114 protein-coding genes are annotated in these 108,209 nt (G+C 69.9%); 47 read left to right on the forward strand and 67 right to left on the reverse strand.

Annotated elements, in window-relative coordinates; translation table 11 throughout:
* From AC07RM_RS34430 to AC07RM_RS34445, 4 genes are all read left to right on the forward strand, one after another.
* Window positions 1-276, forward strand: a 276-nt coding sequence (locus AC07RM_RS34430; RefSeq protein WP_495337347.1) for an oligopeptide/dipeptide ABC transporter ATP-binding protein, incomplete at its 5' end; no start/stop codon positions are given.
* Window positions 273-1,079 carry an ATP-binding cassette domain-containing protein gene (locus tag AC07RM_RS34435; protein WP_495337349.1) on the forward strand — a complete coding sequence of 269 codons (807 nt, stop codon included), beginning with the start codon at window positions 273-275 and terminating at the stop codon, window positions 1,077-1,079. The genes AC07RM_RS34430 and AC07RM_RS34435, both read left to right, overlap by 4 nt.
* A gap of 120 nt (window positions 1,080-1,199) precedes the next feature.
* Window positions 1,200-2,696 (forward strand): ABC transporter substrate-binding protein, encoded by a 1,497-nt coding sequence (locus AC07RM_RS34440; protein WP_495337350.1) that lies wholly within the window; start codon window positions 1,200-1,202, stop codon window positions 2,694-2,696.
* Window positions 2,697-2,935: 239 nt separating this feature from the next.
* The gene (locus AC07RM_RS34445; RefSeq protein WP_495337351.1) at window positions 2,936-4,423 is read left to right on the forward strand and encodes an ABC transporter substrate-binding protein; all 1,488 of its coding nucleotides are present in this window, start codon (window positions 2,936-2,938) and stop codon (window positions 4,421-4,423) included.
* 175 nt (window positions 4,424-4,598) lie between these two features.
* Here the strand turns inward: AC07RM_RS34445 and AC07RM_RS34450 are convergent, their stop codons facing one another.
* A complete protein-coding gene (locus tag AC07RM_RS34450) occupies window positions 4,599-5,462 on the reverse strand; it encodes a LysR substrate-binding domain-containing protein (protein WP_208509942.1) in 864 nt (287 codons plus the stop codon).
* A 113-nt stretch (window positions 5,463-5,575) separates the two neighbouring features.
* Between AC07RM_RS34450 and AC07RM_RS34455 the strand changes: the two genes are divergently transcribed.
* The 3 genes from AC07RM_RS34455 to AC07RM_RS34465 all read left to right on the forward strand — a co-directional run bounded on the left by AC07RM_RS34455 (window position 5,576) and on the right by AC07RM_RS34465 (window position 9,079).
* Window positions 5,576-5,974 carry a tautomerase family protein gene (locus tag AC07RM_RS34455; RefSeq protein ID WP_203202741.1) on the forward strand — a complete coding sequence of 133 codons (399 nt, stop codon included), beginning with the start codon at window positions 5,576-5,578 and terminating at the stop codon, window positions 5,972-5,974.
* Between the two features lie 44 nt (window positions 5,975-6,018).
* The gene (locus AC07RM_RS34460) at window positions 6,019-7,395 is read left to right on the forward strand and encodes a tetratricopeptide repeat protein (RefSeq protein ID WP_495337352.1); all 1,377 of its coding nucleotides are present in this window, start codon (window positions 6,019-6,021) and stop codon (window positions 7,393-7,395) included.
* Window positions 7,396-7,489: 94 nt separating this feature from the next.
* Window positions 7,490-9,079, forward strand: a complete 1,590-nt coding sequence (locus AC07RM_RS34465) for an N-acyl-D-amino-acid deacylase family protein (protein WP_495337353.1) — start codon at window positions 7,490-7,492, stop codon at window positions 9,077-9,079.
* A gap of 6 nt (window positions 9,080-9,085) precedes the next feature.
* Here AC07RM_RS34465 and AC07RM_RS34470 read toward each other — a convergent pair whose 3' ends face one another.
* Together AC07RM_RS34470 and AC07RM_RS34475 are read right to left on the reverse strand one after the other, a co-directional pair.
* Window positions 9,086-9,784, reverse strand: coding sequence for a histidine phosphatase family protein (locus AC07RM_RS34470; RefSeq protein WP_093347366.1), 699 nt, complete (start codon window positions 9,782-9,784; stop codon window positions 9,086-9,088).
* A gap of 44 nt (window positions 9,785-9,828) precedes the next feature.
* The gene (locus AC07RM_RS34475; RefSeq protein WP_208509946.1) at window positions 9,829-10,437 is read right to left on the reverse strand and encodes a Yip1 family protein; all 609 of its coding nucleotides are present in this window, start codon (window positions 10,435-10,437) and stop codon (window positions 9,829-9,831) included.
* Window positions 10,438-10,559: 122 nt separating this feature from the next.
* On the opposite strand from AC07RM_RS34475, the gene AC07RM_RS34480 reads away from it, so the two are divergent.
* Window positions 10,560-11,270 (forward strand): alpha/beta fold hydrolase, encoded by a 711-nt coding sequence (locus tag AC07RM_RS34480; RefSeq protein ID WP_490877229.1) that lies wholly within the window; start codon window positions 10,560-10,562, stop codon window positions 11,268-11,270.
* 24 nt (window positions 11,271-11,294) lie between these two features.
* On the opposite strand, the gene pcp is transcribed toward AC07RM_RS34480, so the two are convergent.
* The 3 genes from pcp to AC07RM_RS34495 are packed head-to-tail and all read right to left on the reverse strand — an operon-like array spanning window position 11,295 to window position 14,006.
* Window positions 11,295-11,978 (reverse strand): pyroglutamyl-peptidase I, encoded by a 684-nt coding sequence (gene pcp, locus AC07RM_RS34485; protein ID WP_495337354.1) that lies wholly within the window; start codon window positions 11,976-11,978, stop codon window positions 11,295-11,297.
* A 58-nt stretch (window positions 11,979-12,036) separates the two neighbouring features.
* Window positions 12,037-12,297 (reverse strand): hypothetical protein, encoded by a 261-nt coding sequence (locus AC07RM_RS34490; protein ID WP_495337355.1) that lies wholly within the window; start codon window positions 12,295-12,297, stop codon window positions 12,037-12,039.
* Between the two features lie 14 nt (window positions 12,298-12,311).
* Entirely contained in the window at window positions 12,312-14,006 is a 1,695-nt protein-coding gene (locus AC07RM_RS34495; RefSeq protein ID WP_495337356.1) for a PA0049 C-terminal domain-containing protein, read from the reverse strand.
* Between the two features lie 234 nt (window positions 14,007-14,240).
* Between AC07RM_RS34495 and AC07RM_RS34500 the strand changes: the two genes are divergently transcribed.
* The gene (locus AC07RM_RS34500; RefSeq protein ID WP_495337357.1) at window positions 14,241-15,185 is read left to right on the forward strand and encodes a LysR family transcriptional regulator; all 945 of its coding nucleotides are present in this window, start codon (window positions 14,241-14,243) and stop codon (window positions 15,183-15,185) included.
* 28 nt (window positions 15,186-15,213) lie between these two features.
* Here the strand turns inward: AC07RM_RS34500 and pxpA are convergent, their stop codons facing one another.
* Genes pxpA through AC07RM_RS34530 form a run of 6 tightly spaced genes read right to left on the reverse strand, consistent with a single transcriptional unit; the run spans window position 15,214 to window position 19,539 of the window.
* Complete coding sequence (gene pxpA / locus AC07RM_RS34505; protein ID WP_398497831.1) at window positions 15,214-15,951, reverse strand: 5-oxoprolinase subunit PxpA; 738 nt, start codon at window positions 15,949-15,951, stop codon at window positions 15,214-15,216.
* 43 nt (window positions 15,952-15,994) lie between these two features.
* Window positions 15,995-17,002: a 5-oxoprolinase subunit C family protein gene (locus AC07RM_RS34510; protein WP_495337358.1), complete on the reverse strand. Its 1,008-nt coding sequence runs from the start codon at window positions 17,000-17,002 to the stop codon at window positions 15,995-15,997.
* Window positions 16,999-17,661, reverse strand: coding sequence for a 5-oxoprolinase subunit PxpB (gene pxpB / locus AC07RM_RS34515; RefSeq protein ID WP_398497826.1), 663 nt, complete (start codon window positions 17,659-17,661; stop codon window positions 16,999-17,001). The genes AC07RM_RS34510 and pxpB overlap by 4 nt, the downstream gene beginning before the upstream one ends.
* 9 nt (window positions 17,662-17,670) lie before the next feature.
* Window positions 17,671-18,174, reverse strand: coding sequence for a pantetheine-phosphate adenylyltransferase (coaD, locus tag AC07RM_RS34520; protein ID WP_057596071.1), 504 nt, complete (start codon window positions 18,172-18,174; stop codon window positions 17,671-17,673).
* Window positions 18,175-18,218: 44 nt separating this feature from the next.
* The gene (locus AC07RM_RS34525) at window positions 18,219-18,875 is read right to left on the reverse strand and encodes an RsmD family RNA methyltransferase (protein ID WP_296798000.1); all 657 of its coding nucleotides are present in this window, start codon (window positions 18,873-18,875) and stop codon (window positions 18,219-18,221) included.
* A gap of 28 nt (window positions 18,876-18,903) precedes the next feature.
* A complete protein-coding gene (locus AC07RM_RS34530; protein ID WP_495337359.1) occupies window positions 18,904-19,539 on the reverse strand; it encodes a LysE/ArgO family amino acid transporter in 636 nt (211 codons plus the stop codon).
* A gap of 75 nt (window positions 19,540-19,614) precedes the next feature.
* Between AC07RM_RS34530 and AC07RM_RS34535 the strand changes: the two genes are divergently transcribed.
* Window positions 19,615-20,517 (forward strand): LysR family transcriptional regulator ArgP, encoded by a 903-nt coding sequence (locus AC07RM_RS34535; protein WP_495337361.1) that lies wholly within the window; start codon window positions 19,615-19,617, stop codon window positions 20,515-20,517.
* Between the two features lie 6 nt (window positions 20,518-20,523).
* Here the strand turns inward: AC07RM_RS34535 and AC07RM_RS34540 are convergent, their stop codons facing one another.
* Both AC07RM_RS34540 and AC07RM_RS34545 read right to left on the reverse strand, forming a co-directional pair.
* The gene (locus AC07RM_RS34540; RefSeq protein ID WP_495337432.1) at window positions 20,524-21,849 is read right to left on the reverse strand and encodes a M16 family metallopeptidase; all 1,326 of its coding nucleotides are present in this window, start codon (window positions 21,847-21,849) and stop codon (window positions 20,524-20,526) included.
* A gap of 95 nt (window positions 21,850-21,944) precedes the next feature.
* Window positions 21,945-23,387, reverse strand: coding sequence for a M16 family metallopeptidase (locus AC07RM_RS34545; protein ID WP_495337362.1), 1,443 nt, complete (start codon window positions 23,385-23,387; stop codon window positions 21,945-21,947).
* Between the two features lie 29 nt (window positions 23,388-23,416).
* Between AC07RM_RS34545 and ftsY the strand changes: the two genes are divergently transcribed.
* A complete protein-coding gene (gene ftsY, locus AC07RM_RS34550; protein WP_495337363.1) occupies window positions 23,417-24,703 on the forward strand; it encodes a signal recognition particle-docking protein FtsY in 1,287 nt (428 codons plus the stop codon).
* A 13-nt stretch (window positions 24,704-24,716) separates the two neighbouring features.
* Here ftsY and AC07RM_RS34555 read toward each other — a convergent pair whose 3' ends face one another.
* A complete protein-coding gene (locus AC07RM_RS34555) occupies window positions 24,717-26,507 on the reverse strand; it encodes a sensor histidine kinase (protein ID WP_495337364.1) in 1,791 nt (596 codons plus the stop codon).
* 10 nt (window positions 26,508-26,517) lie between these two features.
* On the reverse strand, window positions 26,518-27,243 hold the full coding sequence (locus AC07RM_RS34560; protein WP_057597537.1) for a response regulator transcription factor: 726 nt from the start codon (window positions 27,241-27,243) through the stop codon (window positions 26,518-26,520).
* A gap of 176 nt (window positions 27,244-27,419) precedes the next feature.
* Here AC07RM_RS34560 and AC07RM_RS34565 point away from each other — a divergent pair, with 176 nt between their 5' ends.
* Window positions 27,420-27,890: an Mpo1 family 2-hydroxy fatty acid dioxygenase gene (locus AC07RM_RS34565; RefSeq protein ID WP_495337365.1), complete on the forward strand. Its 471-nt coding sequence runs from the start codon at window positions 27,420-27,422 to the stop codon at window positions 27,888-27,890.
* 171 nt (window positions 27,891-28,061) lie between these two features.
* Window positions 28,062-29,003 (forward strand): RNA polymerase sigma factor RpoH, encoded by a 942-nt coding sequence (gene rpoH, locus AC07RM_RS34570; protein ID WP_057597535.1) that lies wholly within the window; start codon window positions 28,062-28,064, stop codon window positions 29,001-29,003.
* 60 nt (window positions 29,004-29,063) lie between these two features.
* On the opposite strand, the gene AC07RM_RS34575 is transcribed toward rpoH, so the two are convergent.
* Genes AC07RM_RS34575 through AC07RM_RS34600 form a run of 6 tightly spaced genes read right to left on the reverse strand, consistent with a single transcriptional unit; the run spans window position 29,064 to window position 34,236 of the window.
* Window positions 29,064-29,927 (reverse strand): DNA alkylation repair protein, encoded by an 864-nt coding sequence (locus AC07RM_RS34575; protein WP_495337366.1) that lies wholly within the window; start codon window positions 29,925-29,927, stop codon window positions 29,064-29,066.
* Between the two features lie 4 nt (window positions 29,928-29,931).
* Complete coding sequence (locus AC07RM_RS34580) at window positions 29,932-30,549, reverse strand: SCO family protein (RefSeq protein ID WP_208512971.1); 618 nt, start codon at window positions 30,547-30,549, stop codon at window positions 29,932-29,934.
* Window positions 30,550-30,552: 3 nt separating this feature from the next.
* Complete coding sequence (gene cyoE / locus AC07RM_RS34585) at window positions 30,553-31,458, reverse strand: heme o synthase (RefSeq protein WP_208512970.1); 906 nt, start codon at window positions 31,456-31,458, stop codon at window positions 30,553-30,555.
* A complete protein-coding gene (locus AC07RM_RS34590; RefSeq protein WP_256222716.1) occupies window positions 31,455-32,693 on the reverse strand; it encodes a COX15/CtaA family protein in 1,239 nt (412 codons plus the stop codon). Before AC07RM_RS34590 ends, cyoE begins: the two co-directional genes overlap by 4 nt.
* Before the next feature lie 27 nt (window positions 32,694-32,720).
* Entirely contained in the window at window positions 32,721-33,401 is a 681-nt protein-coding gene (locus AC07RM_RS34595; protein WP_203202766.1) for a redox-active disulfide-containing membrane protein, read from the reverse strand.
* Entirely contained in the window at window positions 33,388-34,236 is an 849-nt protein-coding gene (locus AC07RM_RS34600; RefSeq protein WP_495337367.1) for an SURF1 family protein, read from the reverse strand. Before AC07RM_RS34600 ends, AC07RM_RS34595 begins: the two co-directional genes overlap by 14 nt.
* 27 nt (window positions 34,237-34,263) lie before the next feature.
* Here AC07RM_RS34600 and AC07RM_RS34605 point away from each other — a divergent pair, with 27 nt between their 5' ends.
* Window positions 34,264-34,494 (forward strand): twin transmembrane helix small protein, encoded by a 231-nt coding sequence (locus AC07RM_RS34605; protein WP_093347422.1) that lies wholly within the window; start codon window positions 34,264-34,266, stop codon window positions 34,492-34,494.
* A 77-nt stretch (window positions 34,495-34,571) separates the two neighbouring features.
* Here AC07RM_RS34605 and AC07RM_RS34610 read toward each other — a convergent pair whose 3' ends face one another.
* The 8 genes from AC07RM_RS34610 to AC07RM_RS34645 form a co-directional block, all read right to left on the reverse strand.
* Window positions 34,572-35,453, reverse strand: a complete 882-nt coding sequence (locus tag AC07RM_RS34610) for a cytochrome c oxidase subunit 3 (RefSeq protein ID WP_093347424.1) — start codon at window positions 35,451-35,453, stop codon at window positions 34,572-34,574.
* A gap of 71 nt (window positions 35,454-35,524) precedes the next feature.
* Entirely contained in the window at window positions 35,525-35,746 is a 222-nt protein-coding gene (locus AC07RM_RS34615; RefSeq protein ID WP_296801225.1) for a DUF2970 domain-containing protein, read from the reverse strand.
* On the reverse strand, window positions 35,746-36,372 hold the full coding sequence (locus tag AC07RM_RS34620; RefSeq protein ID WP_203202768.1) for a cytochrome c oxidase assembly protein: 627 nt from the start codon (window positions 36,370-36,372) through the stop codon (window positions 35,746-35,748). Before AC07RM_RS34620 ends, AC07RM_RS34615 begins: the two co-directional genes overlap by 1 nt.
* A 40-nt stretch (window positions 36,373-36,412) precedes the next feature.
* Window positions 36,413-36,526, reverse strand: a complete 114-nt coding sequence (locus AC07RM_RS34625) for a cytochrome oxidase small assembly protein (RefSeq protein WP_218159410.1) — start codon at window positions 36,524-36,526, stop codon at window positions 36,413-36,415.
* A gap of 46 nt (window positions 36,527-36,572) precedes the next feature.
* Window positions 36,573-38,210, reverse strand: a complete 1,638-nt coding sequence (gene ctaD / locus AC07RM_RS34630) for a cytochrome c oxidase subunit I (RefSeq protein WP_093347430.1) — start codon at window positions 38,208-38,210, stop codon at window positions 36,573-36,575.
* Between the two features lie 62 nt (window positions 38,211-38,272).
* Window positions 38,273-39,445, reverse strand: a complete 1,173-nt coding sequence (gene coxB / locus AC07RM_RS34635) for a cytochrome c oxidase subunit II (RefSeq protein WP_093347433.1) — start codon at window positions 39,443-39,445, stop codon at window positions 38,273-38,275.
* A gap of 60 nt (window positions 39,446-39,505) precedes the next feature.
* Entirely contained in the window at window positions 39,506-39,982 is a 477-nt protein-coding gene (locus tag AC07RM_RS34640; RefSeq protein WP_093348338.1) for a DUF2244 domain-containing protein, read from the reverse strand.
* A 178-nt stretch (window positions 39,983-40,160) separates the two neighbouring features.
* A complete protein-coding gene (locus AC07RM_RS34645) occupies window positions 40,161-41,078 on the reverse strand; it encodes a methyltransferase domain-containing protein (RefSeq protein WP_495337368.1) in 918 nt (305 codons plus the stop codon).
* Window positions 41,079-41,101: 23 nt separating this feature from the next.
* Between AC07RM_RS34645 and AC07RM_RS34650 the strand changes: the two genes are divergently transcribed.
* From AC07RM_RS34650 to AC07RM_RS34660, 3 genes are all read left to right on the forward strand, one after another.
* Window positions 41,102-41,818 carry a ComF family protein gene (locus AC07RM_RS34650; RefSeq protein ID WP_495337369.1) on the forward strand — a complete coding sequence of 239 codons (717 nt, stop codon included), beginning with the start codon at window positions 41,102-41,104 and terminating at the stop codon, window positions 41,816-41,818.
* A 20-nt stretch (window positions 41,819-41,838) separates the two neighbouring features.
* On the forward strand, window positions 41,839-42,300 hold the full coding sequence (gene trmL / locus AC07RM_RS34655) for a tRNA (uridine(34)/cytosine(34)/5-carboxymethylaminomethyluridine(34)-2'-O)-methyltransferase TrmL (protein ID WP_203202772.1): 462 nt from the start codon (window positions 41,839-41,841) through the stop codon (window positions 42,298-42,300).
* A 131-nt stretch (window positions 42,301-42,431) separates the two neighbouring features.
* Window positions 42,432-42,725, forward strand: a complete 294-nt coding sequence (locus AC07RM_RS34660; protein WP_495337370.1) for a DUF4148 domain-containing protein — start codon at window positions 42,432-42,434, stop codon at window positions 42,723-42,725.
* A gap of 21 nt (window positions 42,726-42,746) precedes the next feature.
* Here the strand turns inward: AC07RM_RS34660 and AC07RM_RS34665 are convergent, their stop codons facing one another.
* Window positions 42,747-43,208, reverse strand: coding sequence for a MaoC family dehydratase (locus tag AC07RM_RS34665; protein WP_208512965.1), 462 nt, complete (start codon window positions 43,206-43,208; stop codon window positions 42,747-42,749).
* Window positions 43,209-43,302: 94 nt separating this feature from the next.
* Window positions 43,303-43,923 (reverse strand): nucleotide-binding protein, encoded by a 621-nt coding sequence (locus tag AC07RM_RS34670; protein WP_208512964.1) that lies wholly within the window; start codon window positions 43,921-43,923, stop codon window positions 43,303-43,305.
* Window positions 43,924-44,002: 79 nt separating this feature from the next.
* Between AC07RM_RS34670 and kefF the strand changes: the two genes are divergently transcribed.
* Together kefF and kefC are read left to right on the forward strand one after the other, a co-directional pair.
* Complete coding sequence (gene kefF, locus AC07RM_RS34675; RefSeq protein WP_398499932.1) at window positions 44,003-44,719, forward strand: glutathione-regulated potassium-efflux system oxidoreductase KefF; 717 nt, start codon at window positions 44,003-44,005, stop codon at window positions 44,717-44,719.
* Window positions 44,720-46,570 (forward strand): glutathione-regulated potassium-efflux system protein KefC, encoded by a 1,851-nt coding sequence (gene kefC / locus AC07RM_RS34680; RefSeq protein ID WP_495322606.1) that lies wholly within the window; start codon window positions 44,720-44,722, stop codon window positions 46,568-46,570.
* On the opposite strand, the gene AC07RM_RS34685 is transcribed toward kefC, so the two are convergent.
* Together AC07RM_RS34685 and AC07RM_RS34690 are read right to left on the reverse strand one after the other, a co-directional pair.
* Entirely contained in the window at window positions 46,567-47,517 is a 951-nt protein-coding gene (locus AC07RM_RS34685; RefSeq protein WP_495337371.1) for a M14 family metallopeptidase, read from the reverse strand. The two genes, kefC and AC07RM_RS34685, sit on opposite strands and share 4 nt — an antisense overlap.
* On the reverse strand, window positions 47,514-48,509 hold the full coding sequence (locus AC07RM_RS34690; RefSeq protein ID WP_296799177.1) for a Bug family tripartite tricarboxylate transporter substrate binding protein: 996 nt from the start codon (window positions 48,507-48,509) through the stop codon (window positions 47,514-47,516). The genes AC07RM_RS34685 and AC07RM_RS34690 overlap by 4 nt, the downstream gene beginning before the upstream one ends.
* A gap of 134 nt (window positions 48,510-48,643) precedes the next feature.
* Here AC07RM_RS34690 and AC07RM_RS34695 point away from each other — a divergent pair, with 134 nt between their 5' ends.
* Window positions 48,644-49,531: a MurR/RpiR family transcriptional regulator gene (locus tag AC07RM_RS34695; protein WP_495337373.1), complete on the forward strand. Its 888-nt coding sequence runs from the start codon at window positions 48,644-48,646 to the stop codon at window positions 49,529-49,531.
* Here AC07RM_RS34695 and AC07RM_RS34700 read toward each other — a convergent pair whose 3' ends face one another.
* Window positions 49,532-50,410 carry an amidohydrolase family protein gene (locus AC07RM_RS34700; RefSeq protein ID WP_208512958.1) on the reverse strand — a complete coding sequence of 293 codons (879 nt, stop codon included), beginning with the start codon at window positions 50,408-50,410 and terminating at the stop codon, window positions 49,532-49,534.
* 103 nt (window positions 50,411-50,513) lie between these two features.
* Here AC07RM_RS34700 and AC07RM_RS34705 point away from each other — a divergent pair, with 103 nt between their 5' ends.
* The 5 genes from AC07RM_RS34705 to AC07RM_RS34725 all read left to right on the forward strand — a co-directional run bounded on the left by AC07RM_RS34705 (window position 50,514) and on the right by AC07RM_RS34725 (window position 55,588).
* The gene (locus tag AC07RM_RS34705; RefSeq protein WP_495337374.1) at window positions 50,514-51,287 is read left to right on the forward strand and encodes a crotonase/enoyl-CoA hydratase family protein; all 774 of its coding nucleotides are present in this window, start codon (window positions 50,514-50,516) and stop codon (window positions 51,285-51,287) included.
* A gap of 48 nt (window positions 51,288-51,335) precedes the next feature.
* The gene (locus tag AC07RM_RS34710) at window positions 51,336-53,195 is read left to right on the forward strand and encodes a feruloyl-CoA synthase (protein ID WP_495337375.1); all 1,860 of its coding nucleotides are present in this window, start codon (window positions 51,336-51,338) and stop codon (window positions 53,193-53,195) included.
* Between the two features lie 29 nt (window positions 53,196-53,224).
* Window positions 53,225-53,989 carry an SDR family NAD(P)-dependent oxidoreductase gene (locus AC07RM_RS34715; protein ID WP_495337376.1) on the forward strand — a complete coding sequence of 255 codons (765 nt, stop codon included), beginning with the start codon at window positions 53,225-53,227 and terminating at the stop codon, window positions 53,987-53,989.
* Window positions 53,990-54,018: 29 nt separating this feature from the next.
* On the forward strand, window positions 54,019-55,014 hold the full coding sequence (locus tag AC07RM_RS34720) for a Bug family tripartite tricarboxylate transporter substrate binding protein (RefSeq protein WP_093347478.1): 996 nt from the start codon (window positions 54,019-54,021) through the stop codon (window positions 55,012-55,014).
* Between the two features lie 73 nt (window positions 55,015-55,087).
* Window positions 55,088-55,588 (forward strand): MarR family winged helix-turn-helix transcriptional regulator, encoded by a 501-nt coding sequence (locus AC07RM_RS34725; RefSeq protein ID WP_093347480.1) that lies wholly within the window; start codon window positions 55,088-55,090, stop codon window positions 55,586-55,588.
* Between the two features lie 31 nt (window positions 55,589-55,619).
* Here the strand turns inward: AC07RM_RS34725 and AC07RM_RS34730 are convergent, their stop codons facing one another.
* Entirely contained in the window at window positions 55,620-56,285 is a 666-nt protein-coding gene (locus tag AC07RM_RS34730; protein ID WP_495337377.1) for a TetR/AcrR family transcriptional regulator, read from the reverse strand.
* A gap of 160 nt (window positions 56,286-56,445) precedes the next feature.
* On the opposite strand from AC07RM_RS34730, the gene AC07RM_RS34735 reads away from it, so the two are divergent.
* The 5 genes from AC07RM_RS34735 to AC07RM_RS34755 all read left to right on the forward strand — a co-directional run bounded on the left by AC07RM_RS34735 (window position 56,446) and on the right by AC07RM_RS34755 (window position 59,889).
* Complete coding sequence (locus AC07RM_RS34735; RefSeq protein WP_093347485.1) at window positions 56,446-56,871, forward strand: VOC family protein; 426 nt, start codon at window positions 56,446-56,448, stop codon at window positions 56,869-56,871.
* 56 nt (window positions 56,872-56,927) lie between these two features.
* A complete protein-coding gene (locus tag AC07RM_RS34740) occupies window positions 56,928-57,464 on the forward strand; it encodes an SRPBCC family protein (protein ID WP_093347488.1) in 537 nt (178 codons plus the stop codon).
* Between the two features lie 44 nt (window positions 57,465-57,508).
* Window positions 57,509-57,928, forward strand: coding sequence for a VOC family protein (locus AC07RM_RS34745; RefSeq protein ID WP_495322617.1), 420 nt, complete (start codon window positions 57,509-57,511; stop codon window positions 57,926-57,928).
* Between the two features lie 61 nt (window positions 57,929-57,989).
* On the forward strand, window positions 57,990-59,465 hold the full coding sequence (locus AC07RM_RS34750) for a DHA2 family efflux MFS transporter permease subunit (RefSeq protein WP_495337378.1): 1,476 nt from the start codon (window positions 57,990-57,992) through the stop codon (window positions 59,463-59,465).
* Window positions 59,466-59,529: 64 nt separating this feature from the next.
* Entirely contained in the window at window positions 59,530-59,889 is a 360-nt protein-coding gene (locus AC07RM_RS34755; protein ID WP_093347496.1) for a DUF1428 domain-containing protein, read from the forward strand.
* A gap of 18 nt (window positions 59,890-59,907) precedes the next feature.
* On the opposite strand, the gene AC07RM_RS34760 is transcribed toward AC07RM_RS34755, so the two are convergent.
* From AC07RM_RS34760 to AC07RM_RS34770, 3 genes are all read right to left on the reverse strand, one after another.
* Window positions 59,908-60,669 carry a sulfite exporter TauE/SafE family protein gene (locus tag AC07RM_RS34760; protein WP_203202790.1) on the reverse strand — a complete coding sequence of 254 codons (762 nt, stop codon included), beginning with the start codon at window positions 60,667-60,669 and terminating at the stop codon, window positions 59,908-59,910.
* A 94-nt stretch (window positions 60,670-60,763) separates the two neighbouring features.
* Complete coding sequence (locus AC07RM_RS34765) at window positions 60,764-61,369, reverse strand: nuclear transport factor 2 family protein (protein ID WP_296741500.1); 606 nt, start codon at window positions 61,367-61,369, stop codon at window positions 60,764-60,766.
* 40 nt (window positions 61,370-61,409) lie between these two features.
* A complete protein-coding gene (locus AC07RM_RS34770) occupies window positions 61,410-62,285 on the reverse strand; it encodes an intradiol ring-cleavage dioxygenase (protein ID WP_495337379.1) in 876 nt (291 codons plus the stop codon).
* A gap of 166 nt (window positions 62,286-62,451) precedes the next feature.
* On the opposite strand from AC07RM_RS34770, the gene AC07RM_RS34775 reads away from it, so the two are divergent.
* Both AC07RM_RS34775 and AC07RM_RS34780 read left to right on the forward strand, forming a co-directional pair.
* The gene (locus AC07RM_RS34775) at window positions 62,452-63,384 is read left to right on the forward strand and encodes a LysR family transcriptional regulator (RefSeq protein ID WP_495337380.1); all 933 of its coding nucleotides are present in this window, start codon (window positions 62,452-62,454) and stop codon (window positions 63,382-63,384) included.
* Window positions 63,385-63,529: 145 nt separating this feature from the next.
* Window positions 63,530-64,000 (forward strand): DoxX family protein, encoded by a 471-nt coding sequence (locus tag AC07RM_RS34780; protein ID WP_490879945.1) that lies wholly within the window; start codon window positions 63,530-63,532, stop codon window positions 63,998-64,000.
* A gap of 12 nt (window positions 64,001-64,012) precedes the next feature.
* Here AC07RM_RS34780 and AC07RM_RS34785 read toward each other — a convergent pair whose 3' ends face one another.
* Window positions 64,013-64,759 carry a Crp/Fnr family transcriptional regulator gene (locus AC07RM_RS34785; RefSeq protein WP_495337381.1) on the reverse strand — a complete coding sequence of 249 codons (747 nt, stop codon included), beginning with the start codon at window positions 64,757-64,759 and terminating at the stop codon, window positions 64,013-64,015.
* Between the two features lie 53 nt (window positions 64,760-64,812).
* On the opposite strand from AC07RM_RS34785, the gene AC07RM_RS34790 reads away from it, so the two are divergent.
* Together AC07RM_RS34790 and AC07RM_RS34795 are read left to right on the forward strand one after the other, a co-directional pair.
* Window positions 64,813-66,456: an adenylate/guanylate cyclase domain-containing protein gene (locus tag AC07RM_RS34790; RefSeq protein ID WP_495337382.1), complete on the forward strand. Its 1,644-nt coding sequence runs from the start codon at window positions 64,813-64,815 to the stop codon at window positions 66,454-66,456.
* Between the two features lie 168 nt (window positions 66,457-66,624).
* Window positions 66,625-67,083, forward strand: coding sequence for a hypothetical protein (locus AC07RM_RS34795; protein ID WP_495322625.1), 459 nt, complete (start codon window positions 66,625-66,627; stop codon window positions 67,081-67,083).
* Between the two features lie 100 nt (window positions 67,084-67,183).
* Here the strand turns inward: AC07RM_RS34795 and AC07RM_RS34800 are convergent, their stop codons facing one another.
* The 6 genes from AC07RM_RS34800 to AC07RM_RS34825 form a co-directional block, all read right to left on the reverse strand.
* Window positions 67,184-68,245, reverse strand: a complete 1,062-nt coding sequence (locus tag AC07RM_RS34800) for a maleylacetate reductase (RefSeq protein ID WP_495337383.1) — start codon at window positions 68,243-68,245, stop codon at window positions 67,184-67,186.
* A 98-nt stretch (window positions 68,246-68,343) separates the two neighbouring features.
* Window positions 68,344-68,754, reverse strand: a complete 411-nt coding sequence (locus AC07RM_RS34805; protein ID WP_495337384.1) for a DoxX family protein — start codon at window positions 68,752-68,754, stop codon at window positions 68,344-68,346.
* Window positions 68,751-70,172, reverse strand: coding sequence for an MFS transporter (locus tag AC07RM_RS34810; protein WP_495337385.1), 1,422 nt, complete (start codon window positions 70,170-70,172; stop codon window positions 68,751-68,753). The genes AC07RM_RS34805 and AC07RM_RS34810 overlap by 4 nt, the downstream gene beginning before the upstream one ends.
* Window positions 70,169-71,389: a 3-hydroxybenzoate 6-monooxygenase gene (locus AC07RM_RS34815; RefSeq protein WP_495337386.1), complete on the reverse strand. Its 1,221-nt coding sequence runs from the start codon at window positions 71,387-71,389 to the stop codon at window positions 70,169-70,171. Before AC07RM_RS34815 ends, AC07RM_RS34810 begins: the two co-directional genes overlap by 4 nt.
* A gap of 1 nt (window position 71,390) precedes the next feature.
* Window positions 71,391-72,362 carry an amidohydrolase family protein gene (locus AC07RM_RS34820; protein WP_495337387.1) on the reverse strand — a complete coding sequence of 324 codons (972 nt, stop codon included), beginning with the start codon at window positions 72,360-72,362 and terminating at the stop codon, window positions 71,391-71,393.
* 7 nt (window positions 72,363-72,369) lie between these two features.
* Window positions 72,370-73,356, reverse strand: coding sequence for a Bug family tripartite tricarboxylate transporter substrate binding protein (locus tag AC07RM_RS34825; protein ID WP_495337388.1), 987 nt, complete (start codon window positions 73,354-73,356; stop codon window positions 72,370-72,372).
* A gap of 73 nt (window positions 73,357-73,429) precedes the next feature.
* Here AC07RM_RS34825 and AC07RM_RS34830 point away from each other — a divergent pair, with 73 nt between their 5' ends.
* Window positions 73,430-73,879 carry a MarR family winged helix-turn-helix transcriptional regulator gene (locus tag AC07RM_RS34830; protein ID WP_093347531.1) on the forward strand — a complete coding sequence of 150 codons (450 nt, stop codon included), beginning with the start codon at window positions 73,430-73,432 and terminating at the stop codon, window positions 73,877-73,879.
* Window positions 73,880-73,888: 9 nt separating this feature from the next.
* Here the strand turns inward: AC07RM_RS34830 and rtcA are convergent, their stop codons facing one another.
* The 7 genes from rtcA to AC07RM_RS34865 form a co-directional block, all read right to left on the reverse strand.
* On the reverse strand, window positions 73,889-74,977 hold the full coding sequence (rtcA, locus tag AC07RM_RS34835) for an RNA 3'-terminal phosphate cyclase (RefSeq protein WP_495337389.1): 1,089 nt from the start codon (window positions 74,975-74,977) through the stop codon (window positions 73,889-73,891).
* A 66-nt stretch (window positions 74,978-75,043) separates the two neighbouring features.
* Window positions 75,044-75,922, reverse strand: a complete 879-nt coding sequence (locus tag AC07RM_RS34840) for a nucleotidyltransferase domain-containing protein (protein ID WP_495337390.1) — start codon at window positions 75,920-75,922, stop codon at window positions 75,044-75,046.
* A gap of 27 nt (window positions 75,923-75,949) precedes the next feature.
* The gene (locus AC07RM_RS34845; RefSeq protein WP_495337391.1) at window positions 75,950-76,627 is read right to left on the reverse strand and encodes a hypothetical protein; all 678 of its coding nucleotides are present in this window, start codon (window positions 76,625-76,627) and stop codon (window positions 75,950-75,952) included.
* Window positions 76,624-77,541 carry a zinc-ribbon domain containing protein gene (locus AC07RM_RS34850; RefSeq protein ID WP_495337392.1) on the reverse strand — a complete coding sequence of 306 codons (918 nt, stop codon included), beginning with the start codon at window positions 77,539-77,541 and terminating at the stop codon, window positions 76,624-76,626. The genes AC07RM_RS34845 and AC07RM_RS34850 overlap by 4 nt, the downstream gene beginning before the upstream one ends.
* Before the next feature lie 59 nt (window positions 77,542-77,600).
* Window positions 77,601-78,827, reverse strand: coding sequence for an RtcB family protein (locus AC07RM_RS34855; RefSeq protein WP_495337393.1), 1,227 nt, complete (start codon window positions 78,825-78,827; stop codon window positions 77,601-77,603).
* A gap of 31 nt (window positions 78,828-78,858) precedes the next feature.
* Window positions 78,859-79,875, reverse strand: a complete 1,017-nt coding sequence (locus AC07RM_RS34860; RefSeq protein WP_495337394.1) for a hypothetical protein — start codon at window positions 79,873-79,875, stop codon at window positions 78,859-78,861.
* Window positions 79,876-80,154: 279 nt separating this feature from the next.
* Entirely contained in the window at window positions 80,155-81,306 is a 1,152-nt protein-coding gene (locus AC07RM_RS34865) for a slipin family protein (RefSeq protein ID WP_495337395.1), read from the reverse strand.
* 696 nt (window positions 81,307-82,002) lie between these two features.
* On the opposite strand from AC07RM_RS34865, the gene rtcR reads away from it, so the two are divergent.
* The 6 genes from rtcR (at window position 82,003) to AC07RM_RS34895 (ending at window position 87,014) form a co-directional block, all read left to right on the forward strand.
* Window positions 82,003-83,613: an RNA repair transcriptional activator RtcR gene (gene rtcR, locus AC07RM_RS34870; protein ID WP_495337396.1), complete on the forward strand. Its 1,611-nt coding sequence runs from the start codon at window positions 82,003-82,005 to the stop codon at window positions 83,611-83,613.
* Between the two features lie 18 nt (window positions 83,614-83,631).
* Window positions 83,632-84,186, forward strand: coding sequence for a 2'-5' RNA ligase family protein (locus AC07RM_RS34875; protein WP_495337397.1), 555 nt, complete (start codon window positions 83,632-83,634; stop codon window positions 84,184-84,186).
* Window positions 84,183-84,746: a 3'-5' exonuclease family protein gene (locus AC07RM_RS34880; RefSeq protein WP_495337398.1), complete on the forward strand. Its 564-nt coding sequence runs from the start codon at window positions 84,183-84,185 to the stop codon at window positions 84,744-84,746. Before AC07RM_RS34875 ends, AC07RM_RS34880 begins: the two co-directional genes overlap by 4 nt.
* The gene (locus AC07RM_RS34885; RefSeq protein ID WP_495337399.1) at window positions 84,743-85,627 is read left to right on the forward strand and encodes an alpha/beta hydrolase; all 885 of its coding nucleotides are present in this window, start codon (window positions 84,743-84,745) and stop codon (window positions 85,625-85,627) included. Before AC07RM_RS34880 ends, AC07RM_RS34885 begins: the two co-directional genes overlap by 4 nt.
* Window positions 85,624-86,595, forward strand: a complete 972-nt coding sequence (lhpI, locus tag AC07RM_RS34890; RefSeq protein WP_495337400.1) for a bifunctional Delta(1)-pyrroline-2-carboxylate/Delta(1)-piperideine-2-carboxylate reductase — start codon at window positions 85,624-85,626, stop codon at window positions 86,593-86,595. The genes AC07RM_RS34885 and lhpI overlap by 4 nt, the downstream gene beginning before the upstream one ends.
* A gap of 134 nt (window positions 86,596-86,729) precedes the next feature.
* On the forward strand, window positions 86,730-87,014 hold the full coding sequence (locus tag AC07RM_RS34895) for a hypothetical protein (RefSeq protein WP_296799062.1): 285 nt from the start codon (window positions 86,730-86,732) through the stop codon (window positions 87,012-87,014).
* Window positions 87,015-87,050: 36 nt separating this feature from the next.
* Here AC07RM_RS34895 and AC07RM_RS34900 read toward each other — a convergent pair whose 3' ends face one another.
* On the reverse strand, window positions 87,051-87,479 hold the full coding sequence (locus tag AC07RM_RS34900; RefSeq protein ID WP_490878493.1) for a hypothetical protein: 429 nt from the start codon (window positions 87,477-87,479) through the stop codon (window positions 87,051-87,053).
* Between the two features lie 241 nt (window positions 87,480-87,720).
* Here AC07RM_RS34900 and AC07RM_RS34905 point away from each other — a divergent pair, with 241 nt between their 5' ends.
* Entirely contained in the window at window positions 87,721-88,104 is a 384-nt protein-coding gene (locus AC07RM_RS34905; protein WP_093347569.1) for an immunity 22 family protein, read from the forward strand.
* Between the two features lie 296 nt (window positions 88,105-88,400).
* Here AC07RM_RS34905 and AC07RM_RS34910 read toward each other — a convergent pair whose 3' ends face one another.
* From AC07RM_RS34910 to AC07RM_RS34925, 4 genes are all read right to left on the reverse strand, one after another.
* Window positions 88,401-88,616 carry a hypothetical protein gene (locus AC07RM_RS34910; protein WP_495337401.1) on the reverse strand — a complete coding sequence of 72 codons (216 nt, stop codon included), beginning with the start codon at window positions 88,614-88,616 and terminating at the stop codon, window positions 88,401-88,403.
* A gap of 191 nt (window positions 88,617-88,807) precedes the next feature.
* Window positions 88,808-89,479 (reverse strand): Crp/Fnr family transcriptional regulator, encoded by a 672-nt coding sequence (locus tag AC07RM_RS34915; RefSeq protein ID WP_495337433.1) that lies wholly within the window; start codon window positions 89,477-89,479, stop codon window positions 88,808-88,810.
* 255 nt (window positions 89,480-89,734) lie between these two features.
* The gene (locus tag AC07RM_RS34920; RefSeq protein ID WP_495337402.1) at window positions 89,735-90,103 is read right to left on the reverse strand and encodes a hypothetical protein; all 369 of its coding nucleotides are present in this window, start codon (window positions 90,101-90,103) and stop codon (window positions 89,735-89,737) included.
* Window positions 90,100-91,479, reverse strand: coding sequence for an EAL domain-containing protein (locus tag AC07RM_RS34925; protein ID WP_256222719.1), 1,380 nt, complete (start codon window positions 91,477-91,479; stop codon window positions 90,100-90,102). Before AC07RM_RS34925 ends, AC07RM_RS34920 begins: the two co-directional genes overlap by 4 nt.
* Window positions 91,480-91,963: 484 nt before the next feature.
* On the opposite strand from AC07RM_RS34925, the gene AC07RM_RS34930 reads away from it, so the two are divergent.
* Genes AC07RM_RS34930 through AC07RM_RS34945 form a run of 4 tightly spaced genes read left to right on the forward strand, consistent with a single transcriptional unit; the run spans window position 91,964 to window position 96,512 of the window.
* The gene (locus AC07RM_RS34930) at window positions 91,964-94,255 is read left to right on the forward strand and encodes a xanthine dehydrogenase family protein molybdopterin-binding subunit (protein ID WP_495337403.1); all 2,292 of its coding nucleotides are present in this window, start codon (window positions 91,964-91,966) and stop codon (window positions 94,253-94,255) included.
* 32 nt (window positions 94,256-94,287) lie between these two features.
* On the forward strand, window positions 94,288-94,749 hold the full coding sequence (locus tag AC07RM_RS34935) for a (2Fe-2S)-binding protein (protein WP_093347584.1): 462 nt from the start codon (window positions 94,288-94,290) through the stop codon (window positions 94,747-94,749).
* Complete coding sequence (locus AC07RM_RS34940; RefSeq protein ID WP_495337404.1) at window positions 94,746-95,771, forward strand: AraC family transcriptional regulator; 1,026 nt, start codon at window positions 94,746-94,748, stop codon at window positions 95,769-95,771. Before AC07RM_RS34935 ends, AC07RM_RS34940 begins: the two co-directional genes overlap by 4 nt.
* Before the next feature lie 12 nt (window positions 95,772-95,783).
* Window positions 95,784-96,512, forward strand: a complete 729-nt coding sequence (locus AC07RM_RS34945; RefSeq protein WP_296788098.1) for a hypothetical protein — start codon at window positions 95,784-95,786, stop codon at window positions 96,510-96,512.
* Window positions 96,513-96,534: 22 nt separating this feature from the next.
* On the opposite strand, the gene AC07RM_RS34950 is transcribed toward AC07RM_RS34945, so the two are convergent.
* The 9 genes from AC07RM_RS34950 to AC07RM_RS34990 form a co-directional block, all read right to left on the reverse strand.
* On the reverse strand, window positions 96,535-96,762 hold the full coding sequence (locus tag AC07RM_RS34950) for a hypothetical protein (RefSeq protein ID WP_296788096.1): 228 nt from the start codon (window positions 96,760-96,762) through the stop codon (window positions 96,535-96,537).
* A gap of 70 nt (window positions 96,763-96,832) precedes the next feature.
* Window positions 96,833-97,447 (reverse strand): poly-beta-1,6-N-acetyl-D-glucosamine biosynthesis protein PgaD, encoded by a 615-nt coding sequence (gene pgaD / locus AC07RM_RS34955; protein ID WP_495337405.1) that lies wholly within the window; start codon window positions 97,445-97,447, stop codon window positions 96,833-96,835.
* A complete protein-coding gene (pgaC, locus tag AC07RM_RS34960; RefSeq protein ID WP_495337406.1) occupies window positions 97,404-98,711 on the reverse strand; it encodes a poly-beta-1,6-N-acetyl-D-glucosamine synthase in 1,308 nt (435 codons plus the stop codon). Before pgaC ends, pgaD begins: the two co-directional genes overlap by 44 nt.
* Complete coding sequence (pgaB, locus tag AC07RM_RS34965; protein ID WP_495337407.1) at window positions 98,708-100,819, reverse strand: poly-beta-1,6-N-acetyl-D-glucosamine N-deacetylase PgaB; 2,112 nt, start codon at window positions 100,817-100,819, stop codon at window positions 98,708-98,710. Before pgaB ends, pgaC begins: the two co-directional genes overlap by 4 nt.
* 11 nt (window positions 100,820-100,830) lie before the next feature.
* Complete coding sequence (pgaA, locus tag AC07RM_RS34970; protein ID WP_495337408.1) at window positions 100,831-103,161, reverse strand: poly-beta-1,6 N-acetyl-D-glucosamine export porin PgaA; 2,331 nt, start codon at window positions 103,159-103,161, stop codon at window positions 100,831-100,833.
* Between the two features lie 302 nt (window positions 103,162-103,463).
* Window positions 103,464-104,465, reverse strand: a complete 1,002-nt coding sequence (locus tag AC07RM_RS34975; protein ID WP_495337409.1) for a Bug family tripartite tricarboxylate transporter substrate binding protein — start codon at window positions 104,463-104,465, stop codon at window positions 103,464-103,466.
* Between the two features lie 146 nt (window positions 104,466-104,611).
* On the reverse strand, window positions 104,612-105,817 hold the full coding sequence (gene pcaF, locus AC07RM_RS34980) for a 3-oxoadipyl-CoA thiolase (RefSeq protein ID WP_093347612.1): 1,206 nt from the start codon (window positions 105,815-105,817) through the stop codon (window positions 104,612-104,614).
* A gap of 43 nt (window positions 105,818-105,860) precedes the next feature.
* On the reverse strand, window positions 105,861-106,508 hold the full coding sequence (locus AC07RM_RS34985; protein WP_281078016.1) for a 3-oxoacid CoA-transferase subunit B: 648 nt from the start codon (window positions 106,506-106,508) through the stop codon (window positions 105,861-105,863).
* Entirely contained in the window at window positions 106,505-107,206 is a 702-nt protein-coding gene (locus AC07RM_RS34990) for a 3-oxoacid CoA-transferase subunit A (protein WP_495337410.1), read from the reverse strand. Before AC07RM_RS34990 ends, AC07RM_RS34985 begins: the two co-directional genes overlap by 4 nt.
* 129 nt (window positions 107,207-107,335) lie before the next feature.
* Here AC07RM_RS34990 and AC07RM_RS34995 point away from each other — a divergent pair, with 129 nt between their 5' ends.
* Window positions 107,336-108,124, forward strand: coding sequence for an IclR family transcriptional regulator domain-containing protein (locus AC07RM_RS34995; protein WP_208510980.1), 789 nt, complete (start codon window positions 107,336-107,338; stop codon window positions 108,122-108,124).
* The last annotated feature ends 85 nt before the right edge of the window (window positions 108,125-108,209 follow it).

The following is a 108,209-nucleotide window of genomic DNA, read 5'->3' on the forward strand; positions in this document are numbered from 1 at the left end:
ACGCGCGCGCTCTTCGCGAACCGCGCGCATCCGTACACCAAGGGGCTGTTCGCGGCGCGGCCGGTGATCGGGGCGCCCAAGGGGCAGCGGCTGGCGACGATTCGCGGCAGCGTGCCCGAACTGGTGGACCTGCCCGCGGGCTGTCCGTTCGCGGGACGTTGCAGCTACACGGTCGATGCGTGCCAGTCGACACGGCCGCCGGCGGTGATGCTGCCCGACGACCATGCGGTGCGTTGCATTCGGCTCGACGAGATCGAAGCGGAGGCCGTGGCATGACGCAAACGAAGACGCCGCTGCTGCAAGTGACCGACCTGGTCCGCCACTACGCGCTGCCGCGCGAGAAGCTGCTGGGCCCGCCGCCCACGGTCAAGGCCCTCAACGGCGTGAGCTTCGAGGTGCAGGCCGGGCGCAGCGTAGGCATCGTCGGGGAATCGGGTTCGGGCAAGTCGACCATCGCACGCCTCGTGATGGCGCTGGACAAGCCCACCTCCGGCAGCGTGAAGCTCGAAGGGCGTGAGTTGCATGCCCTCTCAAGAGACGAACTGCGCACTGCCCGTCGCGACTTCCAGATGGTGTTCCAGGACCCCTACGGCTCCCTCGACCCGCGCCAGACGGTCGCGCGCATCGTGGCCGAGCCGCTGGAGGCGCTGGCTCAGGCCTCGAAGAAGGAGCAGCGCGAGCGCGCCGCCGAGTCCCTCGCTGCCGTGGGCCTGCGCCCCACTGACCTCGACAAGTACCCGCACGAATTCTCGGGCGGCCAGCGCCAGCGCATCGCGATCGCCCGCGCCCTCATCACCCGCCCCAAGCTCATCGTCGCCGACGAGCCGGTGAGCGCCCTGGACGTCTCCGTGCAGGCCCAGGTGCTCAACCTCATGCAGGACCTGCAGCAGCAGTTCGGCATCAGCTACCTGCTCATCAGCCATGACCTCGCCGTCGTCAACCACCTGTGCGACGAGGTCTGCGTGGTCTTCAAGGGGCAGATCGTCGAGCGCGGAACGCCGCAGGAGCTCTTCGCCAACGCCCAGCACCCCTACACGCGCACGTTGCTCGGCGCGGTGCTGCAGGCACCAGGGCACTGAGCGCGCCCGTCATGCAACCAGGGCATAAGCATCTGGTTGCGCACCGGGCCTCTCCTCGCGGATGATGCGGCGCGCCCGGAGGGCGCATGCCCCCGCCACCGCTCAAAGGACCGCCCGCCCATGCTTCACAGACGCACCCTCCTCGCCACCGGCGCCGCCGCGCTCGCGCCCCTCGTGCTGCCGGCCGGCGTCCTTGCACAGGCACGCCGCAAGGACACGCTGGTGCTCGGCCTCACGCTCGAACCCACGGGCCTCGATCCCACGGCCAAGGCCGGCGCCGAGATCGCCGAGGTGGTGCTCTACAACGTGTTCGAGACGCTGACCAAGATCAACTCCGACGGCAGCGTCACGCCGCTGCTGGCCGAGAGCTGGGAGGTCTCGCCCGACCTGCGCACCTACACCTTCAAGCTCAGGCGCGGCGTCAAGTTCCAGAACGGCGAGGCCTTCGACGCCAACACGGTCAAGTTCTCGTTCGACCGCGCCTCGGCCGCCAACAGCACCAACAAGGACAAGCGCTTCTTCGCCAACTTCACGACCCAGGCGCTCGACGCGAACACGGTGGTGTTGATCGCCAAGGAGATCGAGCCCGACCTGCTGTTCCAGCTCGGCCAGGCCTCGGCGATCGTGGTCGAGCCCAAGTCGGCCGAGGGCAATGCCACCAAGCCCGTGGGCACCGGCCCCTATCGGCTCGAGAACTGGGCCAAGGGCTCGTCGATCGTGCTCGCGAAGTGGGACGGCTACCGCCATGCCGACGCGGTGCAGATCCGCCGCGCGAGCTTCCGCTTCGTCTCGGAGCCGGCCGCGCAGACCACCGCGCTGCTGTCGAACGACATCGACCTGTTCCCGCATGCCTCGGTCTCGCGCAGCCTCTCGCAGTTCCAGAACGACAAGCGCTTCCAGATCCTGTTCAACGCCTCGCGCGGCAAGTCGATCCTCGCGATCAACAACAAGCGCAAGCCGCTCGACGACGTGCGCGTGCGCCGCGCGATCGCGGCCGCGATCGACCGCAAGGCGGTGATCGACGCAGCCATGGACGGCCGCGGCATCCCGATCGGCAGCCACTACGTGCCGACCGCCCCCGGCTACGTCGACACCACCGGCATCAACCCCTACGACCCCGCGAACGCCAAGCGCCTGCTGGCCGAGGCCGGCGTGAAGCTGCCGCTGCAGCTCGACCTGGTGCTGCCGCCCCCGCCCTATGCGCGCCAGGGCGGCGAGCTGATCGCCGCGCAGCTCGCGCAGGTCGGCATCGTCGCGAAGATCCAGAACGTGGAGTGGGCGCAGTGGATCAGCGGCACCTACGGCAATAAGAACTACGACCTGTCGGTGATCCTGCATGTCGAGCCCTTCGACCTCGTGAACTACACGCGCCCCGAGTACTACTGGGGCTACCAGTCGGCGAAGTTCAACGAGGTGTTCGAGAAGTCGCGCAACGCACCGCGCGAGGCCGACCGCCTGCGCCTGCTGGGCGAGGCGCAGCGCATCCTGGCCGAGGACTCGGCCAACGTGTTCCTCTACCAGCCGCAGCTCATCACCATCGCCGCGCGCGGCCTGCGCGGCCTGTGGAAGGACGCGCCGATCTTCGCCAACGACATCGCCGCGATGTCCTGGGCGTGAGTGGCCGCTGACCATTCGCGGCGCCGCGCATCCGGGAACCTCCCGAGGAAAAAGCGCCGCGCCACGGCGTCGCCGGCGAGCTCGCTGCGCGAGAATGCTTTTGGCTGCACGGCGTGGCATCTTTCCTGCTGCGCCGAGGGTCTCTCGCGGCGCAGCGCCTTGATTCGGGGCGCGCCGCCTCCTCATCCCCTCGAGGCAGCCCTTTGCCTTTCCAGACGTTTTTCCGGAGATCACCACGTATGTTGAACCGTCGCACCCTCCTCACCACCGCTGGCGCCACCGTGGCCCTGGCCACACCGCTGGCCGGCCTGGCCCAGGGACGGAAGGACGCCATCGTGATCGGCATGGCGCTCGAGCCGCCGGGCCTCGATCCGACCGCGGGCGCCGCGGCCGCGATCGCCGAGGTGGTGCAGTACAACATCCTCGAAACGCTCACCAAGATCAATGCCGACGGCAGCGTCACGCCGCTGCTGGCCGAGAGCTGGGAAGTCTCGCCCGACCTCAAGACCTACACCTTCAAGCTGCGCCGCGGCGTGAAGTTCCAGAACGGCGAGCCCTTCAACGCGACCACGGTCAAGTTCTCGTTCGACCGCGCCGGTTCGGACAAGAGCACGAACAAGGACAAGCGCACCTTCGCCAACCTCAGCACGCAGGCGACCGACGACTACACGGTGGTCGTGATCAACAAGGAGATCGACCCCGACCTGCCCTTCGTGCTGGGCCAGGCCACTGCGGTGATCGTCGAGCCCAAGAGCGCCGACGGCAATGCCACCAAGCCCGTGGGCACCGGCCCCTACAAGCTCGACAACTGGGTCAAGGGTTCCTCGATCACGCTGAGCAAGTGGGACGGCTTCCGCAACCCCGGCAACGCGAAGATCAACAAGGCGACCTTCCGCTTCATCTCCGACACCGCGGCCCAGGCCGCGGCCATGCTCTCGGGCGACGTCGACATGTTCCCGCGCATCGGCACGCGCGTGGTGCCGCAGTTCAAGGCCAACCCGCAGTTCCAGACCATCCTCGCCGGCTCGCGCGCCAAGACCATCCTGTCGATCAACAACCGCAAGAAGCCGCTCGACGACGTGCGCGTGCGCCGCGCGATCCTCGCGGCCATCGACCGCAAGGCCGTCATCGAGGGCGCGGCCGACGGCTTCGGCGTGCCGATCGGCAGCCACTACGTGCCCGGCGCGGCCGGCTATGTCGACACCACCGGCATCAACCCCTTCGACATCGAGAAGGCCAAGAAGCTGCTGGCCGAGGCCGGCGTGAAGACCCCGCTCGAGCTCAAGCTGACCCTGCCCCCGCCGCCGTACGCGCGCCAGGGCGGCGAGGTGATCGTGGCCCAGCTCGCCAAGATCGGCATCGTGGCGAAGGTGCAGAACGTCGAGTGGGCGCAATGGCTCAGCGGCACCTACGGCAACAAGGACTACGACCTGTCGATCGTCTCGCACGTCGAGCCCTTCGACCTCGGCAACTACGCCAAGTCGGACTACTACTGGGGCTACCAGTCGAAGGCCTTCGACACGCTGTTCGACAAGATCAAGACCACCGCCAACACCGCCGAGCGCAACAAGCTGCTGGGCGACGCGCAGAAGATGCTGGCCACCGACGCGGCCAACGGCTTCCTCTACCAGCCGCAGTTCCCGACCGTGGCGAAGAAGAACGTCAAGGGCATCTGGAAGGAAAACCCGATCTTCGTGAACGACCTGTCGGCCCTGTCCTGGGGTTAAGGAACGAGCCCTCCAAACGCGCGGCGGTGGAACCCGCCGCGCAACACAGCGCCCCTCGTGCACGGGGCGTCGGGTACTCCCCGCAGCGAAATCAAGGAGGAGGCCGAAGGCCGGGGGACATTCGCGGAGGGGAGTACCCGGCGTCCCGTGCACGCGCCCCCGACGCCTCAAGAAACTAGGCCAGCTGCACAGCCAGCATCTCCCGCGCCCGAGCCACGAATTCCGTCTCTCCCCTGCGTCCCGGCAAGAACTGGAAAGCCACGCGCGGCAACGCCGGCAACCCATGCGGCGCCGCGAGCCGCGCCACCCCCTCGCCGATCGCCGACTCGTTGAGGCAGGCCACCCCGAGCCCCGCCGCCAATGCCGACTGCAGCCCCGCCACCCCCGAGGCCACGTGCGCGAGCACGTAGGGCACATGCCGGCGCCGCAGCAACGCCACCGTGAACTGATGCAGCGAGCAGGTGTCGGGCAGCACCAGCAGCCGCACCGGCTCGCCGCGCACCACCCGCATGCCGGCCGCGCCCAGCCAGGCCAGTGATTCGCGCCGCAGCACCGCCGGACTGCCCGGCGGCGGCGTCGACACGCCCGCGATGTGCATCGCCAGCGCCACGTCGAAATCGCCGCGCGCGTAGGCCGCGCGCAGCTCGTCGCTCTTGAGGATGCTCACGTGCAGCCGCACGCGCGGATGGCCCTGCGCGAGCCGCGCCAGCAGTTGCGTCAAGTCGCCCGGGCGGAAGTAGTCGGTGACCGCGAGCCGCAGCTCGCCCGCCAGCGTCTCGCCATGCAGGTCGCGGAAGGCCTCGTCGCTGAGCGCCAGGATGCGCCGCGCATGGACCAGCAGCCGCGCGCCGGCCTCGGTCGGCGACACCCCGGCCTTGCTGCGCGTGAGCAGCGACTGGCCCGCGCGCTCCTCGAGCTTGCGCATCTGCTCGCTGACCGAGGACTGCGAGAGGAAGACCCGCGGCGCCGCAGCCGTGAGGCTGCCCGCGTCGACCACCGCCACCAGCGTGCGCAGCTGTTCCAGATCGAATCCCTGCATGGCTCATCCATCCGATATTCCGATGGCTTCCATCATATCTTCCCACTTTTCCGATGACGAGGCGCTGCCCACAATCACCCCATCGATCACCCAAACCTTCCAAGGAGTCCGCCATGCCCCACATCGTCGTCCACCTCTCCGGCCAACCCGATGCCGACCTCACGCGCCAGACCGTCGACGCCGTCGCCGAGCTCACCCAGAGCGTGCTCGGCAAGCAGTTGCCGGTGATCGCCATCACCGTGCAGTACATCGCCGCCGATACCTGGTTCATCGGCGGCCAGTCGCTGGCCGCGCTCGGAAAGTCGGCCTTCCACCTCGACATCAGCATCACCGACGAGACCAACACCAAGGCCGAGAAGGCGCGCTACCTGCGCGAGGTCCATGCGGCCATGGCCAGGCTCCGGCCGAACCTGCACGAGGTCTCGTACATCCACGTGATCGACGCGCGCGGCGCGGCCTACGGCTACGGCGGCAAGACCCAGGAGTACCGGCACCAGCAGGCCGGCGTCTGAAGACGGTGCGTTGAAGCGGCCGCGGGGGCATGGCACGATGCGCCATGCCTTCCGCCAGCCCCCCGTCGAACACCGCCCGCCACGCCGACAGCCTCGGCAATCCCCTCACGCTCGACGACGCCGCCAGCCTGCCGCTGGTCGACGATTTCGTCATGGGCTTCATCTCGAGCGAGGCCCGCGCGGTCAACCTGCTCGCCGCCACCGAGCACGACGCGAGCCCCATCGTGCAGGCCTACGGCGCCACGCTGCACCTGTTCGCCGAATCGCGCGAGGCCGTGGCCAATGCACGCCCCTTCCTCGACAAGGCACGCGAGCAGGCCGCGCGCGCCACGCCGCGCGAGCAGCGCTACATCGCCGCCATCGAGGCCTGGGCCGACGGCGACATCGCGCGCGCCATCGCGCTGCATGCCGAACAGGCGCGCGAGCATCCGCGCGACCTGGTGTCGCTCAAGCTCGGCCAGTACCACTGCTTCAACACCGGCGACTGCCCCGGCATGCTGCGGCTCGCGCTCGCCGTGCTGCCGCATGCGGCCGACGTGCCCTACGTGCACGGCATGGCGGCCTTCGGCTACGAGCAGTGCCACCTGATGCGCGAGGCCGAGGCCAGCGCGCGCCATGCGATCGCCCTGTGCCGCAAGGAGCCCTGGGCCCACCATGCGCTCGCGCACGTGATGCTCACCGAGGGCCGGCTCGCCGAGGGCCTGGCCTTCATGGAGAGCGTGAGCGACACCTGGATCGGCCTCAACTCCTTCATGGTCACGCACAACTGGTGGCACGTGGCGCTGTTCCTCATCGACCTGGGCCGCGGCGACGAGGCGCTGGCGGTCCACGACCGCCATGCCTGGGGCGTGGTCAAGGAGTATTCGCAGGACCAGATCGGCGCCGTCTCGCTGCTCGCGCGGCTCGAGCTCGCGGGCGTCGACGTCGGCGATCGCTGGAACGACGTGGCAAAGCACTTGCTGCAGCGCCAGGCCGACCACGTGCTGCCCTTTCTCGACCTGCAGTACCTCTACGGCCTGGCGCGCGCGGGCCGGCCCGAGGCCGACACGCTGCTGGCCAACATCGAGGCCTTCGCGCCGCATGCGCCGGCCTCGACGCGCGCGGCCTGGCAACGCGTGTGCGTGCCGGCCGCGCATGGCCTGCGCGCCCATGCGCGCGGCGACCTGACCGCGGCGATCGACGGCCTCGGCACCGCGCTGCCGCGCATGATCGAGATCGGCGGCAGCCATGCGCAGCGCGACCTGTTCGAGCAGGTCTACCTCGACGCGCTGGTGCGCAGCGGCACCGAGGCCACGCTGACCGGCGCGCAGGGCATCCTGCAGCAGCAGCTCAACGGCCAGCCCGAATCGCTGCGGCTGCGCCGGCAGGCGGCCGAGGTCTACCGCCGACTGGGCCTGCCGGAGATCGCCGCGCGCTCATGAGTTCAGGACATGGGGCGTGCCGCAAAAGGAATTGGCGGCACGCGCGAGGCGACTCCACACTGGCCGGCGTTTCCACCCGTGCCCACATCGCCCCATGCAGACCTCGCTCATCGCCCTGGCCGCGCTCGCCTTCCTCGCGCCCGCGCTCCACGCCCAACCGGCCGACGCACCGGTCGAACTCGACCTGCTGCTGCGCGGCGGCACCGTCTACACCGGCGACGATGACCGGCCCGTGGTCGGCGACGTCGGCATCGCGGGCGACCGCATCGTGTTCGCGGGCCGCGCGATGCCCGCGCAGTTCAAGGCGAAGCGCACCATCGACGCCACCGGCATGGTGGTGGCGCCGGGCTTCATCGACGCCCACACGCATGCCGACACCGACCTGCATTCGAACGACGCGCGCAAGCGCCTCAACATCCCGTTCCTGACCCAGGGCGCGACCACGGCCGTGATCGGCAACGACGGCTTCGGCGGCTGGGACATTGCGGCCCAGGCGCAGCGGCTGCGCGCCGTGCCGGTGGGCACCAACGTCGCGATGTACGTCGGCTTCGGGCCGGTGCGCACCAGCCAGCTCGGCGAGGCCAACCGCCAGCCCACGCCCGAGCAGCTCGAGGCCATGGGCCGCCACGTGAGCCAGGCCATGTGCGAGGGCGCCTTGGGCCTGTCGACGGGACTGTTCTATCCGCCGCAGAACTTCTCGAAGACCGAGGAGGTGATCGCGCTCGCGAAGGTGGCGGCGCGCCACGGCGGGCTCTACGACAGCCACATCCGCGACGAGTCCATGTACAACATCGGGCTCAAGGGCTCGATCGACGAGGTGATCCGCATCGGCCACGAGGCGAAGCTGCCGGTGCACGTGGCGCACATCAAGGCACTCGGCGTCGACGTGCAGGGCCAGAGCGGCGACATCATCGAGCGCATCGAACGCGAGCGCGCAAAAGGCCTGGACATCACGGCCGACCACTATCCGTGGACCGCCTCGAGCACCCGCTTCTCGGCCGCGCTGATCCCGCCCTGGGCCATCGATGGCGGCCGCGCCGCGCTGCTGCAGCGCTTCGACGATGCCGCGGTGCAGGAGCGGTTGCGCGGCGGCATGCGCGAGAACCTGCGGCTGCGCGGCGGGCCCGACGCGATCCTGTTCTCGGCCGGCAGCACGAAGTACGTGGGCAAGACGCTCGCGCAGGTCGCGAAGGACACGAACGCCGACCCGGTCGATGCCGCCATCGCGGTGCTGCGCGACGGCGACCTGATGATCGCCTCGTTCAACCAGAGCGACGACGACGTGCGCGCCTTCATGAAACGGCCCTGGGTGATGACCTCGTCGGATTCCTCGCAGGGCCATCCGCGCGCCTACGGTACCTTCGCGCGCAAGTACGAGCAGTACGTGGTGAAGGAGCACGCGATCTCGCTCGCGCAGTTCGTCCGCAGCAGTTCCTCGCTCACGGCCGACACGCTGGGGCTGGTGCAACGCGGCCATCTGCGGCCCGGTTACTACGCCGACGTGGTGGTGTTCGATCCCGCGCGCTTCGCCGCGCGTGCCACCTACACGCAACCGACGCTACTGTCCGAGGGCGTGCGCACGGTGCTGGTGAACGGCCAGCTCGCGGTGGACCAGGGCCAGCCGACCGGCGTCGGCGCGGGCCGGCCGCTGCTGCGCACGCCGAAGGCCGGCAGCTGCGGCTGAGCCGCTTCAGTCCTTGCGCTGGAGGTGCCGCGTCTGGTCGTAGGTCGGCTGCGGCGGCAGGTCGGCCAGGTGCCGCGTGTCGGCCCACTCGACGATCTCGATCGCCTCGGGCGCCGCGGGATCGGCGATGCGGATGCGGTTGAAGCCGGCGTTGGGAATCTCGCTGCGGCGCGGACCGCTGAGACTCAGGCCGTGCGCGGTGCGCCACACCATGTCGAGCACGCCGCCGTGCGTGACCACGATCAGGTGCTGCCCGCGGTGCGCGCTGGCGATGGTGCCGAGCGCCGCGACGATGCGCGCATGGAACTCGCGCGGCGTCTCGCCCTCGGGCATGGCGTGGTCCTCGCGGAACTCCAGCCACTCTTCCCAGGCGCGCGGATGCAGGGCCTGGATCTCGTCGGAACGCATGCCCTCGACGATGCCGAAGAACTGCTCGCGCAGCGAGGCCGTGGTGGCGATCGGCAGCGAGAGCTGCGAGGCGCCGGGCGCCGCCGTCTGCTGGGCCCGCAGCAGGTCGCTGCTGATCACGTGCTGCACCGCAGTTTCCTGCGCCAGCCGCAGCCCGATGCGGCGCGCCTGCTCGTGGCCCATGTCGTTGAGCGGCACGTCGGCGTGGCCCTGGAAGCGCAGTTCGCGGTTCCACGCGGTCTCGCCGTGGCGGATGAGGATGATGTCGGTGGTGGTGTCGGGTTTGGGCGTGGGCATCGACCGCCATTGTCCCACCACCGGCACCCGCGCAGGGTGCGCTTTCAGGCCAAGGCCAGCGGCAGCGCGCCCAGTCGCAGCGCCGGCGAAGGCGTGAGCAGCGAGAGCACCCACGCGATCGTGAAGCCGCCGACGATGGCGCAGACCACCACCACCGCGGTGTAGGGCAGCGCGCGGTCGGCCGGGCACTTCATCAGCACCGGCAGGCCGAGGTAGATCAGGTAGATGCCGTAGAGGCCGCACAGCGCGCCCAGCACCGACAGCGAGGGCAGCAGGCTGAAGACGCCGCCGACCAGCGAAGCGGTGGAGGCATAGACCGCAAGCTTGAGCGCGGCGACCGGGCTCTGCACGCCGTCGAAGGTGGGCGCGAGCGCATCGACGATGAGGCCGACCACGAACACCACCACGAGCGACAGCACGTAGCCAACCACCATGTTGACCAGCCCCGCGAGCACCGGCACGCGGAAGCTGACGCCGAAGGCGCCCATGCCGATCACCGACAGGCCGATGAAGCCGGCCACGGCCGGGATCAGCGCGAGGATCATCAGGTAGTTCTTGTAGAGCGAGGCGGCGTCCTCGGGCTCGGCATCGATCAGGGCCCAGGTGGCCTTGGGCTTGAGCAGGATGTCCTGCACGCGTTGAACCAGGTTCATGGAAGTCGAAGGGAAAGGAGAAGGGGTGGCGGCGCGAGTATGTCGAGCCGCGGCGCGCCTGGCTGCTGGCCAGGAAGCCTATGCCGATGCGCCGGGATCGCCTCCTCGCGCAGAATCCCGGCATGCCTGCCACCCTCGTACTTCTTCCCGGCCTCGCGTGCGACGCGCGCCTGTGGGACGCCCAGCTCCCCGCCCTCCCCTCCTCGCTCTCGCCGCGCGTGAGCGACGTCCAGCTGCGCCATGCCACCATCGAGGGCATGGCCGCCGCCGTGCTGGCCGAGAACCCCGGCCCGCTGGTGCTGTGCGGCGCCTCGATGGGCGGCATGGTCGCGATGGAGGCCGCGCGCCAGGCGCCCGGCCGCATCGCGGGCCTGGCCCTGCTGGGCACCAGCGCGCGGCCCGAGACGCCCGACATGCGCGCGCTGCGCGAAGGCGCGATCGAGTACTTCGCGCGCGGCGAGCTGCGCGAGGTGATCGAGCCCAACGTGTTCTTCGCCTTCCATCCGGCCCAGGCCGCCGACCCGGTGCTGGTGCAGCGCTACCTCGACATGGTGCTGGGCGCCGGCGCCGAACAGCTCACGCGCCAGAACCGCGCCGTGATGGCCCGGCCCGATGCGCGCACCCACCTCGCGTCGCTGCGCGCGCCCGTGCTGCTGATGTGCGGCGACGACGACCGCCTCGCGCCGCCCGAATGCACGCGCGAACTCGCGGCGCTACTGCCGCAGGCTGAGCTGGTGTGGGTGCCGCAGTGCGGCCACATGCTGACGATGGAAAAGCCGGCCCTGGTCAACGACGCGCTCAACGGCTGGCTCGCGAAACTCTTTGCGGCCTGAACGCCCAGCCGAGCCCGGCCCGCCTCAGTGCAGCAGGCCGCCGGTCTCGGCGATGTCGCGCTCGACCTCGAGCGCGGTGCGCACCGCGATGCGCAGCGCCTCGACCAGGGTCGCGAGCGCCATGCTCGGCGCGCCCGGAAAGTTCGCCGCCTGCTCGGGCAGGTAGGGGATGTGGATGAAGCCACCGCGTACGCCTTGCACGCCCTGCTGCGCACGCTGCGCGAGCTGGTGCATCAGGCCATAGAAGATGTGGTTGCAGACGAAGGTGCCGGCCGTGTTCGACACCGAGGCCGGCACGCCCGCGGCGCGCAGGTCGCGCACCATGGCCTTGATCGGCAGCGTCGAGAAATAGGCCGCGGGGCCCTCGGCCACCACCGGCACGTCGACCGGCTGCCGCCCCGCGTTGTCGGCGATGCGGCCGTCGTCGACGTTGATCGCCACGCGCTCGGGCGTGACCTCGGCGCGGCCGCCCGCCTGGCCGATGCACAGCACCAGCCGCGGCTTGAGTTCGTCCATCGCCTCGGCCAGCGACTCGATGGCCGCGCCGAAGACGCAGGGCATCTGGCGCGCATGCACCACCGCGCCGGCATGCTTCCAGCCGTCGAGCGTGCGCACCGCTTCCCATGAAGGATTGATGGCCTCGCCGCCGAAGGGCTCGAAGCCGGTCAGCAGCACGGACGAAGGTGGCGGTTTTTTCGGCGATGGCATGGCGGCGGCGCTCGGGACGGGACCGCGAGGGTACCGCAGGCCCGCGCGCCGCGTGCCCCTATCGCTGCGGCTTGGGGGCCAGGTCGAGCGGGCTGGCCGGCAGGTCGGTGCGTGCCGGTTTGGGCTCCTGCTCGAGGCGGCAGTCCTGGTCCTTGAAGGGCCCGGCCTGTTTCACCCAATCGGGGCTGATCGCATGCTGCATGCAGACCGTCTTGCCGCTGACCTTGTTCTTGTAGACCTGGAAGCCGCCACTGGGCTGGGCCATCGCCGCGCCGCAGATCGCGAAGCCCAGGAGGGATGCAGAGAACTTGAGTTTCATGGCCAGGTCTTTCCTCAGGGGGCGGGCGGCGCGACGAGCGTCTTCGCCGTTGCGATCACCAGGTTGCGGGCCTGGGCCACGATGGAATCGCGGTAGCCCTCGAAAGTTGCGTCGGTGATCTTTCCGTCGCTGCCGGCGCCGAAACGGGTCATCACCGGCGTATGGATGTGGCCGGCCGGAATCTGCAGCCCGAAGATGTCGCGCAGCAAGGTGTTGCGATAAGCGCTGGCGTTGGACAGGTAGTTTCCGCCACCGCCCTCGTCGGCGCAATTGGTCTCGAGCGGGCTCGGCGTACCGATCCACTCCGCATTCAGTGCTTGCAAGTACCGCTGAAGGGCAGCTTGGACATCGCTCCCGGGCGTATCCAACGCCTGAAAGTAAGCGTCACGCGCCTTCCTGAGAACATCTTTCGCCGTCTCAAGGGCCAAGCTCACCTCTTCCGCGGCCTGAGTGCAAAACCTGACCGAATAGCTGTCGTTTCGCCCAACCGCCCACCCTCCGGTCTCGCCCGTGTCGCGGTTGACGATGCCCTCCCCGGTCGCGGCATCGATCAGCTTCTGGAACGGCAGGCTGGCTTGAGTGAACTGAGGTGGCGCATCCCTCCTCCATGGCTTGGCGGCGTAGCCGAGCCAGCGCTCGGGCGGCGAGATGTCGCAGTCGAGCACGGCCGGAAACTTGCCGCCAGCGGCGCACGGCGGATTCAGGTTGTCGTTGCCGGCGTAGTTTGCGAAGTGATAGCGGCCGTTGTAGTGCTCCAGGTCGAACCTGTAGCCACCCTGGCTCATGCTGATCGAGGCATCGACGCGCTTCGGCCCGGGCTTGAACCAGGGCCCCAGCGTGTCTTCCTGCATGCCGGCGATGAAGGGCCCGTAGTTGACTGGCAGGATGAAGGTCCGGATCACGGCCGTGCTGCCATCGGCGAGCGCCACGGTGTTGCCGTCGAGGGACAGGATCGTGGCGCCGGAGGGATTGCCGATTCGGATGTCGGGGTTCCCGTCCCTGCCTGCACTGCCGAGCGAGAACGGGTCGAAGCCACTGACCAAGATCCGCTTGTAGCCCGCCCCCTCGGGAAAATCGATCGACAGCTGCCCGCGCGATGCACGCTCGAACTCGTTCTGCAGCGCGGCGCGCTGCGTGTCCGTCAACGCGAACTCGGGCTTCCACTGGCGCAGGGCAAGCGTCATCGTCAGGCGTGCCCAATAGAGCATGCGGTCGTCGCTCTTGGCCAGCGTGCCCTGGACCGACCGGCCCTGCACGCGATCGAGCGCCGCCTGCCAGAGCTTGCGGCCCTCGGCGTGCAGCAGCGCCACCGCCTCGTCGTAGCTCGAGGCGCCCGCCAGCCCGTCGCTGCAGAGCTTGGCGGCGAAGTCGGGGCCGAAACGGTCGAATCCGCTGGCCCGCAGCAGTTGCTGCGAATAGCTCAGTGCATCGCTGGCGGCGATCTTGTTGGGCAGGCGCCGCTCCTCGTAGGAGGCCTCCACGGCGCTGTCCATCGCGCACTTGGCGCGCACGGCCGGCGGTGGCGGCGCGGGCGGCGGCGGCGGTGCCGGTGGGGTGGGCGGCTGCGTACCACCGGCGGCAGCAATCGCCGCCAGCACGGCCGGGTCGACGCCGCCGCCCCCACCTCCGCCACCGCAGCTGGCGACCGCCAGCGCACAAATCCCCAGGGCGGCACCGATCCTGGCGCGCCTTGCCTTCGCTTTCTTCATTCGATCTCTCCCTGATCCAGTACCTGACAGCAACGAAAAACAAAACAGCAACCCGCTGGCACGGCTCCTGCAGCGTTCGGTCAGAGACAGAAGCTGCCGCCGGGGGGCGGGTTGCACCGCTTACGTGTGCGACAAGTTGATGAAAACATGAGCAATTGATCGAGTCGAACGAGTTTTTGTTAAACAACCCGATAACAAAAGTTCAACGATGCTCGGACCAGGGAGAGGCAGAAGATGAACACCCGTTTCCTCGAAACGCTGGTCATGCTCGACCGGCTCAAGAGCTTCCGAGAGACGGCGCAGATGCTCTGCGCCACCCAGGCCGCGGTGTCCAAACGCATCGAGGCGCTGGAAGAAGAGCTCGGCGTGCAGCTGGTCGACCGCTCGCAGCGCTCGTTGCGGCTCACGCGCATCGGCGAGCAGGTGGTGGCGCAGGCCGAGCAGATCCTCGCGCTCGAGAAACAGCTCAAGCGCTCGGTGCAGCCCGATGCGCCGCCCTCGGGGCGCGTGCGCATCGGCGTGATCGAGACGGTGGTCCACACCTGGCTCACGCCGCTGATCCACCTGCTGAGCGAGCGGCTGCCCGCGGTCGAGCCCGACATCACGGTCGACACGGCGCACAACCTGCGCGAGCAGTTCCGGCAGCGCAAGTTCGACCTGCTGATCCAGAACGACGACGTCTCCGAGCTCGCACGCAGCGGCGAGTCGGTGCTGCTGCCGCTGTGCAGCTTCCCGATGCGCTGGGTGGCGCGCCCGACCCTGCTGCCGCATGCGCGCACCTTGCGGCTCGAGGACCTCGAGCGGGTGCCGCTTCTGACCTTCTCGCGCACCTCGGGCCCGCGCGCGCACGTGAAGGCGCTGTTCGCGGGGCGTGCCGCGGAGCCGCGCGTGTGCAGCTTCCCGTCGGTGCAGTCGATCATCCAGCTGACCAAGGGCGGCTTCGGCGTGGCCGCGATCCCGCCGGTGTTCGTGCGCCAGGAACTGGCGGCCGGCGAGCTGGAGGTGCGCGACGGCCCCGCACTGCCGCCGATGGCGATCAGCCTCGCGCATGCCGAGGGCACGGCGCCCGCGGTCCAGGCGGTGGCGCGGCTCACGCGCACCGTGGTGGCCGACTACTGCGAGGAGATCGGGCCGCGCTGGGTGAGTGCGCTGGCCTGCGAGGAAGCACTGCCCGCCTGAGGGGCGGATGCGCCGTCGCGCGGCTTCGTCAGTCCGCGCGCACCTCGATGCCTTCGGACAGCAGCCGCTCGCGGATGCGGCGCGCGAAGGCCAGCGCATGCGCGCCATCGCCGTGCAGGCAGACGGTCTGCGCATTGACCGGCACGATGCTGCCGTCGATGGCCTTCACCTGGCGCTCGCGCACGAAGGCCAGGGTCTGGGCGATGGCCTGCGCGTCGTCCTCGATCAGCGCGCCGGGCTGGCTGCGCGGCACCAGGCTGCCGTCGGGCATGTAGCCGCGGTCGGCGAACACCTCCTCCACCGGCACGAGGCCGGCGCGGCGCGCGGCGTCGATCATGCCGCTGCCCGCGAGGCCGAAGAACTTCAGCGAAGGATCGAAGCGGCGCACGGCCTCGCACAGCGCATCGGCGAGTTCGGGCTCCTTCACCGCCTGGTTGTAGAGCTGGCCGTGCGCCTTGACGTGCGCGAGCCGGCCGCCCTCGGCCTTGACGATGGCCGCAAGCGCGCCGACCTGGTAGAGCACGTTGGAGACGATCTCGTCGGGCGGCAGGTGCATGGTGCTGCGGCCGAAGTTCTCGCGGTCGGGAAAGCTGGGATGCGCCCCGATCGACACACCCTGCGCGACGGCCCAGCGCACGCACTGGTGCATGGTCTTCGGGTCGCCCGCATGCCAGCCGCAGGCGATGTTGGCCGAGCTCACGAGCCCGAGCAGCGCTTCGTCGCTGCCGGCGCCTTCGCCGAGGTCCGCGTTGAGGTCGATGTGCATGGGAGGACTCCTGGAGCGATGCGGCGGATGGAAAGACCGCAGTCTATGCCGGGGTCGGCCAGCCCGCCGCCGCGAGGCCTTGCGCCACCTGCGCGACATAGCGCTGCTGCGCGGCCCAGGCCTCCAGCGCGGTGGCGGCATCGACCGGCACCAGCCGCAGGCTGCCGTCGAGCGGCGCCTGCGCGAGCTTCCAGAGATCGGCGCGGATCACCACGCCGATGCGCGGATAGCCGCCGGTGGTCTGGGCGTCGCCCATCAGGATGATCGGCTGGCCCGAGGGCGGCACCTGGATCGTGCCGGGGATCACGCCCGAGGACAGCATGTCGGTGCCGCGCTTGCGCCGCAGCTCGGCGCCGCTCGCGCTCGCGAGCCGGCTGCCCATGCGGTTGCTCTGCGGCGTGATGCGCCAGCGCTCGCCCCAGAGCTGGTCGCGCGAGGCGACCGTGAACTGCTCGAACTCGGGGCCGGGCAGCACGCGCAAGGCGATGACGCCGTCGGTCGCGGCATCCCGCTCCCACTCGGGACCGCGCACCCCGAAGGCGCGCCGCGCGCGCTGCGCCTCGGCCAGCGCCGACTCGCCCAATGGCAGCCGGTCACCCTTGCGCAGCGCACGGCCTTCGTGGCCACCGAAGCCGGCCTTGAGGTCGGTGCTGCGCGAGCCGAGCACGGGCGGCACGTCGATGCCGCCCGCCACCGCGAGCCAGCTGCGCAGGCCGGCCTTGCCGCCCGCGTTGGCGCTCGCGAGCCGCAGCGTCTGCCCGGCCGCGACCGGCACGCTCCAGCACGGCCACAGCGGCTGGCCGTCGAGCGTCGCGCCGAAGTCGTCGCCCACCAGCGCGATGCGCGTGTCGGTCTCGAAGCGCAGCACGCTGCCGCCCAGCGTCAGCTCGAGTCCGGCCGCGCCGGTGGCGTTGCCCACCAACCGGTTGGCGATCGCCAGCGCCAGCGTGTCGAGCGCGCCGCCCGGGCAGATGCCGAGCTGGCGATGGCCGTGGCGCCCGAGGTCCTGCACCGACGCCAGCGGGCCGGGCTTCTCGATCAGGAGCGTCATGGCCGCAGGCTTTCGACGACGAAGCGCACGCGATCGCCGGGCCGCAGCAGGGTCGGCGACGCGGCCTGCGGATCGAAGAGCGCGACCTCGGTGCGCCCGATCAGCTGCCAGCCGCCCGGCGAGCGCAGCGGATAGATGCCGGTCTGCTCGCCGCCGATGCCGACCGAGCCCGGGGGCACGGCCGTGCGCGGTTCGGCGCGGCGCGGCGTGGCCAGCGCGGCCGGCAGTCCGCCGAGGAAGGCGAAGCCCGGCAGGAAGCCCAGCAGGTAGACCACGTACTCGGCCGCGGCATGGCGGCGCACCACCTCGGTGGTCGACAGGCCGGTGTGGGCCGCCACGTCCGCGAGGTCGGGACCGTGCTCGCCGCCGTAGGCGACGGGAATCTCGATGTCGCGGCCCTCGATGCCGCCGGCCTCGAGCCGCGGCCAGGCCTCGAGCACGCGCGCGCTCAGCGCCTCGAGGTCGACCGCGGTCGGATCGAAGGTCAGCGTGAGGTTGTTCATGCCCGGCAGCACTTCGCCGACGCCGCTCCAGCGGCCGGCCTCGCGCGCCAGCGCCCAGATCTTCTGCTGCTGGACGAACGTGGCGGGACCGGGCAGGTCGCACAGCAGCGCCGCGTCGCCCAACAGGTGCAAACGGGGCGCCAGCGCGCCGCTCATCGGCGGCGCCTACTCTCTGCCGAGGCTTCGGACCTTGGCCGCGAGCTGCTGTTCGACGTTGGGCGAGACGAACTTGTGCACCTCGCCGCCGAGCATCGCGATCTCGCGCACGAAGGTGCTGGAAATGAACTGGTACTTGTCGCTGGGCGTGAGGAACACGGTCTCGACGTCGGGCATCAGCGAGCGGTTCATGCCCGCGAGCTGGAACTCGTAGTCGAAGTCGGTGACGGCGCGCAGGCCACGCACCATGGCCTTGCCGCCGCGCGCCACGACGAAGTCGCGCAGCAGGCCTGAGAAGCTCTCGACAGAGACCTGGTCGCTGTAGGGCTTGACGGCTTCGCGCGCCATCTCGATGCGTTCCTGCAGCGTGAAGAGCGCCTTCTTGTGGTGACCGGCCGCCACGGCGACGATCACCTTCGAGAACAGTTGGGTCGCACGCCGCACCACGTCCTCGTGCCCGAGGGTGATGGGGTCGAAAGTGCCGGGATAAACCGCGATCACGTTGCTGGCCATGGTTGCTACCTCCTCATGCAGCCGATGCGGCTTGGGTCGGCGGATTATGCAGTGCCGTGTGCGGCATGCATCAAAAGGTGTGCATGCACCGCGCCGGCCTTCAAGTGGCGGAACACGACGAGGCCGAGCGCGGCCGCCTCCTCGTCGCTCCAGCGGCGCGGTGCCTCGAGGTAGATGGCACCGCCCGCGCGGACCGCGCGCGCGGCGGCGCGCAGCGCGGGTTCGTAGAGCGTGGTGCTGTCGAAGGGCGGGTCGAGGAAGACCACGTCGAGGCTCGCGGCCGGCGTGCGCTCGAGCGCCGTGACGCCGTTGCCGCGCTCCACGCGCACCGCCTCGGCAGCGAGTTTGGTCTTGGCGGCCTGGATCTGCGCGACCAGCGCGGCGTCCTGCTCGCACAGCAGCACGCCGGCCGCGCCGCGCGACGCGGCCTCGAGGCCGAGCGCGCCGGTGCCCGCGAAGGCATCGATGCACTGCCAGCCCGGCAGCTCGCCGCCACCGGCGCCGGCCAGGCTCGCGAGCCAGTTGAACAGCGTCTCGCGCACGCGGTCGGGCGTGGGGCGCAGACCGGGCTTGTCGGCGACGGCGAGGCGGGTGCGTTTCCACTGGCCGCCGATGATGCGCACCTCGTGCGCGCGCGCCGAACGCGCGGGGGAAGAAGTCGTTGGGGTGCGCGAGGGCGCGGCGGCAGGCTTGCGGGGCATGCGGCGAGCTTAACGCGCCCGCCGGGGCTCAGAAGCTCGCGATGGCGCGTCGCGCGAGCAGCGCCGCCAGCACCAGCATCGTGCCGCCGATCAGCGCGTCGAGCATCTGCCAGGCGCGCGGCCGCGCGAACACCGGCGCCAGCAGCCGCGCGCCATAGCCGAGGGCCGAGAACCACAGTGCGCTCGCGAGCGCCGAGCCGGCCACGAACCATCCCTTGAGCGAGCCCGCGTACTGCGCGCCGGTGCTGCCCACGAGCAGCACGGTGTCGAGGTAGACGTGCGGATTCAGCAGCGTGAAGCCCGCGGCCTGGGCCAGCACCGCGGTGCGCGACAGCGAACTGCCCTGCGTGACCGTGCGCAGCGCGCCGGCCGCGCGCGAGCGCCACAGCGCGCGCAGCCCGTAGCCGGCGAGGAACAGCGCGCCGAAGCCGGCGAGCGCGGTGGCCAGCATCGGCCGGCCCTGGAGCGCCTGCGCCATGCCGGCCACGCCGGCCGAGATCAGCACCGCGTCGCTCACGGCGCAGAACAGCACGACCGCGCTCACATGCTCGCGGCGCAAGCCCTGGCGCAACACGTAGGCGTTCTGCGCGCCGATGGCGACGATGAGCACCAGGCTCATGAAGAGCCCGTTGAGGAAGGCGGTGGTGACGAGTTCGGCAGACATGGTGCGAGCTTGCCGTCGCGCGCGAATTAATTCAAACTAAATCTCCTTAAGCCAATTCAGTTTTTCTTCATCCACATGCTCGACTACGCCGCCCTCAACGCCCTGGCCACCGTGGTGCGCGAAGGCAGCTTCGAGCGCGCGGCCCGCGCGCTCAACGTCACGCCCTCGGCGGTGTCGCAGCGCGTGAAGCTGCTCGAGGAACGCATCGGCGGCGCGCTGCTGGTGCGCGGCCAGCCCTGCGTGGCGACCGAGGCCGGGCTGCAGCTGTGCCGGCACGTCGAGCGCGTGGGCATGCTCGAGCACGAGCTGCGCGATGCGCTGCCGGTGCTGGGCGCCGGCGAGGCCGGCGAGCGGGTCACGGTGCGGGTGGCGGTCAATGCCGACAGCCTCGCGACCTGGTTCGTCGGCGCGGCCGCCGCCTTCTCGCAGCAGCACGGCGCGCTGCTCGACCTCACGGTCGACGACCAGGACCACACGGCCGAGCGCCTGCGCAGCGGCGCGGTGCTGGCGGCGGTCACCGCGCTGGCGCAGCCGGTGGCCGGCTGCAACAGCGAGGCGCTGGGCACCATGCACTACGTGGCGGCCGCCAGCCCGGCCTTCGTGCAGTCGCATTTCGCCAAGGGCGTGGGCGCACGCACGCTGGCACAGGCGCCGAGCCTGGTGTTCGACCGCAAGGACGCGCTGCAGGCGCGCTGGGTGCGGCGCATCTGCCATCGCGAGGTCGAGACGCCGCGCCACTGGCTGCCCTCGCCGCAGGCCTTCGTCGAGGCCGCGCGCGCGGGCATGGGCTGGGGCATGCATCCGCTGAGCATGGTGGCGCAGGCCTTGCGCGACGGCTCGCTGGTGGAGCTGGTGGCGGGCTCGCGGCTGCCGGTGCCGCTGTACTGGCAGCAGGCGCGCGCGGCGCCGCGGCTGCTCGCACGGCTCGGCGATTGCGTGCGCGCCGCCTCGCGCACGGGGCCGCACGCGCTGGCCTGAAGCGGCCTACTTGCCGTCCTGCGGCTTGGCCTGCGGGTCGCTGCCCACCACCACCGTCACCATGCGGTCGGGCTGCAGCTTGCGTGCGAACGCGGCCTTGATGTCGGCGGCGGTCACGGCATTCATGCGCGCGGTCCAGGTGTCGAGGTAGTCGAGCGGCAGGTCGTTCCAGGCGATGTTGGCGACGTTGCCGATCAGCTTGCGGTTGCTGTCGAGCAGGAGCGGAAAGCCGCCGATCAGGTTGTCCTTCGCGGCCTTCAGTTCGTTCTGCGTGGGCCCCTCGGCGACGAACTTCGCGAGCACCTCGCGCGCCACCTTCACCGCCTCGGCCGCCTGGTCGGGCCGGGTCTGGAAGCCAACGCGGAACGCGCCCGCGTCGAGCCCCGGCGCGAAGCCGCTGTAGACGCTGTAGGTCAGGCCGCGCTTCTCGCGCACCTCGTCGGTCAGGCGCGAGACGAAGCCGCCGCCACCGAGGATGTAGTTGCCGAGGTTGAGCGCGAAGTGGTCGGGGTCCTTGCGCGGATAGCCGGGCTGGCCGATGTAGACATGGGTCTGCGCCGACTCGAAGGGAATGCGCACCTCCTTCGATTCGGCCAGCGCCGGCACCGGCGCGATAGCGGGCAGCGGCGTGCAGGCCTCGGGGCCGGGCAGCCGCGACAGCATCGCGTTGGCGATGCCCTCGGCCTGCGCGCGCGTCACCGCGCCCACGATGCTGAGCTTGGCGCGGCACGGCACGATCAGCTGCTGGTAGCGCTGGCGCATGGCCGCGGTGTCGATGCGCGCGAGCGTGGCCTCGGTGGTCTGCTGGCCATAGGGATGGCCGCTGTAGACCGCGGTCGCGAAGGCACGCGCCGCGACGGTCGCGGGCTTGGTGTTGCCCTCGCGGATGGACGCCGAGAGGCGCTCGCGTTCGCGCTGCCAGATGTCGTCGGGGAAGGTGGGTTCGCCGATCACGCGCGCGGCCAGCGCCACCGCCTTGTCGAGCAGCTTGGGGTCGGCGAGGCTGCGCAGCGTGTAGCTGGTGCGGTCGTTGCTGGCGCTGACGTCGAACTCGGCGCCCAGATCGGCCCAGGCCTCGCCCAGCGCGTTCTGGTCGAGCGCGGGCTCGCCGTCGCGGCCGGCGCGCACACCCTTCTCGACCATGGTCGAGCTCACGCTCGCGAGGCCGGCCTGGTCGGCGGGATCGCGCCGGCTGCCGGCATCGAAGTCGACCTCGACATCGACGATCGGCAGCGCCTGCGAGGACACGAGGTAGATCTTGGCGCCGTTGGCGAGCGTCCAGTGTTCGATCGGCAACGCGGCCTGCGCGGCCAGGCCGGCGAAGCCGAGCATGGCCAGCACGCCGGTGCGCAGCAGGCGGCCGGCGATGGCCGGCTTGGAATGGGAGAGGGACATGGGGATCTGACCTTCGAGCGATGCGGCGGCGTTCAACGCAGTTCTCCCGCGGGAGCGGCGAAGCCGCGGGCACGGGGCCGTGCATCGGGCGGCAGCGGGACCAAGGTGGCCACGGTGAGCTGGTCGTCGCCGAAGTACTTGGCGGCCACCGCCTGCACCTGCGCGGCGGTCACGGCCTGCAGCTTCGCGATCATGCGCGGGTCGGCATCGAGCGGCAGGCCCTGCACCCAGTTGCTGCCGAGTTCGCGCGCCTGCGCCATCACCGAATCGCGCTTGTAGGTCTCGCTCGCCACCCACTGCGTCTTGACGCGCGCGAGCTCGGCCTCGCCCACGCCTTCCCTGGCGATGCGCGCGACCTGCGCGCGCAGCGCGGCTTCGACCTGCGCGGCGGTCTTGCCGGCCGCGGGCACGCCCGCCAGGCCGAACAGCTGCGGACCGCGTCCCATCAGTCCCGAATAGGCACCGGCTGAATCGGCCACGCGCTCGGGTCCCTGCGTGAGCGCGCGGTCGAGCCGCGAGCCGGTGTAGCCGTCGAGCACGGCCGACAGCACCTCGAGCGCCCAGGCGTCGCTCTCGGCATCGATGCTCTCGAGCTGCGGGATGCGGAAGGCCAGCGAGACGTAGGCCTGCTCGGCCGGCGCCTTGAATTCGATGCGGCGAATGCCGCGCTGCGGCGGCTCGATGCGCGGCTTGCGCACCGGCACCGCGCGCGCGGGGATGCCGCCGTAGTACTTCTCGGCCAGCGCGCGCACCTTGTCGACGTCGACATCGCCGGCGATCACGATCGCGGCATTGGCGGGCACGTACCAGCGGCGGTGGAACTCGCGCACGTCCTCGGGCGTCATCGCGTCGAGGTCGCTCATCCAGCCCACCACCGGCCGGTGATAGGGCGAGGCGATGAAGACGGCCGCGCTTTGCTGCTCGCCGAGCAGGGCGCGCGGCTGGTCCTCGGTGCGCATGCGGCGCTCTTCCTTGACCACCTCGATCTCGCGCTTGAACTCGTCGTCGGGCCACTGGTTGTTGGCGAAACGGTCGGATTCGAGCTTCATCACCTGCTCGAGGCTGCCGACCGGGATCTGCTGGTAGTAGCCGGTGTAGTCGCGCGTGGTGAAGGCGTTCTCCTGCCCGCCCAGCGCCGCCACGCGGCGCGAGAACTCGCCGGGCTTGATCGACTTCGTGCCCTTGAACATCATGTGCTCGAGCGCGTGGGCCACGCCCGAGGTGCCGTCGACCTCGTCGATCGAGCCCACGCGCACCCAGACCATCTGCACCGCGGTCGGCGAACGCCGGTCGGGCTGCACGATCAGGGTCATGCCGTTGGAGAGGGTGAACTGCTGGGGACCGGGGGCGGAGGCAGTGGCTGCGGTGGCCGGGGGCGATGACTGTTGCGCCTGCGCGGGCAAGCCCCAGGGCGCCGCGAACGCCAGGGCCAGCACCGCACCAGACGCAGCGCGGCGTGGCGAGGGGTGTTTCATAGAATGGCTCCGATTCTAAAAAGCGCCCGATGTTCAGTTTCTTCAAGAAAAAACCACCCGCGGAAACGCCCGAAGCACCGGCCCCGCAGGCGCCAGCGATCCCGCCGGCCGAACCTGCCCCCGCCGGGGAGAGCGCGCCCTCGCGCTCGGTGTTCTCGCCCTCGAGCTGGTTCGGCGCGAAACCGGCGGCAAAGGAAGTGCCGGCCGCGGCACCGGTGACACCGCCTGCGGCGACGCCGACGCCGGCACCGGTCGTTGCGCCCGCAGTGCCCACGGTCCAGCCCGTGGCGCCGACGCCCGTCGCACCGCCACCTGTCGCACCGCCGCCGCCCGCGGTCGACCTCCCGATCCTCGCGCCGGCCCCCGCACCCGTGCCGGCACCGGTGCTCGAGGTCGCTCCGCCGCCCGCGCCCGAGCGCCGGGGCTGGCTCGACAAGCTCAAGACCGGCCTGCGCAAGACCGGCACCGGCATCCAGGCGGTGTTCGTCAATGCCCAGATCGACGAGGCGCTCTACGAAGAGCTCGAATCCGCGCTGCTGATGGCCGACGCCGGCGTGAAGGCCACCGAATACCTGCTCGACGACCTGCGCCGCCGCGTGAAGAGCCAGATGGCGACCGACGCATCGCAGGTCAAGCGCCTGCTGGCCGAGGCCATCGCCGACCTGCTGCGACCGCTCGAGAAGCCGCTGGAGATCGGCCGCCACACGCCCACCGTGATCATGGTCGCGGGCGTGAACGGCGCGGGCAAGACCACCTCCATCGGCAAGCTCACCAAGCACCTGGCCAACGAAGGCGCCTCGGTGCTGCTGGCCGCGGCCGACACCTTCCGTGCCGCGGCGCGCGAGCAACTGCTGGTCTGGGCCGACCGCAACACGGTGGAGATCGTGAGCCAGGAAGGCGGCGACCCCTCGGCCGTGAGCTTCGACGCGGTGAACGCCGGCAAGGCGCGCGGCAAGGACGTGGTGCTGGTCGACACCGCCGGCCGGCTGCCGACCCAACTGCACCTGATGGACGAGCTCAAGAAGATCAAGCGCGTGGTCAACAAGGCCGACGCCACCGCGCCGCACGAGGTGCTGCTGGTGATCGACGGCAACACCGGCCAGAACGCGCTGGCGCAGGTCAAGGCCTTCGACGAGACGCTGGGCCTGACCGGGCTGGTCGTGACCAAGCTCGACGGCACGGCCAAGGGCGGCGTGCTGTGCGCGATCGCGCGCGAGCGGCCGATCCCGGTCTATTTCATCGGCGTGGGCGAGAAGCTCGAGGACCTCGAGACCTTCGACGCGCGCGAGTTCGCGCAGGCCTTGCTGGGCAACTGAGGGGGCCTGCTCCTCAACGAGCGAGCACCGCCTCGCTCATCGCCTCGAGCAGCCGGTTCGCCACCACCGGCTTGAACAGCACCGGCACGCGCGACTCGCGCACGCGCAGCAACCGGTCGGGCGAGGTCTCGCCGGTGATCAGCAAGAGCGGCGTGGCACCGTCGCCGGCCCGGCTCAGACGCAGGCCGGCATCGAGGCCGTCGGCACCATCGGCCAGCCGGTAGTCGCACAGCAGCAGCTCGAAGGGACGGCCCTCGCCGCGCGCCTGCGCCAGCGCCCGCGCGGCCGACGCCTCGTCGCCCACGGCCTGCGCCTCGACCGCATGCGAGCGCAGCAGGCCGGTCATGGCCTCGCGGATCTCCTGCTCGTCGTCGAGCAGCAGCACGCGCGCGGGCAGCCGCGCCGCGCCGCGGCGGCGCTGTTCCTCGGCATCGGCCGTCGCGGCCTGCGGCGGAAACGGCCCGGCCAGCGCGCTGGCCTGCGCGTTCGCGGCCTGCACCACCAGCCTGAAGTGCGTGCCGCGGCCCAGGCGCGAATGCATCTGCACCGGATGGCCGAGCAGGCGCGAGAGACGCTGCACGATCGACAGCCCGATGCCCAGCCCATGCGATCGGTCGCGGCCCGGGTTGTCGACCTGGTAGAACTCCTCGAAGATCCGGCCCGACTGCTCGGGCGCGATGCCGATGCCGGTGTCGCGCACCTCGATCCAGACCGTCTCGCCGCGGTCGCGCGCCATCACCGTCACGCCGCCGCTGGCGGTGTACTTGAGCGCGTTGTCCATCAGGTTCGACAGCATGCGGTGCAGCAGTTGCGGATCGCTGCGCACCCACAGGCCGCTGGCGCGCACGCGCAGTTGCAGCGACTTCTGCTCGGCGCGCGCCGAGAAGGTGTGGTTGAGCGGCAGGAACAGCGCATCGAGCTGCACCGCCTGCACCTCGGGCACGACCACGCCGGCATCGAGCCGCGAGACGTCGAGCATGGTGTCGAGCGAGGCGCCGAGCGCGTTCACGGCGCGCATCAGCCGTTCGGCATTGCGGCCTTCGGGGCGGTTGCGCAGTTCGTTCTCGAGCGCCGCGCCGAACAGCGCGATGGCATGCAGCGGCTGGCGCAGGTCGTGGCTGGCGGTGCCGAGGAAGCGGGTCTTCTCGAGGCTGGCGCGCTCGGTGGCCGCGATCTGCTCGCCCAGGCGCGCGGCCAGCGCCTCGTTCTCGAAGCGCAGCATCAGCGAGTCGGTCAGGAGCCGGTGCTGGCGGATGCCCGCGTGCAGGGTCAGCATCAGGTAGGCCGCGCCGGCCGCGGCCAGGAACAGGTGCAGCCCGTCGCCCTGCCAGGCCAGCGCGGTGATCATGCCCAGCGACATCGGCAGCGTGTAGCCGAACAGCGCCGGCTTCAGCGGCCACAGCGACTGCGAGGCACGCGCGCAGCTGCCGACGATGACCGCCATCAGCAGCGAGGTCATCGGCAGGTTGCCGGCCGGCACGACCAGCCAGGGCACGACGGCCGTGACCATGCTGACCAGCGTGACCAGGCGCGAGATCTTGCGCGCCCAGTACGGGCTCTCGACGGCCGGCCGCGCCGGGTACCAGCGCGGCGTGAAGAAGACGTAGATGTCGGCCAGCACCATGCCGGCCATCCAGAACAGCAGCCGCGGGTCGTGCAGCTGCGCGTAGAGGATGGCGCCGAACACCGCCACGAAGCACAGGTGGGTCAGCGTCGAGGCGCTGTAGGTGTCGTAGACCGAGGCGACGTGTTCGCGCAGCACGCGCTGGCCGAGAACGACGTCGGCGGCCGGGTCGTTCAGCACCGCGCGCCGTTCAATGCAGGGTGCTGATCAACTGGGCCCGCGAGCGCATGCCGAACAGCAGCAGGATGGTCGACACGTGGTTCTTCACCGTGCCTTCGCTCAGGTTGGCGAGCTGGGCGATCTCCTTGTTCGCCTTGCCCTCGAGCACCCACTGCAGCACCTGCATCTGGCGCGGCGTGAGTTCCTGCCAGGCGCTGGCGTGGGCGAACTCTGCATAGCCGGTGAGCGCCTTCGGCACGGCCGGCGGCGGCGACTGGGCGGCATCGGGGTCGAGCAGGCCGCAGGCGCGGATGAAGCTCACCACTTCCTTGAGGTCGGCCGACTTGGGCAGGAAAGCGCTCGCGCCCAGCGCCAGCACGCCCTGCGCCAGAGTGCTGTTGCCGGTGCCCGAGAGCACCACGATGCGGGCCTCGGGGTAGCGCAGGCGGAACTCGGCCAGGCCGCTCAGGCCATGGGTGTCGGGCAGCGCGAGGTCGAGCAGCACCAGGCCGATGGCGTCCTGGTGCGCCTCGTAGAGCTTGAGCGCGTCGGCGACGTTGCCGGCCTCGTAGACCTCGATCGCGGCGCCCGAGGAGGTCGCCTGGGCCTGGACCAGCGCGCAGACGCCGAGCCGCAGCAGGTCGTGGTCGTCGACCACCAGGATCGCGGTGCGGCCGCGCGGCGCGATGCCGGCCTGCGCCGCCGAGGACGGGGGAGTGGAGGAGGAAGAGGGATCGAGCGGAGCCACGCGCCGCATCTTAGCGGTGCACCCAGGGCGCGACAGTGCCGGAAGTCATGGCGATCCCCGCGATGGCCGCCCGGTGTAATGCTATTGTTTATATAGCACTTGCCAGCGAAGCCGGCGCGGGGCACCATCGGCGGATTCCATCGCGGGCCGCAACGAACGGCCCGCACGAGCCACGGAGACATGCCATGCCGCACACCGCCACCGCCCACGCGCCCGAGGTCGCCAGCGACCGCAAGGTCGACCGCCTGCTGGCCCACTACGAACAGAGCCACCGGCACCCGACCAACGAGCTGATCCACTTCGTCGCGATCCCCGCGATCATGGTCAGCCTGGTCGGGCTGATCTTCGCGATCCACCCCTGGGCCGCCTACGCCTTCCTGCTGGCCAGCCTCCTCTACTACCTGACGCTGCGCTCGCCGGTCTTCCTGCTCGCGATGGGCATCCAGACCGCGATCCTGCTGGCGCTGGTCCATGCCATGGGCAGCCTTGTGTTGCCGATTTCCGCCGCCATCTTCGTGGTGGCCTGGATCTTCCAGTTCATCGGCCACAAGATCGAGGGACGGAAACCTTCGTTCTTCGAAGACATCCAATACCTCTGGGTCGGGCCGCTGTTCGTGGTGTCCAAGCTGCTGCTGAAACTGGGCATCCGCTGGTAAGTACCCGCTTACGGGGCTTTGCCGGCTGCAAGTCGGACAAGACCGAGGTGCTTCGGGGCCGCCGGCCGACAGCCCTTGCCTATCGGCCCGATAGAGACTTTAGGGGAACCCTTGCCTTAGCACTCCCTCTAACCGAGTGCTAATATGGCCAATACGAAGGAGTTTCCCCTGATGACATCCCTGTCTGGAGCCTCTGCCAACCAGCTCGCCGTCGCCAACCCCTGGTCGATGGTGCCCCCGCTGGGTAACCTGGATGCTTACATTTCGGCCGCCAACCGCCTGCCGCTGCTCACCCTCGAGGAAGAGCAGGGCTTCGCCCGCCGTTTGCGCGACCACAACGACCTCGAAGCGGCCGGTGCGCTGATCCTTTCGCACCTGCGCCTCGTGGTGTCCATCTCCCGCCAGTACCTGGGCTACGGGCTGCCGCACGGCGACCTGATCCAGGAAGGCAACGTCGGCCTGATGAAGGCCGTGAAGCGTTTCGACCCCGACCAGGGCGTGCGGCTGGTGAGCTACGCCATGCACTGGATCAAGGCCGAGATTCACGAGTACATCCTGAAGAACTGGCGCATGGTCAAGGTCGCGACGACCAAGGCCCAGCGCAAGCTGTTCTTCAACCTGCGCTCGATGAAGCAGGGCTTCAAGGCCGACTCGGCCGCGGCCGACACCGGCACGCACCGCGAAACGCTGAGCGCCGACGAGGTGACGCAGATGGCCGCGCGCCTGAACGTGAAGCCCGAGGAAGTGCTCGAGATGGAAACCCGGCTCTCGGGCGGCGACGTGCTGCTCGACCCGAGCCCGAACGACGACGGCGAGGAAGCCTTCGGCCCGATCGCCTACCTGGCCGACGCGACGCAGGAACCGACCGCGCTGCTCGAATCGCAGCAGCGCGACCGCCTGTCGAGCGACGGCATCGCGACCGCGCTCGAGGCCCTCGACGCGCGCAGCCGCCGCATCGTGGAAGAGCGTTGGCTCAAGGTCAACGACGACGGCTCGGGCGGCATGACCCTGCACGACCTGGCCGCGGTCTATGGCGTGAGCGCCGAGCGCATCCGCCAGATCGAGGTGGCCGCGATGAAGAAGATGAAGAAGGCGCTGGCCGACTACGCCTGATCGACTTTTTCCGCCTCTTCGAACGAGCCCGGCCCCGCGCCGGGCTTTTTCATGGGCGAATCACCCCGAGGTCTTGGCGAGGGTGCGCAGCGCGCGCTTGGCGATGTAGCGCGTTTCGGGCGTGTTCGACTCCTTCACCCAGCGCGCGCACACGCCGTCGACCCACTCCGCCTGCGTCTTGCTCGCGTCGTTGAGCCAGTTGGCGACCGAGTTCTGCACGTAGCGGCTGCCGTCGGCGCGCAAGGGTTCGAGCAGCGGCAACGCGCGCCAGGGCTCGGCCTTCAGCGCCTCGATCTGCGCGCACCACACGCCGCGCGGGCGCGTGAGTTCGCTCGCGAAGCGGCGGATGTTCGGATCGTCATCGCGCACCCACGGCTGCAGCAGCGCGAGCGCCTCGTCGAGCCGGCCGACGACCGCATCGCGCACCGCCATCCAGGCGATCTCGCGCACGCCGAAATGCGGATCGGCCGCGAAGCGCCGCACCGCCTCGAGCTGCCCGGCCAGCGGCAATTGCGACAGCGTGACCCACTGCGCCGCCCAGCAGCGCGCGACGTCGCTGGCATGCGTGGCGAGCCGGTGCGCAACGGCGTCGCGTTCGTCGTGCAGCGCGGCGAGGTCGTACAGCGCCCGCGCGATGTGGCCGTGCCGCTGCATCGGCTTGAAGGCACTCAGCATCGCCAGCGTGTCGACCAGCCGCTCGCTCGCCGCGTCGATGCCGATGTGGCCCGCCACGCTGCGCGCCAGCTGCGGCAGTTCGAGTGCGAGGAATTCGTTGAGGTTGACGGTCTCGATCAGCCCGTCGTTGAGCGCGCGCAGCACCTCGGGCGGGATCAGCGCGATGCGGAACGCGCCCTTGCGCGTCTTCAGGTGCTCGACCGCTTCGATCGCTGCGGCGAGGCTCGCGACCTCCGTGCCGGGCGCCATCGGCTCAGGCCGCCAGCAGGGTCTTGATGTCGGCCACCATCGGCGGCACGCCGGCGCCGTAGCGCGCGTACAGCCGCAGCCGGCCCTGCGGGTCGTAGACGAAGCTCGCGGCCGAGTGGTCCATCGAGTAGCTGGTGGGCGTCTTGCCGTCGACCTTCTTGTAGTAGACCTTGAAGTCCTTGGTCGTGGCGGCCAACTCGTCGGCCGTCGGGATCAGCGCGACGAAGCTGGGGTCGAAGGCGCCCATGTAGGCCTTCATCACCTCGGGCGTATCGCGTGCCGGGTCGACCGTGACGAACACCACCTGCAGCTTGTCGCCGTCGGCGCCGAGCTGCTGCTTGACCTGCGCCATCTCGGTCATGGTGGTCGGGCAGACGTCGGGGCACTGCGCGTAGCCGAAGAACAGCACGACCACCTTGCCCTTGAAGTCGGCCATGGTGCGCAGCTTGCCGTCGGCATCCTTGAGCGAGAAGTCGCGCGCGTAGTCGGCGCCCGTGATGTCGACCGCATTGAAGCTCTGCTTGGTCTCGTTGCAGCCCGCGAGGCCCAGCCCCACGGTGGCGGACACGGCCGTCCAGCCCGCGCCGGCGGCGATCAACTTCAGGGCATTGCGCTTGTTCATGGGTCAGCGGAGGTAATGGTCGACGAGCAAGGCCGCGAACAGCACGCTCAGGTGGATCAGCGAGAACCGGAAGGTCTTGCGCGCCAGGGTGTCGGAGTAGTTGCGCCACAGCGCGAAGGCGTAGCCGGTGAAGCCCACGCTCACGACCACCGCCACCGCGAGGTAGAGCCAGCCGCTCATGCCGTAGATGAAGGGCATCAGGCAGCCCGCGAACAGGATGAAGGTGTAGAGCAGCACCTGCAGCCGCGTGAACTCGTTGCCATGCGTGACCGGCAGCATCGGCAGGCCGGCCTTGCGGTAGTCCTCGACGCGGTAGAGCGCCAGCGCCCAGAAGTGCGGCGGGGTCCACAGGAAGATGATGAGGAACAGGATCAGCGCCTCGGGCCCCACTTCGCCCGTCATCGCGGCCCAGCCCAGCACCGGCGGCATCGCGCCCGAGGCGCCGCCGATCACGATGTTCTGCGGCGTCAGCGGCTTCAGGATCACGGTGTAGATCACCGCATAGCCGACGAAGGTAGCGAAGGTCAGCCACATGGTGAGCGGATTGACGGTGAACCACAGCAGCACCGAGCCGGCGATGCACAGCGCGGCCGAGAACAGCAGCGCCTGGCGGTCGCTGAGCTCGCCGCGCGCGGTCGGACGCCAGGCGGTGCGCTTCATCTTGGCGTCGATGCCCTTCTCGACCAGGCAGTTGAAGGCGGCCGCCGCGCCCGCCACCAGCCAGATGCCGATGCAGGCCAGCACGGCGCGCTGCACGTCGAGCCACGAAGGCGCGCCGGGCACGGCCAGCACCATGCCGATCAGCGCGCAGAAGACGATCAGCTGCACCACGCGCGGCTTGGTGAGCGCGTAGAACTGGCGCAGCACGCTCGCGCCATGCGCCTGCTGCAGGGGAATCGGGGTGCTCATCGGGGGACCTCCGCGCCGCGCAAGGGGGCGCCGGGTGGAACGGCGGGGTTCGCGCGCGACAGGCGGGCGCCGGCCGCCTGCTCGCGCCGGCTTTCGCACAGCGCCCAGACCAGCACCACCGCCAGCGCCGCGGCGCCGCCCGTGTGCAGCACGGCGGCCGCGAGCGGCCAGCCGAGCAGCACGTTGCCCAGGCCGGTGGCGAGCTGCAGCAGCGCGAGGCCGGCGAGCCAGCCGGCCTGCGGCCGCAGGCTGTCGATGCGGCGCATGCGCCAGGCCAGCAGGCCGAGCGCGACAAACACGAGATACGCCAGCAGCCGGTGCGCGTAGTGGATGGCGGTGAGCGCCGCGAAATCGAGCGGCACGCCCTCGCCGGTCACGCCGAGATGGCGCCAGATCTCGAAGCCCTGCGCGAAATTCATCGGCGGCCACCAGCTGTCCTGGCAGGTCGGGAACTGGGTGCAGGCCAGCACCGCGTAGTTGGTGCTGACCCAGCCGCCGAGCGCGATCTGCAGCACCAGCAGCACCGAGGTCGCGATCAGCCCGTTGCGCAGCGCCGGCGACACCGGCGTGGGCAGGCGCTGTGCGGCCACCTGGCGGTAGCGCACGGCCTGGATGCACAGCAGCGCGAGCAGCACCACGGCGCCCAGCAGGTGCAGCGTGACGATGGCAGGAAAGAGCTTCCAGGTGACGGTGAGCGCGCCGAAGGCCCCCTGCAGGCAGACCCAGACCAGCGTGGCCGCGGGCCACCAGGCGCTGAGCGCGGCATGGTCTGCGCCTTGCCGCGCCGACGAAGGCGCCGCCCTCGCCTGCTGGCTCTGCCGCGCGCGCACCACCCAGGTCGCGACCGCGAGCACCGTGATCAGCGCGCCGACGCCGGTGGCGAGGTAGCGGTGGACCATCTCGACCCAGGCCTTGCTGTGCGTGACCGGGCCGGTGGGCTGCGCGGCCTGCGCCATCGCGATCTCGTGGCGCGCGCCCACCGGGCTCGCGTTGCCGTAGCAACCGGGCCAGTCGGGGCAGCCCAGGCCCGAATCGGTGAGGCGCGTGAAGGCGCCGAACAGCGTGAGGTCGAAGGTCAGGAACAGGGTGAGCACGGTCAGCGCATGCAGCCGCCGCGCCGGGCCGGCCCCCGCGTTGCGCCGCCACACCCAGACCAGCGGCCCGAGCGCGATCAGCGCGCCGGCCGCCAGCAACCAGGCGATCGGCGTGAGGTCGTAGAGCGAGCTGGAGTCCATCTTGATTGAAAGCGTCGTGCGTCGTGCTCAGCGGCCCGGCTCGTCCCATGAGGCGGAGGCGCGCAGCAGGCGGTCGAGGTCGCGCTTGGCGCGGCCCGCGCCCTTGGCATCCATGCGCGCGGGGAAGCGCATCATGAAGTTGCCCATCGGGTCGACCACGAACAGGTGCTCGGCCAGCGTGTGGCCGGCTTCGGGCGTGAACCATTTGGCGAGCTGCTCGGGCGGCAGGCGCAGCACGGTGGCGCCACGCAGGCCGTTCTCGAGGCGCTCGGGCACGGGCGCGGCATCGCTGACCAGCCAGACGCGGTCGAGCCGGTCCTTCTCGCGGCCCAGCACCTCGCGCAGCTGGCGCTGCAGGTAGAGCTGCTGTTCGCACAGCGCGTCGCAGGCGGCATCGCCCACGGCCACCAGCAGCCACTGGCCCTTGAGCGTCTGCAGGCTGACCGGCGCGCCCGCGCGGTCGGCGGCGGTCAGCGCGGGCATCTCGTGCTGCGGATCGATCAGCTGGCCGTAGACGCTGCGGCCCTCGGGCCGGATCACGTAGTAGGTGAAGTACGAGGCGATCACGGGCGCCGCGCACATCAGCATCACGGCGATCATCTTCCAGCGCCCGACGACCGTGCGGCGGCCCTCCGCGCCGTCGAGCGCCTGGGTCGGCGACGGCATCGAGTGCACGGTCAGCCCCAGCGGCTCGTCAGCGGACTGCATCGCGACGTGCGCGGCGCGAGCGCCGGAGGGGGGCAATGAATTGGAACCAGACATAGAGGATCACCACGAGGGCCGACAGGCCGAACCACTGGAATGCATAGCCATAGTGTTTCTCCAGGCCCAGCGCGGGCGCCGGCCAATCGCGCTGCAGGCCCTCGGAAGCAGGCCCGGTCTGCTGCAGCGACACGTCGGTGCGCAGCGGCAGTTGCGTTTCGGCACGGAAGCCTTCGAGGTCGAGATTCTGCCGGATGGGCGAAGACCCCTCGCCAGCCGGTGCCGAGGCCGGCGCGGCGGGCTTGCCGAGCTCGAGCAGATGGCCCGGCGGCGGCTCGATCAGGCCGGTGACGTCGACGAGACCGGCCGGCGTCTCGACCGCGCCCAGTTGCGTGCGGTCGTTGAAATTGCGCTGGATCCAGCCGCGCTGCACCATCACCGTCTGGTTGCTGCCCTCGAGCGCGAGCGGCGTCAGCACGTAGAAGCCGGGCACGCCGTGCATCTGGCGGTTGTCGAGGTAGACCGACTGCGCCGTGAGCCACAGACCGCGCAGGTGCACGGGGCGGTGCAGCATCTCGGCCGGCCGCTCGAGCCCGAGGAAGTCGGCCTGCTCGAGCGGCGGCTTGAGCTTCTGGGCCTCGATCTCGGCCTGCAGCGCCTCCTTCTGCGCCGCGCGCGAGAGCTGCCAGCGGCCGAGCGAGATGGTCGAGGAGACGGTGACCAGCGCGGCGATGGTCATCAGCCAGAAGCGGGCCCAGGTCCAGCCGCGGTCGCTGCGCTGGCGGGAGGAGGCGGTGTCCGGCGCGCGGCCGGGAGGCGGGGTCAGGGGGTCGGGAGTCACTGGAACGCGGGTGGCAGGCGGCCGATAATGCGGGTCATGAAATACTTCGTTGCCCTGTTGTTCGTGGGCATCTTCGCGAGCCTGGCTTTCGCGCTCTTCTACATGTTGAAGGACGGTCGCAACGGGCGCGCCAAGAGCGGCGGCATGGCGCGCGCGCTCACCTTTCGGATCGGCCTCTCGGTCCTTTTGTTCCTCTGCATGCTGCTGGCCTGGAAACTGGGCTACATCCAGCCCACCGGGCTCCCTCTCGGCAAGTAGGTGGTGCTCGTTCCACGAGAACCATGAAAAAGGCGCCTGACGGCGCCTTTTTTGTGGAATGCCGCGAGGTGCTTCGCTCAAAGCCAATAGACCAGCATGTAGAGGCCCAGCCACACCACGTCGACGAAGTGCCAGTACCAGGCGGCACCCTCGAAGCCGAAGTGGCGCTCGGGCGTGAAGTGGCCCTTCTGCAGGCGCAACGTGATGAACAGCAGCATCAGCATGCCGATGAACACGTGCAGGCCGTGGAAGCCGGTCAGCATGAAGAAGGTCGAACCGTAGGTGCCCGAGCTGAGCTTGAGGTTCAGTTCGGTGTACAGGTGGTAGTACTCGTAGCCCTGCACGCCCAGGAAGATCACGCCGAGCAGCACGGTCAGCCACATGAAGCGGATGGTCTGCGCGCGATGGCCGGCACGCAGCGCGTGGTGGGCGATGGTCAGGGTCACGCCCGAGCTCAGCAGCAGCGCGGTATTGATCGTGGGCAGCCAGAACGGGCCGACGGTCTGGAACGGCTCGACGATGCCGGCCGGCGAACCGGTCACGCCGGCCGCGACGCTGGGCCACACGGCCTTGAAGTCGGGCCACAGCAGGGCGTTGTCCAGGCTGCCGAGATTCGGCAGCGCATGGGTGCGGGCCCACCACAGCGCAGTGAAGAAGGCGCCGAAGAACATCACCTCGGAGAAGATGAACCAGCTCATGCTCCAGCGGTACGAGAGGTCGATCTTGTGGCCGTACTGGCCGCTCTCGCTCTCGCCGATGGCGGCGCGGAACCACACGAACAGCGTGCCGAGCCAGATCAGCATGCCCAGCAGCAGCGACCACGCACCCCACTGGTGGCCGTTGATCCATTGCCCCGCGCCGAGGATCACGAAGAACAGGCCGATGGCGGACACGACCGGGTAGGCCGAGGGTCCTGGCACGAAGTAGTAAGGCGTGGTGCCGTGGGTGGTTGAACTCATATCAGCTCCTGGCTTTCTTTCTTCTCTCGATTCGATGGGTTCTGGGTAGCGTGGGTTCGTTCGCTCGGGGCTCAGGGCGCGACCACGAAGCGCACCACCAGCACGAGGCCGACGATGAACGCGATCACCATGACGAAGGCGACCGCGATGATGTGCAGCGGGTTCAGCTTGGCCAGGTCGTCCTGGTAGGCGCTCTTCTTGCGGATGCCGAAGAACGACCAGGCCACCGCCTTGAGGGTCGCGAGCAGCGAACCCTTGCGCGGCGTTCCGGGTGTGGGCGGCGAATCGACCATCACGAACGCGGCTCGGCGGCGGTGGTGGGCGCGACGGCGACCGGCGCCGCGGGCGTCTTGCCGCCGACCTCGAAGAAGGTGTACGACAAGGTGATCGTCTTCACGTCCTTCGAGATCTTGGGATCGATCACGAAGGCGACCGGCCACTGCTTCTTCTCGCCCGCGTCGAGCGTGTACTGGTTGAAGCAGAAGCACTCGAGCTTGTTGAAATAGGGCGCGGCCTGCTGCGGTGCGTAGCTCGGGATGGCCTGCGCGGCCATGCGGCGGTTCTGCACGTTCTGGAACTCGTACATCACCGTGTTGAGCTCGCCCGGGTGCACTTCCATCGTGCGCTCGGCCGGCTTGAAGTCCCAGAGGCCGCCGCGCACGTTGGAGTCGAACTCGACCTTGATGGTGCGGGTCATGTCGACCTGCGTGTTGTCGGGCACGCGCACGTTCTTGCCGCCGCTCGCACCGCCCGGCACCTCGAGCTCGGAGAGCGCGAGGATGTTGATGCCGGTCATCTCGCAGATGGCGCGGTACAGCGGCACCAGCGCATAGCCGAAGGCGAACATGCCGCAGGCGACCACGGCCAGCTTGCCGACCATCTGGACATTGGCGCGCCGGATGCGTTGACCGAGGCTCATGTGCGTGTGCTCCTGTGCCTTGAGGCTTGCAAAGACCGCGTCAGCGGCCGCTGAACCAGACCATGCGCACGACGAAGCCGACGAAGAAGATCAGCGCGATCGAGGCCAGCGTGAGCCCCATGCGGCGGTTGTTTCTTCTCTGTTCGGGCGTCATCGCGTGGCGGTCTCGATCGTCGGGAATGCGTGGGGCGATGCGGCGCTCAGCCGATCACCTTGGTGGCGGTCGCGTCGAGCTTGGGCGGCGTCTCGAAGGTGTGGAACGGCGCCGGCGACGGCACTTCCCACTCGAGGCCTTCGGCGGCTTCCCACGGCTTCTGCGGAGCCTTCTCGCCCTTGCCGAGCATGGTCGGCAGCACGACGAAGAAGAAGAAGTACACCTGGGCCAGGCCGAAGGCGAAGGCGCCGACCGATGCCACCGCGTTGAAGTCGGCGAACTGCATCGGGTAGTCGGCATAGCGGCGCGGCATGCCCGCCAGGCCCAGGAAGTGCATCGGGAAGAAGGTGACGTTGAACGAGATCAGCGACCACCAGAAGTGGATCTTGCCGCGCGTTTCGTTGTACATCACGCCGGTCCACTTGGGCGCCCAGTAATAGTAGCCCGCGAACATCGCGTACAGCGAGCCGGCCACCAGCACGTAGTGGAAGTGGGCCACCACGTAGTAGGTGTCCTGCAGCTGGATGTCGATCGGCGCGATCGCGAGGATCAGGCCGGTGAAGCCGCCCATCGTGAACACGAAGATGAAGCCCACCGCGAACAGCATCGGCGTCTCGAAGGTCATCGAGCCCTGCCACATGGTCGCGATCCAGTTGAAGATCTTCACGGCCGTCGGCACCGCGATCAGCATGGTCGCGTACATGAAGAACAGCTGGCCCGTGACCGGCATGCCGGTCGTGAACATGTGGTGCGCCCAGACGATGAACGACAGGATCGCGATCGACGAGGTGGCGTACACCATCGACGCGTAGCCGAACAGCTTCTTGCGCGCGAAGGCCGGCACGATCTGGCTGATGATGCCGAAGGCCGGCAAGATCATGATGTAGACCTCGGGGTGGCCGAAGAACCAGAAGATGTGCTGGTACATCACCGGGTCGCCGCCGCCGGCGGGGTTGAAGAAGCTGGTGCCGAAGTGGCGGTCGGTCAGCGTCATCGTGATGGCGCCGGCGAGCACCGGCATCACGGCGATCAGCAGGTAGGCGGTGATGAGCCAGGTCCAGCAGAACATCGGCATCTTCATCAGCGTCATGCCGGGGGCGCGCATGTTGAGGATGGTCACGATGATGTTGATCGAACCCATGATCGACGAGGCGCCCATGATGTGCATCGCGAAGATGCCGGCGTCCATCGAGGGGCCCATCTGCAGCGTGAGCGGCGCGTAGAGCGTCCAGCCCGCGGCCGGTGCGCCGCCGGGCATGAAGAACGAACCGACCAGCATCAGCGCCGCGGGGATCAGCAGCCAGAAGCTGAAGTTGTTCATGCGCGCGAACGCCATGTCCGAGGCGCCGATCTGCAGCGGGATCATCCAGTTCGCGAAGCCCACGAAGGCCGGCATGATCGCGCCGAACACCATGATCAGGCCGTGCATGGTGGTGAACTGGTTGAACAGCTCGGGGTTCACGAGCTGCAGGCCCGGCTGGAACAGCTCGGCGCGGATCAGCAGCGCGAGCACGCCGCCCACCATCAGCATCGTGAAGCTGAACAGCAGGTAGAGCGTGCCGATGTCCTTGTGGTTGGTCGCGAACACCCAGCGGCGCCAGCCGGTGGGCGCGTGGTGGTCATGGTGGTCGTCGTGCGCGTGGTCGCCGTGGGCGTGACCGTGGGGGTCGAGGACTGCACTCATTTCATCGTTCCTTGAATATCTCGTCGCTGGGCGCTGTTCGCTGTGTTGTTCCGGTCAACCGATCACTTGCCGCGCAGGGCAAGGACTTCGGCCGGCTGCACGATCTGGCCCGTCTTGTTCGACCAGCTGTTCTTGGTGTAGGTGGCGACGGCCGCGAGGTCGGTGTCGCTCAGTTGCTTCCAGGACGGCATCGCGCCGTTGTTCTGGCCGTTGAGCAGCACCATCAGCTGCACCTTGTGGTCGGCGTCGAGCACCTTCGGGTCGCCGTCGAGCGCCTTGATCGGGCCCGCGCCCTTGCCGTTGGCCTGGTGGCAGGCCGCGCAGTTGGCGGCGTAGACCTTCTCGCCGCGCGCCATCATGTCGGGCAGGGTCCAGACCTTGGTCGGGTCGTCGAGCTTGGCGGCGGCTTCCTTGCGCTTGGCGGCGACCCAGGTCGTGTAGTCGGCGGCCGAGACCACCTTCACGTGGATCGGCATGTAGGCGTGTTCCTTGCCGCACAGTTCCTGGCACTGGCCGTAGTAGTCGCCGACGGTCTCGGCGCGGAACCAGGTGTCGCGCACGAAGCCGGGGATCGCGTCCTGCTTGATGCCGAGCTGCGGCACCGCGAAGGCGTGGATCACGTCGTTGGCCGTGGTGATGATGCGAACCTTCTTCTGCACCGGCACGACCAGCGGGTTGTCGACCTTGAACAGGTAGTCGTCGGGGATCGCGCCCTTGGCGCCGGCGTCCGACATCGCGCGCTGCGAGCTGTCGAGCGTGGAGATGAAGGCCAGGCCCTCGCCTTCGCCGTTCAGGTAGTCGTAGCCCCACTTCCACTGGTAGCCGGTGGTCTTGATCGTGAGGTCGGCGTTGGTGGTGTCCTTCTGGGCCACCAGCACCTTGGTGGCGGGCAGCGCCATCACGATCACGATCAGGAAGGGAACGATGGTCCAGATGACTTCGACCACCACCGACTCATGGAAGTTGGCGGCCTTGTGGCCCACCGACTTGCGGTGCTTCCAGATCGAATAGAACATGACCGCGAACACGGCCACGAAGATCACCGTGCAGATGATCATCATCACCGTGTGCAGGAAGTGCTGCTCCTGCGCAATCTTGGTCACACCGACCGGAAGATTCAACTGGCGCACCGAGGGGCCGCCGGGCAGATCGTTGACTGCGTGCGCCGCGCCGCTGAAAGCCGCGCCGGCCGCCAGCATTGCCGGCATGAACTTATTGCGCCAAATGCTCTTCATCGTGTTCACGTTTCTTCAAATTTTCAACAAACCCAACCGTGCAGCACCGCGCGAGCCCCCTCAGGCGCCGCGCAACGCCATCCGAATCTCGCGCGCCAGTGCGGCCCTCAACTCCGGCCGTACATAGCGCCCCACCCTGACCGACCGACCCTGGCCCGACAACTCGATCAACGATCGGTCGCCGGTCTGCGGCTCGATCCGCACCCGGTGCGGGAGAAATTCCGTGCGCTCGTAGCTCCCGCCGTTCTCGAGTTCGACCACGAGCCGGCCCGCCTGCAGCATGATCCTCTCGCCATCGGTCGCATGCCGGGCGTAGGCCATGAACGCGAACCCCACGGCAGCCAGTTCGAGCCAGGCGAACGGCAACACGAGCGGCGCGCCGTGCATCCAGAAGACCGTTCCGATACCGAGCGATACCACGCACAGTGAAGCGTAGAGCCAGCCGAGCTGGCTCGGCGTCACCGAGCAGTTCCGCTTCAGAAACCAGTGGATGTTCTGGCCTGAAACAGTGGCAAATCGAAACACGGAATTCGACACGGGCGAGTTCAGCAAATCGGTAAGTCGGCGCCCGCCAGTTCCCTTGTCTTCCACGGGTTCCGACGGACCTCGATCGCGGGCATGTACCCACGAGTTTCACGCAACGGCGGATTGTAGCGGGTAGATACCAGCGGCCGTGTACCGAATGCGGCACGCGCGGGCCGCGCTACAACGGTCTTCAGTGGGCGGGCGGGCGTCCGCGCTGCAGCATCTCGCGCATCTCGCGCAGCGAGACCGCGCTCTCGGCCGACAGCGAGACCCGCGGGGTCGGCTTGAAGGCATGGCCGTAGATGATCTCGAAGGTCAGCGCGATCCGGCCTTCGCCACCTTCGGCCGGCGCGAGTTCGGGCAGTGCCTTGTGCAGGGCCGCCTGCCAGGCCCGGCCGCGCAGGGCCGGAAAACGCGCCGGATGCAGGTTGCGCCCGAGCGTGCGCAGCTCGGCCAGCGCGGCCTCGGGCGTGGCCCAGGTCAACACGATGCGCTCCATGTCCATCACGGGCTCGGCGAAGCCGGCATGGACCAGCATGTCGCCCCAGTCGTGCATGTCGGTGAACTCGTGGCTCGCGGCCGGCCAGCCGAGGCGCGCATGCAACGCGCGCAGTTCGCGCAGGGTGTCGGGGCCGAAGCACGAGAACATCAGGAAGCCGTCGGTGGCGACCTGCCGGTGCCAGTGCGCGATCAGCGCCTCGGGGTCGGCCGCCATGTGCAGCGCCATGTTGGCCCAGAGCAGGTCGACGCCCTCCTCGGGCAGTCCGTCGAAGCGCAGCTTGCCGCCCTGCCAGCGGCGCGCGCTCCACCAGGGCGCGGCCAGCGCGGCCGATGTCGCGGCGGCCAGCGCCGGCTCGGGCTCGATCACGAAGGCCTCGGCCTCGCGGTAGCGGCGCGCCAGCAGCTCGTGCGCCTCGAGGCCGCCGCGCAGCGGCGCCCAGTCGGCCCAGTGGCGCGGCTTGGCCTTGATCCATTGCAGCCGGTCTTCCATGCGCCGCCCGATCTCCTCGTGCAGCCAGGGCGAGCCGTCGGCGGGCGCCAGCCGGCGCCAGCGGGCGGCCGCCGCGGCATCGATGGTCGGCGGTCGTCGTTGGGGGTCGGTGGCCATGGGGGCGTGAGTATATTGAGCCCATGCTCAGCCGTTGGACCGCACGCCCTTTGACCTCGCTGTTGGCACGGCTGCCCAGCCAGTGCGCGCTGTGCCGCGACTGGCCGTCGCGCCCGGTGTGCGAGGCCTGCGCCGCGCGCTTCGCCGCCAGCGCGCCGCGCTGCCAGACCTGCGCGCTGCCGCTGCCCGCGGGCGTGGCGCGCTGCGGCGACTGCGTCGTGCACCCGCCGCCGCTCGATGCCTGCCTCGCGGCCTGCAACTACGCCTGGCCGTGGCCGGACTGCGTCGCGGACTTCAAGTTCCACGGCGACACCGGCTGGGCCGGCCCGCTGGCGCAGCTGCTGCGCGCCATCCCCTCGGCGGCGGCGCTGCTCGATGCCTGCGACTGCGTGCTGCCGATGCCGCTCGCGCCGGGCCGGCTGCGCGAGCGCGGCTTCAACCAGGCGCTGGAGCTGGCGCGCCGGCTCGCGCCCGCCAAGACCGATGCCGCGCTGCTGCTGCGCACGCGCGAGACACCGGCCCAGCGCGGCCTCTCGCGCGCCGAGCGCATGCGCAACCTCCAGGGCGCCTTCGCGGTCGAGCCGCTGCGCGCCGATGCACTGGCCGCGCGGCGCGTGGTGCTGGTCGACGACGTGATGACCACCGGCGCCTCGCTGTTCAGCGCGGCCCAGGTGCTGCGGCGCGCGGGCGCCGCGCATGTCGCGGGCATCGTGCTGGCGCGCACCGACAAGCCGCACTGAGCGTGGCGACAATCGGGGCCATGTTCCATATCGTCCTGGTCCACCCCGAGATTCCGCCGAACACCGGCAACGTGATCCGACTCGCCGCCAACACCGGCTGCACCCTGCACCTGGTGGAGCCGCTGGGCTTCTCGATGGACGACAAGCTGCTGCGCCGCGCCGGCCTCGACTACCACGAGTACGCCGAGGTGCGCCGCCATGCGAGCTGGCAGGCGCTGCTCGACAGCGAACGGCCGGCGCCCGATCGCCTGTTCGCGCTCACCACGCGCGGCACCCGCGCCGTGCACGACATCCGCTTCGCGCCCGGCGACTGGCTGGTGTTCGGTTCCGAGACCAGCGGCCTGCCCCCCGCGATCCGCGAGAGCTTCGATCCCGCCCAATGGCTGCGGCTGCCGATGCGCGAAGGCCAGCGCAGCCTCAACCTGTCGAACGCGGTGGCGGTGACGGTGTTCGAGGCCTGGCGGCAAAACGGATTCAAATGAGGCATCGCGACCCCTCGCGCGATGGGGTCGCATCCGAACGGCGGAATCCCCCGTATGGAAAGCATGCCGGCTCGATGCATTCCGGCATGCCGATCCATCCACGCTCCACACGGGGCACGAGGAGTTCCACCATGCAAGCCAAGTCCATCGCCTTCGCCGCCCTCTCCACCCTGGTCCTGAGCCACGGCGCCCAGGCCTTCCAGGGCGAACAGAATCCGCTGCCCGCGGCACCGTTCCAGTCGACGCTGTCGCGCGCCGACGTGCAGGCCCAGGCCCGTCAGCCGCTGCGCATCACCAATGGCGGCACCGGCGTGGCCCGCCCCACCGACGGCATGACCGACCGCGCCGCGGTGCGCGCCAGCGCCGTGGGCATCACGCGCCAGGGCGCGGCCGCCTATGGCGAGATCAGCGACCGCCGCATGTAAGAAAGCAAGGAGCCGCCCGCCTCAGCGGTAGCGGCGCACCACCGACTCGGCCACGCAGGCGGGCTTGGCCGCGCCTTCGAGCTCGATGGTGGTTTCCCAGGTCATCTGGATGCCGTCGTCGGCAATGGGCTCGGAGGTCAGCAGCTTCATGCGCGCGCGCAGCCGCTTGCCCACCGGCACGGGCGACATGAAGCGCACCCGGTTCAGGCCGTAGTTCACGCCCATGCGCGACTCCGTCACGTCGAACGCGGTTTCGTAGAAGCGCGGCAGCAGCGACAGCGTGAGGAAGCCGTGGGCGATCGGCCCGCCGAACGGACCGGCCTTCGCGCGTTCGATGTCGACGTGGATCCACTGGTGGTCGCCGGTCGCCTCGGCGAACTGGTTGACCTGCTCCTGGGTGATGGTGATCCAGTCGCTCACCGCGACTTCCTGGCCGACGCAGGCGGCCAGATCCTGAAGGGTCTGGAAGGTCTTCTTGGTCATGCGCCGCACTCTAGCGGCAAGGCCGCGGCCGCGGGTGTCGGCACGGCGACAAGCGGGCTCAGGGAATACCTGGGGCGCAGCGGCATGCGGCGGCTCAGCTCTCGAGCCATTCGCAGATCGGCTGCCACTGCTCGAGGTCGCGCTGCACCCGGCCCGGCGCGATGTCGAACAGGGTGAGCCCGCGCGCCGCGAGCTGCACGTAGTTCTGCGTGTCGCGCAGCTCGCCGACCACCGGCACGCCCAGCCCCGCGATGAATTCGTTGAGCCGGTCGGCCGCCAGGGTGCGGGCGTTGACGCGCATGCCGACCAGGCCGATCTGCGTCTTCTCGGCGCGGCGCTGCTCGAGCAGCCGGTCGATGAATTCGCGCGTGGCGTAGATGTCGAAGATGCTCGGCTGCAGCGGCACGATGAGCTTGTCGGCCAGCCCGATCACGTCCTTGAAGCGCCAGCCGTGCAGGCCGGCCGGGGTGTCGAGCACCGCATGGGTGGTGCCGCGCGGCGGGCGCACCACACTGTTGTCGCCGGTGGCGTCCCAGGTCGAAATCGGCCGCGCCTGCGGCGGACGCAGCCCGAGCCAGAGCCGGGAGGACTGCTGGCGATCCACGTCGCCGAGCATCACGGCATGGCCGCGGCTCGCAAAGTAGCCCGCGATGTTCGTCGCGAGCGTCGACTTGCCAACGCCACCCTTGGGATTGGCGACCAAAACCACCGGCATGGAAATCTCCTCCAGAAGGGACAGTCCGCCATGGTAGTGGCTGGCGCCCAAAATCCCGGGACTGCGCTATGTTCGCAGGATGACGACAACAACATCCACGGGAACCCCTCAGGGCGGAGGCACCTACGTGCTCGCCGCCCATCCGCACTGGCGCGATTCGCGCGTGAACCGCCGGCTGCTGGCCGCGGCGCGCGCGGTGCCGGGCGTCGATGTCAACGACCTCTACGGCACCTACCCCGACTACGCGATCGACGTCGAGGCCGAGCAGCGGCGCCTCGAACGCGCCCAGTTGGTGGTGCTGCTGCATCCGATCCAGTGGTATTCGATGCCGGCGCTGCAGAAGCTCTGGGTCGACGAGGTATTGGCCTACGGCTGGGCCTATGGCCCCGAGGGCATCGCGCTGCAGGGCAAGGACCTGTGGCTGGTCGCCACCACCGGCAGCCCCGAGAGCAGCTACCACCCGCAGGGCTACCACCGCTTCTTCTTCGACGCCTTCCTGCCGCCCTACGAGCAGACCGCCGCGCTGTGCGGCATGCGCTTCCTGCCGCCGCTGATCTTCCACGGCGCGCGCAGCGCCCCCGAGGCCGAAGTGGCCGCGCACGTCGAGGTCTTCGCCCAGCGCCTGGGCAGCTACCCCGACTGGCCCGAGATGGACGAGCTCGACGCCTGCGTGGCCTGCCCGGTGCCCGAGAGCGACCGGCCGGCCGAATCGGACGACATCGGCAAGGTGGTCGAGCGGGTGTTCCAGACCACCATGAGCCGCCGGCTGGCCGCGACGACCGACGGGAGCGCCTGAATGGAGCACGCGCCCGCCTGGCTGACCAACAGCCTGATCTACCTGAGCGCCGCCGTGCTGGTGGTGCCGCTGTCCAAGGCCCTGGGCCTCGGCTCCATCATCGGCTACCTGGTGGCCGGCATCGCCATCGGCCCCTGGGGGCTGGGGCTGGTGTCGCGCGTGGAGGACGTGCTGCATTTCGCCGAGTTCGGCGTGGTGCTGATGCTGTTCCTGGTCGGCCTCGAGCTCGAGCCCAAGCGGCTGTGGAACCTGCGCCGGCCGATCTTCGGCTGGGGCACGGCCCAGGTGCTCAGCTGCGCCGCCGTGCTGTTCGCCATCGGCTGCGCGGTCGGCGCGCCCTGGCGCGTGTCGCTGGTGGCGGCGCTCGGGCTGGCGCTGTCCTCGACCGCGATCGCGCTGCAGGTGTTCGGCGAACGCAACCTGCTGCGCACGCCGAGCGGCCAGGCCGGCTTCTCGATCCTGCTGTTCCAGGACGTGGCGGCGATCCCGATCCTCGCCATCCTGCCGCTGCTGGCCGGCGCCACCGCGGCCGAGCAGTCGATGAGCGGCCTCGACCGGCTGCTCGAGGGCCTGAAGATCTTCGGCGTGATCGGCGGCATCGTGCTGGGCGGCCGGCTCGCGCTGCGCCCGGTGCTGCGCTGGATCGCGCGCAGCGACACGCCCGAGATCTTCACCGCCGCCGCGCTGCTGCTGGTGGTGGCGATCGCGGCGCTGATGCAGTTCGTCGGCCTGTCGATGGCGCTGGGCGCCTTCCTCGCGGGCGTGCTGCTGGCCGAGAGCGAATACCGGCGCGAGCTCGAAACCGACATCGAGCCCTTCAAGGGCCTCTTGCTCGGGCTGTTCTTCATCGCCGTGGGCATGACGATCGATTTCGGCGTGCTGCTCGCGAGCCCCTGGATCATGGCCATGCTGGTGTTCGGCTTCATGGCCATCAAGCTGGTGGTGATCTACGCGCTGGCCAAGGCGATGGGGCTGGCCTACCAGGAGCGCCCGGTGTTCACGCTGCTGCTGGCGCAGGGCGGCGAGTTCGCCTTCGTGGTGTTCCAGTCGGCCGGGCCCGACGTGCTGCCGCCGCAGGTCACCTCGCTGCTGATCGGCGCGGTCGCGCTGTCGATGCTGCTGTCGCCGCTGCTGCTGGTGCTGATCGACCGCTACCTGCTGCCGCGCTACAGCCGCATCGGCGGGCCGCAGCTCGAGGAGATCTCGGAGCAGCAGGACGCCAAGGTGCTGATCTGCGGCTTCGGCCGCTACGGCCAGATCGTGGGCCGCATGCTGATGTCGCAGGGGCTGCGCGTGACGGTGCTCGACCACGACGCCGACAACGTCGAGGGCCTGCGCGAATTCGGCTTCCGGGTGTTCTACGGCGATGCCACGCGCCTCGACCTGCTGCGCACCGCGGGCGCCGGCACGGCCAAGGCGGTGGTGGTGGCGGTCGACGACATCGAGCAGTCGCTCGAGATCGTCGACCTGTTCCGCGAGAACTTCCCGCAGGCGCAGATCATCGCGCGGGCGCGCAACGTGAGCCACCTGTTCCAGCTGCGCGACCGCGGCGTGACGCTGGTCGAGCGCGAGGTCTTCGAGTCGTCGCTGCGCAGCGCGCGCTCGGTGCTCGAGGTGCTGGGCTGGCCCGCGCACGAGGCGCGCGAATCGAGCATGCGCTTCCGCGAGCGCAACCTCAAGCTCACCGACGACATCTATCCGCACTACAAGGACCGCGCGAAGCTGATCGCGGTCAACAAGGCGGGCCGCCAGCAGTTCGAGGAGCAGATGGCGCGCGAGCGCGAGGAGCGCAAGCGGCGCGCCGGGCGCGACTGGGACCGGCAGGAAGAGGACGAGGAGCGGGTGCCTTAGACCGGCACCGTCAGGTACACGCCCTCGCGCCCCACCAGCGCCGCGCGCGTGGGCATGAACACCGTGCAGCCGTCGCAGGGCGAACGGATCTCCTGCCCCGCGTCGACCGCGATCAGTTCGCCCCGGTCGAAGGTCTCGAAGCCCAGCAGCGGCCGCACGAAGGCGAAGCTCTCGGTCTTCACCATGTGCACCTCGAGCAGGCGAAAGCGGCGCGCGGGCGCGGCGGGCGCCTGCGGGGCCACCGGATCGACCAGCCCGAGCTGCGCGAGAAAACGCTGCGTCACGTCGACCGCGAGTTCGGCGGCCGATCGGCTGAAGTGCTGGCCGCACTCCACCACGACGGCTGCGCCCTTTCCCTCGACTTCACCGTGGCGGCCGTAGCCGATCACGCCGGTGCCGGGCGCCGCGCCCGCGGGCATCACCAGGTGCACCAGCGGCGCGCCCACGGCCAGCGCCAGCCGCGCATTGCGCTCGAGCTCCGGATAGACCCAGAAGGGCTGCACCGGTGCGCGCGTCGAATGGATGTCGAGCACGTGATCGGCCGCGTCGAGCACCGGCCGCAGTTCGCGCGCGCGGCGCAGCTCGGGGCTTTGCTCGTTGCCGTCGAGCAGCGCCGGCGTCCAGATGCGGTTGAGGTTGTGCACCAGCTGGCGGTTCTCGTAGGGCCGCTCGATGTCGAAGGCCTCGTAGGCCTCGACGTTGGCGAAGCTCACGGTCAGCGTGCCGATCTTCGGGCGCACGCCGCGGTCGAGCAGGCCGGTGGCCGCCACCATGCCGCAGATCTCGTTGCCGTGCGTCAGCGCATTGACCAGCACGTGCGGCCCGGGCCGGCCCGATTCGAAACGATGGACGTAGTCGATGCCGGTGTTGCCCGCGCGGTAGGCCGAGAGGTCGCGCGGCAGCACCTCGAGCGGCGCGGTGTCGGGGGTGAACGAGGACACGGTCATTCGCCGCGGATCCCCGCGCGCTTCACCATCTCGCCGTACAGCGCGAGGCGCTCCGACATCATGGCCGTGAACTGCGCGGGCGACTGCTGCTCGGGCGTGAGCGAACCGCGCGACTCCAGCGCCTCGACCATGGACGGCTGGTCGGCCACCGAGCGCACGGCCTTGTGCAAGGTGGCGATCACGTCGCCCGGCGTCTTCGCGGGCGCGGCCAGGCCGATCCACGAGGTGGTGTTGAGCACCGGGTAGCCGAGCTCCGCGAAGGTCGGCACGTCGGGCAGCGCCGCGACGCGCGCCGGCGCGGCCACCGCGAGCGCGCGCAGCTTGCCGGCCTGGATGTGCGGCAGGAAGGGCGCGAGGTTGTCGAGGCCGAACTGCACCTCGTTCGAGATCAGCGCCGTGACCAGCGGGCCGCCGCCGCGGTACGGCACGTGCGTGGCATTGAGCTGCAGCTGCGACTTCATCAGCTCGACGTTGAGCTGGCCCATGCTGCCGGGCCCGGCGCTGCAGAAATTGAGCTCGCCCGGGCGCGCCTTCACGAGCGCGACGAATTCCTTGAAGTTCTTCGCGGGCACGGCCGGGTTCACCAGCAGCACGTTGATCGAGCGCGCGAGCTGGCTGATGGAGGCGAAGTCCTTGATCGGGTCGTAGCCGGGGTTGGCCTGCGTGAGCGGATTCGCGAGGTGCGAGCTCTGCGACGAGACCACCAGCGTGTAGCCGTCGGGCTTGGCGCGCGCCACCTGCGCGCTGGCGATCGAGCCGCCCGCGCCGCCGCGGTTGTCGATCACCACCGGCGCGCCCAGCGCCTTCGCGAGCGGGTCGGCATAGAGCCGCGCGATCAGGTCCACCGAGCCGCCGGCCGGGAACGGCACCACCAGCGTGACAGGCCGCGACGGATAGGCCTGCGCATGCGCCGCCAGCGGCAGCGCGGCCGCGAGGCCCGCGCCCAGGAAGGTGCGGCGGCGCAGCGCGGAGGCGGAAAGGGGGAAGGTCATGGAAGCGTCCTGGAATCGGGAAGGGATGGGGCCTGAATGTGCGCGCATTCTTGCAAGGTCGTCACAGTTTTGCAATAACCATTGCAAAATCGGAGTCCATCGCGACCCCTGCGCGGGCAGAATGCCCGGCGACCATGAACCTCAACCAACGCATCTCGGGCTACGGCCGCAAGCTCACGCGCAGCGAGCAGCGCCTGATCGAGGAACTGCAGACGCGCTATCCCCAGGGCCTGCTCGAATCTGCAACGAGCCTTGCAAAGAAGGTGGGCACCAGCGCCTCGACCGTGGTGCGGCTGCTCGCCAAGCTCGGCTATCCCAGCTACGCGGAAGCGCAGCTCGAGGCCCGCTCCGAGGTCACGGCGCGGCTGGCCTCGCCCGCCACGCGCGCCGATGCCGTGATCGTCGACGACGCCTCGGTGCGCACCTGCCTCGCCAACGCGCTGCTGCACGACCAGCACAACCTGAGCTCGACCTTCGCGGCCATCGATCCCGTGGCCTTCGAAGCCGCCGTGCGGCTGCTGGTGCAGCGCAAGGCGCGCGTGCACGTGCTGGGCCACCGGCATGCGGCCGCCATCGCGGGCCACCTGGCGCTGCATCTGAACCTGTGCCTGCCCGAGGTGCGGCCGCTGGCCGGCACGGCCGCGCTGCCGCTCGAGGACCAGCTGCTGTGGATCGGCGAAAACGACGTGCTGCTGGCCGTCACCTTCCGGCGCCACTCGCTGGCCACGGCGCGCGCGGCGGCCTACTTCCGCGAACGCGGCGCGAAGGTGATCGTGATCACCGACAGCCCCTCGGCGACCGCGGCCGCCTCGGCCGACCACCTGATGCTGGTGCGCACCTCGAGCGCCTCGCCCTTCGATTCCTACACGGCCGCCTTCTCGCTGTGCAATGCGCTGGTCACCGCGGTCGTGCAGCGGCGCAAGAAGGAGCTGGGCGCCGCGCTCGAACGCGGCGACGCCCTGTGGGAGCAGCACTGGAACGACGCCGCCGCGCCGGCGGGCCGTGCGCGCAAGCCGGACTGATCAGGCCGCGGCTGAAGTCTCGAGCCGCAGCAGCCGCACCGCGTTGCCCTTCAAGATGCCCGGCATCACCTCGGGCTTGAAGCCCGCGACCTCGAAGTCCTTCATCCAGCGCTCGGGCGTGATCAGCGGGTAGTCGCTGCCGAACAGCACGCGGTCCTTCAGCAGCGTGTTGGCGTACTGCACCAGCTGCTTCGGAAAGTACTTGGGGCTCCAGCCCGACAGGTCGATCCAGACGTTGGGCTTGTGCGTGGCCACGCTCAGCGCCTCGTCCTGCCAGGGGAAGCTGGGGTGGGCCATCACGATCTGCATGTCGGGGAAGGCTATCGCCACGTCGTCCAGGTGCATCGGGTTGCTGTACTCGAGCCGCAGGCCGCCGCCGCAGCGCATGCCCGAGCCGATGCCGCTGTGGCCGGTGTGGAAGATCGCGGGCATGCCGTACTCGGCCACCACCTCGTAGATCGGCCAGGCCATGCGGTCGTAGGGGTGGAAGGCCTGCACCGTCGGGTGGAACTTGAAGCCCTTGACGCCGTGCTCCTCGATCAGCCGCCGCGCCTCGCGCGCGCCCATCTTTCCCTTGTGCGGATCGATGCTCGCGAAGGCGATCATCATGTCGGCGTTCTTCTGCGCGGCCTCGGCGATCTCCTCGTTCGGGATGCGCCGCCGGCCCATGTTCGACTCGGCGTCGACCATGAACATCACCAGCCCCAGCTTGCGCTCGCGGTAATAGGCCACCGTCTCCTCGATCGTCGGGCGGCGGTTCGAGCCGAAGTACTTGTCGGCCGCGCGGTCGTACTCCTCGCCGTAGTTGTCGAACGGGTTCCAGCAGCTCACCTCGGCATGGGTGTGGATATCGATCGCGATCAGGTTCTGGTGGTCCACTTCATCGTCTCCTTTACGGGAAAGTCCCTAGTCCGCGGCATCGTCGAATGCCTTGAATTGATTATTTCACATAACCATAATCCGCTTCAATCCAGAACGCAACATGACCTCTTCCGACCTCCACATCGAACTCCGCGACGACGTCGCCATCATTCGCCTGACGCGCGGCGCCAAGCGCAACGCGCTGTCGGACGGCCTGATCCTCGCGCTGCGCGATGCCTTCCAGAACCTGCCCGCCAGCGTGGGCGCGGCCGTGATCGATGGCGAGGGCCCGCACTTCTGCGCCGGCCTCGACCTGAGCGAACTCAAGGAGCGCGACGCGGGCCAGGGCCTCGCCCATTCGCGCCTGTGGCATGCGGCGCTGGAGTGCATCGAGAAGGGCCCGGTGCCGGTGATCGCCGCGCTGCACGGCGCGGTGGTCGGCGGCGGGCTCGAGCTCGCGAGCGCCTGCCACATCCGCGTGGCCGACCGCAGCACCTTCTATGCGCTGCCCGAGGGCTCGCGCGGCATCTTCGTGGGCGGCGGCGGCTCGGTGCGCATCCCCAGGCTGATCGGCGTGGCGCGCATGACCGACATGATGATGACCGGCCGCGTCTACAACGCCGAGGAAGGCGAGCGCGCCAACTTCGCGCAGTACCTGGTCGACGAGGGCACGGCCTTCGACAAGGCCTTCGAGCTCGCCAAGCGCGTGGCCACCAACGCGCCGCTCACCAACTACGCGCTGATGCACGCGCTGCCGCGCATCGCCGAGCAGCCGGCCGACCACGGCTTCTTCACCGAGGCGCTGATGTCCGGCATCGTGCAGGCCGCGCCCGAGGCCAAGCAGCGCGTGCGCGACTTCCTCGAAGGCCGCGGCGCCAAGGTCAGCAAGGGCTGAGGCCCTTCCTTCATTCATTCACCGATCCACTCACGCACGGGCGCCCCGATGACGGCCATCAAATACCGACCGCTCGCCTTCGGCGTCACGCGCGCGCTGCTGCGCGACGGCGCGCCCGGCACGCAGTACCTGCGCGCGGAAACGCCGCTGCGCCCCTACCGCGAGCGCATGACCGACCGGCTGCACCACTGGGCCGAGGCGGCGCCCGAGCGCACCTTCATCGCGCGCCGCGCGCGGCTGCCCGATGGCGGCACCGGCGACTGGCTGCGCGTGAGCTACGCCGAGGCGCTGCACAAGGCGCGCGCGATCGGCCAGGCCCTGCTCGCGCGCGGCCTCGATGCCGAGCGCCCGGTGGCGATCCTCAGCGAGAACGGCATCGAGCACGCGCTGCTCGCGCTCGGCTGCCTCTACGCGGGCGTGCCCTACTGCCCGGTCTCGCCACCCTACTCGCTCGTGAGCCAGGATTTCGACAAGCTGCGCCACGTGCTGGCCACGCTCACGCCGGGCCTGGTGTTCGCGGCCGACGCCGCGCGCTATGCCCGCGCGATCGAGGCCACGCTGCCGGCCGACGCGGACGTCGAGATCGTGCTGGCCGAAGGCGAGCTGCCCGGCCGCGCCACCACCTCCTTCGACGCGCTCGCGGCGACGCTGCCCACGCCCGCCATCGACGCCGCGATGCACGCCACCGGCCCCGACACCATCACCAAGTTCCTGTTCACCTCGGGCTCGACCAAGATGCCCAAGGCGGTGGTCAACACGCACCGCATGTGGTGCGCCAACCAGCAGCAGCTGCGCCAGTCGATCCCGGCGCTGGGCGACGAGCCGCCGGTGCTGGTCGACTGGCTGCCGTGGAACCACACCTTCGGCGGCAACCACAACGTCGGCATCGTGCTCGACAACGGCGGCACGCTCTACATCGACGAGGGCAAGCCCACGGCCACCGGCATGGCCGAGACGCTGCGCAACCTGCGCGAGATCGCGCCCACCATCTACTTCAACGTGCCGACCGGCTTCGAGGCGATCGCGCAGGCGATGGAGACCGACCCGGTGCTGCGGCGCAACCTGCTGTCGCGCGTGAAGATGTTCTTCTACTCGGGCGCGGCGCTGTCGCAGCCGGTCTGGGACAGCCTGCACCGCACGCAGGAGGCCGAGGTCGGCGAGCGCATCGTGATGGGCACCGGCCTGGGCATGACCGAGTCGGGCCCGTTCGCGCTCTACGTGACCGGCCCCGACGTGAAGTCGGGCGACGTCGGCCTGCCCGCGGCGGGCATTGAGCTCAAGCTGATCGAGGTCGACGGCAAGACCGAGGTGCGCTATCGCGGCCCCAACATCACGCCCGGCTACTGGCGCGCGCCCGAGGCCACGGCCGAGGCCTTCGACGAGGAAGGCTTCTTCTCGACCGGCGACGCGGTGAAGTGGATCGACGACGCCGACATCCACCGCGGCCTGCGCTTCGACGGCCGCATCGCCGAGGACTTCAAGCTCGCCACCGGCACCTTCGTGAGCGTGGGCCCGCTGCGCGCGAAGATCGCCACGGCCGGCTCGCCCTACGTGCAGGACGCGGTGCTGACCGGCATCAACCTCAAGGAGGTCGGCGCGCTGGTCTTCACTACGCAGAAGGTGCGCCAGCTCGCGGGCCTCGACGCCGGCGCGAGCATGCGGCAGGTGCTCGAGAGCGCACCAGTGCAGGCGCACTTCCAGCAGGTGCTGGACCAGCTCGCCGCCGCGAGCACCGGCAGCGCCAACCGCATCGCGCGGCTGCACCTGATGAGCGAGCCGCCCTCAATCGACAAGGGCGAGGTCACCGACAAGGGCTCGATCAACCAGCGCGCCGTGCTCAAGCACCGCGCCGCGCTGGTCGAGGCGCTGCACGACGGCACGCTGCCCTTCACCTTGCGGCCGCGCTGACGCTTTTTTCCCTCTTTGGAGACGAACCCATGAAGATCGAAGGACAGGCCGCACTCGTGACCGGCGGCGCATCGGGCCTCGGCGAGGCCACCGCGCGCGAACTCGCGCGCCTGGGCGCGAAGGTGGCGCTGCTCGACCGCAGTGCCGAGCTGGCCGCGAAGGTCGCGGACCAGATCGGCGGCATCGCCTGCGCCTGCGACATCACCGATGCCGCGAGCGTGAGCGCCGCGCTCGACCGGGCCGAGGCCGCGCACGGCCCGGCGCGCATCCTGATGAACGTGGCCGGCATCGGCAGCGCCAAGCGCATCGTCGGCAAGGACGGCAACCCGGCGCCGCTCGAGGACTTCGTGCGCGTGGTCAACGTCAACCTGATCGGCAGCTACAACGTGGCGCGCCTGTTCGCCGCGCGCTGCGCGAAGCTAGCGGCGCTCGCCAACGGCGAGAAGGGCGTGATGCTGTTCACCGCCTCGGTCGCGGCCTTCGACGGCCAGGTCGGCCAGCAGGCCTACAGCGCCTCGAAGGGCGGCCTGGTGGGCATGACCCTGCCGATGGCGCGCGATCTCGCGCAGCACGCGATCCGCGTCTGCACCGTCGCGCCCGGCCTGTTCGCCACGCCGCTGCTGCTCGAGCTGCCCGAGCCGGTGCAGCAGTCGCTCGCGGCCTCGATCCCGTTCCCGCCGCGGCTGGGCCAGCCCTCGGAATTCGCCGAGCTGGCCTGCCACGTCGTGACCAACGGCCACCTCAACGGCGAGGTGATCCGCCTCGACGGCGCGCTGCGCATGGCGCCGCGATAGATCCAGCACCACCAACCGGAGACAAGACCATGACCAACCGACGTCAGTTCGTGACGGCGCTCGGCGGCGCAGCCGCGCTCGGCGCCCTGCAGCATCCCCTGGCCGCGCTGGCCGAGATCGTCGCCCAGCAGGTGAAGATCTACTACGGCTTCCCGGCCGGCAGCGCGGGCGACAGCGTGGCGCGCCGCGTGGCCGACAAGCTCGGCGGCACCGACTTCACCAAGCTCAACCCCGTGGTCGAGAACAAGCCCGGCGCCGGCGGGCGCATCGCGCTCGACTCGCTCAAGAGCGCGCCGGCCGACGGCTCGGTGCTCGCGCTCTCGCAGGCCTCGGCGCTGTCGACCTATCCCTACATCTACAGCAAGCTGAGCTACGGCCTGGCCGACTTCGCGCCGGTCTCGATCGGCGCGGTGATGACGCACGGCCTGGCGGTCGGCCCGATGGTGCCGGCCAGCGTGAAGACCCTGAAGGACTACGTGGCCTGGGCCAAGGCCAACCCGGGCCAGGCCAGCTACGGCTCGCCGGGCGCGGGCTCCACGCCGCACTTCCTGGGCGCGCTGCTGGGCCTCAACAGCGGCGCCGACCTGCGCCACGTGCCCTACCGCGGCTCGCTGCCGGCGGTCAACGACGTGGTGGGCGGCCAGATCGCCTCCAGCCTCACGCCCAGCGGCGACTACCTGCCCTTCGTCAAGGCCAACAAGCTGCGCGTGCTCGCCACCTCGGGCGCCCAGCGCGCCGCCTACCTGCCCGAGGTGCCGACCTTCGCCGAGCAGGGCTTCCCCGAGCTGGTGGCCGACGAATGGTTCGGCTTCTTCGCGCCCGCGAAGACGCCCGCGCCGGTGATCGCCGCCGCGAGCGGCGCGATCCAGGCCGCGCTCAAGGACAAGGCCGTGGCCGACGGCCTGCTGTCGGTGGGCCTGATCGCGCAGGGCTCCACGCCCGAGGAGATGCGCCGGTCGCTGCAGTCCGAGTACGAGCGCTGGGGCCCGCTGGTGAAGAAGATCGGCTTCACCGCGGAGTCCTGAGCCCGCGCCGGGCTGTCGCCAAGTCGCCACCGGCCCGGCGCTTCGGGGCCCCGCTCGCGGTTACGCTTGCGCCATGCCCACCTCCCCGAAATCCGCCGCTCCGAAGAGCGCGAAGAGCGACATGGCCGCCGCGCCGCTCGGCCGGACGGACCGCCTCGACGCGCGCGTGCTCGAGACCCTGGTCGGCTACAACGCGCGCCGCGCCTGGCTGGTGGTGAGCGCGCTGTTCGCCAAGCGCATGGCGGCCTTCAAGCTCAAGCAGATCGACTTCTCGGTGCTCTCGCTGCTGGCGCACAACCCGGGCGCCACCTCGCGCCAGATCTGCAGCACGCTCGACATCCTGCCGCCCAACCTCGTGAGCCTGGTGGCCGAGCTCGACGCGCGCGCGCTGATCGAGCGCAAGCCGCATCCACACGACGGCCGCGCGGTCGGCCTGCATCTCACGCCGGCCGGCGAGGCGCTGGTGCGCGAGGCCGAGCAGGCCGTGATCCAGCTCGAGCTCGATGCCAGCGCGCGGCTCAATGCGCGCGAGCGCGAGACGCTGATCAAGCTGCTGCAGAAGGTCTACCTTTGAGCCTTTGAGCGCCTGAACAGGTGAGCCGCGCCTACTGCAGGCCCAGCTCCACCATCTCCAGCAGCCGCAGGGTCAGCGGCTCCAGCACCGACGGGTCGGCCTCCTTGAGCGGGCCCTCGATGATCAGCAGCGCGAGCCCGTGCACCGCCGACCAGGCCAGGTACTCGGCATTCGGGCGCCGTGCCGGATCGAGCGCGCCGGCCTCCACCAGCCGGTCCAACCCCGAGCCCAGCAGCTGGAACGGGTCCATGCCGCTCGCGCCCGCGCTCGAGGGGCCGACGGTGCCGCGCGCCTCGTCGGAAGAGATCACGAAGGCGGTGCGGAACAGCCCCGGTTGGTCCTGCGCGAAACGCAGGTAGCCCGAGCCGATCGCCCGCACCCAGGCGCGCGCGTAGTCGGCCGGCGGCTGGTCGTGCGAGATCGCGGCAAGCTCCTTCTCCATCGAGCGCGCCGCGGCCGACAGCGCCGCGCCGCGCACCGCCAGCAGCAGCTCGTGCCGGCTCGCGAAGTGGCGGTAGGCCGCGTTGGGCACCACGCCCACGCGGCGCGTGGCCTCGCGCAGCACCACGGCGTCGGGACCGCCGTCGCGCGCCAGCTCGATGCCCGCGTCCAGCAAGGCCCGGCGCAGGTCGCCATGGCGGTAGGTGGAGCGCGAGGGCGGCGCGGATTCGGCGGCGATGGCGGCGTTGCGGACCATTTCCTTCTTTCTCGGACTACGATTTTTCGATGTGGACAGTGTCCATTATCTTTGCTATTCTTTGTGGACGGTGTACACAAAGTAGTGCCATCGTATTCGCCCCGGGCTCTGCTGCCCAGCGGCGCCCCCGGAATAACCGCTCTTGCAAAGAGGAATTGCCATGAAAGTCCAGTCCTATCTCTCGTTCGAAGGCCGCTGCGACGAGGCCATCGCGTTCTACGGGAAGGCGCTCGGCGCCGAAGTCGTGCAGCTCATGCGCTACAGCGACGCCCCCGCCGACATGCCGCCCGACGCGGACGGCTGCGCCGGTGCCATGCCCGGTCCCGACAAGGTCATGCATGCGGTGCTGCGCATCGGCGAGACCGAGCTCATGGCCTCCGACGGCCGCTGCTCGGGCCAGGCCGAGTTCAAGGGAATCATGCTGGCGATCACCGCGCCCACCGAGGCCGACGCACGCAAGTGGTTCGACGCGCTGGCCGACGGCGGCCAGGTGATGCAGCCCCTGATCCCCACCTTCTTCTCGCCGGGCTTCGGCATGGTCGGCGACCGCTTCGGCGTGGGCTGGATGGTGGTGGTCGGCGACTGAAGCCGCGCCGCGCGAAGCCCCTTTCCCCTTTTTCATTCGTCGTTCCCGAGCGCTCCATGTTCAAGAAAATCGCCCTCCTCCTCGTCGTGCTGATCGCCGGCGTCCTGCTGTTCGCGGCCACCCGTCCCGACAGCTTCCGCGTCGAGCGCAGCGCGCGCATCCAGGCACCGCCCGCGCGGATCGCGCCGCTGGTCGCCGACTTCCACCGCTGGAGCGAATGGTCGCCCTACGAGAAGCTCGATCCGGCCATGAAGCGCAGCTTCGGCGGCGCCGCCAGCGGCCCGGGCGCGACCTATGCCTGGGAGGGCAACGACAAGGCCGGCGCCGGCCGCATGGAGATCCTCGAGGCCTCGCCCACCAAGGTCTCGATCAAGCTCGACTTCCTCCAGCCCTTCGAGGCCCACAACACCGCCGACTTCAGCTTCCAACCGCAGGGCGACGCGACCCAGGTCACCTGGGCCATGCACGGCCCGGCGCCCTACGTCTCCAAGCTCATGGGCCTGTTCTTCGACATGGACACCCTGATCGGCAAGGACTTCGAAGCCGGCCTCGCCAACCTCAAGACCGCGGCCGAGAAGCCGGCGGGATCCTGAGCCTGTCCCTCCCCACTCACCCTCCACTCACCCAAGGAACTCTCATGTCGCTCCTCAATGCCTATCTCACCTTCGACGGCAACGCGGCCGAGGCCATGCGCTTCTACGAGAAGACGCTCGGCGGAAAAATGGAAATGCTCATGACCGTGGGCGAAAGCCCCGAAGCCGCCAACATGCCGCCCGAGGCCGCCAGCCGCCTGATGCACGCCAGCCTCGTGGTCGGCGACAGCACGCTCATGGCCTCCGACAGCATGCCGGGCATGCCGTACGAGGGCATGAAGGGCTTCGGCGTCGCGCTCAACTACCCGACGGTCGCCGAAGCGAAGCGCGTGTTCGACGCCCTCGCCGACGGCGGCCAGGTCGGCATGCCGTTCGAGAAGACCTTCTGGGTCGAAGGCTTCGGCATGGTGACCGACCGCTACGGCACGCCCTGGCTGATCAACGGCGGCGCCTCCCTCGTCTGACGAAGAACGCCACAACCATCCGCCGGGCGGCGCGCCGCCCGGCCCCTGAGGAATCCTTTCCATGACCGAATCCCTCGACAACCGCAAGCGCTGGCTCGCCCTGATGGTGCTGTGCCTGGGCGTGCTGATGATCGTGCTCGACACCACCATCGTGAACGTCGCGCTGCCCTCGATCCGCACCGACCTCGGCTTCACCGAGACCTCGCTGGTGTGGGTCGTCAATGCCTACATGCTGACCTTTGGCGGCTTCTTGCTGCTGGGCGGGCGGCTCGGCGACCTCTACGGCCACCGCCGCGTCTTCCTCGCCGGGCTGGTGCTGTTCACGCTGGCCTCGCTGGCCTGCGGCATCTCGACCACGCAGGGCCTCTTGATCGCCGCGCGCGCGGTGCAGGGCCTGGGCGGCGCGATCGTGTCGGCCGTCTCGCTGTCGCTGATCATGAACCTCTTCACCGAGCCGGCCGACCGCGCCAAGGCGATGGGCGTCTACGGCTTCGTCTGCGCCGGCGGCGGCAGCATCGGCGTGCTGCTCGGCGGCCTGCTCACCAGTTCGCTGAGCTGGCACTGGATCTTCCTGGTCAACCTGCCGATCGGCGTGGCCGTGTATGCGCTGTGCATCGCGCTGCTGCCGAGCGCGCGCGGCCAGGCCCATGGCGAGAAGCTCGACGTGGCCGGCGCGGTCACGGTCACGCTCTCGCTGATGCTCGCGGTCTACGGCGTGGTCAACGGCAACGAGGCCGGCTGGCGCTCGGCGCAGACGCTGGGCCTGCTCGGCACCGCGGTCGCGCTGCTCGCGATCTTCATCGCCATCGAGGCCAGGGTGAAGCATCCGCTGATGCCGCTGGGCCTGTTCCGGCTGCGCAGCGTCTCGGTCTCGAACGTGGTGGGCGTGCTGTGGGCCGCGGCGATGTTCGCCTGGTTCTTCATCTCGGCGCTCTACATGCAGCTGGTGCTCGCCTACACGCCGATGCAGATCGGCCTGGCCTTCCTGCCGGCCAACGTCATCATGGCCGTGTTCTCGCTGGGGCTGTCGGCAAAGATCGTGATGCGCTTCGGCATCCGCCGTCCGCTCGCGGCGGGCCTGTGGCTCGCGGCCATCGGGCTCGCGCTGTTCGCGCGCGCGCCGGTCGACGGCCGCTTCGCGATCGACGTGCTGCCCGGCATGCTGCTGCTGGGCCTGGGCGCCGGCATGGCCTTCAATCCGCTGCTGCTGGCCGCGATGAGCGAGGTGAGCCCGAGTGAATCGGGCCTGGCCTCGGGCGTGGTCAACACCGCCTTCATGATGGGCGGCGCGCTGGGCCTCGCGGTGCTCGCGAGCATCGCGGCCGCGCAGACCGGCTCGATGCTCGCGGCCGGCGCGAGCACGCCGCTCGCGCTCACCGGCGGCTACCAGATGGCATTTCTCGTCGGCGCCGTGTTCGCGGCGGTGGCGGGTTTGTTGGGCGCCCTGCTGCTTCGCTCCGCCATGCCGGGGCAGATGCAGAACAACGAGGAATCGGCAGGCCCCGGGAGCGCGGCGAATGGCGCGGCAACGTCCTGACGGGCTGCTGCTGGGCCGGCCGCCGTTTCTGTTTCTCTTTCCCTTCTTTTCAAGGAGTGTTCCCATGGCTCGCTATGTCGACGGTTTCATCGTGCCGATTCCCGCCAAGAACGTGGAGGCCTACCGCAAGGTGGCGCGCAAGGCCGGCAAGGTCTGGATGGAGTACGGCGCGCTCGAATACGTGGAGTGCGTCGCGGACGACGTCAAGCCCGGCAAGCTGACCTCGTTCCCGCAGAGCGTGAAGCTCAAGGCCGACGAGGTGGTCGCTTTCTCGTGGATCGTCTACAAGTCGCGCAAGCACCGCGACACGGTCAACGCCAAGGTGATGGCCGACCCGCGCATCGCGGCGATGGACCCGAAGACCATGCCCTTCGACGCCAAGCGCATGATCTTCGGCGGCTTCAAGTCGATCGTCGAATTCTGAGCGCCACGGCGGCGGGACTCAGGCCGCCACGAAGCCGTCGTAGACGAGCTTGAGCCCCGTCAGCAGCATGCCCAGGTAGACGAAGCGGTAGAACCAGGTGGCGTCGATGCGCCGCGCGATGCGGATGCCGACCCACACGCCCAGCGGCGCGAAGGGCATCAGCGCCAGCGAGGTGGCCAGCGTGCGCAGGTCGATCAGGCCCAGCCACGCATAGGGGATCCACTTGCTGAGGTTCACCACGAAGAAGAAGTAGGCCATGGTGGCCGTGAACACCACCGGCGACAGTCGCAGCGGGATCACGTAGGCATTGATCGGCGGCCCGCCCGCGTGCGCGATGAAGCTCGTGAAGCCCGACACCGTGGTCAGCGCGGCGCCGATGCCGCGCGAGGGCAGCGGATCGTTTGGCTTGGGCGGGAACAGCACGCGCTGCGCCAGGAAGAGCAGCGTGAACACGCCCACGATGCCCGCCACCGTGTGCGCCGACAGCGCGCGGAACAGCAGCGTGCCGATCACCGTGCCCAGCAGGCCGAAGGGGATCAGGAACTTCAGCAGCGAGCGGTCGAAGTCGCGCCGGAAGGCCGCGAGCCCCAGCAGGTCCATCAACAGCAGCAGCGGCATCAGGATCGCCGCGGCCTGCGGCACCGTGACCGCGAGCGCCATCAGCGGCACCGCGAGCGAACCGAAGCCCGCGCCGAAGCCGCTCTTGCTGATGCCGAGCAGCAGCACGGCGGGAATGGCGACCGCGTAGAAGTGCGGGTCGGTGATGAGGGGGAAGACCATGGGCAGGGACGGCGCGCGAAAAAAAGCCCGTCGTCGCGGCGGGCCCCGGCGAGCGTAGCAGGAAGGCGCGCGGGCCGCTGCGGCCCAGCCCGGCTCAGCGCTCGAGCGCGCCGCCCGCGAGCCAGCGCGCGCCGCGCTGGTACAGCGCCTCGACCGCCGGCCCCTTGAGCATCGGCATGTCGAGCTTCACCGTGTAGCCGATGCGCTGCTGGATGTAGGCCAGGTGGCGGTAGCCCTCGGGCAGCTCGGCCAGCTTGGCGGCATCGAGCGTCACGGTGGCGGCCGGGTCGATCGGGTCGATGCGGTCCTTCTCGTAGATCGGCTGGCGGTGCAGCAGCTTCCACTGCCCCTCGTGCAGCACCACGAAGTCGTAGAAGCGGCCGGTGCACACCACGTCGCAGGGCACGCCCTCGACCGGGCCGCGCTGCGAGATCGTCATCTTGGTCTGCACGATGGCGCGCTCGCCCGCCAGCTCGATCGCCGAGCCGCCAAGGAAGTGCAGGATGCTCACGCCCTTGGCCCAGCCTTCCCGCGTGACGCGGATGAACTCGGCGAACGGCCCCTGGAACCAGGTCGCCATCATCACGCCCTCGGGATGCCACACGGTGGCGAAGCGCTCCCAGTCGCCGGCATCGCGCCAGACGGCCCAGCGTTCGATCATGCGGCGGATCAGCAGCTCCTGCTGCAGCGTGTCGTTCATTCCTTTGTCTCCTGGTTCCGGTATGTGTCGTCGTCGGTGTTCAGGCCGGCTGTGCCGCGGCCTGCGGTGCGGATCGCGCCGGCGCCGCTGCGAGCGGGTTCAGCACGAAGTCGAAATCGAGCCGCCAGCGGCCGTCGGCCTGCCGCGTCCACGGCGCCACCAGCGATTCGCGCACCGCGAACACCGCATCGGAATCGAGCCACTGGTCGCCCTCGCGGAACACGTGGGTGATGAGCCGCTCGTAGCCCGGCGCCTGGATCATGAAGTGCAGGTGCGCGGGCCGCCACGGATGGCGCTTGGTCGCGTCCAGTAGCTGGCCCACCGGCCCGTCGGTCGGGATCGGGTAGGCCTCGGCCAGCACGCTGCGGAAATGCAGCGCGCCGTCGGGCCCGGTGTGCAGGCGGCCGCGGTTCTCGGCATGGCCGAGCTCGGGATGCTGCACGTCGTAGTGCCCGCCCGCGTCGGCCTGCCACACGTCGACCACGGCACCGGCCACCGGCGTGCCGTCGAGGCCGCGCACCGTCACGCTGACGTCGCAGGGCTCGCCGGCCGCGCCGTTGGCCACGTCGTCGCCATGCGCGTACTCGGGCGCGCCCTCGACATAGAAGGGCCCGAACACCGTCGCCTCGGTGCAGCCCGCGGGCTTGTCGTTGTTCATCGCGATCGTGAGCATCGACAGCCCCAGCACGTCCGACAGCAGGATGAATTCCTGGCGCGTGTCGTCGCACATCTGGCCCGTGGCCGTCAGGTAGTCGATGCCCTGCTTCCACTCCGCCTCGGTCAGCTTCACCTCGCGCGCGAAGGCGTGCAGGTGCTGCACCAGGCTGGTCACGATCTCGTGCAGCCGCGGGTTCGGGGTGTCGGCGAAGCGCGCGAGCACGGCCTGGGTGATGTTGTCCTGGTTGAGATTGCGCATGGCGGCTGTCTCCATTCGTTCGAGGGGTTCGCCCGACTCTAGGCGTCGGACCGGAGGGCGCAAAGCACCTCGGCGCAAATGATTTTTCCGCCCAGCGGAACGGTCGACCCACCCCCTGGGACAAAATCCCCCAGCCCGAAAAAGACGCTCGCCGGAGACACGCCCCATGGACCGCTGGACCGAAATCGCCCTGCTCGTGCAGATTGCCGACGCCGGCAGCCTGAGCCGCGCCGCCGAGGCGCTGGGACTGTCGAACGCGGCCGCCAGCCGCCACCTGAGCGCGCTCGAGGCGCGGCTGGGGGCCCGGCTGGTCGAGCGCAACACGCGCCGGCTCTACCTGACCGACACCGGCCGCGAGTTCTGCGGCCGCGCGCGCACCATCCTGTCGGACCTCGACGATGCCGAGACGGCCGTCAACGCCACCGCGTTGCAGCCCTCGGGCACGCTGCGCATCACGGCCTCGCTGTCGTTCTCGATCCACCACATCGCGCCGCTGCTGCGCGAGTACACCCAGCGCTATCCCGGGGTGAAAGTGCACGTGGAGGCGGCCAACCGCTACTTCGACCTGATCGACAACAACATCGACGTGGCGATCCGCACGCGCGAGTACGAGCCCGATTCCAACGTGACGATCCGCCGCCTCGGCGAGACGCGGCGCATCCTCGCGGCCTCGCCGCGCTACTTCGCGCAGCACGGTTTCCCGAAGACGCTGGAGGAGCTGCAGCAGCACAAGCTCTTGATCTACACCTACGCCAACAACCCCAACGAGCTGCGCTTCACCGGCCGCGACGGCGAGGTCCGCACGGTGTCGGTGCGGGGGCTGCTCGAATCGAACGACGGCCAGGTGCTGCGCGCCGCGGCGCTCGACGGCATGGGGATCCTGGTGCAGCCCACCTACATCGTCTACGACGACATCGTGGCCGGCCGGCTGGTGCCCACGCTCGACGACTGGGACCTGCCGCACCTGCGCATCAACCTGGCCTACCCGAGCCGCAAGCACCTGTCGGCCAAGGTGCGCAGCTTCATCGACTTCATGGCCGCGCACTTCCACAAGATGGACTACGAGCGCAAGTGGACCGGGCATTTCCTGGGCCGCTGATCCACCCGCCCGAGCGGCTTTCTCGAAAAAAGGTGCGTAAACGCACCGACCGGCCCGCCGCCTCCTGCGCACACTGGAAACGGACCTGCCCGCATCCCGCGGGCGGGCACTGTCTTTTCCCATCCTGACCGCTCGAGGAACCGCCATGAACACCCAGGCCGCCACCGCCGCCACCCCGCGTGCGCCGATCGCTTCGTCGTTCGCCGCCCCCGCCCTTGCCAACGACGACGCCGGCAAGCTGCTGCTGCGCGTCGCCATCGGCGTGCTCGTGCTGCTGCACGGCATCTTCAAGCTCTCGGCCGGCGTCGGCTTCATCGGCGGCATGCTGGCCAAGGCCGGCCTGCCCGGTGGCCTGGCCTACCTGGTCTACGTCGGCGAGATCGTCGCGCCGCTGCTGCTGATCGCCGGCTTCTGGACCCGCGCCGCGGCCGCCGTGATCGTGGTCAACATGCTGTTCGCCTTCGGCCTGGTGCACATGGGCGACTTCTTCGCGCTGACCAAGCAGGGCGGCTGGGCGCTCGAACTGCAGGGCCTGTACCTGTTCGGCGCGCTCGCCGTGGTGCTGCTGGGCGCGGGCCGCTTCAGCGTGGGCGGCACGACCGGCCGCTGGAACTGAGCGCGCGGTGGTTCAGGACGCGTCGCCGCGCACCTGGGCCACCATCCGCTCCAATCGGCCGGCATCTTCCAGCACCAGCGCGCGGCCGTCCTTGCGCAGCACGCCGCTGCGCACCAGCGCATTGAGCTCGCGCGTGACCTGCTCGCGGTTGGTGCTGATCTGGCTGGCCAGGGCCGCATGGCGCGGTGCGGGTTCGAGCCGCGCCTGGTTGCCGTCGAAGCCGGCGCCGCGTGCCAGCCGCAGCAGTTCGGCATGCAGCCGGTTCTGCACGCCCAGGGTGCTCAGGTCGATCACGCGTTCGCTGAGCTGACGCACCAGCGCGGCCAGCCGCTGCATCACGCGCTCGGCCACCAGCGGCTCGTCGCGCAGCAGGGCCAGGAAGGCGGTGCGGTCGAGGCTCGCGACCACGCAGGGCTCGAGCGTGACCACGTCGGCCGAGCGCGGCCCGCCGTCGATGGCGGCGATGTCGCCGAAATGCTCGCCGGCCTCGGAGTCGCGGAAGGTCACCTGGCGGCCATTGGCCGAATAGGTGGTCACGCGCACGCGGCCCGAGACCAGCAGGAACACCTCGCCCTGTTGCTCGGCGCGCAGCAGCAGCGGCTTGCCCGCCGCCACGCTGTGCCACAGGCACTGCTGCGCGAGCTGGTCGAGCCGCTGCTCGGACAGACCCGCGAAGAGCGCGATCTGGCGCAGCGCGAGGCTGGAGCGCGGGGCGGCCGGAGCCGGGGAGGAAGGCGAGGAAGGTGTGGTGGAGGCCATGCCGGGTCGGTGGGCGCCGCGCATTATGCTCGGGTGCCCTTCCGACCCGCCGCATGCACAGACGTTCCCCATCCGCCCTGAGAACGCCCACGCGGCGCAACCTGCGCTGGGCCAGCGGGATCGTGCTGATGGCCTACGTCACGCTGCACCTGCTCAACCATGCGCTGGGCATCGCCTCCTTCGCCCGGGCCGAGGCGGTGCTCGACCAGTTGCGCGCCTTCTGGCACAGCCTGCCCGGCACCCTGCTGCTGTATGGCGCCGCGCTGGCGCACCTGGCGCTGGCCGTGGTCGCGCTGTGGGAGCGGCGCACGCTGCGCATGCCGCCGCTCGAGGGCCTGCGCGTGCTGCTGGGCTTCTCGCTGCCGCTGCTGCTGGCCACCCACCTGACGGCGATGCGCGGCGCCTACACCGTCTACGGCATCGAGGGCTCGTACGCGCGCGTGGTCTGGGGCCTGTGGGACCTGCCGGGCGCGAGCGCGCAGTTCGCGCTGATGCTCGCGGCCTGGGTGCACGGCTGCCTGGGCCTGCATTTCGCGCTGCGCGTGCAGCCCTGGTACCGCCGCTTCTCGCACCTGCTGCTGGCCATCGCCGTCGTGCTGCCGCTGATGGCCGCCGTGGGCTTCGTCTCGATGGGGCGCGAGTTCCAGTGGACCGGCGTGCCGCCGACGGCCGTGCCCACGGCCGAGCAGTCACGCGCGCTCGGCGCGATCGAGCACAACATCAAGCTCTTCTATGCGCTGGCGCTGGCCGCGCTGCTGCTCGCGCGCTGGGGCCGCACGGCCTTCTACCGCTGGTCGGGCCGGCCCTCGATCGCGCTGCGCTATCCCGAGCGCACGGTGCACGTGCCGCGCGGCTGGAGCGTGCTCGAGGCCAGCCGCTCGCACGACATCGCCCACCTGTCGGCCTGCGGCGGCCGCGCGCGCTGCTCGACCTGCCGCGTGCGCGTGAACGGGCCCGCCGGCCACGTCGACCCGCCGGGCCGCGACGAGCAGCGCACCCTCGAACGCGTGCGCGCGCCGGCCGACGTGCGCCTGGCCTGCCAACTGCGCCCGCGCGGCGACATCGAGGTCACGCCGCTGTTCGCGCCGCGCCCCAACGAGGGCCGGCCCGCGCCCGTGGGCAGCTTCGGCCACGAGCGCGACGTGGCGATCCTGTTCGTCGACCTGCGGCGCTGGTCGGGGCTGTCGGAGCGCCAGTGGCCCTTCGACCTCGCCTACGTGCTCGACCGCTACTTCGCCACCGTCGGCGCCGCGGTGCGCGAGGCCGGCGGCGTGCCCAACCAGTTCATCGGCGACAGCGTGATGGCGATCTTCGGCCTCGAGACCGACCTCGCCACCGCCTGCCGCCAGGCGCTGCGCGCCACCGCGCTGATCGGCGAGCGCATGGACGCCTGGAGCGAGGGCTTCGAGGCCCAGTTCGGCCAGCGGCTGGACTTCGGCATGGGCCTGCATGCGGGCCGCGCCGCGGTCGGCGAGGTCGGCTACCTCGAGACCACCACCTTCACCGCGATCGGCGAAGTGGTCAACACCGCGAGCCGGCTGCAGGACCATTCGAAGAAGGCCTCGGCGCGGCTGGTGCTCTCGCTGTTCGCGGCGCAGCAGGCCGGCGCGGCCGACACGCTCGGCGAGCCCGAGATGCTCGCGGTGCGCGGGCGTACCGAGCCGCTGGCGGTGCTGTACGCGGTGCGAACGGCCTGAGTCTTCATCCCCGTTTCTCCCCACTGCCAGTGGGGTTCACGGCCCGCGCGCGATCGCTCGAAAGCAGTGCGCAAACGCACAGCGCGAACCACGATGCGGTTTCACACTGCATCCCGTGGCAACGACGAATGTCCGCCGCCCACACAGACATCCCAAGGGACTCTCATCATGAACACCAAGCAACTCATCGCTCTCTCCGCTTTCGCACTCGCAGCCGGCGCCGCCTCGGCCCAGACCGTGCCGGCCGAAGCCTGGGTGGGCGCGCCGATCGCCACCACCGGCAGCGCGCTGAGCCGCACCGACGTGCGCGCCGACCTGGACCGTTCGAAGACCGTGGCCCAGGCACCGCAGGAAGCATGGGTCGGCAGCGAAGCCGGCGAGAACGTGGCCGCCGGCGCCCTGAGCCGCGCCGAAGTGAAGGCCGACCTCGCGCTGTGGACCCGCGCCGGCCTGAACCAGTACGCGCGCATCGATGGCATCGACAGCACCAACCCCGATTTCCGCCAACGCACGGCCGCCTACGAGCGCCTGCGCAACAGCCCGGCCTACCTGGCCGAAGTGAAGCAGCTGCAGGGCGTGCCCTCGGTGGCCAGCACGCAGCCCGCGGGCGGCGAAGCGGCCAACTGAGAACCGCAACCGGACCTCGCGCGAAGGGCGCGAAGGTCCCGCCAGCACGGCGGGCCCTTCGCGCCCTTCTTCTTTTTGGGTAAAGGAGAGAAGCAGCCGCTCAGGGCCGCGCGCCTTCCCAGGCGTTCTGCAGCAGCGCGCGGATCGCGTCGCGCTCCAGCGGGCGCGGATTCGGATACTGGTTCTGCAGCGCCTGCGCGCAGGCCACGTCGAGGTCGGCTTCCTTCATGCCGATGTCGCGCAGCGCCACCGGCGCGCCGTTGTCGCGCGCGAGCTCGTACACGACCTGCGCCGCGCTGTTGCCGCCAAGGGCGCCGGCGATGCGCTCCATGGCGCGCGGCGCCGCCGCGGCGTTGTAGGCCAGCGCATGCGGCAGCACGATGGTGTGGGTCTCGGCATGCGGCAGGTTGAAGCTGCCGCCGAGCGTGTGGCAGAGCTTGTGGTGCAGCGCCATGCCGACGTTGCCGAGCACAGTGCCGCACAGCCATGCGCCGTACAGTGCATCGCCGCGCGCCGCCACGTCCTGGGCCGAGGCACGCAGCACGGGCAGCGCACGGCCCAGCGCGGCGATGCCCTCCACCGCCATCAGGTCCATGATCGGATTGGCATCGACCGCATAGAGGCCCTCGGCCGCATGCGCGATCGCGTTGATACCGCTGGTCACGCTCATCGCCACCGGCAGGCTCAGCGTGAGCTCGGGGTCGTAGATCACGGTGCGCGGCAGCACGCGCGCGTCCTTGCCGGTCTTCTTGAGGCCGGCCTCGGTGATGCCGTAGATCGGCGTCATCTCCGAGCCCGCATAGGTGGTGGGAATGGCGAGGATCGGCAGCCCCGAATCGAGCGCGATCGCCTTGCCCAGGCCGGTGGTCGAGCCGCCGCCGATGGCCACGGCGCAATCGGCATCGAGCCGCCGCGCCACCTCGCGCGCCTCGCGCGCGGTCTCGATCGGCACGTGCATCACGGCGCGGTCGAACACGCCGGCCGCATGGTCGCCGAGCAGGGCAGCGATGCGCTCGGCCTGCGGCCGCTGCTCGGGCGTGGACAGCACCAGCGCGCGGCGCGCGCCGAGCGCCTCGATCTCGCGCGCCAGGTGCTGCAGCGCGCCGGCACCGAAGACCACGCGCTGGGGCGCGCTGTTGTAGATGAAGGAAGAAATGGTCATGCGTCGGGCTTTCTTTTTTCAGGGCGCGAGGCGCCCGCCGCGAGTCTCCCGCGCGCCCGCGCGCGCTGCCATGCCGCGAACGGAAAGCAGTTTTCCGCTCAGCGCACAGTCTCCCTGGCGCGGGCCTGCACGATCAGCAGCAGGAAGCCGCCCGCCATCGCCACGTTCTTGAGGAAGTTGTTGAGCTGCGCATTGAACTGCGCCGCATCGGCCGCCCAGAAGGCATGGGCCGCGAAGGCGGTGGCGAGGGTGAAGAGCGCGAGCGCACCCGCCACCCACTTCACGCGCCAGCCCGCGACCAGCAGCAGGCCGCCGCCGATCTCGAGCGCGATGGTCAGCGGCAGCACCACGTCGGGCAGCGGGATGCCGAGCTTGGCGAAATAGCCGAGCGTGGCGCCATAGGTCATGAGCTTGCGCGTGCCCGCGATCAGGAAGATCGCGGCCATCAGCACGCGGGCCGCCACCACCGCCGCGCCGCCCTCGCGCGCACCCACCGTTGCCGTCGTCATGTCTTCTCTCCTTCGCGCGTCGCCGCGCCGTTGTTGCCGTTGTTTCCGTCTTTGTGGCCTTTGCCGAATCCCGTGCGCCCCATGCAGAACACCATCGCGCACGACAGCAGCGCGGGCAGCGCCGCCGCCACGAACAGCGCGCCGTTCGACCAGTGCAGCCCGATCAGCCAGCCCGCCACCAGCGGCCCCGCGATCGAGCCCGCGCGGCCGATGCCGAGGCTCCAGCCCATGCCGGTGGCGCGCACCGTGGTCGGATAGACGCTCGAGGCCAGCGCGATCAGCGCCGGCTGCGCGCCGACGATGCAGAAGCCGCTGACCACCACCGCCGCCAGCATGGCCGCGAGCGGCAGCGCGGGCTGGCCAATCAGCGCGATGGTCAGCACCGCGAGCGCGAACACCGGCACCAGCACGCGATAGAAGCCCACGCGGTCGATCAGCGGCCCCATCGCCACCGTGCCCACCACGCCGCCCACCTGCAGCAGCGTTCCGGCGGCCACCGCCACGTTCGGGCTGTAGCCCGCGTCGACCGCCAGCGTGGGCAGCCAGTTGGCGAGGAAGAACAGGTTCAGCAGGTTGAGGAAGTTGATGCCCCAGAGCAGCAGCGTGGCCCGCGCGCGGCCGCCGCGGAACAGCTCGGCCACCGGCGCGCCGTCCTGCTTCGCCTCGTGCACCACGTAGCGGCTGGCGGCATCCACCGGCACGCCGGGCGCGATGTGGCGCAGCCACTGCTGCACCCGGTCGAGCCGCCGCCCGCGAAGCACCAGGAACTGCATCGACTCGGGCATGTAGCGCAGCATCAGCGCCGCGATCACCAGCGGCACCACGCCGCCGAACACGAACACCGCGCGCCAGCCGCCCAGCGGCAGCAGCAGCGCGCTGATCGCGCCGCCGAGCACCGCGCCGCCCGTGAAGCCGCACGAGACCCACATCATCAGCGTCACGCGCCGCCGATGCGGGCTGTACTCGCTGGCCAGCGCGCTGGCGTTGGCCATGATGCCGCCCAGTCCGATGCCGGTGACGAAGCGCATCGCGAGCAGCTGGCCCAGCGTCTGGACCCCCGTGGTCGCGAGCATGCACAGCGCGAAGAACACCGTGGCCGCGATCAGCACCGGCCGGCGGCCGAAGCGGTCGGCGCAGATGCTCAGCACCAGCGAGCCGACCAGCATGCCCAGCAGGCCGGCGCCGAACACCGGGCCCAGCGCAGCCTTCTCGATGCCCCATTCGTGCACGATCGCGGGTGCCACGAAGCCCATCGCCTGCACGTCGAAGCCGTCCATCACCACCGCGCAGCCCACCAGCACCAGGATCCAGCGCTGGAAGCTGCTGACCGGATGGCTGTCGATCAGCGCGGGGATGTCGATCGGCGCGCGCAGCTCGGCGGCACCGCCCGTGCCCACGGATTCGGCGATGGCCCTCACGCGACGGCCTCGTCGAGATCCAGGCAGTGCTCGGCGCTCCAGCCGTAGAGCCATTCGAGCGCATCGTAGAAGCGCGCCTGCGGCCGGCCCTTCCACATGCTGTTGCGCACCTGCCGCTCCACGCCCTTGGCGTGGTAGATGCGCCCCATCTCGCGCGCCGACAGCACCACGCGCGCGGTGCGCGCCACGCGCGAACGCTCGTACAGCGCGAGCGCGCGCGGCCAGTCGCCCTGCGTGTGGCGCAGCGCGAGGCCGAGCGTGACCGCGTCCTCGCAAGCCATGCAGGCGCCCTGCGCGAGGTACTGCACCATGGGGTGCGCGGCATCGCCCAGCAGGGTGGCGCGGCCGAAGGTCCATTGCTCGATCGGGTTGCGGTCGGCGGTCGAGTAGCGCTTCCAGGCCTGGGGCACGCGCAGGATCTGCTGCACCCGCTCGCAGGTGCCGGCGAAGAAGCGCAGCAGCTCGGCCGGGTCGCCGTCCATCGAGCCCCATTCCTCGGGCCGGTCGCTGTGGAAGGTGGCGGCCAGGTTGAACTTGTCGCCGCCCTTGAGCGGGTAGTGCACCAGGTGGCAGTTGGGGCCGACCCAGATGCACGGCGCGGTGAAGCGCAGCGCCTCGGGGAACTCGGCTGTGTCAACCACCGCGCGGAACACCACATGGCCCGACACCCGGATGCCGTCGCCCACGTACTGCTGGCGCACCACCGAGCGCACGCCGTCGCAGCCGATCAGCGCCTGCCCTTCGTGGCGCCCGCCCTGTGCGTCGATCAGCGTCACGCCCTCGGCGTCCTGTTCGATCTTCACGCCTTTGGTCGAGGTCAGGAACTCGATCTGCCCGTCGCGCGCCGACTGCACGCCGTCGAGCAGCGCGCCATGGATGTCGGCACGATGGATCACCGCATAGGGATTGCCGAAGCGCTCGCGGAAGGCATCGGCCAGCGAGATGCCGGCCACGCGCCGCGCATCGAGCGCGTCGAACATCACCATCTCGTCGGTGTAGACCGCCTTGGCGCGCAGCTGCGCGCCCACGCCGAGGGCATCGCAGGCCGCGAAGGCGTTCGGGCTCAGCTGGATGCCGGCACCGATCTCGCCGATCCGACCCGCCTGCTCGATCACCTTGACGCGATAACCCTCGCGCACCAGCGCGAGCGCCGCCGCCAGCCCGCCGATGCCGCCGCCGGCCACCAGTACCGGCCGCGTGTCTTTCGCAGCGCCCATCTCAGTTCAGCCCGAACAGCCGGCGCGCGTTGTCGCGGCCGATCTTGCGCCGGTCGTTCTCGCTGATCTCGCAGCGGTCGAACCAGCGCGCCGCGTCCTCGTGCTTCTCGAACGGATAGTCGACCGAATACATGATGCGGTCCGATCCCACCTCGAGCATGGTCGACAACAGGGTGGGCGTGCGGAAGTTGCCGCTGGTCGTGATGTGCACGTTGCTGCGCAGGTAGTCGCCGATCTCCTTGTCGCAAGGCATGCCGCGGCGGCCCTTGCGCAGGATGTGGTCGACGCGCCAGATGTTGAACGGAATGCCCTCGCCGAAGTGGCCGAGGATCATCTGCAGTTCGGGATGGCGGTCGAACAGGCCGCTCGACAGCAGGCGCAGCGCATGGATGCCGGTCTCCACCGCGAAGGCCCAGGTCGGGCCGGTGAGCCAGTGCGCGCCTTCGTAGATCGGCTCGCGTGGCAGCAGCGGGTCGCGCGGATGCATGTAGAAGGGCTTGCCCAGCGCCGCGGCGGCACGCCAGAAATCGGCGAAGCGCGGGTCGTCGTAGTAGACGACCGTCTGCTCGTCGCCGACCTGCGAGAAGCCGTTGACCAGGAAGCCGTGGAAGCCCAGTTCCTTCACGCAGCGCTCGAGTTCGCGCGCCGCGGCCTCGGGGTCCTGCAGCGGCAACGCCGCGAAGCCGCCGAAGCGCGCGGGATGACGGCGCACCTGCTCGGCCAGCACGTCGTTGGCGCGCTTCGCGACCTCCACCGCGCGCCTCGCGTCGGGAATGCCCTGCACCGCGGGCGAGTTCAGCGAGAGGATCGAGAAGGCCGTGCCCCACTGGTCCATCTGCTCGAGGCGCTGCTGCTCGAAGTCGAGCAGGTTGCTCCTGAGCGTCTGCCACACCTCGGGCCGTGCATAGACCTGCGAGTCGGCGATCGTCAGGTCGATCGCGAAATGCTCTTCGAGCGCAATCTTGTCTTTCATGGGGTGTTCACTCCGGTTTGATGTTCAGCTTGTCGAGCACGTCCTGCCAGGTCTTGCGGTCCTCGGCGATGTAGCGCGCCAGTTGTTCGGGCGTGCCGGGGCGCGGATAGGTGCCGAGCTCGCGCGACTTGGCGACCACCTCGGGCAGCAGCAGCGCCTCGTTCATGTCCTTGTTGAGCTTCGCGAGCACCTGCGCGTCGACGCCCTTCTTCGCGATCACCGCGAACCAGCCGTGCGCCACCGCGCCGGGCACCGTCTTGCTCGCGAGCGGGAAGGCCTCGAGGCCGGGCTCTACGCGGTCACCCATGCTGGCGAGGATGCGCATGCGGCCGCCCTGCACGTTGCCCGCGACCACGTTGTAGGTCTCGACCATCATCTGGGTCTGGCCGCCGAGCGTGGCCTGCATCGCCTGCGCGCCGCCCGGGTAGTGCACCTCGAGGAACTGCGCGCCCGACTGCAGCCCGAGCAGCGCCGAGGCCAGGTGCGGCGCCGTGCCGCGGCCGTTGTCGGCCACCTCGACGCCCTGCGGTCTGGCGCGCGCGGCCGCGATGAAGTCGGCCAGCGTCTTGTGCGGCGAATTGCCGGGCACCGCGAGCATGAAGGGCGCCACCGCCGCGAGCGTGACCGGCACGAAGTCGCGGTTGAAGTCGTAGCTCACGCCCTTGATCGTGCTCGGTGCCACCGAGATCGCCGAGCCCTGCACGAAGCCGAAGCTGTAGCCGTCGGCGGGCGCGGCGAGGATGCTGTTCATGCCGATCACGCCGCTGCCGCCGGGCCTGTTGTCGACGATCACGCCCTGGCCCCACTTCTCGCCGAGCTTCGCGCCCACGAGGCGAATCAGCACGTCGGGCGCCGAGCCGGCCGGGAACGGCACGATGAAGCGCACGGGCTGGGCGGGCCATTTCGCCGCCGTCTGCGCCTGTGCGGCCGGCAGCGCCGAAACGAGGGCCAGCAGGGCCGCGACGGCGTGCCTGCGCGAGTGTCCGAGGCTCATATTCTTGTCTCCATTTACTTGATTATTCAAATAAGTGGGCGGACTATATACTTGAACAATCAAGCATGTCTAGATGAAAACCCCAACGTCAGAACACGACCTCGAAAAGGCCATTCCCTTCCTGCTGGCACGCGCCGGCGCGCGCATGGGCAATGCCTTCGCCAAGGCCCTCAAGCCCTATGGGCTGAGCCTCAGCGAGTGGCGCGTGTGCGCCTCGCTGCAGCACACGCCGCGCCAGACGCTCTCGGAGCTCGCGACGCATGCCTCGACCGACCTGTCGGCGCTGTCGCGCATCGTCGACCGCCTGGCGGCCAACGAGCTGGTGATGCGGGAAAAGTGCGACACCGACAAGCGCGCGGTGCGCATCGCGCTGACCGAGCGCGGGCTCGCGCTCACGCTCGAGCTGATCCCGCTCGCGCAGCACTACGAGGCGGTCGCGATCTCCGACTTCAGCCCGGCCGAGGTCAAGACCCTGCGCGCGATGCTGCTGCGGCTGTACGCGAACGCGACGCCGCTGGCCTGAGGGGTTGGCTCAGGCCGGTTCGACGCGCACCGTCGAGGCCGCGCGCGCCTGCGCGATCGCGAAGCGCACCGGCAGGAAGCGCTCGATCACCGCGCAGTTGGTGCGCGTGTGCTCGGTCACCTCGCTGCAGGTGAACGCCGCGCCGCGGCCGCCTTGCCAGGTCGCCAGCGCCAGCAGCAGCGCGAACTGGTCGGCCAGGTGCGGCCCGACCGCCGCCTCGCTCTTGAGGAAGCCGCGCAGCTCCTTCACCAGCGCGTGCGCCACCTGCTCGGCGCTCAGCGTCTTCTCGCCGAAGGCCGTGAACACCTCGGTCACCTCGGCATGCACCAGCGTCGCGATCAGCGCATTGCCCGGGCCCTCGTTCTGTCGCGTGGCGCCGTAGCGCAGTTGCTCGCCGGTCCAGCCCATCGCCGCGCCCAGGGTCTCGAGTTCACGCGTCATCACATGGCGCGCGATGCCCGGCGCCAGGCATTCGGCATGGCGCTCCAGCGCCTCGCCGCGCGAGAGCAGGTCGAAGGGCTTCAGCGCGCCGGCCGCCGGCACGATGTCCGCCTCGACCTCGCCGCCGCCGGCCGGATAGAAGCCATGGCGGCGCAGCTGCAGTCGCAGGTCGGCGCCGAGCCGGCGCACCAGCGGCGCGAAGGCGCGCTCGAGGAAATGGAACGGCGGCGCCATCGGGTTGTGCGTGCCGCCGCTCAGGTGCAGCCGGCTCGCCGCGCCGGCCAGCAGCAGCGGCGGCAGCACGGTCTGCAGCACCAGCATGCAGCTGCCCGCGCCCGAGATCGCGAAGCGGTACTCGCCCGCGCGCACCGGGCCCGGCGCGAAACGCAGCGACTGCGAACCGAGTTCGGCGCCCTCGACGGCCGCGCCGCTGATGGCGGCCGCCGCGTTCACGCACGCGAGGTGCTGACGCATCAGGCCCGGTTTGGCACGGCCGGCGCGAATCTTCTCGATGGCCATGGGCTGCCCCGTCACCATCGACAGCGCGAGGCTGGTGCGCAGGATCTGGCCGCCGCCCTCGCCTTGGGAGCCGTCGAGCACGACGGTCTGCAATGGCGCCGCATGCGCCTGTTCTCGTTGGATTTCTTCTTCTTTCATGGCTGTTCTTCTCGTAGTGGGCGCGGTCCTCGCGCGCCCCTGTTCCCCGTTGTCCTTGCTGCGCCCTCAGCCGCAACCCTGCGACTCGTGGCGCACCGCGCTCTTCGCATCGCCGCCCCCGAAACGCAGCACCGTGTCGCTCAGGAAGGCATCGAGCCCCGACGCATCGGCCGGCGGCAACGCCGTCACGGGCTCGGCAGCATGCGCGGCCAGCTCCGCCTCGATGAAGGCATGGATGCCCGGCCAGCGCGGACTGGTCGCGGCCTCGCCCGCGCGCATCTTCACCTCGAGCAGTGCGTTGATCTCGTCGATCAGCGCGGCGTCGCGCACCGCATCGAGCGTGTGCTGCGCGAGATCGGCGAAACGCATCGGCGGCACACCGGGCCGCATGCGGATCCAGCGCGCGGCCAACAGCGGGCGCAGCACGTAGAGGTACTTCTTGTAGCGCACCGTCTCGGCCTGCAGGTGCTCGCGGAAGTTCTTCTTCGCCATCGAGGCGTAGTGATGCCAGCCGCGCGCGTTGGAGAACACCGCCTCCGACAGCGCGCGAAAGCGCGGCATCGCCTGCGCGTCCTCGCGGTAGACGATCGGCGAACGCAGCCACTCGAGCAGCGTCGGGTTCGATTCGCGCATCAGTCCCAGCGCCTTGCGCAGGTCCCAGCCGTTGATGTCGAGATCGCCGCTGATCGGCAGCTCGATCACGTCGCGCCGCGGCGTCACCGTGAGGTACCACTGCAGGCGGTTCACGTAGATGAAGCGCACGTCGTAGTCGCTGTCGGGCGAGGCGAAGCCCCAGCCACGGCTGCCCGATTCGCAGGCGAACAGCACCGTCACCTCGTGCCGCGCCTCGATGGCGGCGAGTTCCTCCATGATCTGCGCGCGCATGGCGGGCTCGACCGGGTGGGCCGAGCGGATGCGTTCTTCTTCATGTCGTTGCGGTTTCATCGTTGTCCTTTCCCTGTCGTTCGTCATTCAATCCGTCGTGCTCGCCATCACCGCGGCCAGCGTGCCACGGCGCGGATTCCACACGGTGAAGCACCAGATGCCCCACCACTCCTTGCCGTCCTCGAAATACGCGCTCCACAGGCTGCGCTCGGGCTCGCGCTCCGAATCGCCGACCCAGTCGAGCAGCACGAGGCCCTCGTCCGGCAGCAGCCCGGTGGCCTCGCAGAAGCGCGGGAACAGCGAGGCCCGTTCGGCTTCATCGGCCACGGTCAGCGGATAGGGCGGATCGCCGAAGGCCTGGCAGAGCCACTCGAACCAGTCCACCTCGTCGAGGTCGCGCGTGTGCGCGATGCGATGCTTCGGCGGATAGCCGTCGGCCGCGATCACCGCCGCCGCATCGAGCCGCGTCGCGCTTGCGCTCGCCACGTCGAAGGCCCGTTGCGCATCGAAGCTGGCCGGCTGCAGGGACGGGTTCTTTTCCATGGCCTCGCGCCAGTGGCGTTCGGCCCGCGCCATCGTTTCCTCGCCCAGCCGCCGCAGCACCTCGCGGTGATGCGCTTCACCCACGGCCGTTGCCTCGCCGGCCACGCGGCAGACGCTGAACTCGAACACCACGCCCACGCGCTGCAGCGTGGCGCGCAGCGCGTCGTGCGCGGCCGCCTCCTCCGATGCCATCGGCACGACCTCATCCTTCGATGCGCTCATTCCGGCTTTCTCCCGAATCGTTGGGCCCACTGGCGGACCTCCTTGTCCGCATGGGCGTTCAATGCCGCGACCTGCGCCGGCCCGGGCACGAGTCCCAGGCAATGCGCCATCGCCAGCCACCGCAACAGCCGATGATGCCCTTCACCGCGCCGCGCGAACTCCGCCTCGCCGCATGCCGCGAGGCGCGCGGGCGGAATGGCGGCCAGGAAGGCACGCCAGTTCCACGGGCTCGCACGGCCGCGCAGGCAGGCTTCGAGCGCCCAGTCCTCGTCGGCCGGATGGCGCAGCTTCGCGGCCAAGGCCTCGGCCGCCACCTGCGCGCCCTGTCGCTCCCAGCTGTTCCATGAGGGTTGCCAGGCATCGACGAGCGCGCGCAGGCGCGCGAGATCGGCCGCCGAACCCCAGTGGCCCAGCGCCTCGATCGCCAGCGTGCGCAGGCCCCACCACTTGCTCTCGAGCGTGGCATCGACCTCGGCGCGCGCCGCGGGCGTTGCGGGTGCGTCGGCGAACGCACGCAGCCGTTGCGACATCTCGCCCAGCAGGTTCGCGCCCTCGCCTTCGCGCGAGGCGGACCGCGCCGCGCGCAGCGCCCGCCGGCATGGCAGGCAGCGCACTGCACGGCTGTCGATATTGGCGTGCATCGTCTCGTACCACCACTTCTGCTGCTTCGCCGTCCACACCTGCTCGGCACCGCAGTCGCGGCAGGTGAAGGCGCGGTCGACGTAATAGGTGGGCAGCGCGCCATAGGTGTTGTTGTGGCGTGCCAGCACCGCCACGTCGGCAGGCTCGAGGCCCGGCGCGCGCCGCGACAGCAGGTGCCGCTGGTCGGGCAGCCGCAGTTGTGCCTCGATGCGCGCCGCGCGCTCGAGGCGGCGGCCGCGGATCTCGGCGCGGCGTTGCTTGTTGCTCTTCATCTCGTCGTCCTCGTCCGGTCTCTCTGAAAAAGGAGGCCGATCGGGACGACCTCCTTGCGCTAACCCTTCACGCACACCACCTGCTTGAGCGTGTAGACCACCTCCACCAGGTCCTTCTGCGCCTCCATCACCGCGTCGATGTCCTTGTAGGCCATCGGGATCTCGTCGATCACGTCGGCGTCCTTGCGGCATTCCACGCCCTCGGTCGCGGCGATCTGGTCGGCGATCGTGAACAGCTTCTTCGCCTTGGTACGGCTCATCTTTCGACCGGCGCCGTGGCTGCAGCTCATGAAGCTCTCGGGGTTGCCCTTGCCGCGCACGATGTAGCTCTTGGCGCCCATGCTGCCGGGAATGATCCCGAGCTCGCCGGCCTTCGCGCTCACCGCGCCCTTGCGGGTCACGAGCACGTCCTCGCCGAAGTGCGTTTCGCGGCTCACGTAGTTGTGGTGGCAGTTCACCGCTTCCACATGCGCCTCGAAAGGCTTCGTGATGACCTTGCGCGCGGCCGCGACCACGCGCTGCATCATCACCTCGCGGTTCGCACGTGCGAACTTCTGGGCCCAGCCCACCGCGCGCACGTAATCGCCGAAGTACTGGGCGCCTTCCTCGAAGTACGCCAGGTCCTGGTCGGGCAGGTTGCGCTGGTGCAGCTGCGCGTCCTTCTTCGCGAGTTCGATGAAGTGCGTGCCGATCGCGTTGCCCACGCCGCGCGAACCCGAGTGCAGCATGAACCACACCGAACCCGCCTCGTCGAGGCAGACCTCGATGAAGTGGTTGCCGGTCCCCAGCGTTCCCAGGTGCTTGTGGTTGTTCGTGTTCTTGATGCGCGGGTAGTCCTCGCAGATCGCATCGAACTCATCCACCAGCTTGGCCCAGGCAGCGTCGGTTTCGTCGGGCGGCGTTTCCCACGAGCCCTTGTCGCGACCCATGCGCTTGGGGTTCGAGCCGTGCGGCACGGCCTTCTCGATCGCCGAACGCAGCGGGCCCAGGTTGTCGGGCAGGTCGTTGGCATGCAGCGTGGTCTTGCACGCCATCATTCCGCAACCGATGTCCACGCCCACCGCGGCCGGGATGATGGCCTTGAAGGTCGGGATCACCGAACCCACGGTCGCGCCGATGCCGTAGTGCACGTCGGGCATGGCCGCGATGTGCTTGAACACGATCGGCAGGCGAGCCGCGTTTTCGAGCTGCTTGCGCGCCTCGTCTTCCACGGGCACGCCGCGGGTCCACATCTTCACGGGCACGCCGTTGGTCACTTCGTGCAGCTTGTAATTCTTCTCTTGCATTTCATCTACCTCGTGTTCTCTCTGCGGGTGTTCACGCCACGTGCAGCACACCCTTTCGGATTTTTCCCTTCTGGCGGTCGATACGGCGCCAGCTGCTGTTGTCGTTCATCGTGATCCAGCGGCGTTCCTCGGCACGGTAGAACCAGTCGCGCTCCTGCTGGTAGTAGACCTGGATGTCGCTGCTCTCCCAGATGTTCACGATCTCGTTGCCATGAGCGTGGAACTCGTCGAAGTCCGTGGTGGCCTTCTGGCCCATCTCGCTGTACTGGCCGTTCAGTTGCAGCAGCAGGCGATTGATCTCGTCGGGGAGACGCTCGGCCTTCAGCCCGATCTTCACAGCCTCGTCCATCAGGATCGGATAGTTGTGCGACGGATACTTCGAGTTGAGCGTCGCGGCGACGCGTTCCGAAACTTCGCTCTCCGCGATGTGATAGCTCAGCAGCTCCTTGCACAGCATGATCGACAGCGATTCCGCACGATCGAGCGCGCCCACCACCAGGGGGTGCACGTACTGGAACAGGGACTTGTAGGCGTTGTCGGTGCTGTCGCCCTGCTGTTCGCGCCACAGGCGGATCACGCGCTGGAGCTCGTCCAGGCTCACGCTCACGCGGTCGTTGTCCCGGTCCAGGGGCGACAGAGCGTGTTTGAGCGAGGTGTCCACCGCCGTCAGGTAGGCCGTGGGCCCCATCAGGATGCGGTCCGCTCCCAGCGCGACCATGGTCGCGGCCGAGGCGCACTCCAGCGGCACCAGCGCCACCAATTCGCGGCAATGCTGGCGCAGCAGGTTGATCAGCCGCAGCGACACCTGGCCGCTCCCGCCGCCGGACTTCAGGAACAGGTAGATCGTCTCGTGCTGGCCGACGTTCTGGAGCACTTCATAGAGTGCGACGACGTCAGAGTGGCACACCGAGCCGCGAGGATTGTTCCAGTAGGTCACCACGGGCCCGCCGAGCAGCCGTGCGAGCTGGCCGATCACGCCCTGCGTCTTGTTGAACAGCACCGGGGGCTGCTTGATCTTCACGCTCTGTTTTTCGTTCTTCTCTTCCATGCTTTTCTCCATTTTTTTCCTCTGATGGTGGACACGGCGGGAGTCGAACCCGCATCAATACGGCGACCGCGGTGCTTGAATTCAGCGGCCCAGTCGACGATTGGAAACGCGCGCCAGTGACAGACCCGTCATCGGAGCCAGCACCTGCATCCTCAACCTTGCTCGTCGACCGACTTGCCCGCCGTACCTGGTCTTACCCAGGCTGCCGGCCATATCAACATTTTTTGCAGTGGCGCTCCCTTCCATGCCTGCGTGCCCGTATCTTCCCTTTCCGACCGCTCAAGCCCCGTTCGGCCGCAGCGTCACGAGCCCGTTGAGCACCTGGTCCAGGCCGCCGATCACCGAGATCTTGTCGATCCGCTCGGCCACGCGTTCCAGCGTCTCGAGTTCCTTCATCCGCAATGCGACGGGGTTGCCCTCCATCACCTTCGCGGTGTTCAGCAGCGAGCGCGTGGCCGCGGTTTCCTCGCGGCGGCGGATCACGTTGGCCTGGGCCGATTTCTCGGCCTCCACCACCTGCGCGAGGATGGTCTTCATCTCGCCCGGCAGGATGATGTCCTTCACGCCCACGCTCTCGAGCACGACACCCGAACCCTCGAGCCGTTCGCGCACCTGCGCCAGCACCGTCTGGTCGATGGCCGCCTTGTTCTCCAGCAGCGCATCGAGCGTCTGTTCGCCCACCGCGGCGCGCAGACCGAACTGCAATTCGCGGTAGACATGCTCGGCCGGCTTCGGCATCTGGGCCAGGGCCTGCCGCACGTCGGCGAAGCGCCACACCGCCGACAGGTTCAGCCGCAGCCCCACCTTGTCGCGGGTCAGGATCTCCTGGCCGCTCACTTCCGCGATCTGCGAACGCAGGTCGATGCAGCTCACCGCCACCTGGCGGTTGAAGCGCCAGAAGCCGTGGTTGCCCGCCGGCAGCAGCGCCTGCATCTGCCCTTCGAGCGTCAGCACGCCGACGTGGAACTCGGGCACCTGCACCAGCAGCACGCCTTCGAGACCCTGCACCGCACGCGGACGCAGCGCCACGCTCTGTAGCTTCGACAGCAGATCGGCCGGCAGGCGCGCATCGACCGCCACGTCGACCACGTCGACGCGCTGCTCGCGCAGGCCGCGCCAGTACAGCTTGCGCGTTGCGGGCGGCAGGATCTGCACCAGCACACCGTCCTCATGGCGCAGGCCCACCTGGGTCTCACCCAAGGAAACCTGCACGAACTCGCGTGCCACCAGTTCGGGCTCGTGCGCCAGGAAGTAGTCGGCCAGCTCGTGCTCGAACACCGGCTCGCCGAGCGCGAAGCGCTCCAGCTTCACGGTGTCGAAGCCCGCGAACACGCGATGCTTTCCCGGGCCGAGCAACTGCTCGAAGTCGCCGTTGCGCAGCAGCAGTGCGCGCTCGTTCTTCTTGATGGTGATCTGGTGGAAGCCCAACATTTCTTCTCTCCTTCTTCGCTTTTCGTTCGTTTCGTCGTCTTGTTCTTGGCAATGAATCCAGACCCTCGAAAGGGCAGGCGGCGGGCCTCGCGGTCGCCAGGGGCTGCAGCGCGGCGCTCGCGCGGTTCGGTGGTGCCTCCTGTCGTTGCGATCGCAACGCCCTCCTCACCGTCCTCGCCGTCGATGGCCGCACGCAATTCCCTGACGCACGCACGGTGCGCAAGCCGCCTGCGCTTGGCACGGTGTCGCGCGCCGCAGAACCGGGGCTCTGCGCCATCGCTCCGGTGTGCCGGGGCGGGGGGCTTTCGCCCCATCGGATGGCGGTGCACGCACCGCCGGGTTTTTCGCGGGAATCGAACCCGCAACGCCATGTGATCCACACGGTGCTCAACCATGAGCAAACTGGATCGAGTCCAGTCGCCAGGCAGTTCAACAGCGGCATACCGCCGACCCAAGACAGGTCTGGCCTGCGGCACCGGACCGCTTTCATGCGGTACCTGCGAGCGGATGAACTGCATCCGGACGGGTTCTCTGTTGCAGGCCGCGTGCCAGGTCGCGGCGATCCGTGGCGCGGCGCGGTCGGAAGCGCGCAAGTCATTGATATTCCTGGGGAAAAATTCTTGCCTTCCTTTGACACCCCGACGCCCATGCGGCTAGCATTCGAGAGAATTTATAAATTCAGCTAGTTTTTTATCCATGAAACCCATCGTCGTCATCGGCTTCCTCGGCACCCAGCTCGACGCCGGCCAGGGCGCCGGCCGCTGGAGCAAGTGGCGCCCCACCGTCTCGCTCGCGCAGCACGAGGACATGGTGGTGGCGCGCATGGAGCTGCTCTACACGCTCAAGCACAAGACGCTGGCCGAGCTCGTCAAGGCCGACATCGCGGCCGTCTCGCCCGAGACCACGGTCAACCTGGTGCCGATGGACCTGGCCGACCCGTGGGATTTCGGCGAGGTCTACTCGCGCCTGTACGACTGGGCACGCGCCTACCCCTTCGACACCGAGCGCGAGCAGTACTGGTCGCACATCACCACCGGCACCCACGTCGCTCAGATCTGCATGTTCCTGCTGTCCGAGTCGCGCACCATCCCCGGCGTGCTGGCGCAGACCTCGCCGCCGCGGCGCCAGCGCGAGGGCGAAGCCGGCAAGTACGTGCTGATCGACCTCGATCTCTCGCGCTACGACGTCATCGCGCGCCGCTTCGACGCCGAGCAGCGCGACGCGGTCGCCTTCCTCAAGAGCGGCATCGCCACGCGCAATGCGCGCTTCAACGCGCTCATCGACGAGATCGAGCGCGTGGCGGTGCGCTCGCGCGCGCCGATCCTGCTGGTGGGCCCCACGGGCGCGGGCAAGTCCTTCCTCGCGCGGCGCATGTTCGAGCTCAAGCAGTCGCGCCACCAGGCCACGGGCGCCTTCGTCGAGGTCAACTGCGCCACCCTGCGCGGCGACGGCGCCGCCTCCACCTTGTTCGGCCACAAGAAGGGTTCGTTCACCGGCGCCGCGAGCGAGCGCGCCGGCCTGCTGCGCACGGCGCACCAGGGCGTGCTCTTCCTCGACGAGATCGGCGAGCTGGGCCTCGACGAGCAGGCCATGCTGCTCAAGGCGATCGAGGAGAAGCGCTTCTTCCCCGTGGGCGCCGACAAGGAGGTCGAGAGCGACTTCCAGCTCATCGCCGGCACCAACCGCGACCTGCGCAGCGACGTGGCCGAGGGGCGCTTCCGCGAAGACCTGTTCGCGCGCATCAACCTCTGGACCTACGACCTGCCGGGCCTCGCGCAACGCCCCGAGGACATCGAGCCCAACGTCGACCACCTGCTGGCGCTGCATGCCACCGAGAACCACCGCGTGGTGCGCTTCAATGCCGAGGCGCGCGCCGCCTACCTGCGCTTCGCCCAGAGCCCCGAGGCGCTGTGGAGCGGCAACTTCCGCGACCTCTCGGCCAGCGTCACGCGGCTGGCCACGCTGGCCGATGGCGGGCGCATCCCGGTCGCGCTGGTCGAGGCCGAGATCGCGCGGCTGCGCTGGCTGTGGAAGCGCGCACAGCCGGCGCTGTTTGCGGGCGAGTCGCAGGCCATCGACCTCGACGCGCTGCTCGGCGACGAGCGCGCCGGCTCGCTCGACCTGTTCGATCGGCTGCAGCTCGAGGCCGTGCTGCGCGTGTGCCGGAAGTCGCGCAGCCTGTCGGAAGCGGGGAGGCAGCTGTTCCAGGCCTCGCGGGCGCAGCGCAGCGTGGTGAACGATGCGGATCGGTTGCGCAAGTACCTCGCGAAGTTCGGGCTCGAATGGGGCCTCGTTGCGGGCACCTGAGCGGCTATCCTCCGCCCGATGCCCATCTCCGCATTCGCCGTCAAGGTCCCCGCCGCCGAGCCGATGGTCGAGGACCTGCGGCGGCACTACGACGCAACGGTCGCGCTCGGCGTGCCGGCGCACATCACGCTGCTCGTGCCCTTCATGGACCCCGCGCTGATCACGGCGCAGGTCCTGGCACGCGCACGGCAGGTGCTCGACGGCACCCGCGCGTTCTCGTTCGTGCTCGGCAAGGTCGGGCGCTTTCCGACGACGGCCTACCTCGCGCCCGAACCCGCGGCGCCCTTCATCTCGATGACATTGGCGCTGGTCGAGGCCTTTCCGGACTTTCGGCCCTACGGCGGCGAGCATCAGGGCGTGGTGCCTCATCTCACGGTGGCCCACGGAAGCGCGAGCGATGCGGAGGCCGCCGCTGGCGAACTGCAGGCGCGGCTGCTGGCTTCGGGCGCCATTCGCGCGGAATGCACGCAGGTCGCGCTGATCGAGAACTCGACGGGACACTGGAAGGACCTGCATGTCTTCCGCCTGCCCGGCCTCGCGCAAACCGCGCCTCATACCGATCGAATTCCATGACCGAGATCTACATCAGCACCGACGTCGAATCCGACGGCCCCATCCCCGGCCCGCATTCGATGCTGAGCTTCGGCTCGGCCGCCTACACGGCCGACAAGAAGCTGGTGTCCACCTTCAGCGCCAACCTGCACACCCTGCCCGGCGCCGAGGCCGACCCGAAGACCGCCGCGTGGTGGCAGACGCAGCCCGAAGCCTGGGCCGCCTGCCGCAGCGACCTGCAGGAGCCCGCGCATGCGATGAAGAACTACGTGGCCTGGCTCAAGGGCCTGAAGGCGCGGCCAGTCTTCGTGGCTTACCCGGCGGGCTTCGACTTCCTGTTCGTCTACTGGTACCTGATGCGCTTCGCGGGCGAGAGCCCGTTCAGCCATTCGGCGCTCGACGTCAAGTCCTTCGCCATGGCCCTGCTGAAGACCGACTACCGCGACAGCACCAAGCGCGCGATGCCGCGGCGCTGGTTCGACCCTGGCCTGCCGCACACCCACGTGGCGCTCGACGATGCGATCGAGCAGGGCGCGCTGTTCTGCAACATGCTGGCGGAAAGCCGCGCCGCCACGCCATGAGCGTTCCACGCCGTCTCGCGCGCCTGGCCGGCCGCGCGCTGCTCGCGCTGCCGCTGCTGCTGCTCGGCGGCTGCGTCGAGTCGATGTTCTATTACCCCGACCGCGTGCGCTACGAAACGCCCGACGCGCTGGGCCTGCGCTACGAGCGCGTGCGCTTCCAGAGCACCGACGGCACCGCGCTCAGCGGCTGGTTCATTCCGGCCGCGGGCCGCGCCGATCCGCGCGAGGCCAAGGGCACGGTGATCCATTTCCACGGCAATGCGCAGAACATGTCCTCGCATTGGCGCTTCGTTGCCTGGCTGCCGAAGCAGGACTTCAACGTGTTCGTGTTCGACTACCGCGGCTACGGCGACTCCGAAGGCAAGCCCGAGCCCCGCGGCGTGTTCGAGGACTCGGGCAGCGCCATCGACCACGTGCGCTCGCGCGCCGACGTCGATCCCGCGCGCTTGCTGGTGTTCGGCCAGAGCCTCGGCGGCACCAATGCGATCGCGGCCGTGGGCGCAGGCAACCGCGCCGGCGTGCGCGCGGTGGCGATCGAGTCGACCTTCTATTCGTATTCTTCGATCGCCAACGACAAGGTCTCGGGCGCCGGCCTGCTCGTGGGCGATCGCTACGCCGCCTCGAAGTACGTGGCCGCCCTCGCGCCGATCCCGCTGCTGCTGATCCACGGCACGGCCGATGCCGTGATCCCCGTCGACCACTCGCGGCGCCTGCTGGCCGATGCGCGCGAGCCCAAGCGGCTGATCGAGGTGCCAGGCGCCGGCCATCTCGAGCCGATGAGCGAGGCCCGCTTCGGCACCACCTACCAGCGCGCGCTCGCCGAGTTCTTCGAAGCCGCGCTGGCGACCGCCCCCATCCCACCCACCCCGCCCGCCCGATGAAGCATTTCGACGCCACCGCCACTCGCGCCCCACTGGGCTTCGAGCGCCTCGTGCCCGCGCTGCGCGCCGCCTTCGCGGCCGAGGCCCAGGTGCCGCCGCGCCACGTGCACGCCATCGACAACGCGAGCGGCGACAAGGGCACCGTGCTGATCATGCCGGCCTGGAGCGAGGCCGGCTTTCTCGGCATCAAGACCATCAACATCTTTCCGGGCAACGGCGCGCGCGGCCTGCCAGGCCTGCATGCCACCTACGTGCTGTACGACGCGCGCACCGGCGTGCCGCTGGCGCTGATGGACGGCGACGAGCTCACGGCCCACCGCACGGCCGCCGCCTCTGCCCTCGGCGCCTCGTTTCTCGCGCGCGGCGATGCGCGGCGGCTGCTGGTGCTGGGCACCGGCCGCATCGCGCGCATGCTGCCCGCGGCCCATGCGAGCGTGCGGCCCATCGAGGAAGTGACGGTGTGGAACCACCGCCCCGAAGGCGCCGAGGCGCTGGCCGCGCAATGGCGCGCGCAGGGCTGGAGCGGTGCGCGCGCGGCCGCGCCAGGCCCCGAGGGCCTCGAGGCCGCCGTGCGGCAGGCCGACATCGTCAGTTGCGCCACGCTGGCCACCGCGCCGCTGGTGCGCGGCGAATGGCTCGCGCCGGGCTCGCACCTCGACCTGATCGGCAGCTTCACGCCCGCCATGCGCGAGGCCGACGCGCAGTGCTTCGAGGGTGCGCGCACCTTCATCGACACGCCCGAGGCGCTGGCGAAGGCCGGCGACCTGCTCGACGCGATCGCGGCCGGCACCCTGCGCGCCGAGGCGGTGCAGGGCACGCTGGCCGCGCTGTGCCGCGGCGAATGCGGCGGCCGCGCAAGACCCGACAGCGACGAGCGCACGGTGTTCAAGGCCGTCGGCAGCGCGCTCGAGGACCTGACCGCCGCCACGCTGGTGTGGCAGTCGTCGTCGGCCGCGGCCTCGCTGTAGACCTATGACTGCATGGCACGCCTAGTGCTTATGGCCAGTCGGCGCCTCGCGATGGCGCGCGCATACGTCAAGCGACGGATGGCGCGCCGCGCGAACGGCCGTTAATCTGGCATTGCACACAGGGAGACCCACGCATGCTCACCATCGTTCAGAAAGCCGCCATCCTCGGCAAGGCCGGCATCGACGTGCCCGCGCGCCCCGAGGACGACCTGTCGACGCACGTCGTCACGGGCTCGCCGGTGAAGGCCGAGGGGGTTTCGCAGAAGGCCCACGACTGGGGCCGCGCCATCGAGACGCTGTACGTGAGCTACGTCGCGGCGCGCGCCGCCAAGAGCCTGCGCGACGCCGAGGAGGCGCGGCAGAACGCCATGCTGCGCCGCATGGCCTCGGGCACGCCGCCGCGCACTTCTTTCGCCTGAGGAAACTCCGGGCTCTCGGCCCGGGCTCCCCGTTTCTTACTTGCCCTGCGCCGCGGTCAGCGCCGGGTTCTGCATCGTCGAGATCACCTTGCTGTTCACGCGCGAACCGCTCACCACGTTCTGGTCGGGCGCCGAGGCGGCTGCCACGGCTTCGTTGTAGACCTTCGCCGGATCGGCCATCGGCTTCACCGTTTCCGGGCCGCGCGAGCCACGGGTCACGTTCTGGTCGGCCGCGTGGGCGGTGGCCACGGCCTGCTGGTACACCGCATCGGCGTCGGCCATCGGCTTCACCGTTTCGGGGCCGCGCGAGCCGCGGGTCACGTTCTGGTCGGGCGCGTGGGCCGTGGCAATGGCTTCGGCTTCGACGGCTTCGCGGCTGCGGCCGCCCGTGGTCTGGGCCTGGACGGAGGCCACGGCCATCACGGCAAAAGCGGCCGCGAGGGCGAGTTGGTAAGAGGTCTTCATGTCGGTTGGATGTCAGAGGAGTTGTTTGGACAGGGTTTTCTTCTAGGGGAAACCCTGAATCACGGTAGTCCTCCTGTAAGGCGAATTGATGACGTCCCCGGACGCACGCAGGTTGCCGGGGAGCGCGCCAGCCGAGTGGCGCCGGTTCTGCTAGTGGGAGGTCGGCCGACGGTGAAAGCGGAAAATCGATCGTTCGCTTCGCATCGAAACATCCATCCGCCTCGCAAGGAAAGCGCACGCCATGCACCAGACTCAGACCTGCCATTTCTGGGTGGGCACCATCCCCGAGGATTTCGCAGCCTCCTACTTTGCCGAGGACTACAGCGATGAGCGTGGCGACGACGACCCGGTGTCGCCATTCGCGCGCGACCAGGGCGAGACCTGGTACGACCACGACTTCCTCGAATACGGCTGGGGCATCGCGCCGACGCTCGCGGAACTGGTTGCCGGCTATTCGTACAGCGAGCAATGGGCCGCGGAACTGTCCCGCCGCGCCGAAGCCGCGGGCCTGCGCGGCATCAACTTCTTCGTGTTCATCGACGAGGCGCAGATCGAGGCACCGCGCTCGGTGGAAACTCGCGATGGAACGCTGCACTACATGGGCACCATCGAATACAGCCTCTGAGACGCAGGCTCGTCCCATCGGGCACCTTGGCTAGGGCCTGTTCACACCAATTCCGGGGTCGCGTTGCCCCTCCAAGGGGCTGGATGCAAGGCGCCCGCGCGCTGCAAGGCTGATGCCTTGCAAGCGCGGGCAACGCCGCAGACGGCCCCTTGGAGGGGCAAGCCGAAGGGAAGGCCTGCCAGAGAGGGCCACTCCGCGTTGCGCTTCTAGCGTGTGCGCATGCACACGCGTCGTCGCGCGCCTTGATTGACCTCTCTGGTAGGCCTTCGCGACCCCGGAATTGGTGTGAACAGGCCCTAGCCCGCCGCCTCCCGCTCACCCTTTCTGTACGTCACCCGGCTCCCATACGCCGCCTTCGCCCGATCCACCTCCTTCTGCGCCAGCAACTGCAATTTCTTGCAGTTCGCGCACTGGTATAGCCGCATCCAGGGAAAGAACCGCATCCAGCCCGAACGCTGGACGCGGCCGAGGTAGTGGATGCTGCAATTGCAAGCGGAGAAGATGGAACTCATGAAAGCCTCGAGAGGTGCGCAATCCGTGATCGCGGCGAGGGCTCGAATCGCACGGATCGCCGCATGGTTTCGATGCTAGGAATCGAGCCCTCGCGACGCACGCGCGATCGCATCGCAACTGTGTGGCGGTTCACAGCTCGCCCCAAACAGGCGGGCGGAAAACAACGGCCATGCACGGTGCGTGCATCGCCTCACTTCGCACCCGGTCCGCGCTCGCCCGCGGTCCGCAGCAGATCGAGTTCGTCGGGCGCGATGAAAGGCGTGTCGCCCTCGCGCTCGTCGCCTGACGAGTGCGGCTCGAGCGACTCGAAACTGCCATGGTCGGTCGATGCGAAATCGGCCACCACGTGGATGCCGTGCTCGTCCTTCCACAGCAAGCCGCGGTTCTCCATCTCGCGCATGGTCTTGTTGACGACCTCGCGCGACAGCCCCGCATACGACGCGATCACGGCCTGCGAGATGCGCTTGTCGAAGCCGCCGGTGTCGGCCGGCGCGAGCTGGGTCAGTTCGTAGAGCACGCGCGCGACCAGGGTCTCTGAGGTGAGCGAGGAGATGCGGCGCAGCTGGCTGCGGATGATGGTCATGCGCTTGACGGTGAGCTCGAGCAGCTCGAGCGCGACCGACGGATGCCGGGCGCAGATGTCGTGCAGGGCCGCGGCGGGAATGAGGTAGACCGAACTCGGCAGCGCGGCCACGAGGTTGGCCATCGACTGGTAGCGCGCCTCGTCGAGCGTGGGACTCAGGAACAGGTCGCGCGGGCGCACGAAGTCGGTGGTCACGGCCGCGCTGCCGCCGCTGCCGCCGACCACCACGCGCAGCAGTCCCGAGGCGACGAAGTAGACCTTGTCGGTCCACTCGTCCATCCGCAGCACGGTCTCGTTGCGTCGGAAGGACCGCAATTCGCTGCGCGCGACCAGCGCCACGCGCTCCGCCGCCGGGACGTTTCGAAAAAGGGAATGCAGATACATGGTCGGAAACTGGCTCCATCCGATTCGCTTCCCCGGGGCGGGACATGCAGGGTGGCCCGAGCGGGAGGCAGGGGGAATGGCGCGGCCGGGATGGCGGCCGTGTGCGCGGGCGACGGAGGGGGCGCACCGCGCCACGGACGGATGCCGGCGCTAGGCGAAGGAGTCCGGCACGCCACGAGCTCTCGCGCGGTCGGCGTCATTCGAGTCATCGGAGCCCTCCGCGTCCTCCGTGCTTCTCGCGCCATCGGGCAGCGCGCCATCGGCCTGCGCCCGCGCACCCGTCGCGCACGCCGCGCACACCGAACGCACGGCGCGCAGCGCGGGCGAATCGCGCAGCTCCTGCTCGCGGATCGCGGCCTCGAGCGCCAGGTACTGGTCGCGCGCCAGCAGCTTCTCGCGCGCACGCTCGCCCTGCAGCAGGACGCCGTGGCGCATGACCTCCTGCAGCGTGTGCTGCAAAACGTCGATCTGCGCGCCCAGCCGCGCGAGCTGCAGATGGAAGTCGGGCGAGGGATTCACGCGCGTCCCCCGGGGCCGCGCGCGAGCGTGCCTTCGTGCAGCGGCGCGCCGGCGGGAATGCCGCAGCCCTGCAGCCACTCGGCGCCGGCCTCGAGCGCCATGCGGATGTCCTCCTCGCGCTCGATGCCGTCGACCACGATGGAGGGCGCGAAGCTGCCGCACAGCGCGAGCATCTCCTCGAGCAGCTCGCGGCCGAAGCGGTCCTCGCGCGCGCGCCGGATGAAGACCGGGTCGAGCTTGATGATGTCGGGCCGGCAGACCTTGGCCGCGGCGAGGTTGCCGGAGTCGCCGCCGAAGTGCTTGATGGCGACGCGGCAGCCGCAGAGCTGCAGCTGCAGGCAGAAGTCGCGCACCGATTCGAGATCGGGCAGCGTGGGCTCGCCGGCGATCTCGACCACGAGGCGCGCCGCCAGCTCGGGCTCGCGCCGCAGCAGCACCATCAGCGAGGCCCACCAGTGGTCGCGCCGCGCGCTCTGCGCCGAGATGCTCAGGCCCAAACGCACGGTGCCGCCCAGGCGCAGCTGCCGCACCACGCGGCCGGCCGCGAGGTGGTCGAAGGTGCGCACCAGGCCCAGCCGCTGCAGGCAGGGCATGAAGAGTTCGGAACGCAGCGCGGCGGCGGCATGCGGCTCGCCCTCGGTGTGGAAGCGCGCCTCGTGATAGAGCGGTGCCGCGAAGGCGGCGGCCTGCGCCGGCGCCCCCACCACGGGATGCCATTCGATCGCGAGACGCCGCGCATGCAGCGCGTCGCTGACCTGCAGCGCGACTTCCATGTCCTCGCGATAGAGCCGCTGCCAGCCCTCGGTCTGCGCGAGCTGGAAGTCGGGCGCCGGCTGCGCGGCCCACAGCCGCAGCTCGACCTCGGCCTGGCTCATGCGCCCGGGGCTGGGCGCGTCGCTCCAGCCCACGTGCAGCTGCACCAGCGCGCGCGTGTCGCGCAGCTGCACCGGCATGCCGCCGAGGCCCGTGAGCAGGCTCTCGAGCCGGGCCGAGGCGCCCTGCCGCGCCTGCGCGTCCTCGACCGGAAACGCCGGGTTGCTCCACAGCAGGAAGCAGTCGTGCCGCAGCATGGCGAGGTCGGCGTCGGCCACGCTCACGAAGCTCGTCAGCAGGCGGTACTTGATCTCGATGCTGGCATGCAGCGCGAACTCGGCACCGTAGACCTCCATGAGCTGCGGCAGGTTCGCGATGAAGACGAAGGCGCAGGCCCGCACCGGCGCGCCGGTGCCGGACGGCAGGGGCGCCGATGGAACGGGGAACTGCGCCACGGGACCTTCGCGCGGCCCGCCACGCGGCGCGAACGGCGGCGCATGGCGCGGCGCGGCCAGGTTCGGGCGCCGGATCCCGTCGAAGCCCGCCCGCAGGCGAGCGACCATGGGCGCGACGATGGACCGCACGACATGACCGGGCCTTGGCGTCGGCAAGGCAAGCGCCACGGGGCTGGTGACGCGATCACGTACGGCCATCTGGTTTCCTCCGCTAGGTAAGTTCGCCGAACCGCAACACGCTGGGGTGGTTCCACTGCCGACGCGAGGTCGGCCGTTGCACGTTCGAAAACGGGCCGTTATGCGGATTGCGCATGAGATGCTTAAACCGAAATGAATACTACGGATCCCGGTAGCAACCCGCATTAACTTTCTGGTGACAAATGTGTCCTAGCTCACAGGCGCCGCGGAGCGGGGGCTCAAAAAAACCGCTGGCCGGCCGAAAACACCGGGTCGGCGCGCGGACCCGACCCGGCCGGGCCCGCCGGCTGGCGCGATCCGCCGTTCGATTGGCGCAATCGGATTGGCAAGCCCGCGGTGCGCCGCGCACACTCCCGCCCATCGCGGCCGCTCGAAGCCGCACGGAGTCCGCCCCATGCCCGCCCTCAAACGCCGCCATTTCCTGCTCGGCACGGCCGCCACCCTCGGTGCGCTGGTCGTCGGCTGGTCCGCCTCGCCCACGCGCCAGCGGCTGACCACCGCCGAGCCGCTGCCTGCCATGGCCAGCGGCCAGGTGGCTCTGAACGGCTGGGTCAAGGTCTCGCCCGACGACACGGTCACGCTGATGATGGCCGCGGCCGAGATGGGCCAGGGCATCCACACCGGGCTGGCGATGCTGCTGGCCGAGGAGATGGATGCCGACCTCGCCCAGCTGCGGCTCGAGCAGGCCGGCTACGACCCGATCTACAACAACCAGGCGGCGCTGCTCGACAACCTGCCGATGTTCAAGCCCGACGACGACGGCGCGCTCAAGCGCGGCACCCGCCACGTGGTCAGCAAGCTGCTGCGCGAGGTGCCCGGGCTCTGGGGCAGCGGCGGATCGTCGGGCATCGTCGACCAGTGGACGCCGCTGCGCGAGGCCGGCGCCTCGGCGCGCGCGATGCTGGTGGGCGCCGCGGCGGCCGCCTGGGCCGTGCCGGCGGCCGAATGCGAGGTGGCGGCCGGCCGGGTGTCGCACCCGGCCTCGCAACGCAGCGCCCGCTTCGGCGAACTGGCGGCGCGCGCGGCGACGCTGCCATTGCCCGCGCAGCCGACGCTCAAGGATCCCTCGCGCTACACGCTGATCGGCCGGCCGGTGCACCGCCTCGACAGCGCCGCCAAGCTCGACGGCTCGGCGCGCTACGGGCTCGATGCGCTGCCGCCCGACGGCTTGCTCTATGCCACGCTCGCGATGTGCCCCACGCTGGGCGGCCGCGTGGCGCGCTTCGACGACACGGCCGCGCGCGCGATGCCCGGCGTGCGCAAGGTGGTGGCGCTCGCGCCGGTGGGCGGCGGCCTGGGCTCGGGCGGCATGACCTCGGGCGCGGTGGCGGTGATCGCCGACACGCCCTGGCATGCGATGCGCGCGCTCGACAAGGTCGCGATCGACTGGGACCACGGCGCGGCCGCCAGCCTGTCGAGCCGCGCGCTGATCGACCAGCTCGCGCAGAGCCTCGATGCGCCGGACCAGGCCGACGTGCACCTCGAGACCGGCGACGCCGACGCCGCGATGAAGAGCGCCGAGCGCACCATCGAGGCCGAGTACCGCGTGCCCTTCATCGCGCACGCCACCATGGAGCCGATGAACTGCACCGTGCAGTTCAAGGACGGCGCGGCCACCGTCTGGGTCGGCGTGCAGGGGCCGGGCATGCTGCGCGGCGGCATCGCCAAGGTGCTGGGCATCGAGGCCGCGAAGGTCGACATCCGGCTGGCCTACCTCGGCGGCGGCTTCGGGCGCCGCTACCTCGGCGACTTCGTGATGCAGGCGGCGGCGCTGGCGCGCGAAACGGACGGCATGCCGGTGCAGCTGATGTGGTCGCGCGAGCAGGACATGGCGCACGACTACTACCGCCCGGCCTACGTGGCGCGCAGCAAGGCCGGCTTCGATGCGCAGGGCCGGCTGGTGGCCTGGCGCGTCGACACCGCGGGCTCGAGCCTGGGCTCGCCGGCCTTCCTGAGCGCGGCGGCCGAGGGCACGGCCACCACCGCCTACCGCTTCGCCAATGCGCGCGTGGCGCACCGCACGATGGAGTCGGCGGTCACGGTCGGCATCTGGCGCTCGGTCAACCATTCGCAGAACGGCTTCTTCACCGAGAGCTTCATCGACGAATGCGCGCATGCCGCGGGCCAGGACCCGGTGGCGTTTCGCCGCGCGCTGCTGGCGGGCAGCCCGGCCGAGGCGCGGCACCTGGGCGTGCTGCAGCGGGTGGCGGCGATGTCGGGCTGGGGCACGCCGCTGGCGCCCGAGGCCGACGGCACGCGCCGCGCGCGCGGCCTCGCGCTGCACCGCAGCTTCGGCAGCGTGGTGGCGCAGGTGGCCGAGGTCTCGCTGACGCCCGAGCGACAGATCCGCGTGCGGCGCATGTACTGCGCGGTCGACTGCGGGCTGGCCGTGAACCCGAACCTGGTGCGCCAGCAGATGGAGAGCGCGATCGTGTTCGGCCTCTCGGCCGCGCTGCACGGCGAGATCACCATCGAGCGCGGCCAGGTGCAGCAGAGCAACTTCCACGACTACGCGCCGCTGCGCATGAACGAATGCCCGCAGATCGAGATCGCGATCTTGCCGAGCAGCGCGCTGCCCACGGGCGTGGGCGAGCCGGGCACGCCGCCGGTGGCGCCGGCCGTGGCCAACGCGGTGTTCGCGCTCACGGGCCAGCGGCTGCGTTCGCTGCCGCTGCGCCTGGCCTGAACGCACGGCACGAGACAAAAGGAAGGAACCCCATGACCACCACGCTCCAGATCAACGGCCGCCCCGTCGCGGTGACGGCCGAGGACGACACGCCCCTCCTGTGGGTGCTGCGCGGCGAGTTGCACATGAACGGCACCAAGTTCGGCTGCGGCAAGGCGCTGTGCGGCGCCTGCACCGTGATGCTCGACGGCGAGGCGGTGCGCTCGTGCGCCACGCCGCTGTCGGCCGTGCAGGGCCGCGCGGTGTCGACCATCGAGGGCGTGAAGGGCCCCGAGATCGACGCGCTGCGCCGCGCCTGGACCGAACTCGACGTGGTGCAGTGCGGCTACTGCCAGAGCGGCCAGCTGATGTCGGCCTGCGCGCTGCTGCGCCACACGCCGAAGCCCAGCGACGCCGACATCGACGCCGCGATGAGCGGCAACATCTGCCGCTGCGGCACCTATCCGCGGATCCGCGCGGCGATCCACCTCGCGGCGGGCGACGACCGGCGATGACCCAGCGCCCGCCCGACCTGATCGTCGTGCCCGCCGTGATGCAGCAGCGGCTGCGGCTGCTGGGCTTCGACACGCAGGCGATGCTGCGCCGCGCCGGCCTGCCGGCCGACCTGTTCGCGAGCGGCAAGGCGCGCATCACGACGCGGCAGATGTTCGCCGTGTGGGACGCGCTGGCCGCGATGAACCCCGATCCCGCGCTGGGCCTGCGCATCGGCGCCGAGGGCGCGACCGAGCACTACGACATCGCCTCGATCGCGGCGCTGCACTCGCCGAACTTCGGCGAGGCACTGCAGCGGCTGTCGCGCTTCAAGCGGCTGACCTGCCCCGAGGTGATCCGCATCGAGCGCGGCGACGGCGAGGTCCGCGTGCGCTTCCACTGGTTCCTGGTCGAGGGCCATTCGCCCCAGCTGCTGACCGACGGCACCTTCGCGTCGGTGCTCGAGCTCGCGCGGCGCGGCACCGGCACCCGCGTGGTGCCGCGCCGGGTCGAGCTGGTGCGCGCGCACACGAGCGCGCAGGCCGCGATGCTGGGCGCGCATTTCGGCTGCGCGCCGCGCTTCGGTGCCGCGGCCGACGTCATCGTGTTCGACGAGGCGCTGCTCGCGCAGCCCTTCGTCACCCACAACCAGGACCTGCTCGCGGTGCTGCTGCCCGGTCTCGAGGCCGCGCTGGCCGCGCAGACCCCGGCCGCCTCGCTGCTCGACCAGGCGCGCGCCGTGCTGGGCCGCACCCTGCGCGGCGAGCGCCCGAGCATCCGGACCGTGGCGGCCGAACTCTGCGTGAGCACCCGCACGCTGCAGCGCCGGCTCGAGGAGGCCGGCACCAGCTACCAGCGGCTGCTCGACGAGGTGCGCCACCAGGCCGCGCGGCAACTGCTCGAGGACACGCAGCTCGAAGCCGGCGAGATCGCCTTCGTGCTGGGCTTCGAGGAGCTGAATTCGTTCACGCGTGCGTTTCGCGGCTGGGAAGGAACCACGCCCGCGCGGTGGCGCACGGCGCAGGCGGTGCCGGCGCGCCCCTAAACTCCGCGCACCATGACATCGACCCTGCACTCCTTCAAAGCCTGGCTCGCCCTGCTGGCCATCACGGTCCTCGCCGGTTGCGCCCATCCGATCGCCGTCGTTCCCGATCAGGCGCGCCTCGCGCGCGGCGCGGACGCGCCCGCGCCGATGCCGCTGCGTGTGGGCTATCACATCCCCACGGCCCTCGCCGACATGGAAGTCACGACACCGGGCGGCGGCGGGGACAACATCCGGTACTTCCCCTACCGCGACATCGATGCGGGCTTCGAGAAGATGCTCTCGAACGTGTTCTCGGACATCGTGAAGCTGCCGTCCATTGCCAACCCCGCGGAAACGGCGAGCAGCGGCGTCCACTACGTCATCGTGCCCACGATCGTCACGACCTCGGGCGGCTCCGGCCTGTTCACCTGGCCGCCCACGAGCTTCTCCGTCGACCTGACGAGCCAGATCCGCGATCCCGCGGGCACGCTGGTCGCCAGTCCCCGCGTGGTGGGCTTCGGCAGCGCCGAGACCTCCGAACGGCTCTTCGACCACGGCTTCGCCGGCCGACGCGCCATGGAGGATGCGCTGCTGCGCATGCAGGCCGCGTTGCGCGAAACGTCCTTCACCGGAGCGCCCGCGCAACGGCAGCGGGGCACGACCTCCGAGCGGCTCGATCAGCTCAAGGCGCTGCGGGAGCGCAAGGACATCACCGAGGAGGAGTACGAGAAGAAGCGCAAGGAAATCCTCGACGCCCTGTAGACCCGGTGTCCCGGACGGCCGCTCAGAGCAGCCGTCCGCCCTCTCCGGGCGGCGTCACCACGTCCCGCCGCAGGCTCCAGATGCAGGCCGCCAGCTTGAGCAACCGCTCGACCTTGCTGTCGTAGAGCTCGTCTGCCGGGTCTTCCTGCGCGATCAATTCGGCGATCTGCTCGATCGCGAGCGCCGGCGCGAAGCCCAGCCCTTTTCGCGCCATCTCCATCGCCGTCGCCATCACTTCTGTCTTTTTCATGGGCATGCGTACGCAGCGGCCGGGTGGCCGGATTCGAAATGTCCGTGTCCCGGGGTGGATCGATGCGGCATCAGGCGCGGCGCTTTCGCACCGCCGTGCCCGAAGGCGTGAGCATCGCGGGTTCGGTGTCGAGGTCGGCCGCGTCGGTCACCCGGCCGTCGCGGTCGTGCTGCACCAGCAGGCGCCGCGCGCGCTGCCACAGCGTGAGGCGCTGCGGCGCCAGCGAAGTGTATTCGGCCAGCTGGGCCACGGTGCTGTCGGGCGAGCGGCCGCGCGTCTCCTCGTCGGCGATGGCACGCCGGCGCACCGGCGCGAGCAGCAGCATCAGCGCGAAGATGCCGAGCACCGACAGGGCATAGAGCGTGAGCAGGTTCGCGCCCTCCACCGGCCGCCAGACCTGGAAGAAGTGGCGCCAGGCGTAGAACGCCACGCCGACCCAGAACGCGGCCAGCAGCAGCGGCCGCGCGATGCGCAGCCACACGAACATGAACAGCGCGCCCTGCGGCGTCTTGTGGCGCATGAAGGCGCTCAACGGCATGCGCGCGGCATCGAGCACCGGTACCTCGCCCTGCGGCTCGGCCCATTCGCGCTCGCGCGGCGGCGCCTTGCCGTTGGGCCGGGGCGGGGCGGCGCCCAGGTCTTCATTCATGCTCGATGGCACGGACGGATGCAGTCGATCGTTCATTCGCTATCACTCCTCTGTCGGGGCTGGTCCACCGGGCGCGCTTGCCCTTGCGCCGCAGGATCGTGGCCGGCAAGGCCACGACCGTGGTGAACATGTTGATCATCCAGAAGGCAAGCGGATACCAGATGGTCCAGACCAGGTAGCGCAGGATGTCGCGGTCGTAGTGGCGGTCGATCCACAGGCTCACGCCCATCTGCAGCATGCAGGTGATGCCCAGCAGCATCCCGTGCCACTCGGGCCAGAAGCCCACGTACTGCCACTCGGGCGGCAGGAAGCGCCGCACCAGCGCGAGCACCAGCACCGCGAACATGGCGTAGGCCCAGACCACGCTGGCCAGGTACTCGAGGAACACCGGCCACATCATGAAGTTGCGCGGCTTGATCACCTGGCCCGTGTAGCGCAGCAGGGTCTGGATGCCGCCGGTGGCCCAGCGCTGGCGCTGGCGGTAGAGGCCGCGCACGGTCTCGGGCATCAGGATCCAGCACAGCGCGCGCGGCTCGTAGCGCACGCGCCAGTCCTTGAGCTGCAGCTTCCAGCTGATGTCGATGTCCTCGGTCATGACGTCGGGACTCCAGAAGTCGACGTCGAGCAGCGCGTTGCGACGGAACATCGAGAGCACGCCCGAGACCGTGAACAGCCGCCCGGCCAGCTGCTGGGTGCGCTTGATGAGGCCGATGTTGGAGGAGAACTCGCCCACCTGCATGCGCCCGAGCAGGGTGGTGCGGCCGCGGATGCGCGGGTTGCCGGTGACGGCGCCCACGCGCTCCGAATGCAGCATGTGGGTCAGCATCCAGGCGATGGCATCGGGGTCGACCAGCGCATCGCCGTCCACGCCGAGGATGTACTCGCCGTTGGCCAGCACCGCCGCGGTGTTGAGCGCCACCGCCTTGCCCTGGTTGGTGGCGTGGTGCACCACGCGCAGCTGGCCGTAGCGCGTGGCCAGCGCATCGAGGATGGCGCCGGTGTCGTCGCTGCTGCCGTCGTTGACCGCGATGACCTCGTAGTTCGGGTAGTGGCTGCGCATCAGCTGCTCGATCACCTCCTGCACGCGCTCGCCCTCGTTGAAGCAGGGCACGATCACGCTGACCAGCGGCCGCTCGGGCAGCAGCGGCAGCGGATCGATCCGCCGGTGGCGGCCGCGCTCGAACACCAGCGCATGCGCGATGCCGCCGGCCATCCAGACATAGGCCGCGAGGAAGGGGTAGTAGAAGACGTAGTTGAGCAGGGCCCGCACCACGTCGGAACCGAAGAATTCGGGGTTCATCGCGCGGCTCCCGGTGCGGTCGGCGCGGAGGCCGGGGCCGGCTTGGCGGGCGCGAGCGCCGGCGGCGTCTCGAGGCCGTCGACCTTGCCGCCCGCGAGGTTGGCGCGCACCGAGAGGATGTCGCGCACCGTCACCAGCGGCGGCTCGCCCGCGAGGAAGTCGTCGGGATAGAGCGCGACATGGCGCGCGCCCAGTCGGTGCAGCAGGGTCCACTGCGCGGCCAGCGTGTCCTTGTCGACCATGCGGCCGCTGCGCCAGTCGCGCGCCTGCAGCTCGAACACGGTGCGCGCCAGGCCCTGCGGCTGCGCCGCCACCTGGCGGAACAGCGCCGCCAGCCAGGCCTGCGGATCGGCCGCCTGCTCCATGAAGGGCATCGCCATCACGGCGGTGTAGTCGTAGGCCTGCAGCGACTGCGCGAGGTCCTGCGCGAACCACTCCTGCGCGGCCGGCTCGAGCACCGGGCGTGCATAGAGGTTGCGCGCGGTGAGCAGGCGCGGCTGCCAGTCGCGCGCGCGCTGCGCGAGCTCGAGCGTGAAGTCGGTGAGCTGGCGCGTCTTCCACGCGGTCCAGCGCGCGCGCAGCGCGGGATCGGCGCGCACCGCGGCGAGGTCGGCCGGCAGGCCCTGCGCGGCGAGTTCGCGCAATGCCGCGGGGCTGGCGTCCTCGTCGTCGCTGTAGGTGGCGTCGTCGTGGAACAGCAGGCCCGCGATCGGCGTGTTCTTCGCGAGGTCCTCGTAGATGTCGCCGATCAGGGCGCGCACGCGCGCATCGGCCGGCGAGAGCCGGTGGTAGCGCGTCTGGTCGCGCGCCGCGGCCGACGTGGGTTCGAGGTGCGTCACGCGCACGTCGGCCAGCGGGTGGTTCGCGGGCAGCTGGAACGCGAGCACCGGCATCCAGGCATAGACCTCGACCCCTGTGCGCGTGCGCAGCTGCCAGGCGACGCGGTTGAACAGGTCGGCGCGCATCGGCAGGTGGCGGTTCGGGAAGTACAGCGCATCGGCCGCGCCGTCGCCATCGGGATCGGCGAAGGCCTGCAGGTAGACGGCCGAGGGGCCGACGGCCTGCACCCGGTCGAGCAGGCGCGAGAGGTTGGCCTCCTGCTGTGCCGGATCGGGGTCGTAGACGTGGTCGAGGTCGATGTGCATGGCGCGGTGCAGCGCGCGCGGATCGGGCCGCGCGGGCGCGCGCAGCAGGCTGAAGTCGGGCACGGACATGTCGTAGGTGGCGAGGCCGCGGCGGATGGTCTGCAGCGGCACCTCGGGCGTGTTCGCGCCCTCGTCGAGCGTCAGGGTGATCGGCATGCCGGCGCGGTCGGCCGCGCGCAGCGTCTGCTTGTTGTAGGCGCCGTAGGGCCACACCATGGCGCGCACGCGGGTGCCGGTCTGAGCCTCGATCAGGCCGCGGCTGCGGCGCAGGTCGGCCTCGACGCGCGCGATCCAGGCTGCGTCGTCCTCGTAGCGGCCGGTGGCGCTGTCGTAGCGGTGCGTGACGGCCGCGGGCTGCAGGTTGCCCTGCGGATTGCCGGGCACGCCGGTGTGGATCGCATCGCCATGGCTCGCGAACTCGACCAGGCCCGAGGCGCCCATCTCGCGCGCCTGGCTCCAGGTGATGAAGGCCTCGCGCTTCAGGGGATTGCGCGCGCCGTAGCCCGCGACCACCTGGCCCGGCGGCACCTCGAGCCAGCCCGTGACGAGCGCCATCACGGCCGGATAGCCGAACTGCTTCAGCAGCGGATAGACCTTGGTATAGAAGCTCTCGTAGCCGTCGTCGAAGGTCAGCAGCACGGCCTTCGAAGGCAGCGCCCGGCCGCCGGCGCGCGCGTCGACGATCTGCTGCAGGCTCACCGGGTGGTGGCCCGAGCTGCGCAGCCAGGCGAAGAAGTCGGCCACGGTGCGCTCGTCGAGCGCGGTGGGTTCGGGCTCGTCGACGAAGCTCTCGCGCACGTTGTGGCGCACGTCGTGCATCGCGATGGCGCGGAAGCTCTTGCCGTCGTCGGCATCGGGCGCCGGCAGCGCGGTGGCGCGCGGCAGGCCCTGGGCCAGCGCGGCGCCGGCGAGCAGCGTGGCGAGCAGCAGCGCGGCCATCCGCGGGACCAGGCTGGTCGTCATGAACATCTTCTTCATTGGAACGGCACCGACAGATTGAGATAGACGAAGCGGCGGCGCTCGCGCACGCCGTCGTAGGGATGGCTCGCGATGCCCAGGCCGTAGGCCAGGGTGGCCGAGCGGCCGAACACCCATTCGTGGCCATAGCGCAGCGACCACGGCGCGCCGCCGCCGAAGCCCTGCTGGCGGTAGCTGCCGGCCTCGAGTCCGAACACATGCGAGAAGCGGCGGTCGTCGCGCTTCCAGCCCAGGTACTTGCCGGTCAGGCCGACCTGCAGCGCGCTCTCGCTGCGCGGCGCGAAGTAGTCGACGTCCTGGCGGTCGTAGCGCCCGGTCTCGCCGCTCAGCGTGCCTTCGAGCTGGAAGCGCGGGCCGCTCACGAGGCGTTCGCGCCAGCGCAGGCCGAAGCCGTCGCGCGTGTTGCCGTCGCTGAAGTCCATGCGCTGGTAGCGGGCCTCGAAGGCGCGCGACTCGTTGACCACGTAGGTGGCGCCGAGCTCGGCCGAGCGCGCGCCGACATTCGCCAGCCGCGCCTTCCATGGCGTGTCGAGGCTGTTCGAATCGAAGCGTGCCGAGAAGCGCCAGCTGTCGCTGGCACGCCAGTCCACGCCGAGCGCGAGGCCGGTGCGGTAGCGGCCCTTGTCGGCCTGGTGCAGCTCGGCGCTGGCGCGCCAGCGGCCCTGCAGGTATTCCACGCCGACGCCGGTGCGCGACAGGTCGATGTTGCCCAGCGAGGTGTCGCCGCGCGCGAACACCTGGCGGAAGAACAGGCGCCAGCGGTCGTCCCACAGCGGCGACGAGAGCTTGGAATCCACGCGCCAGTCGCGGTCGGCCAGCACGCTGCTGCCGTGGCCCTGGCCGTAGTCGGCCTCGACATCGAGCCGCGCCGCATAGAGCGTGTCGCGCTGCGCGACGGCATTGCGCACGGCGATCGATTCGGGCGCCTCGGCCTGCAGGCTCTCGGTCAGTTCGCGGCCGGCGCGCATCTCGCCGGCATCGAACAGCGCGCCCGCGTAGCCGGCACGCGCGGCCATGTCCCACGGATGGTCGACCAGCGTCTCGCGGTAGCGGCCCAGCGCCTCGTCGGGCTTGTCGCGCAGCTTCATGGTCTCGGCCAGGCCCGAGCGGAAGCCCGCGTTGAGCGGCGCGAGCGAGGTCAGGCCGCGGAAGCTGGTCTCGGCCTGCCAGGGCCGCTCGGTGTAGAGCTGGTAGAGCGCGCGCAGGTTGCGCACCTCGGCGTACTCGGGATTGGGCCGGCCCTGCTCGGGTGTGAGCCGCAGCATCGGCGGCGTGGCCTGCTCGAGCTTCTGCAGCAAGGCCTCGGCGTCCTCGAAGCGCGCGGTGTCGAGGTAGGCATAGACCAGGCCGGTGTGGGTGTCGCTGGGCACGGGGATGGCGTCGCCGCCGCTGCGCAGCGCTTCCTCGTAGAGCGGCACGGCGAGGTCGGAGCGGCGCTGCTGCTGGTAGGCGCCGGCCACGTCGGACAGCGCGTAGTAGGGCAGCGGCTGCTGCGGATGCTCGACCTGCCAGCGCTCGTAGGCCGCGGTCACTTCGGGGAAGCGGCCGCGCGCGGAGACCGCGAGCAGGTGGTCGGCATAGAGACGCAGGTACAGCGCCTTCCAGCGTTCGAGGTCGTCGGCTTCGTTGGCCTGCGTGGCGCGCTGCACCGCATCGGAAGCGCCCTGCAGCTCGTTCGGATAGAGCGGCAGCAGCGCATCGATGGCCTCGAAGCGCTCGGGGCCCTCGCCGCCACGCTGGTCGCGCTCCGCGATGGCCCAGCGCAGCCGCTGGCCCAGTGCCTGCTGGCGCAGGCTCGCGAGCTCGAAGGCATTGAAGCTGCCGGGCGTGGCGCGCTCGGCGGCCTCGGCCTGCGCCAGGGCCTCGGTCAGCGAGCCCTGGTCCTCGAGCGCGAAGGCGTTCTCGCGCCGCACGATGCGCTGCGTGGGCTGCAACGCGGTGAGCTGCAGTTGCAGGATGCGGTCGTCGACGCGGCGCGCGGCGATGAACGCGGACTCGAAGGCGTAGCCCGCGAGCCGATCCAGCGGCACGGCGCGCGCCCAGCCCACGGATTCCCGTGGGCTGTCGGCCTGCAGGGCCCACACCACGCCGTCGGACGCGATGCGCTCGCGCTGGGCCGCGGTCGCGGCGCGCGGGAACCAGGCCCGCAGCGCATCGAGCGCCTCGCGCGGCGTCGCCTTGCCGGCGCGGATGCGTTCGACGAGCGCGTCGTGCGCGGCGGTGTCATAGCCGGCCGGTCTGTCGGCCCCGGAGAGGGCGGCGGGTGCCACGGCGCCGGGCCGCTCGACCTGCGCCCTGACCTGCGTGCTCGCACCCGCCCACGCCACGGCGACGAGAAGCGCCGCGGCGGAGAACCTGAAGGTGGAGGGGAAGAAGGTGGCGGGAGGGTTGGAGCGCGCGGGGTGTGTGACAGCGTGGTGGTGGTGGTTTTTTCTCAAGATCGAGGAAAAAGGAGCGATTGGTTATTGGCCGCAACCATATCGCCCGCCCCCGGAACCACGCTGTAGGACGCGCTCAGGAAATAGTCAAAAGACTTCGTTGTTCGGTAAGAGACCGTAAAGCCTTCATCCGGTGAATCCAATCGCTCCCACGCTGCGTACGCCAGGGGCGTACGCAGCGTCACGCAGGCTCAGTCGAGCGATACGTTCGCTTTCCGAATGACATCCGTGAAACGGGTGGTTTCGGCCGCAACGAAGCCATTGAACTGCTCGCGCGTGGTCGGGAAGGGCTCGTAGCCGAAGCTCTTGAACTTCTCGAGCACGTCGGGTTCGGCCAGGCCCTTCTCGATGTCGCGCTTGATCTTGTCGGTGACCGCGGCCGGCAGGCCCTTGGGCACGGCGATCGCGTTCCAGCCGATCACCTCGAAGCCCTTGGGGCCGCCCGACTCGCTCACGGTGGGCACGTCAGGGAAGGCCGCCACGCGCTGCGGCGCCGCGGCCGCCAGGAAGCGCAGCTTGCCGGCGCGCTGCAGCGGGCCGGCGGTGGCGCTGCTGCCCAGCGCGAAGGCCAGCTCGCCGGTGGCGACCGAGGTGTAGAGCTGGGTCGTTTCCTTGTAGATCACGTGCTCCATCTGCGTGCCGGTGGCCGACTCGAACAGCTCCGAACCCAGGTGCACCGGGTTGCCGACCGACCACGAGCCATAGTCGAGCTTGCCGGGGTTGGCCTTGGCGTCGGCGATCAGGTCGCCCACGGTCTTGTACTTGCTGTTGGTGGCGACGGTGAAGAAGAAGTAGGTCTTGAACAGCGGCAGCAGCGCGTCGAAGTCCTTGGCCGTGTCGTAGGGCAGCTTCTTGAACAGCGCCGGGTAGGCGGCCAGGTGCACGTTGTCGAGCACGATGATGTCGTGGCCGTCCTTCGCGCCGCGCTTGAAGGCATCGATCGCGATGAAGCCGTTGCCGCCGGGCCGGTTCTCGACCACCACCGGCTGGCCCCAGGCACGCGACAGCTTGTCGGCCACCAGCCGCGCCACGCCGTCGGGACCGCCGCCGACCGGGAACGGCGTGATGATGCGCACCGGCTTGCTCGGGAAGGCCGCCTGCGCGGTGGCCAGGGACGGCAGCAGGCCGGCCGCGGCCAGCGCGAAGGCGGCCAGGCCGAGGGCGCGGCGCGCCTTGTGCGATGTGGAAACCATGATCCTCTTTCTCCTTTTTGGTTGAAAAAAATGCCATCGGGCCGCGGGTGCGGCAGCCGATGGCTTCAAGTCGATCGATCGCGCGGTTGTTGTTGTCGGGTGTGGCTGATCGATCGACGGGGGTACGGTTCAGGTGGGACGCGGGCTCAGACGCGCTCGAGGATCAGCGCGATGCCCTGGCCGACGCCGATGCACATGGTGCACAGCGCATAGCGGCCGCCGCTCTTGTGCAGCTGGTTGACCGCGGTGGTCGCGAGGCGTGCGCCGCTGGCACCGAGCGGATGGCCCAGCGCGATCGCGCCGCCGTTGACGTTGACGCGTGCGTCGTCATCCGAAAGGCCCAGCAGGCGCAGCACCGCGAGGCCCTGCGCGGCGAAGGCCTCGTTGAGCTCGATCACGTCGATCTGGTCGAGCCTGAGGCCGGTGAGCGCCAGCACCTTCTGCGTGGCGGGCGCCGGGCCGATGCCCATGATGCGCGGCGCGACGCCGGCGGTGGCCATGCCCACGATGCGCGCGCGCGGCGTGAGGCCGTGCTTGGCGGCGCTGGCCTCGTCGGCCAGCAGCAGCGCGCAGGCGCCGTCGTTCACGCCGCTGGCATTGCCGGCGGTGACGGTGCCGTCGGGCCGCACCACGCCCTTGAGCTTGGCCAGCGCTTCGAGGCTGGTCTCGCGCGGATGCTCGTCCTTGTTCACGACGATCGCATCGCCCTTCTTCTGCGGCACGCTCACCGGCACGATCTCGGCGTCGAAGAAGCCGGCCTTCTGCGCGGCCACGGCGCGCAGCTGCGAGTTCAGCGCCATCCGGTCCTGCGCCTCGCGCTCGATCTTGTAGTCGGTGGCCACGTTCTCGGCCGTCTCGGGCATCGAGTCGACGCCGTACTGCGCCTTCATGAGCTTGTTGACGAAGCGCCAGCCGATGGTGGTGTCGTAGACCGCGTTGTTGCGGCTGAAGGCGCTCTCGGCCTTCGGCATCACGAATGGCGCGCGGCTCATGCTCTCCACGCCGCCCGCGATCATCAGGCCGGCCTCGCCGGCGCGGATGGCGCGCGCCGCGCTGCCCACGGCATCGAGGCCCGAGCCGCACAGGCGGTTGATGGTGGCGCCCGGCACCTCGATCGGCAGCCCGGCCAGCAGCGAGGCCATGCGCGCGACGTTGCGGTTGTCCTCGCCGGCCTGGTTGGCGCAGCCGTACAGCACGTCGGTCACGGCCTGCCAGTCGACGTTCTTGTTGCGCTCGATCAGCGCCTTGAGCGGCACCGCGCCGAGGTCGTCGGTGCGCACGCTCGAGAGCGCGCCGCCGTAGCGGCCGAAGGGGGTGCGCACGGCGTCGCAGATGAAGGCTTGGTTGGTCATGGTGTGTCTCTCGGAAAGTGAAGAACGGATGTGGCTGTCCGCGTCAGGCGGCGATCGGCAAGCCCACGAGCTTCTCGAGCTCCGCATGCTCGAGCCCGTCGACCTTGTCGACCAGCTTCAGGCCCTGCGGCGTGCATTCGAGCGTGGCGAGGTCGGAGTACACGCGCTTCACGCAGCCGATGCCGGTCAGCGGGTAGCTGCACTGCGCGACGATCTTGCTCTCGCCCTTCTTGGTCAGCAGGTCCATCATGACCCAGGTCTGCTTGGCGCCGATCGCGAGGTCCATCGCGCCGCCCACCGCGGGAATGGCGCCGGCCTCGCCGGTGCTCCAGTTCGCGAGGTCGCCGGTGGCCGAGACCTGGAACGCGCCGAGCACGCAGATGTCGAGGTGGCCGCCGCGCATCATCGCGAAGCTGTCGGCATGGTGGAAGAAGGCGCCGCCGGGCAGCAGCGTGACCGGCTGCTTGCCGGCGTTGATCAGGTCGTAGTCCTCCTCGCCGGCCTCGGGCGCGGGGCCCATGCCGAGGATGCCGTTCTCGCTGTGCAGGATGACCTCGCGGCCGGCCGGCAGGTGGTTGGCCACCAGCGTGGGCTGGCCGATGCCGAGGTTGACGACGGCGCCGTCGAAGATGTCCTGCGCCACGCGGGCGGCCAGTTGGTCCTTGGTGCGACGGGTGTAGCTCATGGTCATGCCTCCTTCTTGAAGCCGCCGGCCTGCGTGGCGACGCGCTCGATGCGCACCACCTTGTGCACGAAGATGCCGGGGGTGACGATGGTTTCGGGGTCCATGGTGCCGAGCTCGGCGATGTCGTGCACCGTGGCGATGGTCTTCTTCGCGGCCATGGCCATCACCGGGCCGAAGTTGCGCGCGGCCTTGCGGTAGACCAGGTTGCCCCAGCGGTCGCCGCGCTCGGCCTTGATCAGCGCCACGTCGCCATGGATCGGGTACTCGAGCACGTACTGCTTGCCATTGATCTCGCGGGTTTCGCGCTGGCCCGCGAGCTCGGTGCCGTAGCCCGTGGGGCAGAAGAAGGCGCCGATGCCGGCACCGGCCGCGCGGATGCGCTCGGCCAGGTTGCCCTGCGGCACCAGCTCGAGCTCGAGCTGGCCGCTGCGGTAGAGCGCGTCGAAGACGTGGCTGTCGGCCTGGCGCGGAAAGCTGCAGATGATCTTGCGCACGCGGCCGGCCTTGAGCAGCGCGGCGAGGCCGGTGTCGCCGTTGCCGGCGTTGTTGTTGACCACCGTCAGGTCGCGCGCGCCCTGTTCGATGAGGCCGTCGATGAGTTCGCCGGGAATGCCGGCGGTGCCGAAGCCGCCGATGAGAACGGTGGCGCCATCGGCCAGGCCCGCGAGGGCATCGGCGATGGAGGGCGCGATCTTGTCGATCATGGATCTGTCTCCGAAGAAGGATGGTGGAGAGGCGGGAAGACGGGTTGTCGCTGCGCGTCCTGGGAAATCTATTTTGTTCGTATATCGAACATCTGTTCGTATAATGAATTCTAGAGAGGATCCACACCCATGGCAACCCGCCCCCTTGCGCCCACCGAGACGCCCGCCCCCGGCGACAGCTACGTGCAGTCCTTCGCGCGCGGCCTGCAGGTGATCCGCTCGTTCAGCGCGAGCGCGCCGCACCAGACGCTCAGCGAGGTGGCCGCCGCCAGCGGCCTCACGCGCGCGGGCGCACGCCGCATCCTGCTCACGCTGCAGACGCTGGGCTACGTGGTCAGCGACGGCAAGCTGTTCACGCTCACGCCGCGCATCCTCGACCTGGGCTTCGCCTACCTGTCGTCGATGCCGATCTGGAACCGCGCCGAGCCCGTGATGGAGGCGCTGGTGCAGCAGGTGCAGGAGTCGTGCTCGGCCGCGGTGCTCGACGCCACCGACATCGTCTACGTGCTGCGCGTGCCGACGCAGAAGATCATGCGCATCAGCCTCGGCGTGGGCTCGCGGCTGCCGGCCTACTGCACCTCGCTGGGCCGGCTGCTGCTGGCCGACCTGCCCGACGAGGAGGTGCGCGCGCGGCTCGAGGCCTCGGCGATCGAGCCGCTGACCAAGCACACGGTGACCGACATCGATGCACTGGTGGCCAAGGTGGCGCAGGCGCGGCGCCAGCAGTGGTGCCTGGTGAACCAGGAGCTGGAAGAAGGCCTGATCTCCGTGGCCGCGCCAATCGTCGACCGCGCGGGCCGCATGGTGGCCGCGCTCAACATCAGCGGCCAGGCCAACCGCACCAGCGCGAAGGTGATGCAGGACAGCATGCTGCCCGCGCTGCGCGAGGCGGCGCAGCGGATCTCGAGCCTGCTCTGAGCGAGCGCGCCCGGCGCGCAAGGCCTTCACCGGACTGTCATCGCCGCTCTCTAGATTCCCGCGGCACAACAACCGGGGGATCATC

Source organism: Variovorax sp. GW821-FHT09B05 (assembly GCF_059418265.1).

Coding starts and splice junctions, on each gene's coding strand:
- AC07RM_RS34435 (WP_495337349.1), top strand. CDS start 273: ATGACGCAAACGAAGACGCCGCTGCTGCAAGTGACCGACCTGGTCCGC.
- AC07RM_RS34440 (WP_495337350.1), top strand. CDS start 1,200: ATGCTTCACAGACGCACCCTCCTCGCCACCGGCGCCGCCGCGCTCGCG.
- AC07RM_RS34445 (WP_495337351.1), top strand. CDS start 2,936: ATGTTGAACCGTCGCACCCTCCTCACCACCGCTGGCGCCACCGTGGCC.
- AC07RM_RS34450 (WP_208509942.1), bottom strand. CDS start 5,462: ATGCAGGGATTCGATCTGGAACAGCTGCGCACGCTGGTGGCGGTGGTC.
- AC07RM_RS34455 (WP_203202741.1), top strand. CDS start 5,576: ATGCCCCACATCGTCGTCCACCTCTCCGGCCAACCCGATGCCGACCTC.
- AC07RM_RS34460 (WP_495337352.1), top strand. CDS start 6,019: ATGCCTTCCGCCAGCCCCCCGTCGAACACCGCCCGCCACGCCGACAGC.
- AC07RM_RS34465 (WP_495337353.1), top strand. CDS start 7,490: ATGCAGACCTCGCTCATCGCCCTGGCCGCGCTCGCCTTCCTCGCGCCC.
- AC07RM_RS34470 (WP_093347366.1), bottom strand. CDS start 9,784: ATGCCCACGCCCAAACCCGACACCACCACCGACATCATCCTCATCCGC.
- AC07RM_RS34475 (WP_208509946.1), bottom strand. CDS start 10,437: ATGAACCTGGTTCAACGCGTGCAGGACATCCTGCTCAAGCCCAAGGCC.
- AC07RM_RS34480 (WP_490877229.1), top strand. CDS start 10,560: ATGCCTGCCACCCTCGTACTTCTTCCCGGCCTCGCGTGCGACGCGCGC.
- pcp (WP_495337354.1), bottom strand. CDS start 11,978: ATGCCATCGCCGAAAAAACCGCCACCTTCGTCCGTGCTGCTGACCGGC.
- AC07RM_RS34490 (WP_495337355.1), bottom strand. CDS start 12,297: ATGAAACTCAAGTTCTCTGCATCCCTCCTGGGCTTCGCGATCTGCGGC.
- AC07RM_RS34495 (WP_495337356.1), bottom strand. CDS start 14,006: ATGAAGAAAGCGAAGGCAAGGCGCGCCAGGATCGGTGCCGCCCTGGGG.
- AC07RM_RS34500 (WP_495337357.1), top strand. CDS start 14,241: ATGAACACCCGTTTCCTCGAAACGCTGGTCATGCTCGACCGGCTCAAG.
- pxpA (WP_398497831.1), bottom strand. CDS start 15,951: ATGCACATCGACCTCAACGCGGACCTCGGCGAAGGCGCCGGCAGCGAC.
- AC07RM_RS34510 (WP_495337358.1), bottom strand. CDS start 17,002: ATGACGCTCCTGATCGAGAAGCCCGGCCCGCTGGCGTCGGTGCAGGAC.
- pxpB (WP_398497826.1), bottom strand. CDS start 17,661: ATGAGCGGCGCGCTGGCGCCCCGTTTGCACCTGTTGGGCGACGCGGCG.
- coaD (WP_057596071.1), bottom strand. CDS start 18,174: ATGGCCAGCAACGTGATCGCGGTTTATCCCGGCACTTTCGACCCCATC.
- AC07RM_RS34525 (WP_296798000.1), bottom strand. CDS start 18,875: ATGCCCCGCAAGCCTGCCGCCGCGCCCTCGCGCACCCCAACGACTTCT.
- AC07RM_RS34530 (WP_495337359.1), bottom strand. CDS start 19,539: ATGTCTGCCGAACTCGTCACCACCGCCTTCCTCAACGGGCTCTTCATG.
- AC07RM_RS34535 (WP_495337361.1), top strand. CDS start 19,615: ATGCTCGACTACGCCGCCCTCAACGCCCTGGCCACCGTGGTGCGCGAA.
- AC07RM_RS34540 (WP_495337432.1), bottom strand. CDS start 21,849: ATGCTCGGCTTCGCCGGCCTGGCCGCGCAGGCCGCGTTGCCGATCGAA.
- AC07RM_RS34545 (WP_495337362.1), bottom strand. CDS start 23,387: ATGAAACACCCCTCGCCACGCCGCGCTGCGTCTGGTGCGGTGCTGGCC.
- ftsY (WP_495337363.1), top strand. CDS start 23,417: ATGTTCAGTTTCTTCAAGAAAAAACCACCCGCGGAAACGCCCGAAGCA.
- AC07RM_RS34560 (WP_057597537.1), bottom strand. CDS start 27,243: ATGCGGCGCGTGGCTCCGCTCGATCCCTCTTCCTCCTCCACTCCCCCG.
- AC07RM_RS34565 (WP_495337365.1), top strand. CDS start 27,420: ATGCCGCACACCGCCACCGCCCACGCGCCCGAGGTCGCCAGCGACCGC.
- rpoH (WP_057597535.1), top strand. CDS start 28,062: ATGACATCCCTGTCTGGAGCCTCTGCCAACCAGCTCGCCGTCGCCAAC.
- AC07RM_RS34575 (WP_495337366.1), bottom strand. CDS start 29,927: ATGGCGCCCGGCACGGAGGTCGCGAGCCTCGCCGCAGCGATCGAAGCG.
- AC07RM_RS34580 (WP_208512971.1), bottom strand. CDS start 30,549: ATGAACAAGCGCAATGCCCTGAAGTTGATCGCCGCCGGCGCGGGCTGG.
- cyoE (WP_208512970.1), bottom strand. CDS start 31,458: ATGAGCACCCCGATTCCCCTGCAGCAGGCGCATGGCGCGAGCGTGCTG.
- AC07RM_RS34590 (WP_256222716.1), bottom strand. CDS start 32,693: ATGGACTCCAGCTCGCTCTACGACCTCACGCCGATCGCCTGGTTGCTG.
- AC07RM_RS34595 (WP_203202766.1), bottom strand. CDS start 33,401: ATGCAGTCCGCTGACGAGCCGCTGGGGCTGACCGTGCACTCGATGCCG.
- AC07RM_RS34605 (WP_093347422.1), top strand. CDS start 34,264: ATGCGGGTCATGAAATACTTCGTTGCCCTGTTGTTCGTGGGCATCTTC.
- AC07RM_RS34610 (WP_093347424.1), bottom strand. CDS start 35,453: ATGAGTTCAACCACCCACGGCACCACGCCTTACTACTTCGTGCCAGGA.
- AC07RM_RS34615 (WP_296801225.1), bottom strand. CDS start 35,746: ATGGTCGATTCGCCGCCCACACCCGGAACGCCGCGCAAGGGTTCGCTG.
- AC07RM_RS34620 (WP_203202768.1), bottom strand. CDS start 36,372: ATGAGCCTCGGTCAACGCATCCGGCGCGCCAATGTCCAGATGGTCGGC.
- AC07RM_RS34625 (WP_218159410.1), bottom strand. CDS start 36,526: ATGACGCCCGAACAGAGAAGAAACAACCGCCGCATGGGGCTCACGCTG.
- ctaD (WP_093347430.1), bottom strand. CDS start 38,210: ATGAGTGCAGTCCTCGACCCCCACGGTCACGCCCACGGCGACCACGCG.
- coxB (WP_093347433.1), bottom strand. CDS start 39,445: ATGAAGAGCATTTGGCGCAATAAGTTCATGCCGGCAATGCTGGCGGCC.
- AC07RM_RS34645 (WP_495337368.1), bottom strand. CDS start 41,078: ATGGCCACCGACCCCCAACGACGACCGCCGACCATCGATGCCGCGGCG.
- AC07RM_RS34650 (WP_495337369.1), top strand. CDS start 41,102: ATGCTCAGCCGTTGGACCGCACGCCCTTTGACCTCGCTGTTGGCACGG.
- trmL (WP_203202772.1), top strand. CDS start 41,839: ATGTTCCATATCGTCCTGGTCCACCCCGAGATTCCGCCGAACACCGGC.
- AC07RM_RS34660 (WP_495337370.1), top strand. CDS start 42,432: ATGCAAGCCAAGTCCATCGCCTTCGCCGCCCTCTCCACCCTGGTCCTG.
- AC07RM_RS34665 (WP_208512965.1), bottom strand. CDS start 43,208: ATGACCAAGAAGACCTTCCAGACCCTTCAGGATCTGGCCGCCTGCGTC.
- AC07RM_RS34670 (WP_208512964.1), bottom strand. CDS start 43,923: ATGCCGGTGGTTTTGGTCGCCAATCCCAAGGGTGGCGTTGGCAAGTCG.
- kefF (WP_398499932.1), top strand. CDS start 44,003: ATGACGACAACAACATCCACGGGAACCCCTCAGGGCGGAGGCACCTAC.
- kefC (WP_495322606.1), top strand. CDS start 44,720: ATGGAGCACGCGCCCGCCTGGCTGACCAACAGCCTGATCTACCTGAGC.
- AC07RM_RS34685 (WP_495337371.1), bottom strand. CDS start 47,517: ATGACCGTGTCCTCGTTCACCCCCGACACCGCGCCGCTCGAGGTGCTG.
- AC07RM_RS34690 (WP_296799177.1), bottom strand. CDS start 48,509: ATGACCTTCCCCCTTTCCGCCTCCGCGCTGCGCCGCCGCACCTTCCTG.
- AC07RM_RS34695 (WP_495337373.1), top strand. CDS start 48,644: ATGAACCTCAACCAACGCATCTCGGGCTACGGCCGCAAGCTCACGCGC.
- AC07RM_RS34705 (WP_495337374.1), top strand. CDS start 50,514: ATGACCTCTTCCGACCTCCACATCGAACTCCGCGACGACGTCGCCATC.
- AC07RM_RS34710 (WP_495337375.1), top strand. CDS start 51,336: ATGACGGCCATCAAATACCGACCGCTCGCCTTCGGCGTCACGCGCGCG.
- AC07RM_RS34715 (WP_495337376.1), top strand. CDS start 53,225: ATGAAGATCGAAGGACAGGCCGCACTCGTGACCGGCGGCGCATCGGGC.
- AC07RM_RS34720 (WP_093347478.1), top strand. CDS start 54,019: ATGACCAACCGACGTCAGTTCGTGACGGCGCTCGGCGGCGCAGCCGCG.
- AC07RM_RS34725 (WP_093347480.1), top strand. CDS start 55,088: ATGCCCACCTCCCCGAAATCCGCCGCTCCGAAGAGCGCGAAGAGCGAC.
- AC07RM_RS34730 (WP_495337377.1), bottom strand. CDS start 56,285: ATGGTCCGCAACGCCGCCATCGCCGCCGAATCCGCGCCGCCCTCGCGC.
- AC07RM_RS34735 (WP_093347485.1), top strand. CDS start 56,446: ATGAAAGTCCAGTCCTATCTCTCGTTCGAAGGCCGCTGCGACGAGGCC.
- AC07RM_RS34740 (WP_093347488.1), top strand. CDS start 56,928: ATGTTCAAGAAAATCGCCCTCCTCCTCGTCGTGCTGATCGCCGGCGTC.
- AC07RM_RS34745 (WP_495322617.1), top strand. CDS start 57,509: ATGTCGCTCCTCAATGCCTATCTCACCTTCGACGGCAACGCGGCCGAG.
- AC07RM_RS34750 (WP_495337378.1), top strand. CDS start 57,990: ATGACCGAATCCCTCGACAACCGCAAGCGCTGGCTCGCCCTGATGGTG.
- AC07RM_RS34755 (WP_093347496.1), top strand. CDS start 59,530: ATGGCTCGCTATGTCGACGGTTTCATCGTGCCGATTCCCGCCAAGAAC.
- AC07RM_RS34760 (WP_203202790.1), bottom strand. CDS start 60,669: ATGGTCTTCCCCCTCATCACCGACCCGCACTTCTACGCGGTCGCCATT.
- AC07RM_RS34765 (WP_296741500.1), bottom strand. CDS start 61,369: ATGAACGACACGCTGCAGCAGGAGCTGCTGATCCGCCGCATGATCGAA.
- AC07RM_RS34770 (WP_495337379.1), bottom strand. CDS start 62,285: ATGCGCAATCTCAACCAGGACAACATCACCCAGGCCGTGCTCGCGCGC.
- AC07RM_RS34775 (WP_495337380.1), top strand. CDS start 62,452: ATGGACCGCTGGACCGAAATCGCCCTGCTCGTGCAGATTGCCGACGCC.
- AC07RM_RS34780 (WP_490879945.1), top strand. CDS start 63,530: ATGAACACCCAGGCCGCCACCGCCGCCACCCCGCGTGCGCCGATCGCT.
- AC07RM_RS34785 (WP_495337381.1), bottom strand. CDS start 64,759: ATGGCCTCCACCACACCTTCCTCGCCTTCCTCCCCGGCTCCGGCCGCC.
- AC07RM_RS34790 (WP_495337382.1), top strand. CDS start 64,813: ATGCACAGACGTTCCCCATCCGCCCTGAGAACGCCCACGCGGCGCAAC.
- AC07RM_RS34795 (WP_495322625.1), top strand. CDS start 66,625: ATGAACACCAAGCAACTCATCGCTCTCTCCGCTTTCGCACTCGCAGCC.
- AC07RM_RS34800 (WP_495337383.1), bottom strand. CDS start 68,245: ATGACCATTTCTTCCTTCATCTACAACAGCGCGCCCCAGCGCGTGGTC.
- AC07RM_RS34805 (WP_495337384.1), bottom strand. CDS start 68,754: ATGACGACGGCAACGGTGGGTGCGCGCGAGGGCGGCGCGGCGGTGGTG.
- AC07RM_RS34815 (WP_495337386.1), bottom strand. CDS start 71,389: ATGGGCGCTGCGAAAGACACGCGGCCGGTACTGGTGGCCGGCGGCGGC.
- AC07RM_RS34820 (WP_495337387.1), bottom strand. CDS start 72,362: ATGAAAGACAAGATTGCGCTCGAAGAGCATTTCGCGATCGACCTGACG.
- AC07RM_RS34825 (WP_495337388.1), bottom strand. CDS start 73,356: ATGAGCCTCGGACACTCGCGCAGGCACGCCGTCGCGGCCCTGCTGGCC.
- AC07RM_RS34830 (WP_093347531.1), top strand. CDS start 73,430: ATGAAAACCCCAACGTCAGAACACGACCTCGAAAAGGCCATTCCCTTC.
- rtcA (WP_495337389.1), bottom strand. CDS start 74,977: ATGAAAGAAGAAGAAATCCAACGAGAACAGGCGCATGCGGCGCCATTG.
- AC07RM_RS34840 (WP_495337390.1), bottom strand. CDS start 75,922: ATGAAACCGCAACGACATGAAGAAGAACGCATCCGCTCGGCCCACCCG.
- AC07RM_RS34845 (WP_495337391.1), bottom strand. CDS start 76,627: ATGAGCGCATCGAAGGATGAGGTCGTGCCGATGGCATCGGAGGAGGCG.
- AC07RM_RS34850 (WP_495337392.1), bottom strand. CDS start 77,541: ATGAAGAGCAACAAGCAACGCCGCGCCGAGATCCGCGGCCGCCGCCTC.
- AC07RM_RS34855 (WP_495337393.1), bottom strand. CDS start 78,827: ATGCAAGAGAAGAATTACAAGCTGCACGAAGTGACCAACGGCGTGCCC.
- AC07RM_RS34860 (WP_495337394.1), bottom strand. CDS start 79,875: ATGGAAGAGAAGAACGAAAAACAGAGCGTGAAGATCAAGCAGCCCCCG.
- AC07RM_RS34865 (WP_495337395.1), bottom strand. CDS start 81,306: ATGTTGGGCTTCCACCAGATCACCATCAAGAAGAACGAGCGCGCACTG.
- rtcR (WP_495337396.1), top strand. CDS start 82,003: ATGAAACCCATCGTCGTCATCGGCTTCCTCGGCACCCAGCTCGACGCC.
- AC07RM_RS34875 (WP_495337397.1), top strand. CDS start 83,632: ATGCCCATCTCCGCATTCGCCGTCAAGGTCCCCGCCGCCGAGCCGATG.
- AC07RM_RS34880 (WP_495337398.1), top strand. CDS start 84,183: ATGACCGAGATCTACATCAGCACCGACGTCGAATCCGACGGCCCCATC.
- AC07RM_RS34885 (WP_495337399.1), top strand. CDS start 84,743: ATGAGCGTTCCACGCCGTCTCGCGCGCCTGGCCGGCCGCGCGCTGCTC.
- lhpI (WP_495337400.1), top strand. CDS start 85,624: ATGAAGCATTTCGACGCCACCGCCACTCGCGCCCCACTGGGCTTCGAG.
- AC07RM_RS34895 (WP_296799062.1), top strand. CDS start 86,730: ATGCTCACCATCGTTCAGAAAGCCGCCATCCTCGGCAAGGCCGGCATC.
- AC07RM_RS34900 (WP_490878493.1), bottom strand. CDS start 87,479: ATGAAGACCTCTTACCAACTCGCCCTCGCGGCCGCTTTTGCCGTGATG.
- AC07RM_RS34905 (WP_093347569.1), top strand. CDS start 87,721: ATGCACCAGACTCAGACCTGCCATTTCTGGGTGGGCACCATCCCCGAG.
- AC07RM_RS34910 (WP_495337401.1), bottom strand. CDS start 88,616: ATGAGTTCCATCTTCTCCGCTTGCAATTGCAGCATCCACTACCTCGGC.
- AC07RM_RS34915 (WP_495337433.1), bottom strand. CDS start 89,479: ATGGACGAGTGGACCGACAAGGTCTACTTCGTCGCCTCGGGACTGCTG.
- AC07RM_RS34925 (WP_256222719.1), bottom strand. CDS start 91,479: ATGGTCGCTCGCCTGCGGGCGGGCTTCGACGGGATCCGGCGCCCGAAC.
- AC07RM_RS34930 (WP_495337403.1), top strand. CDS start 91,964: ATGCCCGCCCTCAAACGCCGCCATTTCCTGCTCGGCACGGCCGCCACC.
- AC07RM_RS34935 (WP_093347584.1), top strand. CDS start 94,288: ATGACCACCACGCTCCAGATCAACGGCCGCCCCGTCGCGGTGACGGCC.
- AC07RM_RS34940 (WP_495337404.1), top strand. CDS start 94,746: ATGACCCAGCGCCCGCCCGACCTGATCGTCGTGCCCGCCGTGATGCAG.
- AC07RM_RS34945 (WP_296788098.1), top strand. CDS start 95,784: ATGACATCGACCCTGCACTCCTTCAAAGCCTGGCTCGCCCTGCTGGCC.
- AC07RM_RS34950 (WP_296788096.1), bottom strand. CDS start 96,762: ATGAAAAAGACAGAAGTGATGGCGACGGCGATGGAGATGGCGCGAAAA.
- pgaD (WP_495337405.1), bottom strand. CDS start 97,447: ATGAACGATCGACTGCATCCGTCCGTGCCATCGAGCATGAATGAAGAC.
- pgaC (WP_495337406.1), bottom strand. CDS start 98,711: ATGAACCCCGAATTCTTCGGTTCCGACGTGGTGCGGGCCCTGCTCAAC.
- pgaB (WP_495337407.1), bottom strand. CDS start 100,819: ATGACGACCAGCCTGGTCCCGCGGATGGCCGCGCTGCTGCTCGCCACG.
- AC07RM_RS34975 (WP_495337409.1), bottom strand. CDS start 104,465: ATGGTTTCCACATCGCACAAGGCGCGCCGCGCCCTCGGCCTGGCCGCC.
- pcaF (WP_093347612.1), bottom strand. CDS start 105,817: ATGACCAACCAAGCCTTCATCTGCGACGCCGTGCGCACCCCCTTCGGC.
- AC07RM_RS34985 (WP_281078016.1), bottom strand. CDS start 106,508: ATGACCATGAGCTACACCCGTCGCACCAAGGACCAACTGGCCGCCCGC.
- AC07RM_RS34990 (WP_495337410.1), bottom strand. CDS start 107,206: ATGATCGACAAGATCGCGCCCTCCATCGCCGATGCCCTCGCGGGCCTG.
- AC07RM_RS34995 (WP_208510980.1), top strand. CDS start 107,336: ATGGCAACCCGCCCCCTTGCGCCCACCGAGACGCCCGCCCCCGGCGAC.